General features: G+C 49.4%; 102 protein-coding genes and 1 other RNA gene (2 of these 103 cut by a window edge). 49 read left to right on the plus strand and 54 right to left on the minus strand.

Annotated features, from left to right (window positions below; genetic code table 11):
- From ACO0LI_RS09295 to ACO0LI_RS09315, 5 genes are all read left to right on the plus strand, one after another.
- Nucleotides 1–391, plus strand: partial view of a malate dehydrogenase gene (locus tag ACO0LI_RS09295; RefSeq protein ID WP_423032357.1) — the 3' portion only. The gene continues 599 nt to the left of window position 1, outside the view; the window shows 391 of its 990 coding nt (coding positions 600–990); the start codon falls outside the window, past its left edge; it ends in the stop codon at nucleotides 389–391.
- A gap of 66 nt (nucleotides 392–457) precedes the next feature.
- On the plus strand, nucleotides 458–1,429 hold the full coding sequence (locus ACO0LI_RS09300) for an HpcH/HpaI aldolase/citrate lyase family protein (protein ID WP_423032358.1): 972 nt from the start codon (nucleotides 458–460) through the stop codon (nucleotides 1,427–1,429).
- Nucleotides 1,430–1,437: 8 nt separating this feature from the next.
- Entirely contained in the window at nucleotides 1,438–1,917 is a 480-nt protein-coding gene (locus tag ACO0LI_RS09305; protein ID WP_422952699.1) for a hypothetical protein, read from the plus strand.
- Nucleotides 1,918–2,048: 131 nt separating this feature from the next.
- Nucleotides 2,049–4,784 (plus strand): aconitate hydratase AcnA, encoded by a 2,736-nt coding sequence (gene acnA, locus ACO0LI_RS09310; protein WP_422952700.1) that lies wholly within the window; start codon nucleotides 2,049–2,051, stop codon nucleotides 4,782–4,784.
- Nucleotides 4,785–4,954: 170 nt separating this feature from the next.
- Nucleotides 4,955–5,200, plus strand: coding sequence for a hypothetical protein (locus ACO0LI_RS09315; RefSeq protein ID WP_422952701.1), 246 nt, complete (start codon nucleotides 4,955–4,957; stop codon nucleotides 5,198–5,200).
- A 57-nt stretch (nucleotides 5,201–5,257) separates the two neighbouring features.
- Here the strand turns inward: ACO0LI_RS09315 and ACO0LI_RS09320 are convergent, their stop codons facing one another.
- The 7 genes from ACO0LI_RS09320 to phaC all read right to left on the minus strand — a co-directional run bounded on the left by ACO0LI_RS09320 (nucleotide 5,258) and on the right by phaC (nucleotide 13,209).
- Nucleotides 5,258–6,439 (minus strand): cystathionine beta-lyase, encoded by a 1,182-nt coding sequence (locus tag ACO0LI_RS09320; protein WP_422952702.1) that lies wholly within the window; start codon nucleotides 6,437–6,439, stop codon nucleotides 5,258–5,260.
- Between the two features lie 116 nt (nucleotides 6,440–6,555).
- Nucleotides 6,556–7,500 carry an alpha/beta hydrolase family protein gene (locus tag ACO0LI_RS09325; protein WP_422951101.1) on the minus strand — a complete coding sequence of 315 codons (945 nt, stop codon included), beginning with the start codon at nucleotides 7,498–7,500 and terminating at the stop codon, nucleotides 6,556–6,558.
- Nucleotides 7,501–7,658: 158 nt separating this feature from the next.
- The gene (locus ACO0LI_RS09330) at nucleotides 7,659–8,147 is read right to left on the minus strand and encodes a hypothetical protein (protein WP_422951100.1); all 489 of its coding nucleotides are present in this window, start codon (nucleotides 8,145–8,147) and stop codon (nucleotides 7,659–7,661) included.
- Nucleotides 8,147–9,529 (minus strand): 30S ribosomal protein S12 methylthiotransferase RimO, encoded by a 1,383-nt coding sequence (gene rimO / locus ACO0LI_RS09335; protein WP_422951099.1) that lies wholly within the window; start codon nucleotides 9,527–9,529, stop codon nucleotides 8,147–8,149. The genes ACO0LI_RS09330 and rimO overlap by 1 nt, the downstream gene beginning before the upstream one ends.
- Nucleotides 9,530–9,683: 154 nt before the next feature.
- On the minus strand, nucleotides 9,684–10,241 hold the full coding sequence (phaR, locus tag ACO0LI_RS09340) for a polyhydroxyalkanoate synthesis repressor PhaR (RefSeq protein WP_422951098.1): 558 nt from the start codon (nucleotides 10,239–10,241) through the stop codon (nucleotides 9,684–9,686).
- A 465-nt stretch (nucleotides 10,242–10,706) separates the two neighbouring features.
- Nucleotides 10,707–11,447 carry a 3-ketoacyl-ACP reductase gene (locus tag ACO0LI_RS09345; protein WP_110253708.1) on the minus strand — a complete coding sequence of 247 codons (741 nt, stop codon included), beginning with the start codon at nucleotides 11,445–11,447 and terminating at the stop codon, nucleotides 10,707–10,709.
- A gap of 43 nt (nucleotides 11,448–11,490) precedes the next feature.
- Nucleotides 11,491–13,209: a class I poly(R)-hydroxyalkanoic acid synthase gene (phaC, locus tag ACO0LI_RS09350; protein ID WP_423032359.1), complete on the minus strand. Its 1,719-nt coding sequence runs from the start codon at nucleotides 13,207–13,209 to the stop codon at nucleotides 11,491–11,493.
- Nucleotides 13,210–13,381: 172 nt separating this feature from the next.
- Between phaC and ACO0LI_RS09355 the strand changes: the two genes are divergently transcribed.
- Entirely contained in the window at nucleotides 13,382–13,654 is a 273-nt protein-coding gene (locus tag ACO0LI_RS09355) for a hypothetical protein (RefSeq protein WP_423032360.1), read from the plus strand.
- 10 nt (nucleotides 13,655–13,664) lie between these two features.
- Here ACO0LI_RS09355 and pgeF read toward each other — a convergent pair whose 3' ends face one another.
- Nucleotides 13,665–14,393, minus strand: a complete 729-nt coding sequence (gene pgeF, locus ACO0LI_RS09360; protein ID WP_423032361.1) for a peptidoglycan editing factor PgeF — start codon at nucleotides 14,391–14,393, stop codon at nucleotides 13,665–13,667.
- Nucleotides 14,394–14,469: 76 nt separating this feature from the next.
- Entirely contained in the window at nucleotides 14,470–15,510 is a 1,041-nt protein-coding gene (locus ACO0LI_RS09365) for an RluA family pseudouridine synthase (RefSeq protein ID WP_423032362.1), read from the minus strand.
- Between the two features lie 43 nt (nucleotides 15,511–15,553).
- Here ACO0LI_RS09365 and ACO0LI_RS09370 point away from each other — a divergent pair, with 43 nt between their 5' ends.
- Nucleotides 15,554–16,357, plus strand: a complete 804-nt coding sequence (locus tag ACO0LI_RS09370; RefSeq protein ID WP_422951093.1) for an outer membrane protein assembly factor BamD — start codon at nucleotides 15,554–15,556, stop codon at nucleotides 16,355–16,357.
- A gap of 58 nt (nucleotides 16,358–16,415) precedes the next feature.
- Here ACO0LI_RS09370 and yaaA read toward each other — a convergent pair whose 3' ends face one another.
- Nucleotides 16,416–17,192: a peroxide stress protein YaaA gene (gene yaaA, locus ACO0LI_RS09375; RefSeq protein ID WP_423032363.1), complete on the minus strand. Its 777-nt coding sequence runs from the start codon at nucleotides 17,190–17,192 to the stop codon at nucleotides 16,416–16,418.
- A 22-nt stretch (nucleotides 17,193–17,214) separates the two neighbouring features.
- Here yaaA and ACO0LI_RS09380 point away from each other — a divergent pair, with 22 nt between their 5' ends.
- From ACO0LI_RS09380 to ACO0LI_RS09415, 8 genes are all read left to right on the plus strand, one after another.
- Entirely contained in the window at nucleotides 17,215–17,694 is a 480-nt protein-coding gene (locus tag ACO0LI_RS09380) for a putative toxin-antitoxin system toxin component, PIN family (protein WP_422951091.1), read from the plus strand.
- Nucleotides 17,695–17,949: 255 nt separating this feature from the next.
- Nucleotides 17,950–18,699, plus strand: a complete 750-nt coding sequence (locus tag ACO0LI_RS09385; protein ID WP_423032364.1) for a protein phosphatase CheZ — start codon at nucleotides 17,950–17,952, stop codon at nucleotides 18,697–18,699.
- Complete coding sequence (locus tag ACO0LI_RS09390) at nucleotides 18,699–20,555, plus strand: chemotaxis protein CheA (protein WP_422951089.1); 1,857 nt, start codon at nucleotides 18,699–18,701, stop codon at nucleotides 20,553–20,555. The genes ACO0LI_RS09385 and ACO0LI_RS09390 overlap by 1 nt, the downstream gene beginning before the upstream one ends.
- Nucleotides 20,556–20,643: 88 nt before the next feature.
- Nucleotides 20,644–22,122: a protein adenylyltransferase SelO gene (locus ACO0LI_RS09395; RefSeq protein WP_423032365.1), complete on the plus strand. Its 1,479-nt coding sequence runs from the start codon at nucleotides 20,644–20,646 to the stop codon at nucleotides 22,120–22,122.
- A 37-nt stretch (nucleotides 22,123–22,159) separates the two neighbouring features.
- Complete coding sequence (msrB, locus tag ACO0LI_RS09400) at nucleotides 22,160–22,555, plus strand: peptide-methionine (R)-S-oxide reductase MsrB (protein ID WP_370529119.1); 396 nt, start codon at nucleotides 22,160–22,162, stop codon at nucleotides 22,553–22,555.
- A 38-nt stretch (nucleotides 22,556–22,593) separates the two neighbouring features.
- A complete protein-coding gene (locus tag ACO0LI_RS09405) occupies nucleotides 22,594–23,217 on the plus strand; it encodes a septation protein A (protein ID WP_422951086.1) in 624 nt (207 codons plus the stop codon).
- Entirely contained in the window at nucleotides 23,214–23,486 is a 273-nt protein-coding gene (locus tag ACO0LI_RS09410) for a BolA family protein (RefSeq protein ID WP_422951085.1), read from the plus strand. The genes ACO0LI_RS09405 and ACO0LI_RS09410 overlap by 4 nt, the downstream gene beginning before the upstream one ends.
- A 50-nt stretch (nucleotides 23,487–23,536) precedes the next feature.
- Complete coding sequence (locus ACO0LI_RS09415) at nucleotides 23,537–24,334, plus strand: peptidyl-prolyl cis-trans isomerase (RefSeq protein ID WP_423032366.1); 798 nt, start codon at nucleotides 23,537–23,539, stop codon at nucleotides 24,332–24,334.
- A 69-nt stretch (nucleotides 24,335–24,403) separates the two neighbouring features.
- Here ACO0LI_RS09415 and ACO0LI_RS09420 read toward each other — a convergent pair whose 3' ends face one another.
- The 21 genes from ACO0LI_RS09420 to ACO0LI_RS09520 all read right to left on the minus strand — a co-directional run bounded on the left by ACO0LI_RS09420 (nucleotide 24,404) and on the right by ACO0LI_RS09520 (nucleotide 49,014).
- On the minus strand, nucleotides 24,404–25,144 hold the full coding sequence (locus ACO0LI_RS09420) for a substrate-binding periplasmic protein (RefSeq protein WP_423032367.1): 741 nt from the start codon (nucleotides 25,142–25,144) through the stop codon (nucleotides 24,404–24,406).
- 164 nt (nucleotides 25,145–25,308) lie between these two features.
- A complete protein-coding gene (gene purL / locus ACO0LI_RS09425) occupies nucleotides 25,309–29,304 on the minus strand; it encodes a phosphoribosylformylglycinamidine synthase (RefSeq protein ID WP_423032368.1) in 3,996 nt (1,331 codons plus the stop codon).
- A gap of 137 nt (nucleotides 29,305–29,441) precedes the next feature.
- Nucleotides 29,442–31,160: a glycosyltransferase family 39 protein gene (locus tag ACO0LI_RS09430; RefSeq protein WP_423032369.1), complete on the minus strand. Its 1,719-nt coding sequence runs from the start codon at nucleotides 31,158–31,160 to the stop codon at nucleotides 29,442–29,444.
- A gap of 139 nt (nucleotides 31,161–31,299) precedes the next feature.
- Nucleotides 31,300–32,517, minus strand: a complete 1,218-nt coding sequence (locus ACO0LI_RS09435) for an EAL and HDOD domain-containing protein (RefSeq protein ID WP_422951080.1) — start codon at nucleotides 32,515–32,517, stop codon at nucleotides 31,300–31,302.
- Between the two features lie 325 nt (nucleotides 32,518–32,842).
- A complete protein-coding gene (gene cheY / locus ACO0LI_RS09440) occupies nucleotides 32,843–33,232 on the minus strand; it encodes a chemotaxis response regulator CheY (RefSeq protein ID WP_110253727.1) in 390 nt (129 codons plus the stop codon).
- 103 nt (nucleotides 33,233–33,335) lie between these two features.
- Nucleotides 33,336–34,412, minus strand: coding sequence for a protein-glutamate methylesterase/protein-glutamine glutaminase (locus ACO0LI_RS09445; RefSeq protein WP_422951079.1), 1,077 nt, complete (start codon nucleotides 34,410–34,412; stop codon nucleotides 33,336–33,338).
- Between the two features lie 53 nt (nucleotides 34,413–34,465).
- Nucleotides 34,466–35,074 (minus strand): chemoreceptor glutamine deamidase CheD, encoded by a 609-nt coding sequence (cheD, locus tag ACO0LI_RS09450; RefSeq protein ID WP_422941473.1) that lies wholly within the window; start codon nucleotides 35,072–35,074, stop codon nucleotides 34,466–34,468.
- Nucleotides 35,071–35,970: a CheR family methyltransferase gene (locus ACO0LI_RS09455; RefSeq protein WP_423032370.1), complete on the minus strand. Its 900-nt coding sequence runs from the start codon at nucleotides 35,968–35,970 to the stop codon at nucleotides 35,071–35,073. The genes cheD and ACO0LI_RS09455 overlap by 4 nt, the downstream gene beginning before the upstream one ends.
- Nucleotides 35,971–36,203: 233 nt before the next feature.
- Nucleotides 36,204–37,952: a methyl-accepting chemotaxis protein gene (locus tag ACO0LI_RS09460; RefSeq protein ID WP_423032371.1), complete on the minus strand. Its 1,749-nt coding sequence runs from the start codon at nucleotides 37,950–37,952 to the stop codon at nucleotides 36,204–36,206.
- 78 nt (nucleotides 37,953–38,030) lie between these two features.
- Complete coding sequence (locus ACO0LI_RS09465) at nucleotides 38,031–38,537, minus strand: chemotaxis protein CheW (RefSeq protein WP_422951075.1); 507 nt, start codon at nucleotides 38,535–38,537, stop codon at nucleotides 38,031–38,033.
- Between the two features lie 35 nt (nucleotides 38,538–38,572).
- Entirely contained in the window at nucleotides 38,573–40,606 is a 2,034-nt protein-coding gene (cheA, locus tag ACO0LI_RS09470; RefSeq protein ID WP_422951074.1) for a chemotaxis protein CheA, read from the minus strand.
- A 50-nt stretch (nucleotides 40,607–40,656) separates the two neighbouring features.
- Nucleotides 40,657–41,022 (minus strand): response regulator, encoded by a 366-nt coding sequence (locus ACO0LI_RS09475; RefSeq protein WP_110253733.1) that lies wholly within the window; start codon nucleotides 41,020–41,022, stop codon nucleotides 40,657–40,659.
- A 51-nt stretch (nucleotides 41,023–41,073) separates the two neighbouring features.
- A complete protein-coding gene (locus ACO0LI_RS09480) occupies nucleotides 41,074–41,622 on the minus strand; it encodes a chemotaxis protein (RefSeq protein WP_422951073.1) in 549 nt (182 codons plus the stop codon).
- Nucleotides 41,623–41,687: 65 nt separating this feature from the next.
- Nucleotides 41,688–42,611, minus strand: coding sequence for a flagellar motor protein MotB (motB, locus tag ACO0LI_RS09485; protein WP_162059160.1), 924 nt, complete (start codon nucleotides 42,609–42,611; stop codon nucleotides 41,688–41,690).
- Nucleotides 42,612–42,628: 17 nt separating this feature from the next.
- Nucleotides 42,629–43,489 (minus strand): flagellar motor stator protein MotA, encoded by an 861-nt coding sequence (motA, locus tag ACO0LI_RS09490; RefSeq protein ID WP_423032372.1) that lies wholly within the window; start codon nucleotides 43,487–43,489, stop codon nucleotides 42,629–42,631.
- Between the two features lie 118 nt (nucleotides 43,490–43,607).
- Nucleotides 43,608–44,414, minus strand: a complete 807-nt coding sequence (locus ACO0LI_RS09495) for a class I SAM-dependent methyltransferase (RefSeq protein ID WP_423032373.1) — start codon at nucleotides 44,412–44,414, stop codon at nucleotides 43,608–43,610.
- Between the two features lie 25 nt (nucleotides 44,415–44,439).
- Nucleotides 44,440–44,994: a flagellar transcriptional regulator FlhC gene (gene flhC / locus ACO0LI_RS09500; protein WP_423032374.1), complete on the minus strand. Its 555-nt coding sequence runs from the start codon at nucleotides 44,992–44,994 to the stop codon at nucleotides 44,440–44,442.
- Nucleotides 44,995–45,032: 38 nt separating this feature from the next.
- Nucleotides 45,033–45,350, minus strand: a complete 318-nt coding sequence (gene flhD, locus ACO0LI_RS09505; RefSeq protein ID WP_110254236.1) for a flagellar transcriptional regulator FlhD — start codon at nucleotides 45,348–45,350, stop codon at nucleotides 45,033–45,035.
- Between the two features lie 536 nt (nucleotides 45,351–45,886).
- Entirely contained in the window at nucleotides 45,887–46,594 is a 708-nt protein-coding gene (gene dnaQ / locus ACO0LI_RS09510) for a DNA polymerase III subunit epsilon (protein ID WP_423032375.1), read from the minus strand.
- Between the two features lie 33 nt (nucleotides 46,595–46,627).
- Nucleotides 46,628–48,043, minus strand: a complete 1,416-nt coding sequence (gene tilS, locus ACO0LI_RS09515) for a tRNA lysidine(34) synthetase TilS (RefSeq protein WP_423032376.1) — start codon at nucleotides 48,041–48,043, stop codon at nucleotides 46,628–46,630.
- The gene (locus ACO0LI_RS09520) at nucleotides 48,040–49,014 is read right to left on the minus strand and encodes an acetyl-CoA carboxylase carboxyltransferase subunit alpha (protein WP_423032377.1); all 975 of its coding nucleotides are present in this window, start codon (nucleotides 49,012–49,014) and stop codon (nucleotides 48,040–48,042) included. The genes tilS and ACO0LI_RS09520 overlap by 4 nt, the downstream gene beginning before the upstream one ends.
- Nucleotides 49,015–49,570: 556 nt before the next feature.
- Between ACO0LI_RS09520 and ACO0LI_RS09525 the strand changes: the two genes are divergently transcribed.
- The 5 genes from ACO0LI_RS09525 to ACO0LI_RS09545 are packed head-to-tail and all read left to right on the plus strand — an operon-like array spanning nucleotide 49,571 to nucleotide 53,851.
- Nucleotides 49,571–50,539, plus strand: coding sequence for a L,D-transpeptidase Cds6 family protein (locus ACO0LI_RS09525; RefSeq protein WP_423032378.1), 969 nt, complete (start codon nucleotides 49,571–49,573; stop codon nucleotides 50,537–50,539).
- Nucleotides 50,539–51,807, plus strand: coding sequence for a L,D-transpeptidase family protein (locus ACO0LI_RS09530; protein ID WP_423032379.1), 1,269 nt, complete (start codon nucleotides 50,539–50,541; stop codon nucleotides 51,805–51,807). Before ACO0LI_RS09525 ends, ACO0LI_RS09530 begins: the two co-directional genes overlap by 1 nt.
- 36 nt (nucleotides 51,808–51,843) lie before the next feature.
- Entirely contained in the window at nucleotides 51,844–52,515 is a 672-nt protein-coding gene (locus tag ACO0LI_RS09535) for a peptidylprolyl isomerase (protein WP_423032380.1), read from the plus strand.
- A gap of 34 nt (nucleotides 52,516–52,549) precedes the next feature.
- Nucleotides 52,550–53,038: a peptidylprolyl isomerase gene (locus ACO0LI_RS09540; RefSeq protein ID WP_422951063.1), complete on the plus strand. Its 489-nt coding sequence runs from the start codon at nucleotides 52,550–52,552 to the stop codon at nucleotides 53,036–53,038.
- A 27-nt stretch (nucleotides 53,039–53,065) separates the two neighbouring features.
- Complete coding sequence (locus ACO0LI_RS09545; protein ID WP_423032381.1) at nucleotides 53,066–53,851, plus strand: UDP-2,3-diacylglucosamine diphosphatase; 786 nt, start codon at nucleotides 53,066–53,068, stop codon at nucleotides 53,849–53,851.
- A 35-nt stretch (nucleotides 53,852–53,886) separates the two neighbouring features.
- On the opposite strand, the gene ACO0LI_RS09550 is transcribed toward ACO0LI_RS09545, so the two are convergent.
- Nucleotides 53,887–54,579 (minus strand): ABC transporter ATP-binding protein, encoded by a 693-nt coding sequence (locus ACO0LI_RS09550; protein WP_423032382.1) that lies wholly within the window; start codon nucleotides 54,577–54,579, stop codon nucleotides 53,887–53,889.
- A 67-nt stretch (nucleotides 54,580–54,646) separates the two neighbouring features.
- Between ACO0LI_RS09550 and ACO0LI_RS09555 the strand changes: the two genes are divergently transcribed.
- Together ACO0LI_RS09555 and mnmH are read left to right on the plus strand one after the other, a co-directional pair.
- A complete protein-coding gene (locus tag ACO0LI_RS09555) occupies nucleotides 54,647–55,261 on the plus strand; it encodes an arylesterase (RefSeq protein ID WP_423032383.1) in 615 nt (204 codons plus the stop codon).
- A gap of 4 nt (nucleotides 55,262–55,265) precedes the next feature.
- Nucleotides 55,266–56,348 (plus strand): tRNA 2-selenouridine(34) synthase MnmH, encoded by a 1,083-nt coding sequence (gene mnmH / locus ACO0LI_RS09560; protein WP_423032384.1) that lies wholly within the window; start codon nucleotides 55,266–55,268, stop codon nucleotides 56,346–56,348.
- 14 nt (nucleotides 56,349–56,362) lie between these two features.
- Here the strand turns inward: mnmH and ccoS are convergent, their stop codons facing one another.
- The 7 genes from ccoS to ACO0LI_RS09595 form a co-directional block, all read right to left on the minus strand.
- Nucleotides 56,363–56,506, minus strand: coding sequence for a cbb3-type cytochrome oxidase assembly protein CcoS (gene ccoS / locus ACO0LI_RS09565; protein WP_162041624.1), 144 nt, complete (start codon nucleotides 56,504–56,506; stop codon nucleotides 56,363–56,365).
- A gap of 36 nt (nucleotides 56,507–56,542) precedes the next feature.
- Nucleotides 56,543–58,789 carry a heavy metal translocating P-type ATPase gene (locus ACO0LI_RS09570; RefSeq protein WP_423032385.1) on the minus strand — a complete coding sequence of 749 codons (2,247 nt, stop codon included), beginning with the start codon at nucleotides 58,787–58,789 and terminating at the stop codon, nucleotides 56,543–56,545.
- 4 nt (nucleotides 58,790–58,793) lie between these two features.
- On the minus strand, nucleotides 58,794–59,036 hold the full coding sequence (locus ACO0LI_RS09575; RefSeq protein ID WP_422951058.1) for a heavy metal translocating P-type ATPase metal-binding domain-containing protein: 243 nt from the start codon (nucleotides 59,034–59,036) through the stop codon (nucleotides 58,794–58,796).
- Between the two features lie 481 nt (nucleotides 59,037–59,517).
- Complete coding sequence (locus ACO0LI_RS09580; RefSeq protein WP_423032386.1) at nucleotides 59,518–60,501, minus strand: S49 family peptidase; 984 nt, start codon at nucleotides 60,499–60,501, stop codon at nucleotides 59,518–59,520.
- 14 nt (nucleotides 60,502–60,515) lie between these two features.
- Nucleotides 60,516–60,881 carry a Rieske (2Fe-2S) protein gene (locus ACO0LI_RS09585; RefSeq protein ID WP_422951056.1) on the minus strand — a complete coding sequence of 122 codons (366 nt, stop codon included), beginning with the start codon at nucleotides 60,879–60,881 and terminating at the stop codon, nucleotides 60,516–60,518.
- A gap of 36 nt (nucleotides 60,882–60,917) precedes the next feature.
- Complete coding sequence (locus ACO0LI_RS09590) at nucleotides 60,918–61,577, minus strand: HAD-IIIA family hydrolase (RefSeq protein ID WP_422951055.1); 660 nt, start codon at nucleotides 61,575–61,577, stop codon at nucleotides 60,918–60,920.
- 101 nt (nucleotides 61,578–61,678) lie between these two features.
- Nucleotides 61,679–62,686: an RluA family pseudouridine synthase gene (locus ACO0LI_RS09595; protein WP_423032387.1), complete on the minus strand. Its 1,008-nt coding sequence runs from the start codon at nucleotides 62,684–62,686 to the stop codon at nucleotides 61,679–61,681.
- A gap of 639 nt (nucleotides 62,687–63,325) precedes the next feature.
- On the opposite strand from ACO0LI_RS09595, the gene ACO0LI_RS09600 reads away from it, so the two are divergent.
- From ACO0LI_RS09600 to ACO0LI_RS09645, 10 genes are all read left to right on the plus strand, one after another.
- Nucleotides 63,326–66,355 carry an Rne/Rng family ribonuclease gene (locus ACO0LI_RS09600; protein WP_423032388.1) on the plus strand — a complete coding sequence of 1,010 codons (3,030 nt, stop codon included), beginning with the start codon at nucleotides 63,326–63,328 and terminating at the stop codon, nucleotides 66,353–66,355.
- A 149-nt stretch (nucleotides 66,356–66,504) separates the two neighbouring features.
- Nucleotides 66,505–67,812, plus strand: coding sequence for a chromate efflux transporter (gene chrA, locus ACO0LI_RS09605; protein WP_423032389.1), 1,308 nt, complete (start codon nucleotides 66,505–66,507; stop codon nucleotides 67,810–67,812).
- A gap of 84 nt (nucleotides 67,813–67,896) precedes the next feature.
- Nucleotides 67,897–69,024 carry a GTP 3',8-cyclase MoaA gene (gene moaA / locus ACO0LI_RS09610; RefSeq protein WP_423032390.1) on the plus strand — a complete coding sequence of 376 codons (1,128 nt, stop codon included), beginning with the start codon at nucleotides 67,897–67,899 and terminating at the stop codon, nucleotides 69,022–69,024.
- A gap of 118 nt (nucleotides 69,025–69,142) precedes the next feature.
- Nucleotides 69,143–69,691, plus strand: coding sequence for a molybdenum cofactor guanylyltransferase MobA (gene mobA, locus ACO0LI_RS09615; RefSeq protein ID WP_422951105.1), 549 nt, complete (start codon nucleotides 69,143–69,145; stop codon nucleotides 69,689–69,691).
- A 1-nt stretch (nucleotide 69,692) separates the two neighbouring features.
- Complete coding sequence (glp, locus tag ACO0LI_RS09620) at nucleotides 69,693–70,994, plus strand: gephyrin-like molybdotransferase Glp (protein ID WP_423032391.1); 1,302 nt, start codon at nucleotides 69,693–69,695, stop codon at nucleotides 70,992–70,994.
- A gap of 107 nt (nucleotides 70,995–71,101) precedes the next feature.
- Nucleotides 71,102–71,944 (plus strand): peptidylprolyl isomerase, encoded by an 843-nt coding sequence (locus ACO0LI_RS09625; protein WP_422951049.1) that lies wholly within the window; start codon nucleotides 71,102–71,104, stop codon nucleotides 71,942–71,944.
- A gap of 88 nt (nucleotides 71,945–72,032) precedes the next feature.
- Nucleotides 72,033–72,398 carry a ComEA family DNA-binding protein gene (locus tag ACO0LI_RS09630; protein ID WP_423032392.1) on the plus strand — a complete coding sequence of 122 codons (366 nt, stop codon included), beginning with the start codon at nucleotides 72,033–72,035 and terminating at the stop codon, nucleotides 72,396–72,398.
- Between the two features lie 139 nt (nucleotides 72,399–72,537).
- Complete coding sequence (locus ACO0LI_RS09635) at nucleotides 72,538–73,743, plus strand: hypothetical protein (RefSeq protein ID WP_423032393.1); 1,206 nt, start codon at nucleotides 72,538–72,540, stop codon at nucleotides 73,741–73,743.
- 8 nt (nucleotides 73,744–73,751) lie between these two features.
- Nucleotides 73,752–74,180, plus strand: coding sequence for a hypothetical protein (locus ACO0LI_RS09640; protein ID WP_423032394.1), 429 nt, complete (start codon nucleotides 73,752–73,754; stop codon nucleotides 74,178–74,180).
- Between the two features lie 11 nt (nucleotides 74,181–74,191).
- Entirely contained in the window at nucleotides 74,192–75,844 is a 1,653-nt protein-coding gene (locus ACO0LI_RS09645) for a diguanylate cyclase domain-containing protein (RefSeq protein ID WP_423032395.1), read from the plus strand.
- Here ACO0LI_RS09645 and ACO0LI_RS09650 read toward each other — a convergent pair.
- Nucleotides 75,820–76,881 (minus strand): questin oxidase family protein, encoded by a 1,062-nt coding sequence (locus ACO0LI_RS09650; protein ID WP_423032396.1) that lies wholly within the window; start codon nucleotides 76,879–76,881, stop codon nucleotides 75,820–75,822. The two genes, ACO0LI_RS09645 and ACO0LI_RS09650, sit on opposite strands and share 25 nt — an antisense overlap.
- Nucleotides 76,882–76,971: 90 nt before the next feature.
- On the opposite strand from ACO0LI_RS09650, the gene soxR reads away from it, so the two are divergent.
- Entirely contained in the window at nucleotides 76,972–77,442 is a 471-nt protein-coding gene (gene soxR / locus ACO0LI_RS09655; RefSeq protein WP_422951043.1) for a redox-sensitive transcriptional activator SoxR, read from the plus strand.
- A 16-nt stretch (nucleotides 77,443–77,458) separates the two neighbouring features.
- On the opposite strand, the gene ACO0LI_RS09660 is transcribed toward soxR, so the two are convergent.
- The 6 genes from ACO0LI_RS09660 to ACO0LI_RS09685 all read right to left on the minus strand — a co-directional run bounded on the left by ACO0LI_RS09660 (nucleotide 77,459) and on the right by ACO0LI_RS09685 (nucleotide 84,966).
- Nucleotides 77,459–78,937 carry a DNA recombination protein RmuC gene (locus ACO0LI_RS09660; protein ID WP_422951042.1) on the minus strand — a complete coding sequence of 493 codons (1,479 nt, stop codon included), beginning with the start codon at nucleotides 78,935–78,937 and terminating at the stop codon, nucleotides 77,459–77,461.
- Between the two features lie 50 nt (nucleotides 78,938–78,987).
- The gene (locus tag ACO0LI_RS09665) at nucleotides 78,988–79,401 is read right to left on the minus strand and encodes a group II truncated hemoglobin (protein WP_422951041.1); all 414 of its coding nucleotides are present in this window, start codon (nucleotides 79,399–79,401) and stop codon (nucleotides 78,988–78,990) included.
- Between the two features lie 34 nt (nucleotides 79,402–79,435).
- Nucleotides 79,436–80,068 (minus strand): glutathione transferase, encoded by a 633-nt coding sequence (gene yfcF / locus ACO0LI_RS09670; protein ID WP_422951040.1) that lies wholly within the window; start codon nucleotides 80,066–80,068, stop codon nucleotides 79,436–79,438.
- Between the two features lie 37 nt (nucleotides 80,069–80,105).
- Complete coding sequence (locus tag ACO0LI_RS09675; RefSeq protein ID WP_423032397.1) at nucleotides 80,106–82,604, minus strand: ABC transporter permease; 2,499 nt, start codon at nucleotides 82,602–82,604, stop codon at nucleotides 80,106–80,108.
- 115 nt (nucleotides 82,605–82,719) lie between these two features.
- Nucleotides 82,720–83,973 carry a cystathionine gamma-synthase family protein gene (locus ACO0LI_RS09680; RefSeq protein WP_423032398.1) on the minus strand — a complete coding sequence of 418 codons (1,254 nt, stop codon included), beginning with the start codon at nucleotides 83,971–83,973 and terminating at the stop codon, nucleotides 82,720–82,722.
- A gap of 99 nt (nucleotides 83,974–84,072) precedes the next feature.
- Nucleotides 84,073–84,966, minus strand: coding sequence for an alpha/beta fold hydrolase (locus ACO0LI_RS09685; protein WP_423032399.1), 894 nt, complete (start codon nucleotides 84,964–84,966; stop codon nucleotides 84,073–84,075).
- Nucleotides 84,967–85,111: 145 nt separating this feature from the next.
- On the opposite strand from ACO0LI_RS09685, the gene ACO0LI_RS09690 reads away from it, so the two are divergent.
- Nucleotides 85,112–86,836, plus strand: coding sequence for an acyl-CoA synthetase (locus ACO0LI_RS09690; protein WP_423032400.1), 1,725 nt, complete (start codon nucleotides 85,112–85,114; stop codon nucleotides 86,834–86,836).
- 13 nt (nucleotides 86,837–86,849) lie between these two features.
- On the opposite strand, the gene ACO0LI_RS09695 is transcribed toward ACO0LI_RS09690, so the two are convergent.
- Entirely contained in the window at nucleotides 86,850–87,452 is a 603-nt protein-coding gene (locus ACO0LI_RS09695) for a flagella assembly protein FlgT middle domain-containing protein (RefSeq protein ID WP_423032401.1), read from the minus strand.
- Nucleotides 87,453–87,621: 169 nt separating this feature from the next.
- On the opposite strand from ACO0LI_RS09695, the gene ACO0LI_RS09700 reads away from it, so the two are divergent.
- Together ACO0LI_RS09700 and ACO0LI_RS09705 are read left to right on the plus strand one after the other, a co-directional pair.
- Entirely contained in the window at nucleotides 87,622–88,155 is a 534-nt protein-coding gene (locus ACO0LI_RS09700; RefSeq protein WP_422951034.1) for a GNAT family N-acetyltransferase, read from the plus strand.
- 107 nt (nucleotides 88,156–88,262) lie between these two features.
- Nucleotides 88,263–88,883, plus strand: a complete 621-nt coding sequence (locus tag ACO0LI_RS09705; RefSeq protein WP_422951033.1) for a GIN domain-containing protein — start codon at nucleotides 88,263–88,265, stop codon at nucleotides 88,881–88,883.
- Here ACO0LI_RS09705 and ACO0LI_RS09710 read toward each other — a convergent pair.
- Entirely contained in the window at nucleotides 88,880–89,686 is an 807-nt protein-coding gene (locus ACO0LI_RS09710) for a ferritin-like domain-containing protein (RefSeq protein WP_423032402.1), read from the minus strand. The genes ACO0LI_RS09705 and ACO0LI_RS09710 overlap by 4 nt on opposite strands.
- An 82-nt stretch (nucleotides 89,687–89,768) precedes the next feature.
- On the opposite strand from ACO0LI_RS09710, the gene ACO0LI_RS09715 reads away from it, so the two are divergent.
- The 5 genes from ACO0LI_RS09715 (at nucleotide 89,769) to ACO0LI_RS09735 (ending at nucleotide 94,300) form a co-directional block, all read left to right on the plus strand.
- The gene (locus ACO0LI_RS09715; protein ID WP_422951031.1) at nucleotides 89,769–90,293 is read left to right on the plus strand and encodes a gamma carbonic anhydrase family protein; all 525 of its coding nucleotides are present in this window, start codon (nucleotides 89,769–89,771) and stop codon (nucleotides 90,291–90,293) included.
- A 13-nt stretch (nucleotides 90,294–90,306) separates the two neighbouring features.
- A complete protein-coding gene (gene hslO / locus ACO0LI_RS09720; protein ID WP_423032403.1) occupies nucleotides 90,307–91,233 on the plus strand; it encodes an Hsp33 family molecular chaperone HslO in 927 nt (308 codons plus the stop codon).
- Nucleotides 91,234–91,393: 160 nt separating this feature from the next.
- Entirely contained in the window at nucleotides 91,394–91,825 is a 432-nt protein-coding gene (locus ACO0LI_RS09725) for a DoxX family protein (RefSeq protein WP_423032404.1), read from the plus strand.
- A gap of 98 nt (nucleotides 91,826–91,923) precedes the next feature.
- A complete protein-coding gene (locus ACO0LI_RS09730) occupies nucleotides 91,924–92,976 on the plus strand; it encodes a MerR family transcriptional regulator (RefSeq protein ID WP_423032405.1) in 1,053 nt (350 codons plus the stop codon).
- A gap of 10 nt (nucleotides 92,977–92,986) precedes the next feature.
- Complete coding sequence (locus ACO0LI_RS09735; protein ID WP_423032406.1) at nucleotides 92,987–94,300, plus strand: MFS transporter; 1,314 nt, start codon at nucleotides 92,987–92,989, stop codon at nucleotides 94,298–94,300.
- A gap of 355 nt (nucleotides 94,301–94,655) precedes the next feature.
- Here ACO0LI_RS09735 and ffs read toward each other — a convergent pair.
- An RNA gene (gene ffs, locus ACO0LI_RS09740) (signal recognition particle sRNA small type) lies at nucleotides 94,656–94,754 on the minus strand.
- A gap of 257 nt (nucleotides 94,755–95,011) precedes the next feature.
- Here ffs and ACO0LI_RS09745 point away from each other — a divergent pair.
- The 5 genes from ACO0LI_RS09745 (at nucleotide 95,012) to ACO0LI_RS09765 (ending at nucleotide 104,589) form a co-directional block, all read left to right on the plus strand.
- Nucleotides 95,012–95,920 (plus strand): ABC transporter ATP-binding protein, encoded by a 909-nt coding sequence (locus ACO0LI_RS09745; protein ID WP_423032407.1) that lies wholly within the window; start codon nucleotides 95,012–95,014, stop codon nucleotides 95,918–95,920.
- A 9-nt stretch (nucleotides 95,921–95,929) separates the two neighbouring features.
- Nucleotides 95,930–99,499, plus strand: coding sequence for an ABC transporter permease/M1 family aminopeptidase (locus ACO0LI_RS09750; RefSeq protein ID WP_423032408.1), 3,570 nt, complete (start codon nucleotides 95,930–95,932; stop codon nucleotides 99,497–99,499).
- A 301-nt stretch (nucleotides 99,500–99,800) separates the two neighbouring features.
- A complete protein-coding gene (pepF, locus tag ACO0LI_RS09755; RefSeq protein WP_423032409.1) occupies nucleotides 99,801–101,663 on the plus strand; it encodes an oligoendopeptidase F in 1,863 nt (620 codons plus the stop codon).
- Nucleotides 101,664–101,783: 120 nt separating this feature from the next.
- Nucleotides 101,784–103,838, plus strand: a complete 2,055-nt coding sequence (locus tag ACO0LI_RS09760) for a S46 family peptidase (protein WP_423032410.1) — start codon at nucleotides 101,784–101,786, stop codon at nucleotides 103,836–103,838.
- A 151-nt stretch (nucleotides 103,839–103,989) separates the two neighbouring features.
- Nucleotides 103,990–104,589: a hemerythrin domain-containing protein gene (locus ACO0LI_RS09765; protein WP_423032411.1), complete on the plus strand. Its 600-nt coding sequence runs from the start codon at nucleotides 103,990–103,992 to the stop codon at nucleotides 104,587–104,589.
- Between the two features lie 8 nt (nucleotides 104,590–104,597).
- Here ACO0LI_RS09765 and ACO0LI_RS09770 read toward each other — a convergent pair whose 3' ends face one another.
- Both ACO0LI_RS09770 and hrpA read right to left on the minus strand, forming a co-directional pair.
- A complete protein-coding gene (locus tag ACO0LI_RS09770) occupies nucleotides 104,598–105,494 on the minus strand; it encodes a DMT family transporter (protein ID WP_423032412.1) in 897 nt (298 codons plus the stop codon).
- Between the two features lie 130 nt (nucleotides 105,495–105,624).
- On the minus strand, nucleotides 105,625–109,791 hold the full coding sequence (gene hrpA / locus ACO0LI_RS09775; RefSeq protein ID WP_423032413.1) for an ATP-dependent RNA helicase HrpA: 4,167 nt from the start codon (nucleotides 109,789–109,791) through the stop codon (nucleotides 105,625–105,627).
- Nucleotides 109,792–110,003: 212 nt separating this feature from the next.
- Here hrpA and ACO0LI_RS09780 point away from each other — a divergent pair, with 212 nt between their 5' ends.
- From ACO0LI_RS09780 to ACO0LI_RS09790, 3 genes are all read left to right on the plus strand, one after another.
- On the plus strand, nucleotides 110,004–111,158 hold the full coding sequence (locus ACO0LI_RS09780; protein WP_422951019.1) for a tetratricopeptide repeat protein: 1,155 nt from the start codon (nucleotides 110,004–110,006) through the stop codon (nucleotides 111,156–111,158).
- 197 nt (nucleotides 111,159–111,355) lie between these two features.
- Nucleotides 111,356–112,666, plus strand: coding sequence for an amino-acid N-acetyltransferase (gene argA, locus ACO0LI_RS09785; protein WP_422951018.1), 1,311 nt, complete (start codon nucleotides 111,356–111,358; stop codon nucleotides 112,664–112,666).
- Between the two features lie 65 nt (nucleotides 112,667–112,731).
- Nucleotides 112,732–113,004 (plus strand): oxidative damage protection protein, encoded by a 273-nt coding sequence (locus ACO0LI_RS09790; RefSeq protein WP_162041666.1) that lies wholly within the window; start codon nucleotides 112,732–112,734, stop codon nucleotides 113,002–113,004.
- 99 nt (nucleotides 113,005–113,103) lie between these two features.
- On the opposite strand, the gene ACO0LI_RS09795 is transcribed toward ACO0LI_RS09790, so the two are convergent.
- The 3 genes from ACO0LI_RS09795 to ACO0LI_RS09805 all read right to left on the minus strand — a co-directional run.
- Nucleotides 113,104–113,856, minus strand: coding sequence for a carbonic anhydrase family protein (locus ACO0LI_RS09795; RefSeq protein WP_423032414.1), 753 nt, complete (start codon nucleotides 113,854–113,856; stop codon nucleotides 113,104–113,106).
- Nucleotides 113,857–113,955: 99 nt separating this feature from the next.
- The gene (gene rpiA / locus ACO0LI_RS09800; protein WP_423032415.1) at nucleotides 113,956–114,627 is read right to left on the minus strand and encodes a ribose-5-phosphate isomerase RpiA; all 672 of its coding nucleotides are present in this window, start codon (nucleotides 114,625–114,627) and stop codon (nucleotides 113,956–113,958) included.
- A 91-nt stretch (nucleotides 114,628–114,718) separates the two neighbouring features.
- On the minus strand, nucleotides 114,719–115,343 hold the 3' portion of the coding sequence (locus ACO0LI_RS09805; RefSeq protein ID WP_422951015.1) for a serine/threonine protein kinase. 419 nt of this gene lie beyond the right edge of the window; 625 of the gene's 1,044 nt are visible here — the last part of the coding sequence; the start codon falls outside the window, past its right edge; the stop codon is at nucleotides 114,719–114,721.

The raw sequence follows: 115,343 nt of genomic DNA on the forward strand, positions 1-115,343 counted from the left end.
CGCGACAGTAGATGGCGCATCTGTCAAAGACCTGATCAATGATCAAGTCTGGAACAAAGATGTATTCCTGCCTACAGTTGGCAAACGCGGCGCGGCGATTATCGAAGCGCGCGGCCTGTCTTCTGCAGCTTCTGCAGCAAACGCAGCAATCGACCACGTACGTGACTGGTTGCTGGGCACAGATGGCAAATGGACAACAATGGGTATTCCTTCCGATGGCTCTTATGGCATCCCTGAAGGCACCATGTTCGGCTTCCCTGTGACAACAGAGAACGGCGAATACACTATCGTTCAAGGTCTGGAAATCGACGAGTTTTCTCGTGAACGCATCAACGTCACACTCAAAGAATTGCAAGAAGAGCGTGATGGCGTCAAACACCTGGTAGGTTAATCAGGTAAGGGGGCAGGTTCCGGCAACCGCTGGAATCTGCCTTGATTCACGACGACATATTAAGTAATGCATCCATCTACAGTACTTTTTCAGGATCAAATTTTACCGGTTATATTACCGGTCTGCGACCATTACGCAGGATCTGAAAAATTGATGCGCAAATCGATTGCGCTACAACAGGAACTAGGCGGAGTTTTTGACATCACTCTCGATTGCGAAGACGGCGCGGCCGCTGGCAACGAGATCAATCACGCAAATCTGGTCACTGGTTTAGTGAACAGTACAGACAATCATTTTCAGCGTCTTGGCGTAAGGGTGCACGATGTACATCACCCCGCATTTGAGCAAGACCTGCAAATCATACTGCCCGCATGCGCAGACAAACTTGCTTATCTGGTTTTACCCAAAATAAACAATGTTGCCGAATTGCAGACAGCTCTTGAGCGCATTAATCATTTTGGCAAAAGAACTGACGGCCAGTTGATCCCGGTTCACGTTTTGATAGAAACCCATGGCGCACTGGCAGAAGTGCAGCAGATTGCCGCCCTGCCCCAGGTAGAATGCTTGTCATTTGGTTTGATGGATTTCGTATCCTCCCATTTTGGCGCCATACCTGCATGGGCGATGCGTTCACCTGGGCAGTTCAGCCATCCCCTGGTCTTGCGGGCCAAACTGGAAATTGCTGCGGCCTGCCATCGCTATGGCAAAGTGGCTTCACACAATGTCACCACCGAGATCAAAGACACCAGCGTCGTGGCAGATGACGCACATCGCGCAGCCAGTGAATGCGGCTACATGCGCATGTGGAGCATACATCCAGACCAGATACGGCCTGTCATTGCGGCCTTTTCCCCCAACGAAAACCACATCCAGGATGCCATCGGCATCCTGAGCCAGGCAAAAAAACAGGACTGGGGACCCATACAATGGCAAGGACAGTTACATGACAGAGCCAGTTACCGCTATTATTGGACAATTTTAAGACGAGCCCAGTCGGGGCAAATCGCATTACCGGCAGCAGCACAAGAGTTACTCTAGGAGACACCATGAAATTACTTTCTTTTATCAGCCTGGCATTTGCCGCATGCACCATGCTTGCCACCAACGCCAATGCAGTGGAAGCACCACGCAGCAAAACCAAATCCACAGCAAAGGCAGCAAAACCTGCCGCTGCCCAGGCAACAAAAGAAGATGACGAGCCGGAACCAGACGTGGCCCTACACAAGAACTTCGAGTACAAATGCGAGCTCGGCAACTCCCTGACTATGTACACCAACCCTGAAGACGCAGAGCATGTGGCCATGCGCTGGAAAAAACGCCTGTACCGCCTGACCAAGGTCGATACCACAACAGGTGCTGTGCGCTTTGAAAACCGCAAGTCCGGTTTTGTCTGGATAGGTATTCCCGCCAAAGGCTTGTTACTGGATTCGCACAAGGGCCAGCAATTAGCCAATGAATGCAAGACAGAAGCAGCGTCACTGGCAGAAGTGAATAGCAAAGATACCGGTGCAGCGCCAGTCAAGTAAGTCCTGGTGCCATAACATGCAATATTTGCTCAGTATGACCGGATGGAGTTGAGTGGGTATTGAGTGGATATTGCAGTAATTTGATGTAATTATTTTTTGATCGTTGATTTTTGTAAATAAGAGGAAGAGCCATGAGCCAAAATGCGTACAAAGATGCATTCAAAACCCTGAAAGATTTTAAAATTTCAGACACCAAGAAAGGCAAGTTCTTTTCCCTGCCTGCATTGGAAAAAAATCTCGGCGTAAATATTTCGCGCCTGCCAGTGTCCATCCGTATCGTTCTGGAATCGGTGCTGCGTAATTGCGACGGAAAAAAAGTCACTGAAGAGCACGTCAAACAACTGGCGAACTGGGGTGCAACTGCAGCCCGCACAGACGAAATCCCTTTCGTGGTATCCCGCGTTGTCCTGCAAGATTTTACCGGCGTACCTTTGCTGGCTGATCTGGCTGCGATGCGTAACGTTGCTGCCAAACAAGGCAAAAATGCAAAAAATATCGAACCGCTGGTTCCAGTTGATCTGGTGGTTGATCACTCCGTGCAGATCGATCATTTCCGCGAAAAGAAAGCGCTGGACCTGAACATGAAACTGGAGTTCCAACGCAATAACGAGCGTTACCAGTTCATGAAATGGGGCATGCAGGCATTTGATACTTTTGGCGTGGTTCCTCCAGGCTTTGGTATCGTTCACCAGGTTAATCTGGAATACCTGGCACGCGGCGTCCACAAAGTCAAAGATGCCAAGAAAAATGAAGTCTACTACCCAGACACACTGGTAGGTACAGATTCCCACACCACCATGATCAATGGTATCGGTGTAGTTGGCTGGGGTGTAGGCGGTATCGAGGCAGAAGCCGGCATGCTGGGTCAACCGGTTTACTTCCTGACACCTGACGTTGTTGGCGTGAACCTGACTGGCGCACTGCGTGAAGGCTGCACAGCAACAGATCTGGTATTGACTATCACCGAATTGCTGCGTAAAGCCAAGGTTGTTGGCAAGTTTGTTGAATTCTTTGGCGAAGGCACACGCTCTCTGTCCCTGACAGACCGCGCGACTATCGCTAACATGGCTCCGGAATACGGCGCAACGATGGGCTTCTTCCCTGTTGATGAAGCGACTATCGATTACTTCAAAGGTACAGGCCGTACCAAAGCAGAAATCGACGCATTCGAAGGCTATTTCAAAGCTCAGAAAATGTTCGGCATCCCTGCTGCTGGCGAAATCGACTACACGACAGAAATCAGCCTCGATCTGGCCACGGTTGCACCGTCCTTGGCCGGCCCTAAGCGCCCGCAAGACCGTATCGAAATCGGCAACGTCAAATCCACTTTTGCAGATCTGTTCTCCAAGCCAACAGCAGAGAATGGCTTCAACAAAAAAGCAGAAGACCTGAACACGGTATACACTAATACTGATGGTGTGAATGTCAAAAACGGCGACGTATTGATTGCTGCGATTACTTCCTGCACCAACACATCCAATCCTAGCGTCTTGCTGGCTGCTGGCTTGCTGGCCAAGAAGGCAGTTGAAGCTGGTTTGAAAGTAGCCCCTCATATCAAAACTTCGCTGGCTCCTGGCTCGCGCGTTGTGACTAAATACCTGGAAGCAGCAGGCTTGTTGCCTTACCTGGAAAAACTGGGTTTCGGCGTGACAGCTTATGGCTGCACTACCTGTATCGGCAATGCTGGCGATCTGACACCTGCGATGAACGAAGCAATTGCTGCCAACGACATCGTGGCATCTGCCATCCTGTCTGGTAACCGCAACTTTGAAGCACGTATACACCCGAACATCCGCTCCAACTTCCTGGCCTCCCCTCCTTTGGTAGTTGCTTACGCCATCGCTGGCAATATGACCCGCGACCTGATGACAGAGCCGGTTGGCCGCGTTAAAGGCAAGGACATTTTCCTCGGCGACATCTGGCCTACCAGCGCAGAAATCAGCAAACTGATGAAGTTCGCGATGAACTCCAAAACCTTCAAGGAAAACTACGCAGACGTTAAAGGTGCTCCCGGCAAACTGTGGGAAAACATCCAGGGCGTCGCAGAAGGCGATGTTTACAACTGGCCTGCTTCCACTTACATTGCTGAGCCACCATTCTTTGCTGACTTCACAATGGAACCAAAAGCAGCCGCGACTGGCATCACTGCTGCACGTGCACTGGGCGTGTTCGGTGACTCCATCACGACTGACCACATCTCCCCAGCTGGCGCCATCAAGGAATCCAGCCCTGCAGGTAAATGGCTGAAAGAAAACGGCGTACTAAAAGCCGATTTCAACTCCTACGGCTCACGCCGTGGTAACCATGAAATCATGATGCGCGGCACATTTGCCAACGTGCGTATCAAAAACCTTATGATCCCGGCCAAGGAAGATGGCTCTCGTGTTGAAGGCGGCGAAACCCTGTTCCAGCCAACTGGCGAACAAATGGCGATCTATGACGCAGCGATGAAATATGTTGCTGATGGCACGCCAACCATGATTTTTGGTGGTGAAGAATACGGCACAGGCTCTTCCCGTGACTGGGCAGCAAAAGGTACTCAATTGCTGGGCGTAAAAGCTGTCATCGCCCGTTCTTTTGAGCGTATCCACCGCTCCAACCTGGTTGGCATGGGTGTATTGCCACTGCAATTCCTCGGTACTGACAGCGTTGATACTTTGCACATTACTGGCAACGAATCTTTCGACCTCAAAGGTATAGAAGATGAGATCAAGCCACAGCAAGAAGCAACTCTGGTGATCCACCGTGCCAACGGTGAAAAGAAAGAAGTTAAAGTCTTGTTGCGCATCGATACTCCTATCGAAGTTGACTACTACAAACATGGCGGTATCTTGCCATTTGTATTACGTCAATTGCTGGCAGCTTAAGCTACAGGCAAACCCATCCCCGCTTGCGGGGATGCATTGAGGAAGAGTGAATTTTTTAGGAAATTCACTCTTTTTTTTGGCTTTTTTATCTTCAGGCGTCAATGCAAGAATGATGTAAGCAAGCCCATCTAAGCTTGCTTCATCTTAAAAATTGAACCTTGGAGACAACTATGTGGAAAATTCTCGTCGGCTTTATTATTTTTGCAGCCGCTGCCCTGTTCCTGATTTTTAAAGCGGGTGATAAAGTCAGTATGCAAGGTGAAGCTGCTGGTCATAATCCAACTGAGGTTCACTCGGCTTCTGCCAGCACCCCAGAACCAGCACCAGCGCCAGCAAGCTTGCCCGCTGCTGCATCTGAGGCAAATACCACGTCTGCTCCTGCGTCTGATGCTGCTGCAAGTAGCGCTAGCAAGTAAATAAGTAAAAATAAATAAGCCTGAAAGCCAAGGCTGCATCAATAGCAGCCATGGTTTTCAAGTCAGCATCGTCAAGGCCTGCTCTATGTCAGCAATCAGGTCTTGCGTATCTTCCAAACCTATATTGAAACGCACCAGTATGCCGGACTCTGTCCAGTTGCTACGCATATACTGCATGCGATATGGCACACATAAGCTATGCGCCCCGCCCCAGCTATAGCCTAGCTTGAACAATTTCAAACTATCGACAAAGCGGTCAGTTTGCTCTTCGCTATAGCTTGCATCAAACAACACCGAAAACAAACCACCCGCCCCGGTAAAGTCACGCTGCCAGATTGCATGCCCAGGACAATCCGGCAATGCCGGATGCAAAACCTTACTGATTTCTGGCTGTTCAGCCAGCCATGCTGCAATCTTGCGGGCACTTTGATCGTGCGCATTAAAACGCAGTTGCAGCGTAGGCAAATTGCGCAGTACCAGATAAACATCATCCATACCGACACCAAAACCCAGGCGCATGTGCGCCAGCTGCAATCGGGTATTAAGTGTCTTGTCACGGGTAATCACTGCCCCCATCAAAACATCCGAACCACCGCTCTGGTATTTGGTCAGCGCCTGCATGATGATATCCACACCATGCTCAAAAGCAGCAAACGCAAGCCCTGCCGACCAGGTATTATCCATCGCCACCAACACACCGCGCGCATGGGCAACAGCACATATCGCTGGCACATCCGGCACTTCCATCGTAACGGAGCCTGGTGCCTCTACCCAGATCAGCCGGGTATTTTCCACAATCAGCTCTGCAATACCAGCACCGATCAGGGGATCGTAATACTGCACACTGATGCCAAAACTGCGTGATAACCAGTCCGCCAGATCGCGATTGGGGCCGTAGGCATTATCCGGGATCAGGACATGATCACCACTCTGTAAAAACGCCATATCGACCAGCGTAATTGCCGCGAGGCCACTGGGTGCGAGCAGGCAGAATTTACCTTTCTCTATCTCTGCCAGTCTAGCCTCCAGAGTGAAACTGGTAGGCGTACCATGCAAGCCATAGGTATATGCCGATTTATCTTGCCAGCTACGCTCGCGCATCGCGGCGACATTTTCAAACAAGACCGTGGATGCATGATGTATGCCAACCGGGAAGGCAGCAAAACCTTCTGGTGCAACATATTCATTGTGGATGATGCCGGTATTGAATCCTGGTTCAGGACGGATATTTTCTGACATGCTAGTCCCTGTTTCGCTAATAGTTCAAATGTTTGCACATATTAGCGTACAAGCAGTACACACTCCATGATGAAAAAAAGGCGCATCACGCGCCTTTTGAAAATATGTCTTGTTAACTATTTCTTTGAAAGTTCGTTGATCATTTCACTTTCTGTCAGGCTGATGTTGCTGACAGACCCATCATCCAACAGAATTTTTCTGGCGATCAGATCGTTTGCGGGAGCCAAAATCGTAAAATGCGAAGCTCCTTTGACCGACAAGAATTTGATATAGGGATTGCGGGATTTACCTCGCAAGAACTCGAGTGAATCGATATTGCCGTCCACTCCTTCAATAATGAATACAGGGCTTTGAACAGACGGCAACCAGTAGTAGGGTGCACGCACCAGTTGTTCCGCATAACTCAACTTTTCAAAATTGACAGGTATCATATTCCCATAATCTCGCAAATTAGCTACCGGGCCAAATGAAAACACTGCCCTGAAGCGCTTGCTGGCCTCTGCCACCATCAATACCAGAGTACCCCCAGTGCTATGGCCACCAAGATAAATGCGCGCAGGATCTATCCACGGCTGCTGGGCCAGGTAATCTGCCGCTGCCAGCACATCGTCAATCTCGCCAAAGTTTGCTTCATGCTTGCCCGGATTATCGTTGCCACCGCGCAGTGAGGGAAACATCATCACGACACCTGCTTTTCGATAAGCAGCCGCAGATTGATCATTTGCTCTCGGCTTGACTCTGGACAAAGATGCTCCGTCAATGGAATTGCTATCACCACCAGTAATCCAAATAATAGCGGGGTGTTTTTTCCCGTCTTTGGGATCTGGCGTCAACAATGCGCTAAGCGCGCCCACTGAGGACTGATAACGCACAGATTGAAATACGTTGTCCGGTGCGCTGCCTACGGGACTACGATGGTCGCCTTCATAGCCGACCTGGGTCTTGAACTCTTTGCGGAATGCACCAAAAGATGCGGGGTTTGGTGAATTATCAGCAAATGCTGATTGAGAAATTGATGCTACCAGCAATGCAAGTGCGCAAACTTTTTTTATTGAAAACATGATCGTCCAGGCCCGGGGGAAAGAGCCTGGATTGTACCATTTGAGATTTGCCTCAAATACACGCTATTTCTGATTACGGGGCAACGGCAAGAACTGCCCTACGCGTAAAAACATGCGCCTGCGCGAGCATCCTTGGATGAAAAGCTGTATTGACTATTTTATTTAGTTAAGACAGCTTTGGTTTTTTTACTTTTTGGAAGTGGCAGCAATTCAAGTACGAATTCTTTACTGACCTTGCCATCATCTGATTGCCAGATACCGCGGATGACATTGTCCTTGAGTTCGCCATCCCACTGGCCAGACACATCTACGCCGTCTTCAGATTCTTCCATGCTGAGTTTATTACCACTGACTTCGCCAGCCAGTAAAATCTTCTTGCCTTGATTGCGCTTGCCACCTGCCACGACATAAGAACCTTCGACGCTGTCTCTGTCTTCAGTTTTTGGTTGCAAGTGCATGCGTATCTTGTCATCGCCCATCTTGCCCTGGAATTCAATTTCTTTGGCAAAAAAAGGATTAGTCATGGGAGCAAAACGCGATGCTGCCGGAGAAGCCAGCTCAGTTTTATCCTGAGCCTCGACCGTAAGCCCTGAGGCAAACTCTGAGTACAGGGTCAGCGGCAATAAAACCAAACGCAAAAATCTCATCAGACCGCTTCGCCCCACAAGTCATGGGCATCAGCCGCAGTAATTTTTACTTCGACGAATTCACCGACCTTCAGTTTGCGATGTGGCTCAAAAGGAGGCTTGACATAGACGACACCATCAATCTCAGGCGCATCAGCAGAACTACGGCCTACACCACCGCTACGGTCGAGAGAATCGATCAGCACGCGCATGGTTTTACCTATCTTGGCCTGCAGACGCTTCTTGGATATACCTTCCTGCAATTCCATGACGCGACGACGGCGGTCTTCACGCACATCATCTGGCAACTGATTGGCGATTTCATTGGCGGTGGCGCCTTCAACTGGCGAATAGGCAAAGCAGCCAAGACGATCAATTTCCGCTTCTTTGAGGAAGTCGAGCAGGTATTCAAACTCTTCTTCTGTCTCACCAGGGAAACCGGCGATGAAAGTAGAACGTATCGTGATTTCCGGGCACATTTCACGCCAGGCCTTGATGCGCTCTATATTTTTCTCACCACTTGCCGGACGCTTCATGCGTTTCAACACGTCAGGGTGAGCATGTTGCAAAGGCACGTCCAGATAAGGAAGCACATGGCCGTTGTTCATGAAAGGAATGATCTGATCGACATGCGGATAAGGGTAAACATAATGCAGGCGTACCCAGGCATCATGCTGCTTGGCCAGCTCGCCCAAGGCTTCTACCAGTTGTGTCATATGGGTTTTGACCGGCTTGCCGTTCCAGAAGCCCATGCGGAATTTGACATCCACGCCATAGGCGCTGGTGTCCTGAGAAATTACCAGCAATTCCTTGACGCCAGCCTTGAACAGGTTTTCTGCTTCCATCATGACATCAGCAATCGGGCGTGAAACCAGGTCGCCACGCATGGATGGGATGATGCAGAAACTGCAGCGGTGGTTACAGCCTTCAGAGATTTTGAGGTAAGCGAAATGCTTGGGCGTCAGTTTCACACCTTGTGGTGGTACCAGATCCATGAAGGGCTCATGTGGCTTGGGCAAATGCTTGTGCACCGCCGCCATGACTTCACCGACTGCGTGTGGGCCAGTTACTTCCAGTACCTTGGGATGTATGGACTGTATCATGTCCTTACCGTCAGCATCTTTTTTAGCACCGAGGCAACCAGTCACGATGACCCTGCCATTTTCAGCCAGCGCCTCACCAATCGCATCCAGCGATTCCTGCACAGCAGCATCAATGAAGCCACAGGTGTTGACGATGACCAGATCAGCGCCGTCATAGGATTTGGCGGTGTCGTAACCTTCGGCACGCAACTGGGTCAGGATTTGTTCGGAATCGACGAGCGCCTTCGGACAACCCAGGGACACAAATCCCACCTTGTGGGTAGCAGGCATTTCTTGACGACGAATTTCAGAGATAGACATAGAGGACAATTAATAGCAAATAAGAGCAAAAAGGGTACAAAAGCGAATCCGCTATTGTACCCTTTTTGCCAGCCCAACTTGCCGCATCTGCGATAATTTCCTGAAGAATCAGGGGCTTAAGTCAGAATACGAGCCAACTCAACTTGAAGATCATTTACTTTTTACTCACATCTTCCGGATTGAACGGGAAGACATTGAACATGTTTTTTGCCTGGCTTTGCATCTGTTCTTGCATTTGCACAAACAAATTCTTGCTCTGTTCTATGTAGTTGCCCATCATTCCTTGCATCATTGGGCCCTGCACATTCATGAACTGTGTCCACATTTCAGGGCTGAAGGGCTTGCCTTCATAGATGCCCTTGGAATTTTCGGCCAATTTGTTCTGGATATCGATAAAGGCCTGGACGTTTTTTTCCAGATAATTGCCCATCATGCCTTGCATGGCATGGCCATAGTAACGAATGATTTGTGACAAAACGACACTGGAGAACATCGGCGAACCGCCCGCTTCTTCTTCCAGAATGATTTGCAACAATATGCTGCGTGTCAAATCTTCGCCTGTTTTTGCATCAACTACGGCGAAATCATCGTTTTCCAATACAAACTGTTTGACGTCTACCAGCGTGATATAGCTGCTGGTTTGGGTGTCGTACAGACGACGGTTGGGATATTTCTTGATCAGATGCTGTGATGATTTTTTTGCGCTATTCATTGAGATCTCAGTTAAACACTTCGATATCCTGCCACTTGATGAGGATCTCTCGTCAAAGTAACACAGACTATTCACGCAAACATGATTTAATGTTCTGGCACGGCCAAAACAGCTTTCATGTTTGTCCCCTTTTTTATTTGCATCCTAGTGGACTACAAAAGTGAAAAACGGAGTGCCTGCCATGTGCGCGACAATCATGGCCGCGTTGCAAATGCTCGCGATAGCCTCGCTATCGCAGTGCTTTGCGTCTTGCCCTGATACACCGGGCACATGTCCTTCACTCTCGATTTCACTATTGCAGTCCACTGCATTTTGCAGTCAGCAAAAGATATGCCCATCGAAATCTTGCGACTCTGATGGGCATATTTTACCGCACTGCAGAAGAAAGACAGCAATCAGGGAGGCTAAAAAGCCAATTTAAAAAATTTATTCTAATTCCTGGCAGTTTCTGATGGCTGGCGGTGCTTAGCCCATATGCAAACCACCATTGATGGAGAAGTCTGAACCAGTAGCATAACCACCTTCATCAGATGCAATCCAGGCAACAATAGAGGCAATCTCTTCAGGCTCAGCCAGACGTTTGACAGGGATACCGGCCACAATCTTTTCCAGCACGTCAGGGCGGATGGCCTTGACCATGTCGGTTCCAACATAGCCTGGGGAAACCGTATTCACCGTCACACCTTTAGTCGCTACTTCCTGTGCCAAGGCCATGGAGAAACCATGAATGCCAGCTTTAGCCGTCGAGTAATTAGTCTGACCAAACTGGCCTTTTTGACCATTCACAGAAGAAATATTGATGATACGGCCCCAACCGCGATCTACCATGCCATCAATGACTTGCTTGGTGACGTTGAACAGGGAATTCAAATTGGTATCCATGACAGCATCCCAATCCGCCTTGCTCATCTTGCGGAACTGGCCGTCGCGGGTAATGCCGGCATTATTGACCAGCACATCGACCTCACCAATTTCTGCCCTGACTTTTTCAAAGGCAGCCTTGGTTGATTCCCAATCAGAGACATTACCTTCAGAAGCATGGATATCCAGGCCTTCTGCACGCATATCGGCCAGCCATTTATCCTTGCGGGCTGAATTTGGACCGCAACCTGCCACTACCGTATAACCATCTTTGCACAAACGCCTGCAAATTGGAGTTCCAATACCACCCATACCACCAGTAACATAAGCAACACGTTTTGACATACTTGTTCTCCTCATTGAATTTTAATTACTTAACAACAAACCTTCAATCTGCCCTTACCTTCACATACCGTCCGGGTGCGGCTTCAATTGCAGGAAATTCTGTATTTCCAGGCGTGGCTGGCACTTTCACCATCTTGCCGCCATGCTCACTCAAAAAGGCTGACCATTCTGGCCACCAGCTACCCGGGTGTTCTGTGGCACCGGCAAACCAGCTTTCTGCATCCAGGCCAGCTTGCTCATTGGTCCAATAACTTCTTTTCTTCTTGGCTGGAGGATTAACAACGCCAGCAATATGGCCCGATGCACCCAGCACAAAACGGTTAAGGTCTTTATGGCGGGGATTGAGCAAAGCCGTAGAAGCAAATGCTGCCTGCCATGGAACAATGTGATCTTCCCTGGAGCCATAGACAAAGCAAGGTGCATCGATTTTGCCCAGATCAACCTTGCTGCCCGCGACTGTCAATGCACCGGGCTGTTTGAGTTTGTTTTCCAGATAGGTATTACGCAAATACCAGCAAAACATCGGACCTGGCAAATTAGTGCTATCGGCATTCCAGTACAAGAGATCAAACGGTGGCGGTGCTTCGCCCTTGAGGTAATTTGACTGTACATAATTCCAGACCAGGTCATTTGCCCTCAGACTGGAGAAGGTGCTGGCCAGATCTTTGCCCGGCAAGATGCCACGACGCCCTATGCTTTGCTCGCGCATCTTGACTTGCATTTCATCGACAAACACATCAAGTACGCCAGTCTGGGTAAAGTCGAGCAAGGTAGTCAGCAAAGTCAGGCTGCTGGCAGGATGTTCGCCACGTGCTGCAAGCACTGACAAGGCCGTAGAGATAATGGTCCCGCCTACGCAAAAGCCAAATGCATTGATCTTGTCTTGCTTGCTGATCTTTTGTGCGACCTTGATGGCTTGTATGGCACCGTCTTCGATATAGTCATTCCAGCTGACTTCGGCCATGCTTTCATCCGGATTTGCCCATGACACCAGGAACACTGTATGCCCCTGATCAACCGCATAACGCACGACCGAATTCTCAGGCTGCAAATCAAGGATGTAAAATTTATTGATGCAAGGCGGCACCATCAACAAGGGGCGCTGATGAACTGTCTTGGTGGTAGGCTGGTACTGAATAAGCTGGAACAGATGGTTTTCATACACCACGGTACCGGCTGAAGTGGCGACATTTTTGCCAACTTCGAAGGCGGATTCATCTGTCTGGGAAATGCGGCCTTTTTGCATATCGGCCAGCATTTGAGTAATGCCCTTGGCCAGGCTCTCGCCTTTGCTCTCGATCAGCTTGCTTTGCGCTTCGGGATTGGTGACCAGAAAATTGGCCGGCGACATTGCATCTATCATTTGCTGCACTGCAAAACCGATTTTCTGTTTTGTCTTGATTGGGGCCTGCACAGACTCTGCCATAGCCATCAAAAAACGTGCATTCAACAAATAGGATGCTGCACTATAAGAGTGCATGGCATGGTTATGCCAGTCTGGGGCTGAAAAACGCCGGTCTTTCAAATCAGGGATTTTGGATACAGCAAAGTCTTGCCATAGCTTGCCAAACTCTTGCATATACTCCGTTTGCAAGCGCGTCATGGTGGCAGGATCTATCTGCGCCCCCAAGTCCTTCAGCATATCTGCTGCTGGCATGGGGTTCATTGTTGCGGCAGGTTTCATCCACTCCTGCCATTTATCTTGATTCACTAGCTGTGACATCCACTCGGAGTACATAGCTTGAGGATCGAAAGTCTTCATGCGTGCCTCCTGATTTTCGCGTATCGTTTCGAAATAATTTTAAGCTTTCTTTCCCTGATTAAATAAGCTGCAATGCCAAGCTACAATACCAAGCTGCAATACAGTTCTCACTATTCAATTCTCACCATGAATGCGAGCATCAAGCATTCACAATAATAAGTAATAGGTTCTTATGCATATCGTTGCAATCGCCTGGATTTATGTCGTACTGATGATGTCGATCACAGAACACTCCGTCATCGCAGGCATCATGACGTTCCTCTTGTATTGCGTTTTTCCTTTAACAATAGTTTTATACCTGATGCGTACACCACAGCGCAAGCGTGAAAGACTGGAAAAACAAGCTGCACTGCAAAAACAATCTGCAACTCCGACAGTTTCAGACGACCTGCAAGCACATGAAGCACATCCAAAACATCAAGCTGCCGAAACGAAAGCAGATTAAATCAAGCAAATCAATCAGGTGCTATCCAGATCAGGCTGGCCATTCTTCCGCTGACACCGTCACGTCGGTATGAATAGAACTCCTCCACTTCGGTCACGGTACAATGGTCTCCGCCAAAAACCTGGTCAAGACCCATGTCATTTAGCAATTTTCTTGCCAACCCGTAAAGATCAGCCAGATATTTTTCTGCCCCATCCTGCCTGGCTTGTACTTTGAAATAAGCCTGCGCATCAGGAATCTGTGCAGCAAAAGCATCCAGCACATCACGCCCTACTTCAAACTCTTGCGGCCCGATAGCCGGACCAAGCCACGCAATAATTTCTTGCGCACCCTTACTCCTCATCGCTAACACGGTATTTTGCAACACCCCACCAGCCAGACCACGCCAGCCTGCATGGGCCGCCGCAACGACCTTGCCAGCGACATCAGTAAATAAAACCGGCAAACAATCCGCAGTCAGCACAGCGCAGACCTGCCCTGTTTGCGTACTGAGGACAGCATCACCGATATTGGCATTGCCAACAATGAGGTCAGCCGCATTCAGTATTATATTGCCATGCACTTGTGATAAGAATATGACATCCGAAGGCAATTGGCGATTTAATTTATCCCGATTCTGTTTTACTGCGATGGGATTGTCGTTGACATGGTCGCCAAGATTGAGGCCAGCGCTGCCGCTCGCATCTCCATAAGGGCCAAGACTGAACCCGCCATGACGGGTAGTGGTGAACGCCCGCACGTTAGCGGGCGCGTGCTGCCAGTTGGGCAGCACTACCGGGAAGGAGCAAGATCAGCCAAGTTCTTGCTGTCTGGTTTCATACTGTCTGTATGCCAGCCTGCTGCAGTAATGCTGCAAAATCATCAGCCAAGGGGATTTCCCATTCCACATGCTCACCCGTGGTCGGGTGTGTCAGGCCAAGTTTACGTGCCTGCAATGCTTGACGGTGAAAGAAACGCGCCAGATGTTGTTTGCCATATAAAGGATCGCCCACCAGAGGAAAGCCCAGCGACAGCATGTGTACACGTATCTGATGAGTGCGGCCAGTTTCCAGTTGGCAGGCAACCAGGCTGACGGGGAATTTTTCCAGCATGCCAGCGCCTACGCGCTGGAAATGCGTAACAGCAGGTTTGGCAAGCATGCTTTGCGAAACCGCCATCTTGATGCGGTCACGCGGATGTCTGGCCATAGGCGCATCGACTGTGCCTGACAAATTAGGTGTACCCCATACCAGCGCATTATATTCACGCTTGACTGTCCTGTCCTGCAACTGGCGCACCAGTTCAGTATGGGCAATCAGGGTTTTGGCGACCACCATCAGGCCAGAAGTATCTTTATCCAGCCTGTGTACAATGCCAGCGCGCGGCACACCGAGCAAAGCAGGCCAGCGATACAGCAAGCCATTGAGCAAAGTGCCTGACCAGTTGCCCGCTGCCGGGTGCACCACCATATCAGCAGGTTTGTTGATGACCAGGATGTCGTCGTCTTCATACACCACGTTCAAAGGGATGTCTTCCGGCGCATAAGCACCTTCATCAGGCGCAGCCTGTGGCTCAATAATAATTTTTTCATCACCGAGCATGGTCATCTTGCCACGACCAGGCTTGCCATCAACGCTGACGAAACCGTCTTCTATCCATTGCTGGATGCGGCTTCTTGAATATTGTGGAACCAGTTTGGACAAAGTCTTGTCCAAACGCTCACCACAAGCATACGAAGTGAGCTTTAATTCTATATTTTCTACTACAAGGGCAAAATCTTCGTCCACTTCGGTGGTATCGTTCAGCCCTTCCAATTCAGTGTCCAGGTCGGAATCTGACAAAATCACTGTAGTAGTTTGTTTCACATTTTTTGCCATCGGCTATAATCCGTAAATTGTTTTCATGCTCACGCACAAATTTATGCACATTAAATCTTTGAAATTGCTGGTTCTGGCTGTTGCCGCGTCCTTAAGTTTAAGCGGCTGCGGGGTGTTTGGTGAAAAAGGCGATGAGACCAAAACCTGGTCAGCATCAAAATTATACGCTGAAGCTAAAGACGAAATGTCCAGCGGGGGTTATGAAAAGGCAATTCAGTACTTTGAAAAACTGGAATCACGCTTCCCTTTCGGTACTTACGCACAACAAGCGCAGATGGAAACTGCCTACGCTTATTACAAACAAGGTGATCAGGCACAAGCACTGGCCGCGGTTGAACGCTTTATCAAGCTGCACCCAAATCATAGCCATGTAGATTACATGTATTATTTGCGCGGCGTGATCAACTTCAACGATCAGGTCGGCTTGCTCAATTTTCTGGCAAATCAGGATATCACCGAACGCGACCCTAAAGCCTCCCGCGATTCCTTTGATGCTTTCAAGCAACTGGCAATCCAGTTCCCCGACAGCAAGTATACGCCAGACGCGATCCTGCGCATGAAATATCTGGTAAATGCCCTGGCGCAATATGACGTACACGTTGCACGTTATTACCTGCGCCGTGGTGCCTACCTTGCCTCAGCCAACCGTGCCCAGTCTGCCATCAAGGAATACCCGGATGCGCCATCCATTGAAGAAGCAATGTTTATTTTAATACGCTCCTACGATGCGATGGGCATGACAGAACTGCGGGACGATGCAAACCGCGTCTTCCTGCAGAACTACCCAAAAAGTGATTACCTGACAGGCAAAGCCGGTAAGCGCGATGCATGGTGGAAATTCTGGTAAGAATGCAATCAACCCGGATGTGATCTCAGGGCACAAGCATGTGCCCTGATTAATTACATCAATCTTCTATTTTTCGCCGGAATACCCATTCAGTGCTGGTAGATTCCTCTTCGCAATAGGCATAAGCCTCTTCAGCAAAAGCTTTCAAGTCATTTACTTTACGTATGCCGTGCTGAGCACAGTATCTGGCCATCAAGCCTCTGGCGCGTTTGGCATAAAAAGAAATGATTTTGTATTGACCATTTTTCCAGTCCTGAAAAACGGGAGAAATGATTTTTGCACCCAAAACTGCTGGCCTTACCGCCTTGAAGTACTCATCAGATGCCAAATTCACCAGTATTTGTGATTTGTGTTGCTGAATAGCATCACTCAACAGTAAACTGATTTTATCCCCCCAGAAACTGTACAAATTTTTACCATACTGATTGGCAAGCGCAGTTCCCATTTCCAGTCTGTATGCCTGCAAGGCATCAAGCGGACGCAGTAACCCATATAAACCAGACAGAATACGCAGATGGTTTTGCAGATATTTCAGTTGTGAAGACGTCAGGCTGGCGACATCCAGCCCTTCATAGACATCGCCATTGAATGCAAATACCGCTTGTTTACTATGACGCGCCGCCGGCTGCGGCATCCAGTCAGAAAAACGTTGTACATTCAATTGCGCGAGTGCCTGGGAAATATCCATCAAACTGCCCAACTGATCGGCACTATATGTTCTGACTACCTCTATCAATTCCTCTGCCTCGGCAAGAAAATGAGGTGTAGTCGTCGTCCTGGTCTTTACGGGTGTTTCAAAATCCAGACTTTTGGCTGGAGATAATACAATGAGCATAAATTGAATTTAATAGGCAAAAATGACCGACATCATACCTAAGCGCGTAATTCTTGACACGAATGTGTGCCTGGACTTATTTGTATTCAAAGATCCCCGATGGTCAGTCTTGCTTGATGACCTCGGCAATGGTCAGCTGCAAGCATTGACTCGCACAGATTGCCGCGATGAATGGCTGGCAGTACTCAGCTACCCTCATCTTGCAGCCAGACACGAAAGTGCAGAAACAGTGACCGCGCTGTTTGATGCCCACATCCAATGCCTGGCTCCGGCTGATACTGGCTACAAACTCCCCGTGTGCAGCGACAAGGATGATCAGAAATTCCTGGAGATTGCACGTGACGCAAAAGCTGAAGTGTTGATCACCAAAGACAAGGCTTTGCTTAAGCTCGCCAGAAAAATGAAGCAGGCTGGCATGTTCAGAATAGAGACACCAGAACATTTTTTGCGAACTTACGTAAAAGAATGTGACAAAACTGCATCGGGCGTAACAAAAGAATGACAAATTTTATTACTCTGGGTTATTCTTCGGTAATGTCCTGCTACTATGAACATGAGCAAAAAGCAGTCTTGTTCATGGATAAAAATTACCCCCTGATTCAAGCTAAATAAATCAGGAAAAAACCGGAGTCCATGCGGAAACGTGGTATCTGAATGGCAGTAATACTCAGAGCATTTCTGCATACTCTCGCTGACACACCGTGACATTTGTGAAGCTTTACACAATGATCAATGCGATTATGGAGAACCAAGGACTATGACCGATTCAGCAGATGATCTGGACGCATTGTTTGAAGAAATGGCCAACCAGCGCCTGGAAACCAATGTAGAGTCCCCCTCTTCCCCGCCTTCTGGCAGCGAGCCTGAACAGCTTGAGCCGACTCCTGCCAAGTTCAATTTTCACAGCGACGATGAAAATGCCGCCAAACCCATTTTTGATCGGCTGGGTGGCCTCGTCAGAATGCTGCATGACTCCATGCGGGAGCTGGGTTATGACCGTTCATTGTCAGATGTGGCGGAGCAGATTGCCGATGCCCAGGGCAGACTGGAATATGTCGCCACCCTGACTGAACAGGCTGCCAACAAAGTCTTGAACGCGACAGACCTGGGCATGCCTGAGCAGGACGAGCTGGCCAAAAAAGCCAAATCAATGGATGCACGCTGGACAGACTTGTTTGACGGCAAACTCAGCGTCAATGAATTCAAATCCCTGGCGACAGACTCCAAAGCTTTTGCCAATAATGTGCTGACTGCCACCGATGCTGAAAAAGCGCGTCTGCTGGACATCATGATGGCGCAGGACTTCCAGGATCTGACAGGTCAGTTGATCAAGAAAGTCGTGGCCATCAACAAACGGGTGGAACACGAACTGGCGCAGATCCTGCTGGATAATGCTCCATCTGAGCTGAAAGAAAAAGCAGTGGAATTGATGGAAGGCCCTTCCGTCCCGAACGCAGCGTTGGAACAGGATGATGTAGATAACCTACTTGATAGTCTGGGTTTCTAATGGATGACATGCTCAAAGAATTTGTCGTCGAAGCGCTCGATCTGGCGACCAATGTAGAAGAACATCTGCTTTCGCTCGAGCGCAATCCCGGCGACATGAATACGCTGAATGCCGTATTCCGGTCCTTCCATACCATTAAGGGTGGCGCTGGCTTCATGAACTTGAGCGCCATGGTATCGGCCTGCCATTTAACCGAAAACCTCTTCGACGCCCTGCGCACGGGACAAGTTCCTGTCACGCCGGAAGCGATAGAAGCAGCGCTTGAGGCGAGCGGCTTTGTCGCAGATCAGTTAACTGCGCTCAATAATGGCACAGAGCCGGACAAGCTCTCTACCATGCCCAAGTCGCTGGAAAAAATGCTGACTGACGCCATAGAAATGAAAGGCGTCAGTAAAAAACCGGCAGCGGCGAAAGCCAAACCTGCAGAAGCGCCCAAGCCCGTAGAAAAGGCTGCGCCACCTGCGGCGAAAAAAGAGAATGACGGTGAACTTGACTGGGAAGCCTATTTCCGCGCTGTGACGCCGCCGGGCACCTTACCAGAGGCTGAGGCTGAAGCCGAAACAGTAGCCGAAGCAGAAGAGGAAGTGCATGCAACGGCACCGGCGCAGAGAGAGGAAACTGAAGCTGTCAAATCCTCGTTGTCAGGTGCAGAGGTCAAGCAAAACGCTCCTGCAAAAGAAGAAAGCATACGTATAGACGCGGTCAAGTTGAACGTCTTGCTTGAAGTTGCAGGTGAATCTGTACAGGCAGCCAATCAAGCCGCCGTGTTACTTGAAAAATTGTCGCAATTCAAGTTTGACGGGCAAGCTGCACCATTGATGTCTGCCCTGACTGAAACCCTGACACGCGCCTCCCGCTATTCGACTGAATTGCAACGCGCCACTTTGGCGACGCGCATGCAGCCTGTTGGACGTTTATTTCAGAAATTCCCGAGGTTGATCAGGGAACTGGCACGTGACCTCGGTAAAGAAGTTGATTTGAACATTGCCGGTGCTGAGACAGAAGTCGATCGCGTGGTCGTGGATAGCCTGTATGACCCGTTGGTCCACATGTTGCGCAACGCGCTTGATCACGGTATAGAAACCGCTGAAGAGCGCATCAATGCCAATAAATCACCGCGCGCCACGATTTCATTGAAAGCATGGCAGGAAGCCAGCAGCGTCATGATAGAAGTGACGGATGACGGCAAAGGCATGGATGCACAAAGACTGCGCGATAAAGCTGTCTCCAAAGGCTTGATCAATGCGCATGATGCCCGTACAGACGACGAGGCTTTCCAACTGGTATTTTTACCAGGTTTCTCTACCAAAGAAGTTGCCTCCAGCGTATCTGGTCGTGGCGTTGGTATGGACGTAGTAAAAACTGCGGTGGAACGCCATCGCGGCGCTATACGAATCGCCTCTCAGCTGGGTACAGGTACAACCTTCCTGATCCGTTTGCCAATTGAGTTGTCCATCGTACCAACCATGCTGGTTCGCACCGATGGTGCCTCACTGGCTTTGCCTATGGCAACCGTACAGCGTGTGGTTGAATTACCAGAAACCTTTGAAAGCGTCGGTGGCCAACCTGTTTTGCGTGATCTTGGCCGGCCTTTACCAGTCAAGTCTCTGGGCAAGATATTGGGCTACACACCAGCGTCAGAAAGAGTTGGTATCGTCATAGCAGCCCCCAGCCCTTACATCTTGTCTGTCGATGCGGTTGATGGCACTGCCGATCTGGTCATTAAACCGCTGACCTGTATCAGCACACCAGGCATTACGGGTACTGCCCGCTCTGCTGAAGGTGAACTGGTACTGGTGATCAGCTTGTCCTTCCTGATTGATGGCTGCAAGACCAGGGAACGCATTACCGCCTGATCCCGTATCAAGAGCAAGCAAGTGATAAACGCATTTTGACCAAATCTGTCAAAATGCGTTTATTCTTTTTATAGCCGCGTGGCACCTCATGAACACTCCCCCACTCTCTCCACAAGATTTGATGCTGGAGAATAAGTTTGCAGAACTTCCCCCGTATTTTTATACCCAGCTTTCAGCCAGCCCTATAGATAAACCCTATCTGGTCGCGGCCAGCGATGAAGTTGCCGCGCAATTGAACCTGGATCAGGCAAGTCTTAACTCTCCAGAATTTTTGAATTACTTTTCAGGCAACCAGGTTCTTCCTGGCAGCAAACCGCTGGCAGCGGTATATTCAGGCCATCAGTTTGGTGTTTGGGCCGGTCAATTGGGTGATGGCCGCGCCTTATTGCTTGGTGGTATATCGCATGCTGGCCAACATCTGGAAATCCAGCTCAAAGGTGCAGGCATGACGCCATATTCACGCATGGGTGATGGGCGTGCGGTATTACGCTCTTCCATTCGTGAATTTTTATGCTCTGAAGCGATGGCAGCATTGAACATACCCACTTCGCGTGCGCTGTGTGTCATAGGCTCAGACCAGATGGTTTTTCGCGAAACACCAGAAACCAGCGCTGTTGTCGCCCGCGTAGCACCGAGCTTTGTACGCTTTGGCTCGTTTGAGCATTGGTATTACAACGACAGGATGGATGATTTGCGACAACTGGCTGATTATGTCATCCAGCATTCTTACCCAGAACTGCAGACAGAAAACAATCCTTACCAGTCGCTACTGGCCACCGTCACCACGCGTACGGCAGAACTCATGGCGCAATGGCAGGCTGTGGGCTTCATGCATGGCGTCATGAATACCGACAATATGTCCATCATCGGCCAGACGCTGGACTATGGCCCGTTCGGCTTCATGGAAGCTTATGATGAAAAGCATATCTGCAATCATACTGACCAGCAAGGTCGTTATTCTTACCGCATGCAGCCAGCCATAGGCAACTGGAATTGCCAGGCTTTGGCACAAGCTTTATCGCCGCTGATAGGCAGTGTCGATGACACCAATGCAGCACTCAGTCATTATCCTGCCGTTTATCGACAAAAATGGTCAGAACTCATGCATCAAAAGTTTGGCCTGAAGACAGATCACGAGGCTGATCTGGACTTGTTCGCAGGCTTTTTCACTTTGTTACAAAGTAATCATGCTGACTTCACCCTGAGTTTCCGCCATTTGAGTAAGCTTTCGAACCAGAAATCGACCAATGATGAGCTGCTGCGTGATTTGTTTCTGGACAGGGATAGTCTGGACACATGGCTGCTGGATTACCGGGCGCGTCTGGCAATGGAACAAAGTGATGAACAGACACGTCAAACCGGTATGCTGTCAGTCAATCCAAAATATATTTTAAGAAATTATCTTGCCCAGCAGGCTATAGAAAAAGCACAACAAAAGGATTTTTCAGAAGTCAGGAAATTATTGAGCATTCTGGAAAGTCCCTATGACGAACAAGAGGAACACGACGACGATGCAAGCTTGCCGCCAGACTGGGCAAAGCATCTGGAAGTCAGTTGTTCATCCTGATATAGAGCAAAAACAAAGCAGAAGTGAAGAGGAAATCATGAGTAAAATCGTCAAGTCAGATGCCGAATGGAAGGCACAACTGAGCTCCATGGAGTATGAAGTCACCAGGCACGCAGCCACTGAACGCGCTTTTACAGGCAAATTCTGGGATCACCATGAAGCCGGCATCTATACCTGCGTTTGCTGCAACACGCCCTTGTTTGCCTCCGATGCCAAATTTGATTCCGGTTGCGGCTGGCCAAGCTACTTCAGGGCATTAAATCCAGCCAATGTACGTGAAAAAGTTGATACATCTCATGGCATGACGCGCACTGAGATTTTGTGTAATATCTGCGACGCTCATCTGGGCCATGTATTTCCTGACGGGCCACCACCTACAAGGTTGCGCTATTGCATCAATTCAGCCTCCTTGAAGTTTGATCCTGTAGTTTGATCCTGTAATTTGATCCCGTAAAAACTGATTGTTTGTAAATGAAATTTCTTTTTGATATGTTTCCGGTAGTTTTGTTTTTTCTCACCCTTAAATGGGGTGAGAAAAATGCAAGTGCTGCACAATCCATCGTCTCCGACTATTTTTCCGGCATAGTGTCTGGCGGTGCAACCACTGCTGAACTCGCCCCTATTTTGTTGGCTACAGCTATTACCTTGGTCGCGTCAGTATTTCAGATAGGTTATCTGCTGATACGTCGCAAGAAAGTGGATGCCATGCTATGGATTTCATTCATCATTATCATGGTGTTTGGTGGTGCCACCTTGTATTTCCAAAACGAAGCTTTTATCAAGTGGAAGCCAACTGTACTTTATTGGTGCTACTGCGGTGCATTTGCTTTGGCACAGTTTGTATTCAAGAGTAACTTGATTCAATTGGCGATGGGTGAGCAAATCAAGTTGCCAGAGCATATCTGGACACGACTTAGCTATGCATGGATGGCGTATTTCTTGCTCATGGGTTTCGTTAACCTGTATGTGGCATTTAATTTTTCCACGGATACCTGGGCTAATTTCAAACTCCTGGCCGTTGTTGCCATCATGCCAGCATTTATCATTATCCAAAGTCTGTTTCTGGCTAAATACATGGAAGAACCTGCACAATGACGCGCACGGAGAAAATATTAGCCCGTCTGAATGAAACCTTGCAGCCAGTTGACTGTCAGTTAACAGATGACTCCGAGGCGCATAGAGGTCATGCTGGCGCGGCTGGTGGTGCTGGTCATTACAGTGTAAGAATAGTTTGTCAGCAATTTGAAGGATTAAACCGCATTTCTCGCCATCGACTAGTGTATGATGCCGTTGGCGTTATGATGCAAACGGAAATTCATGCCCTCAATATCGTGGCATTAAGTCCGTCAGAGATACCGACCTAAGCAGTTTATTTATAATCCGTTTTATTTATTTTGTTATTTAGGAACAGACAATGACTTTTAAACCTGCTCATTTGCTGGTAGTACTTCTTGCAACTGCCCTGCCTGCAATGGCTCAGAACGTAGCTACAGTTAATGGCAAGGCTATTCCAGCCAGCCAACTTGAAGCATTAGTAAAACAAGCGGTAACGCAAGGCCAGCAGCAGGATACTCCTCAGCTGCGCGCACAGATCAAGCAAGACCTGGTCGTCAATGAAGTCTTGATACAAGAAGCCGAAAAGTCAGGACTGGCAAAAAATGCCGATGTAAAGCAAGCTATCGAACAAGCACGTCAAACCATCCTGGTTCGTGCAATGATGTTTGATTACCTGAAAAAGAATCCTGTCACTGATGCTGAAGTCCAAGCAGAATACGACAAGCAAAAAGCTCAGGCTGGTGACAAAGAATATCACCTGTTCAACATCGTTCTTGATACAGAAGATGAAGCAAAAGCCACAATCTCCAAATTAAAAGGCGGCGCCAAATTTGAAGAACTGGCTAAACAAGTCTCCAAAGATCCTGGCAATGCATCCAAAGGCGGTGATCTGGATTGGTCCGTACCAAGCAACTGGCCACCAGCATTCGCTCAGGCATTGACCAAGCTGCAAAAAGGTCAATTTACAGAAACACCTGTAAAAATGACTGATGCTCAAGGTAAAGACAAGTTCCACATCGTCAAGCTGGATGATACGCGTACTGCAAAATTCCCTACACTTGAAGAAGTGAAACGTGATTTTGTAAATGGTATTTCTCAGCAACGTCTGCAAGCTTATCAACAGACCCTGATCAAAAAGGCCAAAATCGCCCCATAAGGTGATGAGGTTTTAAAACAAAAGAGGCGCATTGCGCCTCTTTTGTTTTCCAGCACTAATTATTTATATTTACTGGTATTTATTGATAATGCTGTTCAATTTGCCATTCCGCTGCAACTCCGCCAAGCCTTTGTCAAGCTGATCTATGATTTGTGCAGCCTGGGGATGTTCCTTGCTGACACCAAAATGCAGAGGGTATTTTTCAGTCTGCGGCAAGCTCTGTATCTTGTATGTACTCATGTCCAGAGGCAAAAGACTCAGACGGGCAAAGCCCCATAACACTTCTTGCATATCCACCACAATATCGCAATGCCCCCGCTCAATCTTGCGCATGAGACTGGTATAACTGGTTGCACCACTCTCTATGGCAGAGGCTGGCAAACGGGTATAAAAAGTTGATGAACCATGCAAAGAGCAAACCTTATATTTCTCCAAATCACTAAGGACTTGCAATGGTGGTTGTGGAAAGCGCTTTGCTGAATACAAATAGGAAGGTGTCAGGCTGTGATAACTACGGGAAAACAGATAAATTTTTTCACGTTCGGGGTTCCTGAATACCGACATGACAACATCAAAACCTGCACGTGCCTGCACCTCAGCCAGACAACGTGCCCATGGCCTTAGTTCTATTCTGGGATCAATAAAGATGTTTCGTAAAACCTCGGCTGACAAACCTTCTACTGGCGATCCGGCTGCCTTCACATAAGACATGGGCGGCCAATTACTATCACCGCCACACGCACGCACGGTATCAGCTGCACGGCCATCATGCAAGTTAAGCAACAAAGCAAAGAATAATAAGTATCGCATTTATCTAGAGAAAGTTTCCCTGGCGATTCATTATAAGGAAAGCTGTGCCTTCCAGACGCTTTATTCCATACTCAAAATGTAAATCATCTTCATAAAGCATAGACCAAATAAAACGGGCGAAACCATTTTCATGATTTCGCCCCTTATATTGTCTGCAGCAGAGATCAGCCTACAAAAACGCGCGCATTGCGGAACATACGCATCCATGGGGAATCTTCACCCCAGCCATCTGGATGCCAGGAATGCAATACTGAGCGGAATACACGCTCGGCATGTGGCATCAAGACAGTAAAGCGTCCATCTTCATTGGTAACCGAGGTAATACCTTGTGGCGAACCATTCGGGTTATAGGGGTAAGCTTCTGTCGCCAGGCCTGCATTATTGATAAAGCGCATGGCCACCTGCGCCTTCGCGATATCACCAGTTGTTGAAAAGTCAGCAAAACCTTCACCATGAGCGATGGCGATGGGCGTTTGCGTACCTGCCATACCCTGGAAGAAGATAGAAGCAGACTCAGCCACTTCCACCATGGCAAAACGGCCTTCGAACTGTTCAGACTTGTTCTTCGTGAATTTAGGCCATGCCTGCGCTCCAGGGATAATGGATTTCAAATTACTCATCATCTGGCAGCCATTACAGATACCCAGACCAAAGGTGTCGTCGCGATGGAAGAATTGCGAGAATTGATCAGACATCATGGCATTGAACAAGATCGTTTTAGCCCAGCCCTCACCTGCCCCCAGTACGTCACCATAAGAGAAACCACCAACGGCGATCAAGCCCTTGAAGTCAGCCAGTTTTGCACGACCAGCTATCAGGTCACTCATGTGCACATCTACCGCTTCGAAACCGGATTTGTGCATGACATAAGCGGTTTCTATATGCGAGTTCACGCCCTGCTCACGCAAGATGGCGACCTTGGGACGTGCGCCAGTAGCAATGAATGGCGCAGCCACATCTTGTTGCGGATCGAAACTCAGTTTAGGCTGCATGCCTGGATCATTGGCATCGACGATACGCGCGTATTCAGCATCGGCACCGGCAGGGTTATCGCGCAGGCGGGCGATTTGCCAGCTGGTTTTGCTCCACAACTGATGCAATGCAGTTCTTGGCTGATTATAAATTTGCTTGGCATCGCGGGTAAATTCGATGATACCACTATTGTTTGGCTTACCTATGATATGACTGCAGGCACCCAGATTAAAGCTGCGCAAGACATCCATGACTTCTGAACGCTGCTCAGTACGCACTTGTATCACGGCACCCAGCTCTTCATTGAACAAGGCACGCAAGGTCATGTCATTACGACGCTCAGACACCTGGCTAGCCCAGTTCTTGGCATCCCCCTGGTCTGCAGCATGCTCGCTATCCATGGTCAGGATATCGAGATTAACGGACAAGCCAGCACGGCCAGCGAAGGCCATTTCACACAGGCTGGCATACAGACCACCGTCAGAACGGTCATGGTAAGCCAGCAGTTTGTCTTCATTATTCAACTGCTGGATAGCAGCGAAGAAAGCCTTCAGATCTTCTGCACTATCGACGTCGGGCGCATCGTTACCCAACTGCTGCATGACTTGTGCGAAACAGGATGCGCCCAAACGATTTTTGCCACGACCCAGATCGATCAGGATCAGACTGGTATCGCCCTGGTCCAGGCGGATTTGCGGCGTCAGTGACTTGCGCACGTCATAGACTGGCGAGAAGGCAGAAATAATCAAAGATACTGGTGAAGTTACCGCTTTGCTTTGGCCTTCATCTTTCCAGGTAGTACGCATGGACAAGGAATCCTTGCCTACCGGGATACTGATACCCAGTGCCGGGCACAATTCCATGCCGACTGCTTTTACGGTGTCAAACAGAGCCGCATCCTGACCAGGCTGGCCACAGGCTGCCATCCAGTTGGCTGACAGTTTGATATCCGAAATATCTTTGATCGGTGCAGCAGCGATGTTGGTGATGGCTTCACCGACGGCCATACGGCCCGACGCAGCAGCATCAATCACGGCCAGCGGAGTACGCTCGCCCATGGACATGGCTTCACCCAGATAGCCTTCCAGACTCATGGTGGTCACGGCGCAATCAGCTACCGGCACCTGCCATGGCCCTACCATCTGGTCACGCACTGATGTTGCGCCAACCGTGCGGTCACCAATGGTGATCAGGAAGGATTTGTCAGCAACCGTAGGCAGGCTCAATACGCGCTCAGCGGCGACTTGCAGATCGATGCCAGTCAAATCGATTTTCGGGAAATCATTGCTTACATGGCTAACATCCCTGTGCATTTTTGGTGGCTTGCCCAGCAAGACATTCATGGGCATATCGACTGGTGAAGTGTCGTTCAGCGGATCGATAACGCGCAATTGACGCTCTTCAGTTGCGGTACCAACTACAGCAAACGGGCAACGCTCACGTTCGCAGAAATGGCGGAACAGCTCCAGGCTTTCTGGTGCTATGCCCAGGACATAACGCTCCTGCGATTCATTACTCCAGATTTCTTTCGGCGCCATGCCGCTTTCTTCCAGCGGTACTTTACGCAAATCAAACAGCGCGCCGCGCTTGGCATCATTGGTAATTTCAGGGAAAGCATTCGACAAACCACCGGCACCGACGTCATGGATGGACAGGACAGGATTATCGTCACCCAACTGCCAGCAGGAATTAATGACCTCTTGCGCACGTCGTTCCATCTCAGGGTTGCCACGCTGTACGGAATCAAAATCCAGATCGGCAGTGTTGGTACCTGTCGCCATCGAAGAAGCAGCACTACCACCCATGCCTATGCGCATGCCTGGGCCACCCAGTTGTATCAACAGCGTGCCCACAGGCAGATCATTCTTTTTGGTGTGCCTGTCAGAGATATTACCTATGCCACCGGCGATCATGATGGGCTTGTGATAGCCATAGACAGTGCCGCCAACATTTTGTTCGAAGGTACGGAAGTAACCACCCAGAACCGGACGACCGAATTCATTATTGAAAGCAGCACCACCCAAAGGGCCTTCTATCATGATTTGCAGCGGTGAGGCGATGCGGTCTGGCTTGCCGTAGGCATTCGCATCGGCTTTTGCAGTCAGGCTGTCGCCAGCGTTTTCCCAGGCCTGGCGTGCCCCTGGCAGCATCAGATTGGAGACAGTAAAACCTGTCAGACCAGCTTTTGGACGGGCACCACGGCCTGTCGCACCTTCATCGCGAATTTCGCCACCAGCGCCGGTAGAAGCGCCTGGAAATGGAGAAATGGCGGTCGGGTGATTATGCGTTTCCACCTTCATCAAGGTGTGCGTCAGTTCTTCTGTGACCTTGTACACCTGGTCTTTACCTGAAGGGAAGAAACGATTGACGACTGCACCTTCCATGATGGAAGAATTGTCGCTGTAGGCAACAATAGTGCCTTTGGGTTGCAACTCATGGGTATTCTTGATCATCTGGAACAGGGATTTATCCTGTTTCTGACCATCGATAGTCCAGTCTGCATTGAAAATCTTGTGACGGCAATGTTCGCTGTTTGCCTGGGCAAACATCATGAGCTCAACATCAGTCGGATTACGCTTGGCAGTGGTAAAGGCATCGACCAGGTAATCGATCTCGTCATCTGACAAGGCCAGACCGAGTTCGGTGTTCGCCTGCAGCAGTGCAGCCTTGCCACCTTGGAGTACATCAACATGTTCCAGTTCTTTAGCGACCAATTCAGAGAATAGTGCCTGGGCTTGCTGTGCATCGGCCAGCACCATTTCTGTCATGCGGTCATGCAAGAGCGCTGCCACCTGTTCACGGCTGCCATCAGCAAGTTTTTTAGCGCCGCCCAGCAAACCTGTCTTGACTTGCACATAATAAATAATGCCGCGTTCCAGACGATGGATATGTGTCATGCCGCAATTATGGACGATGTCTGTAGCCTTGCTGGCCCATGGCGAGATCGTGCCAAAACGCGGGATCACGACAAACACATCACCGTCGCTGCTGGCAGCAAAGGCATCGCCATACACCAACAGAGCATTCAGGCGATCAGCATCTTCCTTGAGCAGTTCAGATGTCGTATCGACGAAATGAACATAGCGGCCGCTGACGCCAACAATATTGGCATCAACAGCTTGCAAACGAGAGAGAAGACCGGAGGTACGAAAAGCAGACAGGGCGTTGGAGCCTGGCAATATCAACATGGTGAGCGAGGTAGTTGAGGCAATGTACACAAAACCTTCCGTGCACAAATGCTGGTTGGATCAGAAAGCGTGATTATACCTTGATGCCCAACCTGACTCCAGACGCCAGCAGGAAGAAATTGCCTTGACTACCAAACTCAGTTCATAAACAAGGTAGTTCGGCCGATTTTTTTAATTTTTTTGAATTTATACGCATATTTTTTACACATAAAGCACTCTGTCTGGCTATCTGGTAGTTTTGGGTTTTTATCCAAATCCTCATCAAGAACAAGCAAAACGACGGATTGCTTATCCAACAAAGTATCAAAACTGCTATCTGAAAGAACAATATTATTCTTATGAAGTTTATTTCCCCAAAACAAATCACTACTACGGCTATCAACCACTCTTACCGGCTGCTTCAAATAAAATGGCAGTGAAGATTGATGTTCGAACACCTTAAATAAAAATACTTCATGCTTAGCTTCAATTGTCGATAATTCAGCCACCAGGGGTTGAGTAGAAGTCCATTGCGCAGCAGCTTGCAAGAGCCCAATAAACGCCAGCAGCATCAATGCTGGCAAAGCGATAAAGGGAAATATTCCAAAGCGCGCTTTGCGCCAGACAAAAATCGCAACACCTGCGCTCAACACGCAAGCGGATAACATGAAGGCACGCAAAAATTGCTTGCCATCCATGCCATAGACCAGCAGAGAAGATAGCTGATGATTCACCTGCTTGCCAACCCACCAGGCAGCAAGGCCAAACAATGCTGCCAAAAACACGCCCACCAGCGCCCTGCCCCATGCGGCACCAAAGCCCCTGTCTTCGAGGGCAACCGCCAATTGCAATGCCGCCAATGGCATCACAACGACTAGATAATAATTCGCCTTGGCACTGGATAAAGAGAAAAACAGGACTGGCATGATCCAGGCGCAAGCCAGGAAAAAATGCAATGTTCTGGGTGTTTGCTGTCTTGCCTTGACGAATAAGAGCACAGGCAAAAAGAAGGACCACGGGAAAAGATAGAGCACCATCCTTGGCAAGTAATACCACCAGGCACCGGCGTAGTAATCATGCGGCTCACGCTTACCCAAAAAACGCAGCACATGCTCATTGATGAAATAAAACCAGGCAAATATGGGCTCAGCCCATATGGCGGCGATATGCCAGGGCAAGGCTATCAATAAGAAAATCCCTATCGCCTTTGGATCAAACCAGGCGATGATTCTTTTTTGAAAGTCTCTTAGCGAACTGGAAAACAGTATGGTGTAAATAAAGCTCACTGCACCAAACAAAATAATGGCAACAAAGCCCTTGGCCAGCAAGGCAAATGCCAATAAACCCAAACACCAGTTGAGCTTCTTTTTTTCACCTGAGACACTGTACAGATAGCCAAACATCAGCGCACCTGTCAAGAATACAGTCAGCAGCATGTCAAACATCAGGGTGCGAGACATCGCCATGACACCCAGACCACTGATGAACATCAAGGCAGCCAGACGCGAGGCAGCAACCCGTGCTATCTGCCGGCCAAACCACAAAATCAAAGCCACGCAAGACAGTGCCGACATCGCTGGCACCAGCCGGGCCGCCCATTCATTTTCGCCAAACACAGCAAAAGAAATCGCCGTCAGCCAGTACAGCAAAGGCGGCTTTTCCATATAGGCCAGACCATTCAGGTGTGGAATGATCCAATGATGCAAGTCACCAGAGGCCAGCATTTCCCTGGGAATTTCTGCGTACAGGCCCTCGTTGTTGTCTAATATGGGGTAGCAACCAAGGCCATAAGCCAAAAAGAAAATGGTAAGTAACCAGACCAGCCAGGCGGGTATGGTGGTTGGAAACACTTCATTTTTGGCTTGCACAACACTCATAGATGGAACGATTTATTTCCCACGAGAATGGGACTTGTCTCAATTTAATTTTCAAGTAGCGAACTTTATCTACTCTTGCCAAATAAAGCAAAAAAAAGACAAGCAAAGCTGCTTGTCTTTTCATTGAAGTGCAAACGGATCAGGCTACAGAAGCGACATTTTTTGCCCAAACCAGAGCTGCCATGTGCGCAGCATTCAAATCTGGCGGCGTGATTTTCAAGGATTCTGCCAGAGAACCAACCAGCATGCTATTCAATTCACATGCCTCAGCCAAGGCCAGGAAAGGACCATAAGTACCGCCACGGGAGATCAAGGCCTCAGTGACAACTTCAGGCAATTGTATCGATGACAGCACTTCTTCCATGGGGATGCCAAGAAGCCTGTCAAGCAACGAGAACATACCTGCCACAAAGAGGTTTTCCGCCTCACTCTTGGACATTTTGCTCTGTCCCAGAATCTCTGCCAGACGACCACGGACGATCGCCGTTTCCAGCAATACCGGAGAATAACCACTGGTGCTCGCCGTTGCCAACAACAGGGTGAGCCATCGATATAAAGGGCTATAACCCAACATCTGCACTGCGTGCTTCAAAGATTGCACTTCAGTACGCAAACCAAAGCCAGCCGAGTTTATGTAACGCAAGAGCTTATAGGCCAGTGTTGCATCGCGTTTGACAACCGCTTCAAGCTGCTGGATGTCGGCATTTTTTCTGACCATTTCCATCAACTGCAAAATAGTCGTTTGTGAGGTATTTAAAGTCTTGGGAGCAGTACTTGGTCTTGGTGTCAGGTGTAATTTACCGACAAAACTGTCAAGCCCCAGGGCTGAGCAGGCATCAAAATCTTGCCAGGCATTGACATTGCGGGCGACCATGCGCACCGTTGATTGCTTCAGTGTCGCATATACCTTGGCTTGCGATGCAAAATTAGCCGCATTCAATTTGACTTCAAGGTGGGTAATTTGCGCAAAGTAAGAGCGTTCCAGCGTCGTTACCTCAGCACCACGCAGGCAAATACCATAACCCAGTTGACGCAACTCCGTCACCGCAGCGAGCGTATCAGGGTCAGCGAAGTATTTTTTATGGAGTATGAGTACAGTGTTCTTAGCCGGAAGTTGCTTCAGGCCTTCTGCATGCAATAACTCAGGCACTGCTTCGAGAAACAACAGGCTGTCACCGAGCAAAAATCCCTTGTCGTCATCATGCAATTGCACTGCGACGAATTCAAGCAAGGCACTCAGGCTTTCCGTGCTTGCTTCTGCATTCTGATCTGGCTGCTGCCAGGAAATCTGAAAACCGATGACTCTTTGTTTAGGATCGAGTAAGGGCTCTCTTACGATGAAACTTTCTTCTATCATCTTAGTATTATTTATGTTGGATTAATATGATTGAAAAATTCAGAACCCAAGTTACCGGCAATTCAACGAAACTGACTCCGCTTTATAACTACCAGGCAACCCTTTGCGTATTGATTGAAGTGCTGACAGGCAACACTATAATATCTCGCAGCACAAAACTGAAGATATATGCTCGGCATTATTTGCTACTTGATGTAACACCTAATCAGGCATAGCTGCAAAGCCTTGCGATTTTGTGCAATCTGCGCGGGAGACTTGATGCTTAGCACCTGGATTAAAGTGCTGACTCTTGCCATCTCCCGGCAAAATTGATTGCCCTGCTATTTTATTTTCCCAGTTTCTCGAAAATCTTAGTCAGTTTTTCATCCAGTGTGGCTGCAGTAAATGGTTTTACTACATAGCCATTTGCACCAGCCTGCGCAGCAGCGATGATGTTTTCTTTTTTGGCTTCAGCCGTGACCATGAGTACCGGCATTTTTGACAAAGCTGGATCAGCACGGATGTGCTGCAACATAGTCAGCCCATCCATGTTAGGCATATTCCAGTCTGAGATGACGAAATCGAAATCACCATTCTTCAACTTTGCCAGCCCCATTGCACCGTCTTCGGCTTCATCGACATTGGAATATCCCAATTCTTTCAGCAAATTCCGTACTATGCGACGCATAGTAGAAAAATCGTCGACTACTAAAAATTTGAGATTTTGATCAGCCATGAATTACTCCACTATTTCTTTAAGGACAGTTATTAGCATTATCGGACAAATTGAGATAAAACGGTGGTGAAATTGCTGTAACACATTAAATTCTATCAAAACGTCACACCCTGAGGGCTCTGCTGCCATGCGTAGCAAGGTAATGCAGTACCTTGGTGGGCAATTCATTCAAAGGACCAACCTCATGTGTCGCGCCAATTGCAATTGCTTCACGCGGCATACCAAATACTACACAACTTGCTTCATCTTGGGCAAAATTGTATGCACCAGCATTTTTCATTTCCAGCATGCCAGCCGCACCATCCTTGCCCATACCAGTCAATATCACGCCAACAGCATTTTTGCCGGCATAAGTGGCAGCAGACCTGAACAGGACATCCACTGAAGGCCGGTGCCGGTTAACCGGCTCCCCCTGATCCAGCTGTGTCACGTAGTTGGCACCGCTACGCCCCAGCAAGAGATGCGAATGCCCAGGAGCGATGTAGGCATGGCCAGGCAAAACACGTTCTCCACCTGCAGCCTCAGACACCGAAATCTTGCACAAGCCATCAAGACGCTTGGCAAAAGACCGCGTAAATCCTTCTGGCATATGCTGTGTAATTAAAATGCCAGGGCAATCAGAAGGCATTTGTACCAGGAAATTCTTGATTGCCTCGGTACCACCAGTGGATGCGCCAATAATAATCAGTTTTTCACTACTGGTCAGAGGATTGCGAACTTGTGGCAATACACCAACATGCGCCTGACCAGGAGTCACTACGGGCGCAGTTCTTGGCCTGATTCTGGCTTTGGAGGCGATCCGGATCTTGTCCGTAATCAGTTCAGTGTATTCAAGCATGCCACTTTGTATCGACAGCTTGGGTTTGGTGACGAAATCAACCGCCCCCAACTCCAGTGCACGCATGGTAATTTCAGAGCCCCGCTCAGTCAGTGACGACACCATGATGACAGGCATAGGACGCAAGCGCATCAGGCGCTCAAGAAAATCCAGGCCATCCATCTTTGGCATTTCCACATCCAGCGTCAGCACATCCGGATTGGTCTGCTTGATCAGCTCACGTGCGACCAGAGGATCAGGGGCAACACCAACCACCTCCATATCGGGCTGGCTGCTGATGATCTCACTCATGACGCTACGGATCAGCGCAGAATCATCGACAATTAATACTTTAATCTTCATTCGCAAACACTCCGCGTTCAGTCTCAGCCACCGACATCACACATACAAAATAACTAGAACAAATCGACTTCACCACCAACTGAAGTCGTCTTGAGCCTGCTGGCATAATCCTGCTCGCGCCTTCTCAGGGTATCGTTATGTTCCACTTTGAGTTTCTTGACCAGCACCTTACCGGTTCTGGGGAAAAAATAAACTTTACGCGGGTAAATATCATTGAGGTCTTCAGCGGTGACGCGCATTCTTTCAGCCCGCAGATAATCGAGTACAAATCTGGCGTTGCGCTCCCCGACATTGATGGCAGTAAAACCACGCAAGACATTGCCGCCGCCAAACACCTTGGCTTCCATGTTTTCGCGCTTGGCCCCTGCCTTTAACAGTTCATTGATCAGCACTTCCATCGCATAGGTGCCATAGCGCATGGAGGCCGACACTGGATTATCTGCATCCCCGCCGCTATCTGGCAACATGAAATGATTCATGCCACCGACACCGGAAACCCGGTCACGAATGCACGCAGAAACACAGGAACCCAGCACCGTGACAATCAGCATGTCCTTGTTGGTAAAATAAAATTCACCTGGCAGTATTTTGGCGGCATCACAATCGAAAGTTCTGTCGTAATAGACATTCGTTGCAAAATGCTCTTCACTTAGCTGGCTCATGGATTACCCTTTTGCAAATTGCGCAATGTCGCTTTGTTGCCTGCCGCCTGGGATTTACCCAGCTCATAGACTGTTTTCCCTCTCAGCTTGAAATCATCTGAGACATACAGGAAATTTTCTGAATGACCGGCAAACAACAGACCGTCTGACTTCATCAAGGGAACAAATTTCTTCAAGATTTTACCTTGTGTAGGTTTGTCAAAATAAATCATGACATTCCGGCAAAAAATTGCATCGAATTCGCCACTGAGAGGCCAGCCATCTTCCAATAAATTCAACTGCTTGAATGTAACCAGGTCCCGTAATTCTGGCCTCACTCTGACCAGGCCTTCCTGTGCACCCTTGCCTTTCAAGAAGAATTTTCGTGTTCTCTCCGCAGATAATTTTTCTATACGATCAAGGTTATATACACCACGGGATGCTGTCTCCAGCACATTGGTGTCTATATCCGTGGCAATAATGTGCGCGGGCGGGCGCAGAGTTCCGAATGCTTCGCAAAGCGTAATGGCTATAGAATAAGGTTCTTCGCCGGTAGAGCTGGCAGAACACCAGATATTGACCGGCTCATGTTTCCTGGCAATGTGTTCAGCGAGTATGGGGAAGTGATGCTCTTCCCTGAAGAAGGAAGTCAGATTAGTCGTCAGGGCATTGGTAAATGCCTCCCATTCAGACTCAATCTGATTGCTTTCAAGGCCATCAAGATATTCAGAAAACGAGCTGATACCAGTCGCCCGCAAACGACGTGCAAGCCGGCTATATACCATTTCCTGTTTGCTATCTGCCAAGGAAATGCCAGCTCGTTTGTAAATCAGATCTCTGACACGGTCAAAATCCCTGGAGTTAAATGCAAACTCCTTTGAAGTGTCTGATCTGGCTTTATCGATGGATTTCGTCATTCAATGCTTTCCCAAACTTTCCCCGTCTTGTTTCAGAGACGAAAGCTGATTTCAAATAAAAATCCAGATAATCAAGATTACAAAGACATTTTGCCAGACTGAAAGATATTTACTGTTAATTAAGTTAAATTACAAACGTCTTTACTACGGTACTGTGACATTTTGATATGACTAGTGTTTTAAGCTGGACACTCGCAAGTATCCAGGCATAAACACCTTCTACATCCGTAGCTTCAAAATTCTTCCCAGTCGTCTTCAGCAGGTTTGCCTGGCGCAGCAACTGGCTTGCTGGCACGCGCACCCGCATTGTCTGACGCAGGGCTCGCCGCCCTTGGCAAAGCCTTCACTTGAGGCCGCGCATTTGCGACAGGCTTATTAACATTGCTTGCCACCTTGCTGACTACCGGTTTGGCTTGCTGACTTATTTGGGCAGCATTTCCATTGAGTTTGAATACGCTGACCGCTTGCGCCAATGCTACGGCCTGCTCCTCCATACTCTCTGCCGCTGCTGCTGCCTGCTCAACCAGAGCTGCATTCTGCTGCGTCATTTCATCCATTTGCGTGATCGCCAGGTTCACCTGTTCTATACCTGAACTTTGTTCCTGGCTGGCCGCTGTGATCTCGCTCATGATGTCTGCCACATGCTGTACGCTGGTGACAATCTCATCCATGGTCTTGCCTGCCTCATCGACAAGCTTGCTACCCTGATCAACTTTATCGACTGAGTCGCTGATGAGGGATTTGATTTCTTTCGCTGCACTGGCACTGCGCTGTGCAAGATTGCGCACTTCTGCCGCAACCACGGCAAAACCACGACCCTGCTCGCCTGCCCTGGCAGCTTCTACCGCTGCATTCAAGGCCAGGATATTGGTCTGGAAGGCGATTCCATCAATAACACCAATGATATCGACAATCTTGCGCGAACTCTCTTTGATTGAGCCCATGGTATTGACCACTTGCCCTACGACCTCACCACCCTTGACCGCAACGCTCGATGCAGAGACCACAAGCTGATTGGCCTGACGCGCATTGTCGGCATTTTGCCTGACCGTGCTGGTCAGCTCCTCCATCGAGCTAGCGGTTTCTTCCAGCGAGCTGGCCTGTGATTCTGTGCGGCTCGACAAATCAGCATTGCCTGAGGCTATTTCTTGCGAAGCCACGGTAATTGTTTCTGTACCCATCCTGACCTGTCCGACTGTTGAGGCCAGATTGTCATTCATGTTTTTCAGAGCCTGAAACAGCGACGTCACTTCATCATGGCCGGATACGCTTACCTGGCTGCGTAAATCACCTTCTGCCACTGTTTCAGCGAGACTCAGAGCTTCTTGCAAAGGCTGGGTGATGCTGCGGGTGATGGTCCAGGCAAACAGGGCACCAACTATCACGGCTGATGTAAGTATGAGGTACAGCCAGAATGTCAGTTTTGCACCTGCCACTGCAAAATTTTCAAACACCTGTTTTGAGGCGACATCTTGCAAATCAACCAATTTGTTCATTTCCACGATGGATTTTGAACTCAATGGATCTATCACTGTAGCAATGATTTTTGCAGCACCTTCTGCATTAAAAGCCAGCGCCTGACCTACCGCATCCTTTAACGGTTTTTCGATTTCCTTATCTACTTTGGCGATGTCACCAAGGATTTTCTTTTCTTCCTCATTCAAACCAAGGGACGCAATTTTTTCTTTTGCCTCTTCATACTTTTTCCTTTGGGTCTTGACCTTGGTTTCTTCCTTTTGCATTTCACCAACATCGGACTGTATGCCGATATTGCGCATCGCAATGCCACCTTCAAACAAGGCGCTCTTCATGTTATTGGCCAAAACTTGCTTTTGTGCCGCCATGTTCAAGCCTTCTATCATGGCCTTGCGGTTGTTGCCGCTCAAAGCATTGACGAACAAGATCACGGCGATCAGACCCACCAAAATAAGTCCAAAGCCAACACCCAAACGAGTACCAATTTTAAAATTTCTCAGATTCATAGCGTCTCCTATTTATTTTTTAGTCAGTTCTATGTCTACATTTTTTTATCAGTAGCCACTCAGAGAGAAACTAGATCATCATGCTGCAGCATCAACAAGCCCCATTTCTGGACTCGACATCAATTTGTCTATATCAACAAGTATCAACATACGGTCATCCAGCGTACCCAGACCAATCAGGAAATCAGTGCTGAAAGTCGTTCCCATTTCAGGAGCCGGTCTGACTTGTTCGGGCAATAAAGTCGTTACATCGGAAACGCTATCGACCACCATGCCGACTATACGCCCTTCTATATTGAGAATGATGACTACCGTGAACTGGTCATAAGTAGGCGTCCCCAAATTGAATTTGATACGCATATCGACCACAGGCACAATAATGCCGCGCAAGTTGATAACGCCCTTCAAAAAATCAGGGGCATTAGCAATTCTTGTCACGGCCTCATAACCACGTATTTCCTGCACCTTGAGAATGTCGATACCATATTCTTCATTACCCAAAGTAAAAGCAAGGAATTCATGCCCGGCAATATCAGATTTGGCTCCGTCATTGGAAGCATCACCACCATGTGAAATTTGCGTCATTTCTTTTTCCTCGTCTTAAATTTCTGATTCAATCTTCATCGCGCAGTACGCAAAACAGCTGCGACATCCAAAATAAGTGCAACGCCACCATCACCAAGGATAGTTGCGCCAGAGATCCCCGGGACCTTCTTGTAATTTGATTCTATATTTTTTACTACAACCTGCTGCTGTCCTACCAGATCATCAACAAACAAGGCGGCTTTTTTGCCATCTACTTCAACGATGACAACGATGCCATCAGAAGGGTCGGTGTACTTTGGTTCAATATCAAAGTACTCGTATAAAGGTACCAACGGCAGATATTCATCACGCACTTTTACTACCCTGCCCTTGCCACTGATTTCTTTGATATCTGCCTTGGCTGGTTGCAGCGACTCCATGACAAAGCCCAGCGGCAAAATATAAATTTCATTGCCGAATTTAATCGACATGCCGTCAAGTATCGCCAGCGTCAATGGCAAGGAGATCGTAATCGTCGTACCATAACCCATGGCGGAGCGTATATCGACCACACCACCCATGGCCGCAATATTACGCTTGACTACATCCATACCCACACCACGGCCAGAAACATCTGTCACCGTCTCAGCAGTGGAAAAGCCCGGTGCAAAAATCAGCAACCAGACTTCACTATCGCTCATGGAATCAGAAACCGCCAGACCATTTTGCCTGGCCTTGGCAAGAATTTTTTCCCTGTGCAGGCCACCACCGTCATCACTGACTTCGATGACGATATTGCCGCCCTGATGTACTGCGGACAGAGACAATTTACCGGTCTCGCTTTTACCAGTCAGGGCCCTTGCAGCAGGCATCTCTATACCATGATCAATACTATTTCTGACCAGGTGCGTTAAGGGATCGACAATGCGTTCGATCAAACCCTTATCAAGCTCGGTGGAAGCACCATAAGTAACGAATTCAACCTTCTTGCCGAGTTTACTGGCCAAGTCCCTGACCATGCGCGGGAAACGCGAAAAAACATAATCCATAGGCATCATGCGTATGGACATCACTGCCTCTTGCAGGTCGCGGGTATTTCTTGTCAGATGGGCGACACTACTCAGCAAACGCTCATTCGCAATCGGGTCAAGGTCCTGAGTGCGTTGCTCCAGCATCGCCTGAGTAATGACCAGCTCGCCGATCAGGTTGATCAATTGATCAACTTTTTCTATGCCTACCCTGATGGTGGAAGACTCTTGAGAAGCAGCAGGTTTTTCCACTTTTTTCTCAGCTTGTGGTGCCTGCTTCTCGGGTTGCACTATCTCTGGCGTTTTTTCGACAACGGCATCAGACTTGCCTTCTTCTGGCGGGAACATTGATTCCAACGGTTCAAAAAAGCCATAGCCCAAGTCATCGTCAGTTGGGGCAGCTTTACTGGCAGGCAGATTCGCTATCTGTTCTTCGGTGATTTTCAGTGTATCGGGATTGAGAATGAAAGAGCAGATAGATATGATGTCATCCTTGCTCTCATTGGTGCGCAATGCAAGAACCACATTCTTGCCATTATTATCGAGCCGTGAAATCGCCCCTAAAAGGCCGAGTTCAGACATGATGGCTGCAGCATCTGCCTCTGACACGTCAGGCATTTCAATTTTGTATGCCGTATTGAACACGACATCTGCATGGTCGATTTCTGAATGATGGCTGATAAAACTCGCGGTGGGCGCGGCCACCGGCACCGCATCCTGCGATAAGGACTGCAATAACATCCTGACATCTGCGACCGCATCCTGATCGACAGGCGTGCCCAGCCTGTGCCCATCAAGCTGCATCTTTAAAATATCTTTGGCAATCAGAAAAGCATCGACATGCTCCCCTGTCAACGCCATTTCTCCCTTGCGTATTTTATCGAGCAGTGACTCCAGTATATGCGTCACTTCCGTCATATCTGTCAGGCCAAAGGTCGAAGCACCGCCCTTGATGGAATGAGCTGCCCTGAATATGGCATTCAAATCCTCAGGATCAGGCGAAGAGATATCGACGCCAAGTAACAATTTTTCCTTCTCGGCAAGAAGCTCTTCCGCCTCGTCGAAAAACACTTGGAAAAACTGACTCATGTCAATCGTCATTATTAAACTCCGTGATTTTCATTTGTTTGCCCAGACACCGGGCCAATAATTCAGCCAATCACTTTTTTAACTACTTCAGTCAACTTTTGTGGATCAAAGGGCTTCACCAGCCAGCCATTCGCACCGGCCGCACGCCCCTTCGCCTTCATGTCATCACTTGATTCTGTTGTCAGCATCAGGATAGGTACGCGCGCATAAGATGGCAAACCGCGCAGGGATTTGATCAGGGTCAGGCCATCCATGCGTGGCATATTCTGATCTGTGAGCACCAGATCAACCACCTGGTTACGCGCTTTTTCCAGACCATCCTGGCCATCTACTGCCTCTATTACCTGATATCCGGCTGCTTTTAAACTGAAAGCGACCATCTGCCTCAGAGAGCCAGAATCATCCACAGCTAAAATTGTCTTGGCCATATTTACTCCGTTATACGAATTGTAGGCAGCTTAAGCTTGCTGCCACTTGATTTAAAATAACTCTATGTCACCGCTATCCATATGCTTTTGATGCACTGCTTTACGTAACAAATTCTTCAGGTCGGCGCTTTGTTTTTCCAGGCGCACGGTGGTCTCGCGCAACAAGGCTGTCAACTCGTCCGTTTCACCGTCATGCTCTATATCATTACCCACTACGCCCAAGGTGCCCAATACTTCACGCAAACCTTCGCAACGCTGTAATGTGCGCGAGATCAACTGGCTGGTCAAATCCTGGAATTGCAAACTGGTGACGGCCGAACTGATATGTGTTGCGATATCTCCCTGAATTGCCTTGAGCCGTAACACACTGTCATCTGCAACACTGCCAGAACTGATGATCAGATTGATTTCTTCCTGTTCGCTTGATATTGCTGCATGCAGCGCCATGAAGCTGACACCCAGCTTTTCTATCGCTTCACCCAAGAGTATCGTTGTTTGCGCAAGGTCAGTCTCAACCTCCAGCAAATGTGCATTTCCATGATCAGACACACCTGATAAAAGTTGCTTAACCTGAGAACCCAACAGTTTCTTTTTGGACATCTTAAGCATCCTATCTATGCATATTGACTTAATGATGCTGCAGTCTTATTTGTAGCTTGCTTATATCAAGGTTTGACTGAAATTTCAGCGCTTGAGTCAGACTGATTTGCAACCTCAATAGAGCCGCCGTCCTGCGAAGCAGATTCTTCTGCTTTTTTATTCATGACGATGATGCTAATTCTGCGGTTAATCGGATTCAGAGGGTCTGCCTTGTCGAACAAAACAGAGGACGACAATCCGACGACTCTCAACACCTTGGTCTCATCCATGCCACCATAAATCAACTCCCGCCTGGAGGCGTTGGCACGGTCGGCAGACAATTCCCAATTGCTATAACCGCGTTCACCACTACCATAAGGCGCAGAATCAGTATGACCAGAAAGGCTGATGCGATTAGGTACATCATTAAGTGCCTTGCCTATTTCATGCAGGATTTCCCTCGTATAGGGTTGCAGATCCGCCTTGGCTGAGGCAAACATGGGGCGATTTTGTTCATCCACCATCTGTATGCGCAAACCGTCTGTGGTGATATCAAGTAAAAGCTGCTTCTTGTATTGCTTCAGTGTAGGGTTGGATTCTATGGCCGCTTCAATCTTGGACTTCAGGCCCTTTAAGCGCTCAGCCTCAACCTTTGCCAGAGCAGCCTCGGCAGCCTGCAGGTTATAAGTTTTCTTTTGCGTGTCAATCTCACCTTTACGGCTTTGCCCTTCACGCGCACTCAAATCCTTGCCGCCACCTTTGATCACGCTGGAACTGTCACCACTACCATCGCCGCCAGCCATTGCCACTTTTAAAGGAGTTTGAAAATACTCAGCGATACCATTCAAATTACCTTTGGCAGTAGAGCCCAGCAACCACATTAACAGGAAAAACGCCATCATCGCCGTCACAAAGTCAGCATAGGCAATTTTCCAGGCGCCACCATGATGGCCGCCGGCCACCTTCTTGATGCGCTTTACAATAATTGGTCGTAGTTCTTCGCTTGCCATCATCAATCCAGTTTTTATTATTTAGATTTCGATTGCTTAATATGTTCTTCCAGCTCGCTGAAGGTCGGTCTTTCAGTGGAATACAACACCTTGCGGCCAAACTCTACAGCCAATGCCGGCGCATAACCATTCAGGCTGGCCAGCAAAGTCACCTTGATGCACTGGAAGGTCTTGGATGATTCATCCAGTTGCTGCTCCATCAAACCAGCCAGCGGACCAACAAAACCATAAGCCAGCAAAATACCCAGGAAAGTACCCACCAGGGCATGTGCAATCAGGATACCGAGTTCTGATGGCGGGATACCCACAGACTCCATCGTATGCACCACCCCCATCACCGCAGCCACGATACCGAACGCTGGCAGACCATCACCGAGCTTGGCAATGAAGTGGGCAGGAACAGCACCTTCGTGATGATGTGTTTCCAATTCATTGTCCATCAGGTTTTCAATCTGGAATGCGTCCATATTCCCTGAAACCATCAGGCGCAGGTAATCTCCTATGAATTCCATCATATGATGGTCATGAACGATAGAAGGATATTTACTGAACAAGGGGCTGTCTTCAGGCTTTTCAATATCACCCTCGATAGACATCAGACCTTCTTTGCGTACCTTGGTCAGGACGTCAAACATCATGGTCATCAATTCCATATACAAGGCTTTTGTATATTTGGAACCTTTCAAGACGCTGGGCAAGGCCTTGACAGTGGCTTTCAGGGTTTTCGCATTATTACCAACCAGTGAAGCGCCAAGTGCGGCGCCACCTATCATCAATAATTCCAGGGGTTGGAACAACACTGCCAGATGTCCACCGGACATGACAAAGCCACCAAACACTGAGCCCAACACGACGAGATAGCCGACGATAACTAACACGAGCTTTTACTCCTTAGAGGGAATTTTTTATAATATCGACTACACTACCTCAGTCCGGAAGCATTCACCAGAAATGGAAGGTTAAATATTGCTTCAGGAATACATTTCACTATATGCATTATATGCGCCAGACATACAGAACGGGGTCATTAGCATTGCTTTTTATAGTTAAATCCGCCTCAACACCTGGCACTTTGAATTCATAACTCATGAATTGCGTACCCGGCCGCATCTCAGCACTGACCTTTTCCCACAAGTCTGGCATGGCAGCAGGCGACAGGTAAGCAAAGACCACATCGAATTCAGCGAAATCCAGTTGCAAATAATCTTTTAAATAGAATCGAACCTTAGGCCCCGCCCATTTAGCCCTTAACCAGCTGACCAGCCAAGGAAAAGGCGCGACTTCTACCCCGAAAAAAGACTGCTGGGGTCGCAACTTGGCAAGACTGACCGAGACACCACCAAAACCGCTGCCAATATCAATAAAAGACAAATCATGATGCACAGGTAGTTGCTCAAGAATACACGGCAACAAACTGGATTTGGAAGGAAAATATGGAACTTGGGTGCGGTAAGTTGACCAAAACAACAATACCATCACCACAAAAATACCCAGACTGACGCCAGGGTGCAGCTGAAAGACCAGCGAAGCGACAACTGCAAAGGGAAAGATGAATTGTATCAACCACCACCACCAATTCATACGCAGCAAGTAACTGCACGCAGAAGCAAGGCTGGCGTGAATGAAAAGCAGTAAGAAGGGAGAAAGTTTGCTACCGAATTGCCACCGGTCGGTGGCGTATAGCAGATAAGACAGGAGCAGAGCAAATAACTGGATAAGCACGGCAAGGATGACAGGCGAAGAAAACACTCCGTCATCCGGTAGGAGTTTGCCTTTGCGGGTTTTCGATGATGCTACCTCCAAGGCTCCTCCTGAATTTTATGCCACCTTATGCCACCATTTCCAGCGCGGCCTCCGCATCTTTTGCTTTTTTTGTTTTACCTGCCCGTGACGGGACGTGGCATAAACCACAAGCATAATCATCATGCAAATCCAGGCTATGCGCAACAAAATGCCCGCTGCATTTGCAACATTTTGCAAAACTGAGCATTTTACCTTCAAAGAAGCGCACCAGCGTCCAGGCGCGTGTCAGAGACAAAACAGGCTCCTCACTTGCAGGAACAGGTACTTGCTCCAGATACAGGCGATACGCCTTGATGACTGCGTCGATACCATCCACACCGGCATGCTCACGCAGATATTTATGAATATTCATGAACAGGGAAGAATGGATATTTGGCTGCCAGGTAATAAACCAGTCGGCAGAAAAAGGCAGCATGCCTTTTGGAGGAGATACACCCTTCAACTCCTTGTATATCTTCAGCAGACGCTCACGCGACAAGGAAGTCTCGGATTCCAGCAACTGCAATCTGGCACCCAAATTGACCAATTCAATTGCCAATTGAATTTCGTGAGCCTCGTTTACTACGCTTTTGCTTGCCATGATATTTCTCCGTCCGCTTTGATTCAATGCCCGACAAATTAATGGATTTCTTCAACTGGCTGACCGGCCATCAAAATCGCAGCATGGGAATGTGCAAGCGCACGCTCCTTGTTGTAATTTGTCAACATGCACAAAATCGAGCTGTCTTCGAAACGGAAGCGCGCCAACATCATATTGGAACCAGCCAGCTTCAAGATCTGGGCATTATTCAAACCTTCTATCAGGTCCGCAATTTCTTTGCCTATACCCAAACGGAAAATAGCGGTCGCTTTATCAGCGCGAATCATTTGTTGTGCCAACATCAAATAACTCAAATTGGCATCCCGAATCTCGGCCATCATATCGTTCTGCGTCATTTTCCCACCCTCCAGTTTTGTTATCAGCGGCATGTTTGCGTTGCCAGTGAGATACATTGTGCAGGCTGGTCAAAAGCGGCTGTATAAGCGCGATTCCGTATTTAAACCAAGAATAAAACGAAGGCATGCCATAGGAAAATATCCTACAGGCACATTTAGACATCTACAAAATGAAATTTCGTAGAAAACAGATTTTTATTTTTTCGGATTAGCAAAATCAGCCAATTCAAAAAACATCAATGAAAACAAAGACTTGCGCAAAATTCGATCTTTTACCACATCGTCTTATAATCATTAACGGCAGCACTTTAGAAAACTTTAGGGAAAATTTAAAAATATTTTCGAATTATTTTCATATCCATCTAACGGCAACAAATTGTGAAATCTTTAGGGTTGGACTCAAAAAAAATCAAAAAAAAATCACCTGTTTGCAACAGGTGATCCTTTTTGATGCCTCCATGTGGCTTTTTAAGCTACTATTTTTCACATTTATTACATTTAAAACAATATGAAACAAAACTGCCTCAGTATATTTCCTACGCAGTCGTATGCCAGATGCACTTATCTTTGATTTGCTTATCCAAACCAATCAGTAACGTCTCATGCTCAGCCATCTCCTCTTCCGTTGCCATTAAGACCGCGATCTCTCCAACGGGCGCATCAAAGGCCACGACTTCTTGCACTTTTGGGGTGTCGTCTTCTTCGATATCAATTTCAAAGCTGTTCTGCCCCCGTGACATTGCCAGGAAAACATCTGCCAGCAATTCAGCATCCAGCAAAGCGCCATGCAGTTTGCGGTGGGAGTTGGAAATTTCATAACGGGTACAAAGGGCATCCAGCGAATTACGCTTCCCTGGATGCAATTCTTTTGCCTGCACCAGGGTATCAATGACGCTAGGGCAATATTCGGTCAATACCGGCAAGTTCAGACGTGCTAGTTCGGCATTCAAAAAACCCACGTCAAAAGGTGCGTTATGAATAATGATTTCTGCACCTTTGATATATTCGCAAAACTCTTCCGCGACCTGGGCAAACTTGGGCTTGTCACTTAAAAACTCGGTGGTCAGTCCGTGGACTGCCAACGCACCCTCTTCAGAGTCACGCTCTGGGTTGATGTAACGATGAAAATTATTACCCGTCAGCTTGCGGTTAATTAATTCTACGCAACCAATTTCAATGATGCGGTCGCCATTGCGCGCATTCAAACCCGTGGTTTCGGTATCAAGGACCAATTGCCTACGCATGTTCACTATTCCTATAAAGCTACAACACTTAATTTAATCAAAAACCCAGCGCAGGGAGATGCCGGCAGCCAGCTCACTCTGGCAAAACCGGCTCTGCATCCCGACTCCGGCGGCAAATAATAAATCTTTGCCAATAGAGACATAAGGTAAGCGCTCCCGTTGCCAGAAAGGTATCTGCAAAGACTGGTAATGACTCTTCATATCACGGGTAGGCCGGTTTTCTGCCAGCTTGAGGCGTTCCCCTCCCCTGCGCAAATGCATGGTCAGCGGCTGCCGCTTTAACCAGGAGGCATCCAGCCCATGCTCAGCCGTATCAAAATACAGGCTGCCAGCAAACTCTGGGAAGTGAATATGATCCTGACTTTCCCAGACAAACTCCCGCAGCTGATCTTGCTCAGCCATTCCGGCATTTTGCGCAGACAGATAGACGATGTTTTTATAGCGATGTATGGCGACAGTATCGTGGTGGACCGTAATACGTGCATCCTCACGCCCCTCAAATAGCTGATTTTGCATTTCCTTCAGGCGTGAAGTCGTAGGCATGCGTACGCCCGCCCTTGAAAACCAGTGACGAAACAAATTATCCTTGCGGGCAGGACTTAACTCACGCATGGCGGCAATATCCAGCCCTGTATCAACTGAGCAACTGGCAAAATCTTGCTGAGCAACTTCAAGCATCAAATCTTGTGCAGCCTGGAAATGCGTAGCCGAACGGGCTATACGCTCCGAGTAACCCGGTGACAGGGTGTCAAGTACCGGCATGACACTATGACGTATGGCATTACGCAGATAGCGCTGGTCAGTATTTGATTCATCTTCTATATAACTCAAGCCACGCTGACTTGCATAGGCTTCCAGCGTTGCCCGCTTTTCAGACAACAATGGCCGCCCCAGCATGACCTGGTCATGGCCAAACAGATTAGGTGCACGATGACAAACATCCATGCCTGACATCCCGGCCACTCCGCTACCACGAAGCAATTGCAATAACAGGGTTTCTGCTTGGTCATCCTGATGATGGGCTGCCAGAATCAAGGGAGTGCCAGTATCTTTCGCCATTCGCCCCAAAGCTTCATAGCGCCCCTTACGGGCAGACGCCTCGACACCATCACCGCTGTCGCGGGACACCTGGATACGTTCGGCATGAAAACTGACTTCGCCTGTAACGCATACGGTCCTGCAGTGATCAAGCCAGGCATCCGCATTTGGACTCAGGCCGTGATGTACGTGAAAAGCATGCAGTGAGATTTTGGCGCGGCGGCAGTAATTGATTGCCAGGTCAAGTAAGACCGTTGAATCCAGACCGCCGCTATAGCCTACTGCGAGGCCATTTTGCAATTTTCCTGCGCCGGAATCAGCAAAAGAGCCAGCAAAGGAATCAGCAATAATGGCATCGAGTTTTTTTGAGAATGTTTGCTCAAGACTGGAGCAATGTTGATCTGGCCTCATTCAGCAAGTTTCGTTTCCTTAAACTTGCCATAGCTCATTAATTTTTCATGGCGGGCAGTCAGCAAGTCCTTGGTTTTAACACCCTGGAATTGACGCAAGGTATCTGCCAAAGCACGTTTAACCAGAGCACACATCTGTTTTGGGTCCCTGTGGGCACCACCCAGGGGCTCATTGATGATCTTGTCGATCAAACCCATGGCTTTGAGCCTGTGTGCTGTCAAACCAAGCGCTTCTGCGGCATCGGATGCACGATCAGAGGTCTTCCACAAGATGGAGGCACAACCTTCAGGGGAAATGACTGAATAAGTCGCATATTGCAACATCAATACGGCATCGCCAACCGCCAGCGCCAAAGCGCCACCAGAACCGCCCTCACCAATAATGGTAGTGATCAGTGGCACTTTCAGCTCAGCCATCACATACAGGTTATGCCCAATGGCTTCTGACTGGCCGCGCTCTTCAGCATCTATACCAGGCCAGGCACCGGTAGTGTCCACAAAGGTGAACACTGGAATATCAAATTTCTCGGCCAGCTTCATCAGGCGCATGGCCTTGCGGTAGCCTTCTGGCTTGGGCATACCAAAATTACGCAGAGCACGTTCTTTGGTATCGCGACCTTTTTGATGGCCCATGACCATGCAGGCCTGACCATTAAATCGTGCCAGACCGCCTACAATGGACTGATCATCAGAGAAACTTCGGTCACCATGCAACTCATGGAAATCCGTAAACATCTGGTTCACGTAGTCCATGGTGTATGGACGCTGGGGATGACGGGAAATCTGCGACACCTGCCATGGAGTCAACTTGGCGTAAATATCCTTGGTTAACATCTGGCTTTTTTTCGACAGCCGGTCTATTTCCTCAGAAATATCGACTGCGGAATCATCCTGAACAAAACGCAGTTCTTCTATTTTTGTTTCCAGCTCTGCAATTGATTGTTCAAAATTTAAAAATGTCGTTTTAGTCATCGTGCCTCCTTAACATCACACGAGTTGATAAAAAAATCCAATTTCATTCTGGCGCGGGCGCAATGTTTAATTGAATAAAGTGTCGCTTTACCAAGCGTACAAAAGAACCATTTAGATGATTTTTTTGCAAAATTCATAAGCCTGCATATTGGACATATTGTCCTGACGGAGCAGATTAGATATCAAAACTGGTCTCGCTGTCCAGTGTTCAGCACTTTTTGTCCGGGTCAGGGCGGCCAAAATCATCCCCGATAATCTGCTGCAGCGAGCAAATACACTGGCAATATTCAACCGCCTCGCAGCAGAACATCATGGAATTTGTTGCAACTGAAAAATAAACAGGAGCCAAAGTGCAGCTTACTTGTCAAAGTAATTGTCAAACACCCATAGTCAGCAACTTATTTGATAAGATGGCGCTTTGCTTAATAGTCAGTATACCATTGCAGCTTACATGTTCTGCCAAACTCCTATAAATCCAAGACCGAACACCATGCGCCACATTTTAAAGAATGTTGTTACCTCAGTTCTTACGTTATCTAGCCTGTCATTGCTGTTGATGTCCGCTCACGTCAGGGCAGATGATGCTGCCGACGTTGGCAAATTGCTCAGATCTGGTCAGGTAAGCGAAGCCTTGCAAAAAGTCGAGGCCGCCCTGGCGCAACGCCCCAAGGATGCGCAGATGCGTTTTCTGAAGGGATTGATACTGACAGAACAGAATAAATCCGCTGAAGCCATCACCGTTTTCTCGAAGCTGACTGACGATTACCCAGAATTGCCCGAGCCCTACAATAACCTGGCCGTTCTGTATGCCTCGTCCGGCCAATACGATAAGGCCCGTGCAGCCCTGGAAATGGCCATCAGGACCAATCCGACTTATGGCACGGCCCACGAAAACCTCGGTGATGTATATGCAAAACTGGCGAGCCAGGCCTATGACAAGGCCTTGCAACTTGATGCAAGCAATAATACTGCCAAGTTAAAACTGACCCTGGTCAAAAATCTGGTGGGCAATACTACTGGTGGCACTAATCCTAAAACTGCCATGGCATCCCAGGCTGCTGCGGGCACAGCTACCCCGACCAAGGCCAGCGCTGCCACAGTTGCGGCTGCAAAACCCGAGGCAGAAACAGCCAAGCCAGAACCAAAATCCAAACCGGCACCTGCGGTCACTGCTTCTGGCGACAAGTCAGAAGACGATGTGCTCAAAGCGGTAGAAAACTGGGCCAAGGCCTGGAGCAGCAAAGACACCAATGCCTATCTGGGGCATTACGCAAAAGACTTTCAGACACCAAAAGGTGAATCCTACAAAGCCTGGGCTGACGAACGCCGTAACAGGATAGAAGGCAAAGGCCGCATCAATGTTAAAATTGAATCTGCCAAAATTGATGTCGATGGCAATACAGCGACGGTTAAATTCCGCCAGATATATACGTCTGACCAGTTGACTGCCAATAGCCGTAAAACCTTGCACATGGTGAAGCAAGACGGCAAATGGCAGATCAAACAGGAGCGTGCGGGTAGCTAATGTTTTTCGCTGTCAATTCTGATGCTCCGGCCACAAACACAGCCGGAAAATCACGCATTTTTGCTGTTCTTGCACTGACATGCCTGGCGTACCTGGTTACGCCACTGCAAGTCATGGCCAAGTCACGCCCCAATAAAGTTGCTCCGGCCGAGATCAATCCAAATGCCCCTGATCCAGATGCCCTGCTAATCGAGGTTTACAAAAACCTGGCGGCAAATAATCTGCAGCAGGCGCAAACCAAGATTGATGCGCTGGTAGAAGCCTACCCGCACTTCCAGTTGGCGCACCTGATACAGGGCGACCTGCTGCTGATGCACACCCGCCCGGTACGCAGTTTTGGTGTCGGTGCACTGACACAGCCAGATAAACTGAAAGACTTGAGGGATGAGGCAGCGGCGCGCATACGCTCCTACCGTGAGCGCCCGGCCCCTGACCTGATACCTAAGGCCATACTGCAATTACGGGATGACCAGAAACAGGCCATCGTCGTCGATGCGAAAAAATCGCGCTTATATGTGTATGAGAATGCGGCAGGGCAGCCCCGTCTGATCAATGACTTCTACATCAGCCAGGGCAAGTTTGGCATCAACAAGCTCAAAGAAGGTGATCAAAAAACACCTATAGGCGTGTATTACATTACCAGCCGCCTGGCGGGCACCAAACTGCCAAGCTTTTATGGCCCCGGCGCCCTGCCCTTGAATTATCCAAATGAATGGGACAAGTTCAATGGCCGCAATGGCTCAGGCATCTGGTTGCATGGCATGCCACCAGAGAGCTTCAGCCGCCCCCCGCTGGCATCAGATGGCTGCGTGGTTTTGACGAATCCGGACTTTTTAAAAATATCGTCCATGGTCGATATAGGAAAAACGCCCGTCATCATCAGTGAGCAAGTGGAGTTCGTCAGTCGCAATAAATGGATACTGGACAGAAACTTTGCCGAAAAATTGCTGGATGACTGGCGCCTGGACATGCAAAGCCAGAATGCCAACCGCATTCTGACAAACTATTCACGCAACTTTAAAACTACCCAGGGCGACAATTTGAATACCTGGTTTCCCAAACAGCAGCAAAGCTGGGATAACTGGCATAATCCTGCTATTAAGTTAAAAGATGTGACCCATTTCCGCTACCCGGGCAAGGATGAGCTGATAGTCAGCACCTTTACCCAGGAAACCAGCAATGGAAAAAGCAAAGCGGCCATTCGTAAGCGCCAGTACTGGCTGAAAGAAGCTGCCAGATGGCGCATAATTTACGAAACCACTGTCTGAACCTTTGTGTACCCTTAACTCATCAACCAATAACGTATGCTGAATATGAAAATTTCAAAATCCGGATTACATAGCGTATTGCTGGGCACCTGCCTGATGATGGCAAGTGCTTTCAGTTTTGCCGAAGGGCAACCTAAAGTTTCCCTGAAGACCAATATGGGTGAAATCGTCATTGAGCTCTACCCGGAAGCCGCTCCAAAAACAGTGGATAATTTTCTCAAGTATGTCAAAAACGGACATTACAAAGGAACGATTTTTCACCGTGTCATTGATAATTTCATGATACAGGGTGGCGGTTACGACAAGGACATGAGGGAAAAACCGACGAATAAACCTGTACCGCTGGAGGCACGAGAAGCACTGGAACATGGCTTGAAAAATGATCTCGGTGTCGTTGCCATGGCCCGTACGCAAGACCCTAATTCTGCCAGCGCGCAGTTTTTTATCAATGTCAAAGACAATGACTTCCTGAATCATCAGGTTTTGCCTGAAGGTGATCCGGTCGAATTCCAGTACCGTGGCAATACGGTCAGTGAAAGGCGCGCCCGCGCATTGGCAATGACTGCTGGCTATACACCCTTTGGCAAAGTCATCAAGGGCATGGAAGTCGTAGAAAAAATTAAAGTGGTAGAAACTGGTGAAGCTAAAATGATGCAAAATGTACCAAACAAACCAGTTATCATCCAATCCGCTACCTTGTTAAAATAAACAAATCACTAAACTTTTTAAATGAAGGACTATCATGGCCGTTATTCTGACCACCAACTTCGGTGACATCAAGATTGAACTGAACGAAGAAAAAGCTCCAAAAACTGTTGCCAATTTCCTGGCCTATGTTGAATCTGGTCACTACAACGGCACGATCTTCCATCGCGTAATTGATGGTTTCATGATACAAGGCGGCGGTTTTGAGCCAGGCATGAACCAAAAATCCACCAATGCACCTATCGAAAATGAAGCCAAGAATGGCTTGAAAAACGAACGTTATGCATTGGCCATGGCACGTACTGGCGACCCGCACTCTGCTTCTGCCCAGTTTTTCATCAACACGGCAAATAACAGCTTCCTTGACTATCCAGGTCAGGACGGCTGGGGTTACTGCGTATTTGGCAAAGTCGTCGAAGGCACGGATATTGTTGATAAAATCAAAGGCGTTAAAACTACCCGCACTGGCATGTTCCAGGACGTACCGGTAGAAAACGTCGTGATCGAAAAAACACAGATCGTTTAATCGCATACGCTCTCACTACCCTACTTCATGATCGCAGACCACAACGCGAATCAGACAAAAGCGCAACCTGAACTGGTTGCGCTTTTTGTTTCTGACACACACTTAAATCCTGCCCTGCCTCTCACCACGGTGGCGTTCCTGAGTTTTCTTGAAAAACAGGCAGTGCAGGCGAAGGCCCTGTATTTGCTCGGCGACCTGTTTGAGTATTGGGTGGGCGACGACAATATCGACAATTCCTATAATGCATCCATAGTCCACGCCCTGCGCAAAGTCCATGATCAGGGCGTGCAACTGTACTGGATAGCAGGTAACCGTGACTTTTTGATAGGCCGCGATTTTTCTGCAGCGACTGGCGCAGTGTTATTGGAAGATCCCACTGTTATTGATTTGGCTGGAAAAAAAGTGGTGATTGCCCATGGCGATGCACAGTGCACAGATGACCACGCTTACATGAAATTTCGTGCGCAAGTCAGGCAAGTGGAGTGGCAAAAGACTTTTCTGGCCATGCCGCTTGATCAGCGCAAAAAAATCATTGAAGGCTTGCGCACTGAAAGCAAGATGGAACAAAAACAGAAATCTGTCGCCATCATGGATGTGAATGCAGATGCCATCGCAGCACTGTTCCAGCAAACGGGCGCCAGCACCATGATACATGGCCACACCCACAGGCCAGCCATACATAGTAGCGGTGAAAAAACCCGATATGTATTGCCGGACTGGGATTGTGAAGATCAGGATAAGCGAGGCGGCTGGCTCGCGGCTTACAGCGATGGCAGCATCAAGACTTATAACTGGGATGGAACCCTGAAATAAATCTTTACATAAATGCTTAGATAAATCCTAAGCCTTCAGGTATTTAAAGTGTCCAAGCGCAAATGACCTGCACTGATAGTCAGCACGCGGCCACATCGTGCGGCAATCGACAGATCATGCGTGACCAGCACCAGGGTAGAACCACGCTCACGGTTCAACGTAAACATCAAGTTGATAATCGCTTCACCAGTGGCAGCGTCCAGACTGCCAGTCGGTTCATCAGCAAACAGCAAAGGTGGCTCGGTCACAAAAGCACGCGCTAGTGCCACCCGTTGTTGTTCACCTCCAGATAAAAACTTGGGATAATGCCTGAGCCGGGAACCGAGCCCGACATGCTCCAGCATTTTTTCCGCCTTGGCACGTGACTGCTTGTCACCACGCAATTCCAGTGGCAGCATGACATTTTCAAGGGCATTCAAGTGCATCAATAACTGAAAGGACTGGAATACAAAACCCAGGTTTTCCTTGCGAAATTGTGCTCTGCCATCCTCGGTCAAATCAAAAATATCCACGCCATCAAGCAAGACCTTGCCTTCCGTTGGCGTATCCAGGCCAGCCAGGATGCCCAGCAAGGTCGATTTACCTGAACCAGAAGCGCCAACAATTGCAAGCGTCTGCCCGGCTTGCGCGGTAAAATCTATACCATTCAGGATACTGAGCTCGCCGGTGGCGTCTGCTACACGCTTGCTCAGGTGCTTTACTTCTATTGCCGCTTTGTTTGATTCCATAAGGTCTTTGCGTATGCTATTTTCTCAATTGTCAGGTCACGTCAGCAGGCTATCAAACCAAGCCCTGATGTTTGTGATGTTTGCCGTCTTTGCTGTATTCACATTCACTACATTACCTGCTTATTCTGCATCAAAAACCATACTCGTGCTCGGCGACAGTTTATCAGCCGAATATGGCCTGGCACGCGGCAAAGGCTGGGTAACACTGCTGGAACAAGGATTGCAGCAAAAAAAAATACCTGCCACAGTCATCAACGCCAGCATCAGTGGTGACACCACCAGTGGCGGCAAAGCCAGATTAGGCACGCTGCTGGAAAAGCATCATCCAGATGTCGTCATCATAGAGCTTGGTGGCAATGATGCCCTGCGTGGTCTATCACTTAAGGCCTCTGAAGATAATTTCAAGGCCATGATAGACATGGTGAAGGCGCAGCATAGTAAAGTTTTGTTGGCAGGAATGCGGATACCGCCCAATTATGGGCCAGATTATTCTGAGCGATTCTTTTCCATGTATGGAAAACTCGCGAAAGCCAACAAGATTGCACTAGTCCCGTTTCTGCTGGAAGGCATAGCAGAAAAAGAAAACCTGTTCCAGTCTGACCGCATCCACCCGATTGCAGAAGCACACCCGGCCATACTCAATAATGTCTGGCCGCATTTGCTGCCATTGCTCGGCAAATAACACCATGAAATATCCTGAGCTACTGGATTTTCCAGAGGTATTCCAGCAAAGGTCAGAGTTTGACACTATTATCGACGTCCGTAGCCCGGCTGAGTTTGCCGAGGACCATATTGCTGGCGCCATCAATTGCCCGGTACTCAACAATGAAGAGCGCATCGTTGTTGGCACCATGTACAAGCAAATAGGTTCATTTGAAGCCAAGCGCCTGGGAGCGGCCCTGGTAGCAAAAAACATAGGCCTGCATATAGAAAACCTGTTCCAGGACAAACCCCGTGACTGGAGACCATTGATTTATTGCTGGCGCGGCGGCAACCGCAGCGGCGCCATGGCTCATATCTTTGCAAAAATCGGCTGGCCAGTCACACAACTGAATGGAGGCTACAAAGCCTACAGGCAATTTGTGAATCAAAGCATCAGCACTACGCCTGCTCAATTCAAGTGGCAAGTTTTATGCGGCCCAACCGGTAGCGGTAAAAGCCGTTGCTTGCATACCCTCGCCGGGCTCGGCGCACAAGTACTGGATCTGGAACAACTGGCGAATCATCGCGGCTCAGTATTGGGTGATATTCCCGGACGTACGCAAGCTTCACAGAAACAATTCGAGAGCCTGATTTTTGAGCAGCTACAGCGATTTGATCAGCAAAAAATGATTTTCGTTGAAGCAGAAAGCAAGAAAATCGGCAAACTTAGGGTGCCGGACAGCCTCATGCATGCCATGCGCGCCTCGTCCTGCGTGCAACTTTGCCTTCCCATGGAAAAACGTGTAGGGCTATTGGTAGAAGAATATGCGCACTTCATACGCAATGCAGAAAGCCTGGGGCAACAACTGGACTTTCTGACTCCTTTGCACGGCAAGGAAAAAATTTCCCGCTGGAGACAAATGGCGGAATGCAGCAAACTCACCGAGCTGGTTAAAGAATTGCTGGAACAACATTATGACCCAGCCTATAGCAAGTCAATTGCAAGAAACTTTGCGGAATTTGCGAACGCAAGGCGAATAGTTCAAAACGATATAAACGAATCAGATTTTCTTGAATCTGCACACCATATATTGCCTCTGGCGAATCCAGGCATGAATGACGTTTAAGCGTAGCCGCAGATTCAGCCATCAACATCATCGACGATTCTTTGTCCTTCATCTTCCAGGCCATCGAATTGGCGGTGATTGACCGCCCACCAGAATACCGCGCCAATGGCGAATACTAGCACCAGACTCAAGGGTATCAGCAAATAAAGTATATCCATAATTTCCTGCGTCAGCCTTTTTCAATCAGCCCTACATCAGTCCTGTATAAGATAGACGGGTTGCGGCAATAAATACAGACGCAGCGCATTTAACACAACGATCAGCGAGCTCAACGACATGCCCAGTGCCGCATGCCAGGGCTCCAGCCAGCCGCACATGGCTGCGGGTATCGCAAACAAGTTATAAAGTACGGCCCAGGCGAGATTTTCACGTATCAGTCTATACGCCTTGTTAGCCACAGTCATACCAAAATCCAGGTCCAGCAAGCGGTTCGACATCAGCAATACGTCGCTGCGTGATTGGGAAATAGGCGCGCCCTGCCCCATCGCCACCGACACGTCTGCCAGCGCCAGCACAGGCCCATCATTCATGCCATCACCAACCATGATTACTGTCGCGCCATTGGCCTGCAGTTTTTGAACTACCTCATATTTGTCTGAAGGGCTCAGCCCTGAGTATGCTTCCTGAATATCGCATTGCTCAGCAATTTTATTGACGACATCTTTCCTGTCGCCAGACAGGAGCATGATTTTCTTGCCCTTGCCTTTCAGGTTCCTGATCGCTTCCGCCACGTCTTCGCGTAATATGTCATCGAGTGCAAACCAGATGAGATTACCGCGCCTGCTCGCCAGCACGCTCAGCGTGCGCCCGGTAAAGCACTCAGGAACACAGCTATCATGATCATGTACGCCACTGGCAAACTCCACACTACCGAGGCGATACACTTCATTTTCAAATTCAGCTTCTATGCCACCACCGGGGACTTCCCTGACTTTGACCAGGTCAACAATATCCTGAGGCAGGGCATTTTGCGCAAGGTAGTCAGCTATCGCCCGGGCTACCGGATGCGCAGACTGGCAGGACAATGTCATCGCAATTGCGACGTTCCTGCCCTCCTCATCTGTACTGAGCATTTCCATGACCTGCAATTTACCCATGGTCAATGTACCAGTTTTATCAAAGACGATATGCGTAGCATTTGCCATGGCCTGTATGGCTTTTGATTTCGCCATCAATACACCATTTTTTGCCAAAATACCGATGGCAGCCGACATGACACCGGGCGTTGCGAGGGACAAGGCGCAGGGGCAGGTCACGACGATGATGCTGATGGCTATCCACAAGGCACGGCCAGCATCTATCTGCCACCAAACTATGCCACTGACAAACGCCAGCAAAAGGATAATGATCAAAAAGCGGCTGGCATGTTTGTCAGCCAGCAAAACCAGTAGCGGTTTTTCCAGCGATGCAGATTCCATCATACCTATCAGTGCTGACAATTGCGTCGCTCCACCCACCTCTTTTGCCTGCATCACCAGAGCACCGTGAATATTCACTGAGCCCGCCAGCACGTGGCTGCCCGAGGTTTTAGTGACTGGCAAAGACTCACCCGTCATCAAGGCTTCATCACAACTGCTGTCACCGCTGATCACCACGCCATCTGCAGGAATATGTTCGCCAGCAGCGACCATCAAATAATCACCTGCCCGCAAGGCAGACACATCGACAGTCTCAAGAGCCTGCTGTGGATAGGTCAGAAATCGTTGTGCCATTGTAGGTGACAATTGCGTCAAAATTCGCAATGCCGCGGTAGTGCGTTTCTGTACTTTTGACTCGATCAGGCGTGCACCCAACAGAAGAAAGACAAACATGATGGCCGAATCAAAATAGACGGCACCACCATGAAAAGTTGCCCAGATACTGGCGAAGAAAGTCAGCAGTATCCCCAGGGAAACTGGCACGTCCATACCTATATGGCGATTTTTCAGATCGCGCCAGGCCGAAGCAAAGAAAGGCAAGGCAGAGAATGCTATGACGGGTACTGCAATGATCATGCTGGCCAGCTTCAGCAGTTTATCGATATCTGGCGTCAAGTCACCGTCAATCTGAGGCACAGGCACCATGTAGGCTGGAAAGGCATACATCATCACCTGCATCATGGCAAAACCGGCAATAAACAGGCGCCACAGGGCGCGTTTGTTTTCTTTTTGCTCCAGTTCATCTGGAGACTGACTGGCAGGTAAGGCACCGTATCCAAGATCGCTGATGGCAGCGAGGATGCGTTTTAGCGTCAGCAAATTGCTGTCCCAAGAAATATCGGCACGGTGGCTTGCAGGATTGATTTTAAAAGATGCGACCCCTGCCAGTTGCCTGATGCGAAATTCTATCAATTGCACGCAGGCAGCACAGCGCATGCCAGAGAGGTTTAATTTCTCACTGACAAATTGTTGCTGCGGAGCAGTACCATGAAAGTCTGATATCACGTCATTTCTATTTACCATGGCATCAACCGACCAGCGCCTGACTGGTTTTACTCTTCATATACTCATCCACCAGATTATTGTGCTCCACTGTACGCAACACCGCGAGACAGCCATGGCAACACACTGACTGCGTGCGACCATCAAAATGGGCTGTCAATGCATTGCTTTTGCGCATTTTTTGACCGCAATGAAAACAGTCTGTCTTTTCACCATCTTTGAAAGTGAATAGCAAGGTCTCAAATAGCGATGAAAATACAAATGCCATGGTGAATGTTCAAACCAGGAAAAGGACAAAACGAAGAATGAAAACGCTTTAATGAAAACACTTTGATACTACAGGAGAGAAAATTAAGACACTTGATTCAAATCAAGTATGAGAAAGTAAAACAGACATAAAAAAACGGTAGCGTTGCACTACCGTTTCTTTTACTTCATGGATGCTGTTTGACTACTACTATAGCTAATGCCGCTAACTTGGCGAGGGTTCTTAGAAACCTCAGGTCCGTAAAAAACGGATGGGTGCTTCACAAATTGTAGGTCTATCCACTTCATTAATAACCGGCACACAAGACACCGGAGCTCAAATTCATTCCGCCTTGGATACAAAAAATATTTTGTATATCGACCTCCTTCTTTTGAACCAGTTACGCCCCTAATATATGCCAACTCAATAACGAGTGAAAGAAAAAAATAACTATGTATGCAGCCAACCAGATTAACAAAATCAACCAAACTAAATAGCAAATTTAGCGCATGCTAGGATTATTTCCCTTTAATAAGGTAGTTGCCGCACTGGCACCTATAGAAGCACCAAATTTCTTTAAAACACGCTCAGGCAAACCTTCTTTTTGGGTGTAATCAACGATATTTTCTACCTTGACGACATCGCGTGCGACAGAATCCACAGAGCCAAAATCGTCTGCCAGGCCCATTTGCACGGCTTTGCTGCCTATCCAGAACAGGCCAGAAAACATTTCCGGCGTTTCTTTCAGGCGCTGACCACGGCCCGCACGCACGGTATCAATGAATTGCTGGTGGATTTCATTGAGCATGGCTTGGGAAAATGCTTTTTGTTTTTCTGTCTGCGGTGAAAATGGGTCCATGAAACCCTTGTTTTCACCTGCGGTCATGAGACGGCGCTCTACACCCAGTTTATCCATCAGGCCGGTGAAACCAAAACCATCCATGAGTACACCAATAGAACCAACCACACTGGCCTTATTGACGAAAATTTTATCGGCTGCAACGGCAATGTAATAGCCACCAGATGCGCAAATTTCATCCACTACGACATACAGTTTTTTCTCTGGATATTCTTTGCGCAATCTGCCCATTTCATCATTGATCATGCCAGCCTGCACTGGGCTGCCGCCGGGGCTATTGATGCGAATAACCACTGCCACAGAGCCAGGATCAGCAAAGGCCCGGTTCAACGCAGGTATCACGGTATGCGCGCTGCCCGAGCCTTCAGACTCTATGGTGCCGTCTATTTCTATCAGCGCGGTGTGATGTCCGAGGTTTTCCATTTCACCTGTTGCATAATCGCTGAAATAGTAAAACGCGAATATGACTACCGACAGAAATGCGAACCTGAAAAAAATACTCCAGCGTCGGCGCAGGCGCTGTTCACGTAATGAATCTGTCGCCAGCTTCTCCAGCAACTGACGCTCCCAGCCCGCTTCTTTTTTTTCGCTTTCCGCTACTGGCGAATTTGATAATTGCTCGTCCATGTTTTTTCCAGAAATCAGGCAATGACAGCTTGTATATAATCATCGGGATGCCAGTAAATCTGCCCGTCTTCTTCACTGACATTAATTTTTCGCAGACGACCACCGCGACAAGGGCCGCCGGTGCAATAGCCGGTATCTGGCTGGTAAATCGCACCATGGGTGGCGCACATGATGTAAAGACCGCTGGATTCCAGAAATTCGCCCGGGTTCCAGTCCAGTTCCACCGGCACATGGGCGCAGCGGTTCAGATAGCCATGGACTGCGCCATCATAGCGAATCACAAAGCCAACAGCGTCATCACTGCCGGCAGTGACCGGAAAGCGCACGCCCTTGCCACCTTCTATCAACTCATCTGACTTACATACAGAAATTGACTTCATCTTTATCTCTTCTTTACTGCTTATCTACCAATGTGATCAGGCATTTTCACGCAGCCATTCATGCAACTGCGCCACATCTTTTGCAGAAAACAGAGGCTGCATGTTTTGCAGGGCCAATACATCGTGTGCACCATACTCAACCGCAATCGCTGCAGCGCCAGCATTATTGGCCATCTGCAAGTCGTGGGTGGTGTCACCTATCATGACAGTGCGGCGCATATCCTGGCCCAGTTCACGCGTCAATTCTTGCAACATGGCAGGGTGCGGCTTGGAAAATGTCTCGTCGGAACAACGGGTCGCATCAAACACTGAGGTCAGCTTGGCAGTATGCAAGGCGCGGCTCAGGCCAACCCGGCTCGCGCCTGTAGCCACCGCCAAAAAGTAACCCTCTTGTGCCAGTTCAGCCAACATTTCCCTGACACCTTTAAACAGAGGCAACTCATGGTCCCTGGTCAGGAAGTGATGACGGAAACGGTCAACCACCTTGGGATAGAGTTTTGGGTCTATGCCAGGCATGGCCACCTGTATTGCTTCGGGCAAGGCCAAGCCGATAACATAAGAAGCGATATCTTCTTTAGGAACTGGCAAGCCAAGGTCTTTCGCTGCGGACTGTATACACTTGACGATGGCAGCAGTGCTGTCCATCAAAGTCCCGTCCCAGTCAAATACAATTAAATCGAATTGCTTTTTTGCCATATATTCAATAAACGCGCATGCATGAGCATGCGCGACATGTTTCTCATCAATAACGGCATCATACCATTACTAAAGCATTAAGACTTTTCCTGACCAGACCACTAAGTAAGGCTTTTCAGGAAATCTTCACATTCTTTTGGCAAGCCTGCATTCACCGTCACGGTCTTACCGGTTTCTGGATGAACAAAGCTGATCTGGTGTGCATGCAGGAACATGCGTTTCAATGCACCGCGATCTTCAGTAGCCTTAAGCAAAGCACGGTTCAGGGAAAAATCGCCATATTTGTCATCGCCAGCAATAGCAAAACCACTGGCCGACAGATGAACGCGGATTTGGTGGGTACGCCCGGTTTTGAGTTCGGCTTCAAGCAAGGCGAAATCACGATATTTTTTCTGCAAAGTAAATACCGTATGCGATGCCATACCATCGGCCTGCACCCGCACACGGCGCTCACCTTCCGCCGTTGTGTATTTATGCAAAGCCAGTTTGACATGCTGGCGGGCATTCTTCCAGTCGCCATGCACCAGGGTCAGATAACGCTTGTCCGTAACACCATCACGCATTTGTTCGTGTAAATTTGTTAATGCGCTGCGTTTTTTTGCCAGCAAGAGTATTCCTGAGGTTTCCCTGTCCAGCCTGTGCACCAGTTCCAGGAACTTGGCATCTGGCCTGGAAGCACGCAATTGTTCAATGACGCCATAACTGATGCCTGAGCCACCATGCACTGCCACGCCAGCCGGTTTGTTAATTATCAACAAATGATTATCTTCAAACAGGATGGGAAATTCATGTTTTGGTGCAGTCTGCTCTGTGGGTTCTGCCATGCGGATTGGCGGGATACGGACAACATCGCCCTCCACCAGACGGTACAACTGGTCTATGCGGCCTTTATTGACACGCACCTCGCCAGAGCGCAACACCCGGTAAACATGGCTTTTTGGCACGCCTTTACAAATACGCAGCAAGAAATTATCGATGCGCTGCCCCGCCTCTTCTTCCGAGATCGTGAGCATTTGAACTTTGGGTTGGGAGGCCGAAGGCTGCTGAGGGGGAGTCTTTTCCATCTGAATTTGATGTGCTCCCCTATTAATTGTCGCTAAGTCCTTCATTTTGAATATATAATCATTTTCGCTTCAGCATTTTGTGCTTTAGCAGTGTAAGAGGAATAAACGCCTATTTTACACAGGGGCATGTCCATAAGCCTCGCCTGTTTGCAAATTTGATGGAAAAGATGTGTATGCAGCGTCATTTGCAGGTCAAGGTAGCAGCCAATTGTTGTTATCGGGCATAGACAAATGAAGTTGGATCAGAGAGTTTGAATTGTAAGGATATTAGTCTGGCAAGAGGCGCGGGTTTAAATATGAACCTGTGAGCTTGCCGGTTGATGGTTGAGGTAATAGGGTCGATTCCGCCAGACACAACACAATAAGATGGTCTGGCACCAAAGTTGCGCATCGCCTGGCGTTGTACTTGCTTGTTCAATCAATAAGCAAGTCAGTCAACGCGGGGGACATGTGCACTCGAACTCAATTTACCCTGACTGTCCGCGCCCAACGCAAAACAGATGGCCGTATTGCCATATCATCAGTTCTATTTGGATTTTCATGGCCATATAGACTCCGCCCTGTTTTGCTTCAGGCATTTCCCTCCCCCTCAAACACTCCGTTCCCGCGTACATCCCGTATCAGTACAGTTGCCCCTTCAATGGATGGCAACACAAGATGACCACCAGGTCACGGAGTAAAAACATGAAACGTATGCTGTTCAACGCGACGCAGCAAGAAGAGTTGCGCGTTGCCATTGTCAATGGGCAAAAGCTGATTGACATTGATATCGAGACTGCCGGTCGCGAACTGCGCAAATCGAATATCTACAAAGGTGTGATCACTCGTATCGAACCTTCCCTTGAAGCCTGTTTCGTCAACTACGGCGAAGAACGTCACGGTTTCCTCCCCTTCAAAGAAGTTGCCCGCACCTATTTCAAAGAAGGTGTGGACGTACGCAATGCTTCCATTAAAGAAGCGCTGCGCGAAGGCCAGGAAATCATGGTCCAGGTTGAAAAAGAAGAACGCGGCAACAAGGGCGCAGCCCTGACCTCGTTCATTTCCCTGGCTGGCCGCTATCTGGTGTTGATGCCTAACAACCCGCGTGGTGGTGGTGTTTCCCGCCGCGTTGAAGGTGAAGATCGTCAAGAATTGCGCGAAACCATGGACAAACTGGACTTGCCAGGTGGCATGTCTGTGATTGCCCGCACAGCTGGCATAGGCCGCAATGTTGACGAATTGCAATGGGATTTGAATTACCTGATGCAACTCTGGCGTGCAATCGAAGGCGCTGGCAAGTCTTCTCCTGGTGCCTTCCTGATTTATCAAGAATCTTCCCTGGTCATCCGCGCCATCCGCGATTATTTCCAGCCTGACATTGGTGAAATCCTCATCGATACCGATGAAATCTACGAACAGGCCCAGCAGTTCATGAGCCACGTGATGCCAGACATGGTGCATCGCGTTAAACGTTACAGTGATGATGTACCGCTGTTCTCACGTTTCCAGATCGAACACCAGATCGAAACAGCCTATTCCCGTACCGTACCACTGCCATCCGGCGGTGCGATCGTTATCGATCACACTGAAGCCCTGGTATCTGTGGACGTCAACTCGGCCCGCTCCACCCGTGGTGGCGATATCGAGACAACCGCTTTCAATACCAATCTGGAAGCAGCTGAAGAAGTAGCCCGTCAATTGCGTTTGCGTGACTTGGGTGGTTTGATCGTGATCGATTTTATCGACATGGAAAACGCCAAGAACCAGCGCGAAGTTGAAACCCGACTCAAAGATGCCCTGCGCTATGACCGCGCACGTGTACAAATGGGCAAGATTTCCCGCTTTGGCCTGATGGAATTGTCACGTCAGCGCCTGCGCCCTTCGCTGTCCGAAGGCAGCCATGTGACTTGCCCACGTTGCAACGGCACTGGCCATATCCGCGACACCGAATCTTCTGCCCTGCAAGTCCTGCGCATTATCCAGGAAGAGGCAATGAAGGAAAACTCAGCAGCGATCCACGTCCAGGTACCTGTCGATGTTGCCGCTTTCCTGCTGAATGAAAAACGTGGTGAGATTCTGAAGATAGAAACGCGTCACCGCGTGACTGTCATCCTGATCCCGAACAAGCATCTGGAAACCCCACATTACAAACTGGATCGCCTGAAAACAGATGATCCGCGCCTCGAAGACCACCACGCCAGCTATGCCATGGCTGAGCAGGCTGACACCGACATCGGCTATAGCAAACGTCAGAAAGAAGACGTCAAGCCACGTCAGGAAGCCGTAGTCAAGAGCATCACTCCTGAAACCGCACCTATCGTTGAACGTAAAGAAGTAGCACCAGTGGTTGTTGCACCAGTTGCAGCCCCGGCAGAACCTGGCTTCTTTGGCAAACTGTTTGGCTTCCTGTTTGGTAAATCCGAGCCAGCAGCTCAGGTAGAAGCACCAAAACCAGCAGAAGAAAAAACTGGCGAACGCGATCGCATCGCCCGTGGTTCCCGCAATGGAAATGGCAATAGCAACAGCCAGCGCAACCGCAATCGCCGCAACCGTGACCGTGACGAACGTGAAGACCGTCCAGCGAAAACAGATAAGGCAGAAAAAGCTGAAAAGCCAGAGCAGGAAACAGCCAAGCCGGTAGCCACGGAAAATCCACGCCCACCAAAAGCACCTAAGCCACCACGTGAAGAACGTGAATCCCAGGAAACCCGCCGCGAACGTCAACAGCGTCAACGCGACGAGCGCAAGGAAAACCAGGCTCAGGACAGCAAAGAAGAACCTATCCACAAGCATGTAGATCCTGTGCCTGTTGATGTCATGCCTGCTGCACCACAGCTGGAAGCACTGGAATCCGGTGCCGAAAACGACAATAGCGAGCAAGGCGAAGAACGCCGTCGCCGTCGCCGTCGTGGTGGCCGCAACCGTAACCGCCGCGACCGTGATGGTAACGAGCAAGTCAATGAGCAAGGCGAATTGCTAATTGATGGCAGCGAAGCAATCGACGCCAATACTGGCAATGATGTAGCCGCAGTAAACACTGTGGTCACTCCTGTAGTTGCAACGCCAGTAGCGCCTGACAACACGGTAAACCATGTTGCTGAAGCCATTCAGCCTGCGAGCTTTACTGAAACGGTGAGTGCATCAGCATCTGCGCCAACTCCAGTGACAAGCGCGCCGGTTTATGTGGCTGATGCCGTAGTTGATACAGCTGTTGCACCTGCGGCACCTGCAGCACCTGCTATTACGACACTGGTAGCAGTTGTTGCACCACAAGAAGTCATCAGCGCACCAGCAGTTGCTGCCGCTGCTGAAGTTTCTGAAGCCCCTGTAGTGACTGCTCCAGCAGAAGCAAGCACAGCTGCTGCTCCTGTAGTTGCAGCTGCACCTACAGCCATTGCAACTGAGCCAGCACCAGCTCCTGAGGCAATCTCTCCTCCGGCGGAAGTTATCCCTCAAGCTGCAGCCGTTGAAGTAGCGCCAGCTCAGGTAGTTGCTGCACCGGTAGTCAATACGCCAACAGCAAAACCACTGGATGCGACCATGCCTTTGGAATCCTTGCACAACATGCTGAAAGATGCCGGACTGGAATTGGCCAGTACCGACCCAGTGAAACTGCAAGCAGCCAAAGCAGAAGCAGAAAAACTGGTTGCACCGGCACGTGTTCCTCGCGAACGCAAACCACTGCCAGTTGTTGCTGATGAACCATTGGTGATGGTGGAAACACGCCACTCATGATATGAGCAAATGACCCGTAACAAGTCTTTTGTACGGGCTTAAGAAAAAACCGGCTTTCTTTTTGATTGCCGGTTTTTTTTATGAGCTTCACCCGACAAATGGTAATTACCAGCAGAATATTCGTCCGCAAGATATAGAAAGTATTACCCTTGCCTGATCACGAAATCTCACTGAAAGCTGCATTCCTGTACTGGCTCAAGCTGGGATTCATCAGCTTTGGTGGACCAGCAGGGCAAATTGCATTGATGCATGCAGAACTTGTGGAAAAACGTCGCTGGATCTCTGAAGCACGTTTTTTACATGCCCTGAATTACTGCATGCTCTTACCCGGGCCTGAGGCGACGCAGTTGGCCATTTACATAGGCTGGCTCATGCACAAGACCAGGGGCGGCATCATGGCTGGCCTGCTCTTTGTCTTACCCGGGCTTTTGATATTGATCCTGCTGTCCTGGATATATATGGCTGCTGGTGACAATACTGCAGTCCAGGCAATCATGAGTGGCATCAAGCCTGCCGTAGTCGCGATAGTTCTGGCTGCCGCCTGGCGCATCGCGCAGCGTACCTTGAAGAGCAGCGTATTGATTGCAGTCGCCATGGCCGCCTTTGTTGCCATCGCCTGGTTACATCTACCCTTTCCTCTCGTGATCATAGCGGCTGCATGTACCGGCCTGCTATTTCGCAAACACTGCAATCCCGTAAAATCAGCCCATGGTCGCGCCGCAAATCCGCATCTGCCGGCCATCATTGATGACGACACACCCACACCCGTGCACGCCCGCTTTTCCTGGTTAAAACTGTTCGTCACCTTAAGCCTGGGGATGCTGCTAGCTATCGCAGTGTGGCTGTTGCTAGCATTTAGTTTTGGCCTGCCCCATCCCTTGACTGATATGGCCAGTTTTTTTACCAAGGCAGCCATGTTCAGTTTTGGCGGTGCCTATGCAGTGTTGCCTTATATGATGCAGGCAGCAGTTGAGCAATATCATTGGTTAAGCACTGCACAAATGATGGATGGCCTGGCACTGGGTGAAACCACTCCCGGACCATTAATCATGATCGTGGCTTTTGTTGGTTTTATTGGTGGCTGGAGCCAGGCATTTTTAGGAGGAGATCATCTACTACTGGCGGCAAGTCTGGCAGCCGGTGTTGCCTGTTTTTTTACTTTTCTGCCTTCTTTTATTTTCATCCTGGCAGGTGGCCCCCTGGTTGAATCCAGCCGAAATAATTTGCATTTGAATGCACCTCTGAATGCCATTTCAGCAGCAGTAGTTGGCGTCATAGCCAGCCTGGCCTGGTTGTTTGCCAGCCATGTTTTTTTCAAAGATGCGGCAAACCTGGATATTCAAGCCATCATACTCACTGCCCTTGCCAGTATTGCAGTTTTCAAATTCAAGCTATCCACCGTCAAGCTGCTGGCAGCTTGCGCCTGTGCGGGATACATCCTATCTCTGTTGGTTTAAATTCAATAAAGGCCTGCGCAATCACATGAGATTCCAAGTCGTGCTATTGTTCATCATTAAGCATAAAAATTACCAGCTCCAGCCATGACGGAAAAATTTATTCCGCTATCAGCATTAACACGCTTCCGCCCTGCATTGTCTGTTCCAGAAGTATTAACAACACCCGATGGTCAATTGCAGGATGCCTTGTCACGTCCCTTGCATGATCTGCGTATTTCCGTCACAGACCGCTGCAACTTCCGCTGTGTGTACTGCATGCCTAAAGAAGTCTTTGATAAAGACTACCAGTACCTGCCGCATAAATCCCTGCTGAGTTTTGAAGAAATTACCCGTGTCGCCAGCATATTTGTGGCACACGGTGTCAGGAAAATACGCCTGACCGGCGGTGAACCCTTATTACGCAAACATCTGGAACGCCTGATAGAAATGCTGGTCAGGTTACGCACTGTCGATGGCAAACCGCTTGATCTGACGCTGACAACCAATGGTTCATTACTGGCCCGCAAGGCGCAAAGCTTGAAAGATGCAGGTCTGACGCGGGTCACCGTGTCGCTGGACGCACTGGACAATGCCATTTTCCAGCGCATGAATGATGTCGATTTTTCAGTGAATGAAGTGCTGGAAGGCATAGCAGCAGCAGAAGCCGCCGGCCTGGGACCTGTGAAGGTTAATATGGTCGTCAAGGCAGGCTTGAATGACCATGAAATCGTGCCCATGGCCCGCTATTTCAGAGACACGCCACATATCCTCAGGTTCATAGAATACATGGACGTAGGAGCCTCCAACGGCTGGAAACTCGATGAAGTCATCCCTTCCTCGCAAGTCGTGCAACGCATACAGGATGCCGGAATGCCCCTGCTTGCCCTGAATGCCAACTATACGGGTGAAACAGCCACACGCTGGCGTCATGCGAAAAGTCAGGATGGCCAGGGTGAACTGGGATTCATTTCCAGCGTAACCGGAGCTTTTTGCCGCGACTGCAGCAGGGCCAGGCTATCAACTGAAGGCAAGCTTTACACCTGCCTGTTTGCCAGCCACGGACATGATTTGCGCACCCTGTTGCGCGATCCTCAGCAACTACCGGATCTGGCAATTGCGAATGTCATCGCCCATATCTGGCAACAACGCACTGACCGCTACTCTGAATTGCGCAGCCAGAATACTGCTGGCCAACAACGAAAGAAGATAGAAATGTCTTACATAGGCGGCTGATAACAGTATCATAAGTACTTTAGATTTCAGCAAGTCGATTTCAGTGTCAAATTCAAGCACGCCCCTGAAGAAAGAGCTTATCACTGGCCTGGTACTGGCAGGTGGCCGCGGCACGCGCATGGGTGAAATAGATAAAGGCTTGCAATGCCTGCACGACAAGCCCATGGCCGTGCATGTACTGCAAAGACTGGCGGCACAAACGGCAACTGTCATGATCAGCGCAAACCAGAACCCTGACACCTATAAGAAGTTTGGCTGCCCAGTCCATGCTGATAATATGCAAGACTTTGCTGGCCCGCTGGCGGGAATACAGGCTGGCTTACTATATTGCACTACACCCTATTTGCTTTGCGCGCCCTGCGATTCGCCATTTTTTCCAGCCGATCTGGCTGAGCGCCTGTCGTCTGTCTTGCTACAGCAAAATACAGACCTCGCCATAGCCACGACTTTGGAAAACCGCGAAGGAATTTTGCAAAAACAAATTCATCCTGTGTTTGCACTCATGAAAACTAGCGTACTACCCAGATTGACAGCATATCTTGAAAATGGCGGACGCAAAATGCAGGCCTGGCATGCCTGCCTGCAAATAAGCGAAGTCTTGTTTGAGGATAATGCAGCATTCAGGAATATCAACACGCTGAAAGAATTACAGGAACTTGAAAACTGATATGAATACTGTCCCAGGAGTAGCCAACAAGCTGCAAGACATCACCGCAAGCATGTCTGACTACAACCCCAATGCCCTTACAGTTCAACAGGCGCAAGATATCATGCGCGCCTATATCCAGCCTGTTTGTGGAATAGAAAAACTCACCATACGCCAGGCTCTGGGGCGCGTACTGGCGACGGACATCACTTCTCCGATCAACGTACCTGCCCACAACAACTCTGCCATGGATGGCTATGCTTTGCGGGGTGAAGACTTAGCTGATGGACAGGAACTGAAACTGAAGGTCACAGCTACTGTACTGGCAGGCGCAGAGTTTACCGGTACAGTCGGGCGAGGAGAATGTGTGCGCATCATGACAGGCGCGCTCATGCCAGCGGCCTGCGATACGGTAGTCCCGCAGGAATTCACGACAAAAATCAGTGATGACAAAATCAGAATAAGCGCAGGTAGTTTGCGCGCAGGCGACAATCGCCGCCTCAAAGGTGAAGACCTGGCCATGGGCACAATCGCCCTGCATAAAGGCAAGATACTGACACCAGCCGACCTTGGACTGCTTGCCTCGCTGGGCATCCCAGAAGTCAGCGTACAGAGACGGCTGCGGGTCGCCATATTTTCTACCGGTGATGAATTGCGCTCTTTGGGCGAAACACTGGAAAGCGGCTGTGTGTATGACAGTAATCGCTACACCCTGTATGGCATGCTGATGCGCATGGGTTGTGAGGTACTAGATATGGGCGTGGTGCAGGACAATCCCGACGCACTTGAAGCAGCGATGCGTAGCGCCTGTGAAAATGCCGATGCCATCATCACTTCAGGAGGTGTCTCTGTTGGCGATGCTGACCATACCCGCCAGTTGATGGACAAGCTGGGCGAAGTTGCCTTCTGGAGCATAGCCATGCGACCTGGCCGCCCCATGGCCTTTGGCAAAATCGCCTCAGCAGGCAAATCTGCCTATCTGTTTGGCCTGCCGGGTAACCCGGTTGCCGTCATGGTTTCTTTTTATTTTTTTGCGCGCCAGGCTTTGCAGCAAATGAGCGGAGCAGAAATAACACCTTTTCCCATATTCAGCGTCAAATCGAATGCAGACATACGCAAACGGCCAGGGCGCACAGAATACCAGCGCGGCATATTGTCCGTACGCGCAGATGGCGAGCTTGGCGTCAGTATTACAGGTTCACAGGGCTCCGGTATTTTACGCTCCATGTCAGAAGCCAATTGCATGATCATCCTGCATGATGACCAAGGCAATATTGCTGCTGGCGAAAAGCTCAGCGTGCTGCCATTTGCAGGTCTTATCTAAAAAATACAGTCACAATTGTATAGAAATCGTAACAGCTTCCAGCTTGACGATAAAAATAGGGATAAGCAAAGTAAAATACTGCCATTTACTTACTTTTGGAGAACAGTTTGAAAGCGACATCATGGCTCTTGGGTGCCTGTGCATCTATTGTATTACTTAGCGGCTGCGGCGGTTCCAAGTCAGATACGGCTGCCGTTGTACCATCCGTGACAAAAGTCACAACGGATCAGGTCGTTTACCGCAAGGTAACCAACTTTACGATTACCGGCCAAAATCTGGACAAGGGCTATAACGCCAGCATCCCTGCCTGCCTGACCATTACAGAATTGCCAGGTGGTACGGCTACCCAGCGCGTATTGTCCTGCAAACTGGTTGGCGTTGGCTCAACGACTTACTCCATTACAGCGGCAAATGGCACGACACTGTTCTCCGGTCTGGTCAATCTGACACTGGCTGCACAGCCACAAGTCACGATGACAACCAGCATGGGCACGATAGTCATCGAACTCAATCCTGGCAGAGCACCTATTACTGTCGATAATTTCCTGAACTATGTCGAAAATGGCTTTTATGTAAATAAAATTTTCCATCGCGTCATCAAGAGCGCTATCGTCCAGGGCGGCGGCTTCACATCTGATTTGCAGCAGCCGACAACACTGCCAGCCATCAAACTGGAAACACCAAATGGTTTGAGCAACCTGCGCGGCACTATCGCCATGGCGCGTACCAGCGATGCAAACTCTGCAACAGCACAGTTTTACCTGAATGCAGCCGACAATACCGGTTTTGACGGGCTGACAGCAGGCACTGGTTATGCAGTATTTGGCAAAATTGTGACTGGTTTGGATATCATGGACAAGATCAATGTCGTGCCAACCACAACAGCCGGCGGCATGTCTGATGTACCTGTAACACCAGTACTCATTAATTCGATGGTACAAACACAATAACATGCTATGCTGCACTCAGCAGCGCTCATGAACTTTGTAAAAAACAGGAGCCTCGTGCTCCTGTTTCACTTTTTGGGATGGAGTAAAGATGAAAAAACAATGGCAGGCAATCTTGTTGGCGACCACGCTGACAACCATGGCTATCGGCAGCGTTTCTGCCGCCGACGCATCCAAGAAAGCATCGACTAGCGCGGCTGTTGCGGCAACGTCTGCATCTGCGGCGGCATCGGCTTCAGCATCGGCAAAAACCGAGCTTCTGGATTTGAACAGCGCGACAAAAAAAGAATTGGCAACCCTCCCTAAAATTGGTGATGTACGCTCAGATGCAATTATCAAGGGGCGTCCTTACAAAGGTAAGGATGAATTGCTTAGCAAAAAAATATTAACCGAAGATGTTTATAACGGTATAAAAGATTTGGTGATCGCCAAACAAAAACCTGCTGAGAAAAAATAATCATGTAGTCCCATGCAGTGTCTGTAAAATCCGTTAACAGACACTGCACAAAACAGCTTGCCTTTGATCGTGTAGCACTTTGCCGTGACAGTGAGGTTCTATGTCAAGCAGGTTTTTACATCTTATTCCATGCATCAGCATGCTCACCCTGGTAACACAGGTGCATGCTGCAGATGACAGCAAGCCATTTACCATCAGTGGTTTTGGCACACTTGGTGTCGTTCATAGCAACACCCGCAATGTTGATATCGTCCGCGACCTGACGCAGAATGACGGTGTTGGTTACACCAGACAAACTGATTTTGGCATGGACTCCAATTTTGGCCTTCAGCTCAACAAGAGCATCAATGACAATATCGACACAGCCCTGCAAGTTGTCAGCCGCAGATCTACAAACAAATTCCAGCCTGAAGTCACCTGGGCATATGCCCGCTACGTCCCGAACGATAATCTGCAGTTGCGTGCAGGCCGCCTTGGATTTGATGTTTATCTGCTGGCTGATTCACGCAATGTCGGCTATACCTATCAATGGGTAAGACCTCCCATTGATTTCTTTGGCAGCCTGATCATTTCCTATTTCGATGGCGGTGACATGGTGCTCTCTACACCATTGGGTGGCGGCATATTGCGTGCCAAAGTCTTTGCAGGTGTGGCCAAGGAAAAAACTTCAACAGGCAGCCCGGACGAATTCTTGTCCCTGAACCGTTCGCGCCTGCTCGGCGGACATCTTGAATACCAGACTTCAAACTGGATATATCGCCTGGGCTACAGCCAGCTTACATTCAAAAATGAATTCCCGCCTTTGCAGCCATTGCTGGACAACCTGCGTTCACCTTACCTGAACGCCTTTATTCCCAGTGCCGGTCTGGCGAATGACCTGTCACTGACAGATAAAAAATTCACTTATCTGTCGGCAGGTATTGCCTATGACGAGGGGCCCTTGCAGGCTCAGCTCATGCTCAATCAACTGAGCTCGGCATCCCTGCTCTTCCCCACCAACAGGGCCGCCTACCTGACTGTCGGTTATCGCATCGATCAATGGACACCTTATTTTACTTACTCGGCATCAAGACCCGTTAACAAAAGCACTGCCAGCCGCCTACCGCTGAGCGTCAGCCCCGATATCGATATGCTTGCAGCAGCCTTCAATGACGCAATCAATAATCAATACAATCGCCAGACCACTTTCTCTCTCGGGGTGCGCTATGACCTGACAGAAAAAAGCAATGTGAAATTACAAGTAGATGACATCAAGACAGATGACTATTTTTTGGTCAGGAATAATCAGCCCGGATGGAATGGCAAAGCCAGGCTGATCAGCATTGCCTACAATTTCATTTTTTAGAGAAAATGATGAGAGTCCTTTGCCATCTTCTCTTGTGTCTTGGTTTCTGGGGCTGCTGTCATGCAGCACAGGCAGACCTGGTGGTGATTGCCAATCCACAAAGTGGCATAGAAAAATTGAGCAAGGATGAAGTCATCAACCTGTATATGGGCAGAAACCGCAAGCTGGCATCTGGCATGAATGCCATGCCGCTGGACATGACGGCAGCCAATACTGAAAAGGCGAAGTTTTATGCATTGCTGGTCAATAAAAATCTGCCCGAAATCAATTCTTATTGGGCAAGGTTGATGTTTTCTGGCCAGGGCTCGCCGCCCATGCAGGTAGAATCGGCAGATGAGGTAATGGATATCGTCAGCAGCAACAAGGCGGCCATAGGCTATATAGAACGGAAGAAGCTGGATAAACGGGTCAGAATGATTTATGACCCCACACAATAAGTGATTCCTGCATGTTAAGACTACTACGTACCAGCATCGTTTATCGCAGCGCATTCATTGTGCTTGGTATTGCCCTGCTTGTAGGTATATTTTTCGCACTGCTCAGCTATCATTTCTCTGCCCAATCTGAACAGGAACAGGCCCGCCAGCGCATGCAGGCATCGTTGAGCACGGTTGAAAATACCGCCAGCATAGCCTGCTTTGTACTAGACCAGAATCTGGCAGGAGAGCTCGCACGCGGCTTATTAAAGAATGGCGATATCAGCCGGGTGCAAATCATTTCAGAAGGTAAAGTCCTTGCCCAGGCTGACAAGAAACCGGTCAAAGGCAGCGATCAATCCGCGCTTGCCATACTGCCCGGTATCAGCCCATCCAATCAACTGGTGCACGAAGTTTATTCTCCGTTCAATCCTAAAGAAAAAGTCTGCGAAATTCACCTGGACCCCAACATTGATTTCATCAGGGACCAGAGTACAGCCAAGGCGCGCTTCATCGTCTATCTCTTGTTATTGCAGGCGTTGGCCATGGCTTGTGCAGTGGTGTATGTCGTACTGACGATGATTACCAGGCCGATTAAAAATATATCAGACCGCCTGCATACCCTGGCACCAGAATCCGGTGACAAGCTGGGCCTGCCAGATGGCAATGAAAAAGACGAAATCGGTCAATTGGTACGCGACGTCAACACCCTGGTCGCCAGCCTGCTCAAGACACTCAATGAAGAGCGGACCCTGCGCATGCAGCATGCGATAGGTGAGAAAAAATTCCAGACCATTTTTGAAAATGCAGAAACCGGTATCTTCCAGCTCAATTTTTCTGGTGAACTGCTCTCTTACAACCCTGCCTTCCTGCGCATGTTCAGTCTTGACGATCATGGTGGCAAAGACATTATTGCGAATGCCCTGACTTCATTGCTGGAAGGCCAGGAATTACGCTTGCACCTGATGATCGATGCGGCTATCAATGAAGCCAGGATCATGTCTGACGACTTTTACATACAGCTGGCAAGCTCAAGCAGCAAGAAGTGGATTAACCTCGTCATCAGCCCGGCCGAAGACGGCATATTGCAAGGCCTGGTGAATGACATTACTGAACGCAAATCGCAGGAAGAAAGTGCCAATCAACTGGCGGTAACCGATCATTTAACTGGCATCAACAATCGCCTGGGCTTTGAAAAAGAAATCAGCCGCCTGTCCAGGGAATATACCAATGGCAATGCACAGGGTTTTTTCCTGCTCATGATAGATCTGGACAAATTCAAGCAAGTCAATGACAGCCACGGCCATACCGTTGGTGACCAGGTACTCGTGCATTTTTCCCGCCTGGTCAGCAATACGGTCAGAAGATCAGATTTCATTGCCCGCCTCGGCGGCGATGAATTCATCATCCTGTTAAAAGACCTGACACATCTGGAAAAAGCAGAAGAAATTGCTCAAAAAATCATTACCCTGGCCAGCCAGCCTATCGTCATCAATGAAACCCTGTGTGTGCAAATTGGTGCTAGCATAGGCATCAGTTATACTGGCCCAAATGAATTTGATGCCAGTGATTTACTCAGTCAAGCCGATGCCGCCATGTATGAAGTCAAGCGCAGTGGTAAAAATGCCTACCGCGTTGTCCACCTTGACAGTGGCAAGCATCAACAGGCAAACGATACTATTTGATCTTCCAGCATTTCCATGACCACCATCTGGTAAAGCAGATTGGGCTGCAAACTGATTTCCAGGGCGCAGGTATAAGTCAGCTTGATCACGTGGTCATCATTGCTCTCTATCGCCCTCGCAAACAAATCCGACCAGGAGCAGAGTTGCCTGTGTTTTACGCGCATGCGGCTTTCATACACGGATTCAGACACGAGCATTGGTGCGCCAACAGAGACGTATGCTGCGCATAGCGCTACCCATAGATCTTGCAGCCTGCTGAACAGTGTTTTTTGATCGAGATAAGGCAAGACCTGCCTTGCCGCGTTGACACCCGTGACTATATGCAAGATCGTAAAGTCCCTGGTTTGCCCATAAGCTGAAATCGCCCAGAGCGCCAGTTCATCCAGCAAATTTTCAGTGACAGGCATGCCCGGCAAATTTTGCAAAAATTGTTCATCATTGACGACTGCCCGCATTTTCTCTGCAATCATCCTGCCTGGATAGGTTTTGCCTCTCATGCCTTGCGATAATTGATAAAAACCAGATGCAACCGAACCGGCAACTGGTCGCGTTTCGATATCGATGCTGATATCAAAGTTCGCGGCAACCAGTGCAGCGAGACTGGCCGCTATTTCCCCGTCATGCTCAGCTTGCAAACCATAAGCCAACCGTATCAGTGCATGAAAGGCGGTCGTTGCAGGAGCGAATGGGACACGAACCAATAAATCCCTGATGACTTCGCTTTTTCCTCGCTGCGCAATACGAATGGCAAAGCAGGATTGCAGATCAGCAAAGTTTTCTCTCTTGCCAAGATAAGCCTGAAAGTCTTCATACCTGATGGTTACAGCGGGAGGCAAGGCTGGCAAGGCATAAGTATCGCGCCAATGCGCAAAGAAGTCCTGCAAACGTCTGTCACTCGCCCCCATGCCGGCAAGTGCGCACAAGGCCATGGGACAGTGGTTGGTGGTTCCCTTGCCATTCAGGGCGAACGCCCTGTTCTTGTCCAGCAAGTCCTTAAGAATCAAATTACTGCACATCGCTGTTGTTGAAGCCGTCATTTGCACTCTCCATCGATAGTTGATGTGTTGTAGTATGCAAGTTCAAGTTAACTTGAAGTCAAACACTTTTTTATGCATTGAGGTGAAATGATGGCTGATGCAAACAATACAAATCTGATCAGCATAGGTGAACTTGCCGAACGATCAGGCATCGCCGCCAGTGCTTTGCGCTTTTATGAAAGCCGTGGTTTGATTACCAGCGTACGCAGTCCTGCGCAACGTCGCCAATTCCCGCGTGAGGTATTGCGTCGCGTTGCCTTTATCAAGGCGGCGCAAACAGCAGGGCTGACACTGGAAGAAATAGAAAATAGTCTGGCTACCCTGCCCGGCCAGCGGACGCCGACAAAGCAGGATTGGGAGAAGCTATCGAGATCATGGCATGCCCTGATAGAAGAGCGCATCAGGTCATTGACAGCCTTGCGTGACCAGCTAAGTTCCTGTATAGGCTGCGGCTGCCTGTCGCTCAAATCCTGCGCGTTATATAACCCACAAGACATTGCCCATACCAGAGGTACTGGGCCGCGTTATTTAATGGGTGATAAATCTTCAGACCTGGTTTAATCAGGTCAAAGCATCTTTATTCAGTATCTGCATCACCAGCATCAATGCTGGTACCCAGAAGGCTTTGCGCAGTATCAGCAGGTAAGGCTTCAACGCTTTTGAGTTTGCGTGTCATTTGCCGCGTTCTGACTTCTGCCTGATCAATATTTTTTGCCGCTTTTTCCAGCGCGACTTTGGTGGCGGTCAGTACATCGGCAAACTTGCCAAACTCTGTCTTGACCGCTCCGAGTACTTGCCAGACTTCTGATGAGCGCTGTTCCAGCACCAGGCTACGGAAACCCATTTGCAGGCTGTTCAGCAAGGCTGACAAGGTAGATGGGCCAGAGATGGAGACGCGGCAAGTACGCTGCAATTCATCAGCCAGACCCGGCCTGCGCATGACTTCTGCATACAGTCCCTCAGTCGGCAGGAACAGGATGGCGAAATCTGTCGTCAGTGGTGGTGACAGGTATTTCTCAGAAATGGTTTTGGCTTCCAGGCGTATCGCTCTCTCCAGCTCTTTGCCTGCCTGCGCTACGCCCTCTGCATCGGCACGCTCTGCGGCATCGATCAGGCGCTCATATTGTTCCTTGGGGAATTTTGCATCGATGGGCATCCATACCGGTGCCCTGTTTTCTTCCTTGCCCGGCAACTTGATGGCAAATTCCACCCGCTCACCTGAGCCTGGTATGGTTTCTACATTTTTGGCATACTGGTCTGGTGTCAGCATTTGTTCAAGCACCATTTCCAGTTGCACTTCGCCCCAGGTGCCACGGGTTTTCACATTCGTCAGCACGCGCTTGAGATCACCAACACCTATCGCAAGCTGCTGCATCTCACCCAGACCTTGATGGACTTTTTCGAGACGGTCAGAGACTAGCTTGAATGATTCGCCCAGGCGCTGCTCCAACGTCGCATGCAATTTTTCATCCACAGTCTTGCGCATTTCTTCTAGCTTACCTGCATTGTCAGCCTGCAATTGCTGAATTTTTTGTTCCAGCGTTGCGCGTATTTCGTTCATGCGCTGGGCATTTGATTCTGTCAGTGCCAACAGAGTTTGATTCAGGCTATCACCAAAGCGTTTCAGGCTTTGGCCCTGCTCGTCACGGGCGACCTGTCCCTGCAAAATGAAAGCCTGCCTGAATTGTTCCAGTTGCTGGGCATTGGTTTCATTGAGCTTCACCAGTTGCTGGGAAAATGCATCGATCTGGTTATTTTGCAGCGTGGCCACGCTGGTCAACTGGGCCGCCAGGTTTTGCTGTAACTGGCCGAAGCTACCAGACAGTTCCTGGCGGCCAGTCTGGGCAGTCAATTGCACCTGTTCTCTTAATGCGCGTTCACTGCGTTCCTGCGTCATTTGCGACTGCAATGATTGTTGTTGAGTCTGGCGCAGTTGCTCCTGTATGGCAAGTATGCCACTTGCATCCTGCGTGCCAGACTTACGCAGTAACAGCAAAATATTCAGGACGACGGCCAGCGCAGCCAGCAAAAGTATCAGTACTTCAAACAGGCTCATAGAAAAATATTCAGGTGAAAAAGGGATTTCAAATTGCAAAGCCTGGAAACTCAGCCAGGACGGTTGCGCATCCAGTCAGCCGTCTGATAAAACGATTGCATTAAATGCTGCTGCAAATCTTCACTGACGCCAACATCTTGCATGGCCCAAGCCATGCAGCGCAGCCATTGATCACGTTCGCTGCTGGCGATGGCATATGGCAGATGGCGTGCGCGCAGGCGCGGATGACCAAACTGCTCTATATACAAATTAGGGCCGCCCATCCAGCCAGACAAAAACCAGAACAGTTTGTCGCGTGATCCATCCATGGGAGTGGGATGTAGTGCACGTATGCCAGCAAATTCTGGCTCCAGTTCCATCAAGTCATAAAACCGATCAACCATCTCACGCAGTTTTTCTGCACCACCCAGCAATTCATATAAATTGACCTGGGCTTCTTCATTATTTTCAACTTCAGTATTCATGTCATCGCTAATTTAAAACCGCTCTTAAAACCATTCAGAGTGCTGGTCTTGCCTGATTCACCCACAATTGCACTGCAGGTCTTTGCCACTGCTGGGCTGCGAACCGGACTAATTTTTCAGGCACCTGATCGCCATGCAGTGCCAGACGATTAATCATCAAAGCGAGATCAAGATCAGCGACAGACCAGTCACCAAAGAGGTTTTCAGCATTCTCTGGTATCAATGATTCACCCACCAGGAACAATTGCGCCGCTGCTGCTTTGGCAGCGTCAGACAAGGGTTCCAGCTTCTTGCCATAGAAGATGACCTGGGTATTACGCTCTACCCGTATAGGCATCAGGGCGCTACGTATCCAGGCTTGCACCTGCCTTGCCCTGGCGCGGGCGTGAGTGTCTTTGGGATAAACTGCATGCTGTGGAAATACTTCTTCCAGATACTCGGTAATCGCTGAAGATTCGGATAAGGCAAAACCATTGTGCACCAGAGTAGGCACACGCTGCGTCAGGGACGTGGCTGCATAGTCGGGCGCATGCTGGGCGTCTGCCTCCAGATCTACTGTCAACAACTCAAAGTCCAGGCATTTTTCATGCAAGGTAACGAACACCGACATCGCATAAGGGCTAGTAAATTGTGAATCCACATACAGTTTGATGTCTTGTTTTTGCAAGATATATCCTTTTAAATTAATTCAGTGCGCGTTGCTATCAAGCCTCACGCAGGCTTTGCAGGGGTGGCTGATTCAGGACATTGCGCAAACCCAGCCAGCCACCTACCACGGCACAAGTAGCGCCAACAACCAGGCCTGCCAGCCATACCAAAGGCGAGAAAGTCCATTCAAAATTAAAACTGAAGCGTGCCAGTGCCCAGCCTATGGCAGATGCACCTGAAGCTGCCAATACGCCAGACAAACCGCCTATCAGCAAGAATTCTATCCACTGTGCCTGCGAGAGTTGTTTGCGGGTTGCGCCTAATGCACGCAAGAGCGCAGCCTCTCGCATGCGTACATCTTGAGAGCCAGCCAGCGCTGCATATAACACCAGCACACCAGAGGCCAGCGTGAACAGGAACAGGAATTCTACTGCCGTGATCACCTGGTCCAGCACATCCTGCATTTGCTTGATCATCGCCCCAACGTCTACAACGGTCAGGTTAGGGAAGTCACGCATGAAGCGATTGACGAAAGTTTTATCTGTTTCGGGCAAACGGAAAGCCGTAATCCAGGTTTGTGGCATATCGACCATGGCTTTAGGGTTGATGATGACAAAGAAGTTTACCCGCATCGAACCCCAGTCAAGCTTGCGCAGGCTGGTGATAGTCGAAGTCACCTGCTGACCTGCGACATCAAAAGTCATTTTGTCACCCAGCTTGAGCTTCAGGGTTTTGGCTATACCCTCTTCCACTGAAGCCTCGGCCTCTGTGGCCTTGCTATCGTCATACCAGCGACCGGCAGTGATCTTGTTCAGAGCAGGCATGTCTGCCATGGTCGACAAATTGAATTCACGATCGACCATGCGCTTGGCCTGGTCTTCTGCATAGGTGTCGCCAGTGATAGGTTTGTCATTCAAGGCAATCAGGCGACCACGTATCATGGGGTAAAGCTCAGGTTTGCCAAAAGCCTGTACTTGCCTGGCAATATCTGCTTTTTGATCTGGCTGTATATTGATGACAAACTGATTTGGTGCATCTGCCGGGGTAGCTTTTTTCCATGCAGTGATCAGGTCACCGCGCACCACAGTCAATAACAACAAGGCCATCAAACCCAGGGCAAGGGAGACGACTTGCACGATAGTCGCGCCAGGTCGCCTTTGTAGAGCAGTAATGGCAAAACGCCAGGCAGAATGCGCGAATAATGTACGCATGCGTTTGAGTGAGAACATACCCAGCCATGCCACCAGCGCGAATACCAGCAAACCAAGCAAAAAGCCAGCCGCAGTCATCAGGCCCAGTTTGATATCCGCCGTTTGCCACAGCAACAAGGCCACGAACATGCCCAGGCCGCATGCGTAAGTCACCAGCGTCATGGCCTTGGGCGCATCCTGTTCACGTCGTATAACGCGATTATGCGGTACATTACGCAATTGCAAAATCGGTGGCAAGGCAAAACCTACCAGCAGCAATAAACCTGTGGCAATGCCCTGCACTGCAGGCAAGAAATTCGCATCCGGCAAATCCTTGGCGACCAGCTTGCCCAGCCATTCCAGCAAGACATAATGGCCGGCATAACCCAGCAGCACACCAGCGATACTGCCCAACAAACCCAAAATCAGGAATTCGATCAGATACATGGACATGACCTGATTTTGGGTCAGCCCCAGGCAGCGCAACATGGCGCAGGCATCCAGATGGCGCAGCATGAAGCGGCGCGCAGCCATAGCGATGGCAACTGCTGCCAGCATGGCTGACAACAGACTCACCAGCGACAGGAACTGATCTGCCCTGTCCAGCGTGGCACGCATTTCTGGCCTGCCAGATTCAAGCGATTCCAGGCGTATGCCTTTGAGTTTTTCACTTTCTATTTTGCCCTGCAGCTCTTTTTGATAGGCAGCGATCAATTTGGCATCGCCCGCCATGAGCAAACGATAAGTCACGCGCGACCCGTTTTGTATCAGCTTGCTGGCCGGTATATCCACCAGCGATATCATGGCCCGTGGCGCAAAATTCATGAAACCAGCACCACGGTCGGGTTCTGTACCTATGGTCTGGGTCACCGTCAATTGCAGCTCACCCAGCTTGATTTTTTGACCTACATTCAAATTAAGGGCCGATAGCAAAGCCGGGTCTACCCACACTGTTCCGGATTGAGGGACGACATCAGTAGCGACTTCTGTCTCGCCCTTGTTCAGCTTCAACTTACCACGCAAGGGGTAATCTGCACTTACGGCTTTTAAAGAGACCAGGCGGGATATCGCTTCATCACCCTCGCCCGCCAGCGCCATACTTGGAAAAACTACCGTCTCTGCCGTCTTGAAGCCGCGCTTTTCCGCTTCTTGTCGCCACTCTGGCTTGATAGGCTGATCAGCCGCGACCAGCAAGTCAGCGCCTAGCAACTGCTGGGCATCTCGGTTGAGGCCACTGCGCATCCTGTCGGTAAAAAAACCGACCGAGGCCAGGGAGGCCACGGCGATCATCAAGGCAATCAGTAAAAAGCGCAGCTCACCAGCACGCCAGTCACGCATCGTCATACTGAGAGAGAGTTTGAACATAATTACCTTGCCAATACAGAAATTAAAATCGAATACGCACCAAATGCAGCACTATCCGACACCTCTGACAGTAGTGCTACAAAACAGCCTTTAGTTCAAAGTTTGCCTTGCTTTTTTACTCAGCTACCAACGCATTCGCAAAATCAGCCAGCAAATCCTGGGTATCTTCTATGCCGACAGAAACGCGTATCAGGGAATCTGCTATCCCCATCTCGGCACGGCGTTCTGCCCCCATCTCAAAGAAAATGGTGTGTGCAACCGGAATAACAAGGGTGCGGGTATCACCAAGATGCGTTGCATTGATCGCCAGCTTCAAGCGGTTCAGGTAATCAAAGCAATCTATCTCTGGCTTTAACTCAAAGCTGAACAAGGCACCATAGGCTGCAAACAACTCAGTCGCCAGGGCATGCTGTGGATGGTCTGGCAGGCCAGGATAATGCACTGCTGCTACACGCGGGTCGGCAGCGAGCATTTTTGCCAGCGCCAGGGCGTTTGCACATTCCCTGTCCATGCGCAGGGCAATGGTTTCTGCACCTACGGCAACCTGATGTGCTGCTTCTGGTGAAAGCGAGGCGCCAAAATCACGCAAAGCCTTGGCCCTGATTTGTGCAAGCCCTTGCATGTGCGCAGGCTGTTTGCGGAAGTTGGCAGCAATATTTGGAAATGTACTCCAGTCAAACAAACCGGTATCCGTCAAGGCACCACCCAGCACATTGCCATGACCGGCTATGGATTTAGTGAGCGAATTGATCACCAGGCCTGCATGAACAACTTTGGGCTGGAACAGATAAGGCGAAGTCATGGTGTTATCAACCACAAACAGGATGCCTTTTTCACGGCACAGCTCACCTATCTTTTTCAAATCAGCGATCTGCGTGCGTGGATTGGCGATGGTTTCTACAAACACCATACGGGTCGCTGGCGTCAGTGCGGCTGCAACATGGCTTACATCAGTAGCATCTACCAGCGACACATCAACGCCCTGCCCAGCCACGGTTTGCCACAGGCTATTGGTATTGCCAAACAAGAATGAAGAAGACACCAGATGATCACCCTGGCGCAATAATGCCTGGAACACCGCACCTATGGCCGCCATGCCGGTCGCAAACGCAATAGTAGCCAGCCCACCTTCCATCTTGCTGATTTTTTCTTCCAGTGCGGAGACCGTAGGATTGCCCTGGCGACCATAGCGGTAGCCAGATTGTTTATTCTGGAACACAGCTGCCAGATCACGCGCATCGCTGTAGCCATACATGACCGAGGTATGGATGGGCTTATGAACAGAGCCGTGCTCTATGTCTTTTTGTCTGTCGCTGTGCAGAATGGTGGTGGTGAAACCGTATTTGGGTGATTGAGGTGTCGTGCTCATAGTGCCGGAAATAAGAATAGAAAATAAAAAGCGAGTTCTGGGAGTTTAACCCAGAACTCGCTTTTTCATTCTTGTACCGAGGTAATGAGACTGGTTAAATCAGTCCTTCAGCAAGAAAGCTTCTATCAATTCTGCCAATCTCTCTGGCTGGTCATGGTGCAGCATGTGCCCGGCATCGAAAATCATCTCTTTTTGTAGCTGCGGTATATGCTCCAGGCGCCTGTCTATTTCCAGGCGAGCTTCTTCTTTAGGCCCCATCCAGTGCCAGACATTGGTGTCATCTGCCTCCATCCACAATACCGGTGCAGTGATTTTTTGCCAGCAGGCCATGACCTCTTCAACCCGGTATAGGAGCGGACTGGTTTGCTTGTGGGCAGGGTCACCCAAAATCTCCCAGCAACCGGGACTGGTCTCTTTAGCCCAATGAGCAGAAAGAAATGCCGCTCTTTCGTCCGACAGACGGGGATTGGTTTTTTGCAAACGGGCGGCTACTTCCGCCTGCGACGCATAAGTGCGCAGGCCAGCCTGGTTTTCCAGCTCATCCAGCCATTTTCTGTAACGCCCTGGTGCCTGTTTGGGATGGGTCACCGGCATGCCAAAGCCCTCAAGATTAATAAATTTGCGCACGCGCTCTGGCCGCACGCCTGCATACAAACCAGCGACATTCGCCCCCATGCTGTGTCCGAGCAGGTTCACAGGTTCATCCGGCGAGATATGCCTTAGCAGCGCATCAAGGTCACCCAGATAATCGGGAAACCAGTAAGTATCGACCTTGGGCGATTCAGTCAATCCAAAGCCACGCCAGTCGGGCGCAATTACTTGCCAGTCCTGCTTCAGGCAATCGACGACAAACTGGAAAGACGCAGACACATCCATCCAGCCATGCAGCATGATGATCTTGGGCGCATCTTCCCGCCCCCAACTGCGCACATGGTATTGCAGACCACGGATATCAAGAAAGGATGTGCGTGAAGGCTTGAATAGAGTATTCATAAGAATTTAATATTTTTCATCTGGAAATACAGGCAAACGTCAGCCTGCAAAGCGCATTATCAAGTAGCATGATACTAATGCCTCAGGGCACTTGCAGCACGAACACACAATAGCACGACCGTTCGATTATTATAACGGAGACAGGATGAAGCAGTTGAACAAACTCAAAGACAAGACTAAAAACGATACAAAAACTGATCAAGTTACCCATGTTGATCATTATGATCAGCTTTATCACGAATTCAGATGGGATGTACCCAGTAATTTCAATATCGCAGAAGCCTGCTGTCACCGGTGGGCAGTAAAGCACAAGCATGCAAAGAAGACAGCCATTCTGTATGAAGACAGCGAGGGCAATATCCGCCGCCTGACTTATAAGCAACTACATGAACAAGCCAACCAGCTTGCCAATCTGCTTTTGCAAGAAGGCATACAGCGTGGTGATGTGATTGCCTGCATCTTGCCGCAAAGGCCAGAAACCGCCATCACCATCATGGCTTGCCTGCAAATTGGTGCCATCGTCATGCCCCTGTCCTTTTTGTTCGGGCCAGAGGCGTTGGAATACCGGTTGCAACACAGCCAGTCCATCGCCATCGTGCTGGATGGAAGCGGCATCAAGGCATTTGAAGAAATACGCAGCCGCTGTCCCGACCTGAAAACCGTCATTACCGTAGATTGCGAAACCAGTGACGACATGCCGCCCTGCATAGATTGGGAAACGCATGTGCCCAACATGCCTGTCACTGCCCGCATTGCCGACACCCGCTCCAGCGATCCGGCCATTTTGATTTACACCAGCGGCACTACCGGTGCGCCCAAAGGTGCGCTGCTGCCTCATTCTGCCATTATCGGTAACCTGACTGGCTTTGTGGCATCGCAAAACTGGTTCCCGCAAGACGAAGATGTCTTCTGGTCACCGGCTGACTGGGCCTGGACTGGCGGCTTGATGGATGCCCTGTTGCCTACCCTGTATTTTGGCAAACCCATCGTTGGCTATCAGGGCCGCTTTACTGCAGAGACTGCTTACTATCTGCTGGAAAAATACCAGGTCACGAATACCTTCCTGTTCCCCACCGCCTTGAAAATGATGATGAAGGCAGAGCCCAAGCCCAGGAAGAAATACAAACTCGCCCTGCGTGCCATCATGACTGCGGGTGAAGCTGTCGGTGATGCCGTTTTCAACTGGTGTGAAAAAGCGCTGCACATCACACCGAATGAAATGTTTGGCCAGACTGAAATGAACTATATCGTCGGCAACAGCCATCAATTGTGGCCTGCCAAACCCGGCAGTATGGGGCGACCTTATCCTGGTCACAGGGTGGCCGTCATTGACGATGATGGCAAAGAAGTGGCAGATGGTGAAACAGGTGAAGTTGCCATGAGCCGCTATGACGCCTATGGTCATCTTGACCCGGTGTTCTTTCTGGGTTACTGGAAAAACGACACGGCAACCCGCAATAAATTCACTGGCGACTGGTGCAGGACTGGTGACCTGGCCACCCGCGATGCCGATGGCTACCTATGGTATCAAGGCCGCGCAGATGATATGTTCAAGGCGGCAGGTTACCGAATAGGCCCTGCAGAAATCGAGAATTGCCTGGTCAAGCATGCGGCAGTAGCAAACGTCGCTGTCGTGCCTAAGCCTGACAAAGAACGCGGCAACCTGGTCAAGGCGTATGTGGTGTTAAGCCAGGGGTTTCAGGGTGACGATACCCTGATCAAAGAATTGCAAGAGCACGTGCGCGGCAAACTCGCCCCCTATGAATATCCGAAGGAGATAGAATTTATCGATGCCTTACCTATGACCACCACAGGCAAAATACAACGGCGCATATTACGGCTGCGTGAAGAAGAACACGCTAAAAAATAAGCCATCTAAAAAATCAGTGTTGCGCTAACACCGTAGCACTGACCAGGCCCGCAACCTGGTCCAGCATGTCGCTGATAGTCTTGCCATACAAGGTGCTATTGAAGGCTACGCCATCGAAGACATGCTCACGTCCTATACTCACATTACCCGCAACGGCATTTGAGAATTCCTGCTGAGCCAGCAGTTGACCAGTACTTGCGTCATAGACGCGCACCTCCAGTTCTATGGCACGGGTTCTTTTTTGCGTCAGACCAAACAGATTGGTATCTATCTTGGTACCGGCATTGCGAATCTCACCTGATACGATGTAACGGCTGGCATAAGTGCGCCCCAGTTGCTGTAAAAGATTCACTGGTGGCACATCCTGCTGCCAGTCAAACGATAGCAAATCAGGCGAGGTGCGTACCTGAACTTGTCGTTCACGCATGAGCCTGCGGGCAATCGCTTTGGGGAAACCCTGTGAAGCATCATCAATATCGAGCACCTGCACAGGCTTGTTAACCGCAAAGCCTGTCAATACCAAGGCCTTATTGGATGGCAAATTAGGCGGCAAACCGGGATCGGTCATTTGTGCGATGGAGTGCGCAGAAAAGAATACGCCGAGTAAAATTAACACGATCCGGTTTACCATTGATCTGATTAAGCTGATTGAGCCGATTGATCTTATGAGTGCTGTCATGACATTCTTCAATGCAAGTGGTTTATCTTGATTACGACAGTAACAGCAACAACTTTAAGCATCCATTACAATCCCTCATTCACCAACCAGCTTTGACACCATCGCCATGAGTTCATCTCTGATCATTACGCTAGTCAAATCCGACGATGCCGCTGCCGTACTCGCATTTGAACAAGAAAACCGCGACCATTTTGAAGAATGGATAGCCAGTCGTGGCAATGACTTTTATTGCCTGCCAGAAGTGCGCTCCAGCCTGGAACAAGCCCAATATCTGGCCAGCGCCAATCGTGAATATCACTATCTGGCCTGGATAGAAAATGAAGTCGTTGGCCGCATCACCCTGCGCGGCGTTGAACAAGATCAGTACCATAAGGCTTTTCTGGGTTACCGCTTCAGCCAGCGCCATGGCGGCCATGGTTATGCGACGGCAGCAGTCAATGCAGTGGTAAGCCAGGCATTTGAAGAACTCAAACTGAACCGGATTGAAGCGACCGTCATCATCGACAACCTGCCATCCCAGGCCATCATGCGCAAATGCGGCTTCAGAGAGTATGGCCACTCGCATGCTTCGGTCTTTCGTAATGGTGTATGGCTGGATATGCTGCACTATGAAAAGCTGAACACGGTGCGCCCGGCCTGAATGACGGCTCATCCCAAGAATTTTGCAGTTCATCGCAAAGCGTGGGCAGGCAAGAACAAAATTGGCAATACTGGCACCAATGCAAACACCTTTCATTGGAGAAAACCATGCGCCACATCTTGTTGATAGCCGCCCTGCTGCTGAGTTCTACTGCTTTTGCCGATGAGCAAACCCGTAACCTGCCCGCCTTCAAATCCATCAAGACCCGCAGCGCCTTCAGCCTGGTGGTGGAAGTTGGCAAACCCCAGTCGGTACAAGTCAAGGGCAATGAAAGGTTTGTCAATAACGTCATTACTGAGGTCATTGGTGACGAACTGATCATTTCTTACAAAGAAAAAAATTCCATCAAGGTCAGTGACAACTCCCAGGTCATCATCAGCATCCCTGAGATGAGCCGTTTCAAGATGGAAGGCGCAGGTAAGACCATCTTGAACAATCTTTCTGGCCCCCACTTTGCCTTGTATTACGAAGGTGCAGGCATGCTGGTGGCAAATGGCAAAGTCAAATCATTTATCCTGCGTGCCGAAGGTGTAGGCCTGGTAGAAACCAAGAACCTGATCGCTGAACAGGTAGATGCCCACATAGAAGGCATAGGCTCGGTATCGGTCAATGCACGCGAGAGCCTGAATGCATCCGTACAAGGCATAGGCAGCCTGACTTATTATGGCCACCCACGCAATGTCAGCAAATCTGTGGAAGGTATAGGCTCAGTACGTGCCGGAGATTAAATATTTGCCGCTGCCTGCAGGGCACGCAGCTCATCCTCATCAAACCCTGCTGCTCTCCTTCCTTCCAGGTTAAAAGGTCCCCGCACTGGCGGGGCCTTGTATTTGCGGGTCATTTCGGCATATGTCGAAATAATATCCAGGCCCTGCTCTGCACACAGTTTTTTGTACCAAAAATTGCCAATGGCAACATGGCCAATTTCATCATGCAGGATAATCGCCAGAATATCGGCAGCAGCATGGTCACCAGCCTGTGCCAGTTTGGCCATGACGGCAGGCGTCGCATCGAGACCACGTGCCTCCAGCGTGCGTGGCACCAGGGCTAATCGCGCTAATAGATCACCCCTGGTTTTCTCTGCCATTTCCCACATGCTGTTATGCGCGGGGAAGTCGCCATAAGCAAAACCCTGGGTATGCAGATGCCCAATCAGCAACTGGAAGTGATAAGCCTCTTCCTTGGCCACTTTCAACCAGTCCAGGTAAAACTGCGCTGGCATGCCGGCAAAGCGCCAGATAATGTCTGCCGCCAGATTGACTGCGTTCAATTCTATATGCGCCAGTGCATGAATCAGCACCGCCCTGCCTTCTACCGTATTCATGGCGCGCCGTCCCACCTTACCTGGCGGCACCAGCTCAGGCTTGCTCAAACGCCCGGGTATACCTTCAGGCTCAGCAAAAACTGTGGCAACATCCAGCAAGGGCTCCTTGAGAATTGCATGGATAGCCTCACATTTACGTTGAGGATATGGTTCCAGTACCGCAGCCAATGCGCATGCTCTTAACTCATTAATAACTTTATCTTTCATATACATGTGAAGCCAGGCAAGTAAGCCCTCAGGGGTTTACAATACTGTTTTCGCTAAAAAAGCGTCATTTTACGGAATAACCATGCCCATTTACCAATTCGGTGACCTAGTCCCAGAAATTGATGCGTCCGCCTATATTGCCGACAGCGCCAACATCATAGGCAAAGTCAAAATAGAAGCCAATGCCAGCATCTGGTTTGATGTCACCATACGTGGTGACAATGAATTGATTACCATCAGTGAAAACAGTAATGTGCAGGAAGGCAGCATTTTACATACTGATCCTGGCTACCCCATGGTGATAGGCAAAAATGTGACTGTCGGCCATCAGGCCATGCTGCATGGCTGCACAGTTGGTGATGGCTCATTGATAGGCATACAGGCTGTAGTACTGAATGGTGCAAAGATAGGCAAGAACTGTCTGGTTGGTGCTGGCGCACTGGTCACCGAAGGCAAGGAATTCCCGGACAACTCCCTCATCATAGGCTCACCTGCCAAGGTAGTCAGAACATTGGGCGAAGCCGATATTGCCGGCCTGCAGCGCAATGCCGACACTTACGTAAAACGTGGGCAAGCCTTTAAAACACAACTGAAACGCATAGACTGATTTAGCGATAACAATGACTGATACCTTACAAAAATTCATGTTCGAACATGCCGGTGTACGTGGCGAAATGGTCGAACTGACCCACACCTGGCAACAAACCCTGGCACGCAAGACTTATCCGGCTGCCGTACAAACCATACTTGGTGAATTGATGGCTGCATCTGCCCTGCTGTCAGCCAACCTGAAGTTTGACGGCACCATGATCATGCAAATCCATGGCGATGGCCCGGTCAAATTGCTGGTCGTTGAATGTGATGCTGAACTGAAAATGCGCGCCACAGCAAAACTCAGTGAGCATGCCACTATCGCAGACGACGCCAGCCTGACTGACCTGATCCATTCTCATGGTAAAGGTCGTTTTGTGATTACGCTCGACCCGAACAATAAATTGCCGGGCCAACAGGCTTACCAGGGCATCGTGCCACTGGATGGCGATAGCATTGCGACTGTCATAGAAAACTATATGCAGCGTTCAGAGCAGCTCGACACCAAGCTGTGGCTGGCGGCGGACGATCAGGTCGCACGTGGCATGCTATTGCAAAAACTGCCTAAAACAGGTGGCGCTGAAGCCCAAGTGGAGGATGAAACCGAAGCCTGGAACCATGCTGTCATGCTGGGCGATACTTTAAAACGCCCTGAATTGCTCAGCACAGGCATAGACATACTCTTGCACCGTCTGTTCTGGGAAGAAACCATACGCGTATTTGACCCTTTGCATCCGCAATTCCAATGCAACTGCACGCGCGAAAAAGTTGGCGACATGCTGAGAATGCTGGGTGAGGAAGAAATACAGTCTGCCATTGCTGATCTTGGCACGCTGGATATCAATTGTGATTTCTGCGGCAAGCACTATGGCTTTGACAAGGTAGATTGCGCGCAGTTGTTCGTTGCCAGCACGCTGACTGAAGGTACGCTGACCGCGCCTGAAATCAAGCACTAATGTTTGTTGGTCTATTGGTCTGGTGACTGTACGTCGCCAGACCATTCCCATCTCAAACCCAGCTTGAATTCATCACTCTGCATGAGTGTTTGATCACATAAGCTATTTCCCAATTTAATTTTCTGCCATTGTCGAAAGCTCATTATTCCGGAGACTTTCCATGATTCAACAATGGTATAAATTAAATCAAGCAAATCCAGCCAACCAGCACCGCGGCATGGATATCGTACGCGTAGGTGTCGCACTGATTATTTTGATGCACCCTTTGCATGGCTACACACACCTGGCAAATATCCCCAAATTTGGCGAGTTCCTGACTGAACTTGGCTACCCTTTTGGCACTGCCCTGGCATGGCTGGTCTTGCTGGTACAAACAGCCAGCAGCCTGGCATTACTGGCAAATCGCTTTGTCGTCCCTGCCTGCCTGGGCCATATCATTGTTGTTTGCTTTGGATTGCTCCATGTTCACTCGCACTATGGCTGGTATGTTGTAGGCCCAGGTCAGGGTGGCATGGAATGGGGCTTTATTCTGTTGACCAGTTTGCTGGGTGTCATGTGGGCCTATTGGCCAGAAAATAGCAAAAAAAGATAAAAAGACAAATAAATCAGGCAATAAAAATATTTTCAAAAAACCTTTGACCCTGACATTAGGTGAGGCTTTATAGTCTCCCTCATTGAAGGAGATCAGGCATGTTATTGAAAATCGGTGAACTGGCCAGCCGCACTGGCCTGACCATACGCACACTGCATCACTACGACAAAATCGGCTTGCTCAAGCCATCTGCGCGCTCAGAGGCAGGATATCGCCTCTACGACAGGTCAGACATCAAACGCCTGCATCACATACAAGCCCTACGCCGCCTGGATTTATCGCTGGCAGAAGTGGGCGATGTCATCAACGGCGCTGGCAATGATTTGCACTTCGTCATAGACGAACAGATTTCTGGCCTGGATCAGCAAATAGCACAAAGCATGGAATTGCGTGACAGGCTGCAAGAATTGTCAGGCTTATTGAAAGCCAATGACGAACCCAATCTTGAATACTGGCTTTCGACGCTGGAAATGATGAGCCTGATTGGCAAATATTTCAGTCGTGATGAGATTCTGGATATGCGCGAACTGGAATCACAAGCACAAAGCAAGATAGAAACGCATATGGCCCCTTACGTCAAGGCTGCCAGGCTTTTGCTGGACCAGAAAATATCGCCACTTGACCCACCGGCCAAACAACTCGCCAAAGAATGGGTACTGGCCATGAGTCAAATCATGCCTGATCCCAGATTGCTCAGCAAATTCACGCTGATGCACCGGAAAGAGCCATCACTACAGTCTTTAAGCGGTGTCGATGATGAGATGATGGATTTCATCACCCGGGCATCAGTAGAAGTCAGGTATGACATTTACAGAAAATACCTGAGCGAAGAAGAACTGAAGTATTTTCGCGCCTCATTTTTCAGAAATGCAGAATCCTGGACGCGCATCTTTTCTGAAGTGAAGCAAAAAATGGCCTTAAACCTGCCACCTGACCATCCCGATGTGCAAGCCACTTTAATCAAATGGCGCGAGTTGTTCATGGATGCATGGGGCAATCATTTGCCCACCATGCTCAAAGTCAGGAGCATCCATGAAAAAGAACCTGAGCTAAGCATAGGCGGAGGATTGACGCTCACCATCATTGCCTATGCCCGTCAGGGAATGGCAATACTGGAGAAAAACTCTCTTGAAAAAGCAGCAAAAAAGTAAGGAAAACAACATGAACAATACAGATACGCATAAAACGGTCAATGCGCCTAAAGGCTTATTCAAGGACAGTAATTTTCTCTGGATGATAGGTGGTGGCGCGATCTCCATGCTGGGTGACCAATTCACTTTGATTGCCCTGCCCTGGCTGGTGCTGAAGATGACTGGTGACACCCTGATACTCGGCATCGTGCTGGCACTGATCAGCGTGCCGCGCGCATTATTGATATTACTAGGTGGAGCAGTGGTGGATCGCTACTCACCCAAGACTGTGATGATGCAAACCAAATACATCAATACGCTGCTGCTGGGGATATTAAGTGCACTGATTTTTTACGGCAAGCTGGAATTATGGATGGTCTATGCGCTGGCCCTGGGCCTAGGTATCTCGACCGCCTTCAGCATACCTTCAGGCACATCGATGTTGCCGCGTGTCGTACAGCCATCGCAATTGCAGCCAGCAAATGGCATCATGCTGGGCATGCGTCAGTTGACCATATTCATCGGCCCGGTGCTGGCAGGTCTGTTGATTGCCCTGTTTGGTACGCAAGAAAGCGGCATGGTCCATGATGCGCAAGGTCTGGCAGCAGCATTTTTCTTTGACTGTTTTACCTATGCTTTTTCAGCCTGGACACTGAGCAAAGTAAGAATGAATGACGGCATGCCAGCACCACTTGGCGCCGCACCTGCAACGCGAAAACCGGCACTGCTGAAGTCTCTGGCAGAAGGTTTGCGTTATTGCTGGAATGAAAAACAGTTGCGTAGTTGCTTCATGTATTGGGCAGCGATCGCCTTCTTTATCATGGGGCCGATACAGATTGCCTTGCCGGTGATGGCAAATCAGCTTAGCAATAGCGCCAGCGCACTTGGTTTGCTGGCAGGCTCACACGGTGCAGGCACCTTATTGGGCATGGTACTGGCAGCCATGAAGCCCAATCTGCGCTTTGGCAACCTAGGCCGCACGATCCTGCTGGTCGATTTCCTGGTCGGCATACTGTTCGCACCCATGGGCCTGATCAGCGCAAGCTGGCAAGGGGCACTGATTTTGCTAAGCGTGGGCATACTCGGTGGTTTCTTGCATGTGGCCGTATTTACCTGGGTACAAAAACAGGTACCGCCACATATGATAGGTCGCGCCATGAGCATGTTCATGTTTATCTTCATGGGCATAGGGCCGGTCTCGGCTGCTTTCACAGGCTGGCTGCTGCGTGGCATCACGATTCCACAATTGTTCATGGGTAGTGGCGGCTTGTTGATCCTGATCGTCATCACTGCAACACAGCTCAGTACCATATCCATGGTGACGGACAAGAAGGCCCCCGCATAAAACTCCTGGAAAAAAGACTCAGCCTGATCACACGTGATGTTTCAGGTCTGGGTCATTTTTGTCATCACATCGCTAGTGTGCAACCTGGCTTTGGCCTTCAGACTTACAGCGCATAACAATACCATGCAATGAGTAAAAATCATCTCATCGGGCGAAATGCGGGTATCACGCTGGAACATCTGGCGTGCATATTTGCCCCTGGAAAGGTGACACAGAGCAGGGAATAAGCTAAAACTGTTATTGCCACTGATAGCACTTATCAAAACAGACGGACATGCTTGCAGCATAGCCAGAGAAGCTATTCATGCATCTTGAAGTTATGGCGGAGTAAACTTAGGGGGATGTAAAACTGGAAGTTGGCGAGCCTGATCTGCGGCACTTGCGGTAAGTGACTGTGGCTGCTTCGTTCCCGACCTGACCAGATTGGCCACGCCGCAATGCGCAGGGGCCCGCCAAACCTCATTATATCGCATCAAGCGCAAACTTGCAGCACTTAGGTTCATTTAGAGATATCTTGACTTAAGCCACACAAACTAAGAGCAAACTAGCCGGGCTTTCCCCGCTCGGGTCATTCAAGCCGCAATTCTTCATTTCCATCCCCGCCTGGCCCCGTTTCATCGCATCCTTCCATTTGACCATTTCATTTACATAAGATATGTCTGCCCGCGCCCGTTGCGCATGGATTAGCTCAATTACAAACAGGAAAAAAGCATGGAACTTCGCATACAGCAGCTATCAAAACAATACAGCAATGGTGTCCAAGCACTTAATGATATCAACCTGACCATACCTGCTGGCATGTTTGGTTTACTGGGACCAAATGGCGCAGGCAAATCAACCCTGATGCGCACATTGGCCACCTTGCAGGATGCCGATACGGGCACTGCTCTGCTGGACAATATCAATATCCACGAACAAAAAGACCATATCCGCCGCTTGCTGGGTTACCTGCCACAGGACTTTGGGCTCTACCCCAAGGTCAGCGCCTATGACTTGCTGGATCACTTTGCCGTCCTCAAGGGACTCGATCAGCGCAAGCAGCGTAAAGAGGTAGTCGAGGCCTTATTGCACCAAACCAATCTCTACAATGTCAGGAGCAAGCACCTCGGCGGATTTTCTGGCGGCATGCGCCAGCGTTTTGGTATTGCGCAGGCCCTGCTTGGCGATCCTAAACTGATCATCGTCGATGAGCCCACTGCAGGCCTGGACCCGGAAGAACGAGTACGCTTCCACAATTTACTGGCAGACATAGGCACAGAAAAAATCGTCATCCTTTCTACCCACATCGTCGAAGACGTTGCAGACCTGTGCAATAACATGGCAGTCATCAACAAGGGACGAGTCATACTGACCGGGCAGCCACTTACCCTGATAGCACAGATACAGGGAAAAATCTGGAAACGCTTTATAGAAAAAAGCGAACTCGCCGACTGCCAGCAAAAATACCAACTCATTTCCAGTCGCCTGACCTCAGGCCGCACACTCATCCATGTCTATGCAGATGAAAAACCTGGCCATGAATTTGAAGCGGCTACTGGCAACCTGGAAGATGTTTATTTCTCTGCGATGGCCGGTTTGCTGACGAGCCCAGCGACATCGCCAGTTCAACGCGCAGCCTGAGGAGTCGTCATGTTAGCGATACTCATGTTCGAGCTGCGTCAGAAGTCGCGCAGTCTTTCTACTTATGTTTATTTTCTGTTTTTTTTCAGTCTGGCCCTGCTATGGATGGCGGCTGCCGGTGGTGTCTTTCCCGGTGTTTCCATAGGCTTTGGTGGCAAGGTCAATGTCAATGCGCCGGTGGCAGTTTTTCAGAGCATTACCTTTCTTGGTTACCTGGGCATCAGCACAGTCGCGGCCTTGATGGGGCAAGCGACGCATCAGGACATAGAGCATCATACCTGGCATTTTTTCTATAGCGCCCCCATCAGCAAATTCCAATATCTTGCAGGCCGCTTTTCAGGTGCGCTGCTGACTTCCATTATCATCTTTTCTGGGCTTGGCCTGGGCGCATGGCTGGGTTGCTATCTGCCGGGTCTGGAGGCTGTCAGGCTGGGGCCAGTACAAGCCCTGTCTTATCTGATGCCCTATCTGTATGCAATCTTGCCAAACTTTATTATTTTTGGTGGCATTTTCTTTACCCTTGGGGCACTGAGCCGCCGCATGATGCCGGTGTATGTATCCAGCGTGCTGCTGATTATCGGCTACCTGGTCGCCCGTTCATTGCGGGCTGATCTGGATAACAAGACCATGGCCGCCCTGCTTGATCCTTTCGGTTCTTCTGCTGTGAGCATGGTGACTGAATACTGGAGCATCGCTGACAAGAATACCCGCCAGATTGCGCTGGACGGCGTGTTCCTGATTAACCGCCTGATCTGGCTGGTTCTTGGCTTTGCCAGCCTGACGCTATGCTACTGGCGCTTTCAATTCGCTACCGTCAATACGGCTGGCAAGCAAAAGAAAGAGCAAGCCGCAGCTCCCCCTGTCGTTATCCGATTGCAAAAAGTCACACCGAATTTCGCCAATAGCCGCAACTGGAAATTGCTGTATGCCGAGAGCATGCTGAATCTGCGCGAGTCAGTCAAAAACGTGTATTTCATCGTCATGCTATTGGCAGGCGTCTTGTTCATGTTCGCGGTTTCCAGTTCCATCACCAAGATGTTTGGCACACCCACTTATCCCGTGACTTATGCAGTACTCGAAATTCTCAGTGGCAGCTTCGGGATATTCATGCTTGCCATTACCACTTTTTATGCTGGTGAACTGGTATGGCGCGAACGGGATGCACGTATTGCGCAATTGCTTGATGTACTGCCGATACCCAATTACCTGCCTTTCACTGCGAAACTGATTGCACTGATCATTTTGCAAGGCATCATGCTGTTTGTGCTGATGTTGTGCGGCATTCTCATACAGACGATAAAGGGCTACACCAATTACGAGCTGACCCAGTATCTGCAACAATTGTTCCTGATGCAGTGGCCGGACTATGCCTTGCTGGCAGTACTTGCGATTTCCTTGCAAGTTATTGTCAATCACAAATACCTGGCTTACTTTTTGATCGTACTGTATTACGCAGCCACAATAGCCCTGCCTGCACTGGGTTTCGAACATCCGATGTTCCGCTATGGCGTGACACCAGCCTTCACCTATTCCGACATGAATGGCTATGGTCACATACTGGCTCTTTCACGCTGGTATCTGGCTTATTGGACAGGCGCCGCCCTGATACTGGTCAGCCTGTCCCTGATGATGTGGGTACGCGGCACGACTACTGATTTCCGCCTGCGCTTGCGCTCAGCGAAACAGGTTTTCAAAGGCGGCAATGTCATTTTGCTCGCGTCTGGCAGTTGCATCTTTGTGTTGACTGGCGCTGCGATCTTTTATTTCACTAACATCCTCAATACTTACCAAAACCAGTTTGCGCAACAGAGTGACAATGCCCAGTATGAAAAACGCTATAAACAATATGCCAGCCAGGCACAGCCACGTATCAGTGACGTCAAACTGAACGTCGATCTTTATCCTGAAACCCGTAGCGCCCACATCAAAGGGAATTACCAACTAGTGAATCGCAGCAAGCAGGCGATACAGGAAATATTTATCACGCAAAAAGAAGATATCAATATCATCAAGATGGAGTTTGATATCGCCAGTGAAAAAAATATTGCCGATGGCAAGCTGGGATTCCATAGCTACAAGCTGAAAAAGCCGCTGGCAGAGGGCGAGAAACTGACGCTCAATTTTGAGCTCGACATCAAACCCAAAAACTTCCTGGGCATGAGCCAAGGTAGCTACCTTTATTACAATGGCAGTTTCTTCAACAGTACACTCTTACCCCACATAGGCTATCAGGCTGCACTGGAACTGCGGGAAGACAAAGCCAGGCGCGAGCAGGGCTTGCCTGAAAAAGAAAGAATGGCTGAAACCGATGATCCCAAGGCATTGGAAAACAGCTATATCGCTAATGACGCTGACTGGATCAATTTTGATGCGGTAGTTTCAACTTCGGCAGATCAGATGGCCGTTGCACCTGGCACATTAAAGCGCCAGTGGCAAGAACACGGCCGCAATTATTATCAATACGTGCCTGAACAGCCTATATTGAATTTTTATGCTTTCCTGTCAGGTCGTTATGAAGTGAAACAGGCGCAATGGCATGACATTCCTATAGAAATCGATTACCACAAAGGGCATGAATACAATCTGGACCGCATGGTAAAAGGCGTACAAAAATCGCTGGACTACTACACCCAGAATTTCGGCCCTTACCAGCACAAACTGGTCCGTATCATTGAGTTTCCGCGTTATGCGAGATTTGCCCAGGCTTTTCCTAACACCATACCGTTTTCAGAAAGCATAGGTTTCATTGCCCGCGTTGATGACAATAATCCCAAAGAAGTGGATTATCCCTTCTATGTGACCGCACATGAAGTCGCCCATCAATGGTGGGCACATCAAGTCATCTCGGGCAATAGCAAAGGCGGTACGGTGCTGGTAGAAACCCTCGCACAATATTCTGCATTGATGGTCATGAAACACACCTATGGTGATGCAACCATGCGCCGCTTCCTGCAGTTTGAGCTGGACAGGTATCTGCAAGGCCGCGGTCAGGAGAGGAAAAAAGAATTGCCACTGGCACGCAATGAAAATCAAGACTATATCCATTATGCCAAAGGCAGCCTGGCCATGTATTTGCTGCAAGACCAGATCGGTGAGGACAAAGTCAATCAGGCTCTGCGCCTGGTCATTGCACGCCATGCCAACAAAGGTGCGCGTTACCCTAGCAGCACGGCACTGACCAGGGCATTGCGAGAAGTCACACCGGCTGATCAGCAATATGTGATTGATGATTTGTTTGACTCTATCACCCTGTATGAAAACCGCGCCATTTCAGCTGTTGCCCATACCTTGACTGACGGGCAGTATGAAGTGACGCTCAAAGTCACCAGCAATAAACTCAAGGCAGATGAACTGGGTGTGGAAAAAGAAGTTCCCTTGAAAGACTGGATGGATATAGGCATAGATGACAAAGACGGCAAACCCTTGCTGCGTCAGCGTCAGCTCATCAATCAAAAAGAAAAGGTGTTCAAGCTCGTCGTCAAAGACTTGCCCGCCAAGGCAGGCATAGATCCGGATATTAAATATGTAGATCGCAAACCAGATGACAATCTGATCAAAGTAGAGTTGGTTAGCAAATAATTTCCACGCATCTGCACGGGAAGGCGAGCCAGAGTTCGCCTTCCCGTACGCGCGTGCGTGCATCACGTGATTTCTTGCCGTCCGGAATAAAAGTATTAATTTAATAATTAAATATTGGGCTTATGGTAAATATATTTCCAATTTTGCTTTTCAATTGCGAACTTTCAGACCAGAATATGGCCTCAAGTGCAGGGCTAATATGACCATACTGAAAAGTACTCATATCAAATAAATAATAAGCCACTACCCTGCCTTTGTTGCACATCCATTAATCCCAAAAATCCACACTGGACCATTAACCATGCATAAACATCTTGTTCGCAACTTGTTCGCTGTTGCATTGACCTTACCCAGCTTCGCCTTTGCTGCCCACCCCAGCGAGACCGAAGCAGACCGCTGGAATTTAAATGATATGTATCAGAGTAAGGCAGACTGGGACAAGGATGCCGTCATGCTGGAAGTGCAGTTAAAACAGTTTCAAACCTGTAGTGGTCATCTGGCTGACAATATCGCCCGCTTCAAGACTTGCCTGGATCTGAACGCTGATTTATCCAAACGCTATGCCAAACTGGCCAGCTATGCCTTCCAGTTCCGCGATCAGGATACTGGTGATAATGCCGGCATGGACCTGGGTCAACGCTCAGATATTCTTGGTAGCAAGGTCGAAGAAGCCACCTCTTTCCTGCGCCCGGAAATTTTGAGCATAGGGGCAAAAAAAATCCAGGCATTCCAGGCCAAAGAGAAAGGCCTGAAGATTTATACCCACCAGCTCGATGACATCTTGCGCTCAGGTGCCCACACCCTGGACAAAAAGGGCGAAGAACTTATCGCCACTTTTGGCATGGCCACCAACACTGCCAGCGCTGTCTATTCGACTTTATCCAATGCAGAAATGCCCTGGCCTAAAGTCAAACTATCGACAGGTGAAGAAGTACGCATAGACCAGGCTGCCTATACCAAATACCGCGCCGCCCCCAACCGTGCTGACCGACAACTGGTATTTGATGCATTCTGGGGCAAATGGAAAGAGTTTGAGCGCAGCTATGGCGTGACCTTCTACGAACAGTTAAAACGTGACTCGGCCTACGCCAAGATACGCAATTACCCGGATTCGCTGACACAGGCACTGGATAACAATAAGTTGCCACGCGAAGTGTATGACACACTGGTAACGCAGACCCGCGCCAACCTCCCTACCCTGCACCGCTATTTCAAACTGCGCGCCAAACTGCTCGGCGTAAAAGACCTGCGTTATTTCGACATTTATCCGCCGCTGGTGTCTGGCGATTTCAAATATCCTATCAAGGATGGTGTCAGGCTGATGCTGGAGTCAGTCAAACCGCTGGGTGATGACTATGCCAAGGCCATGGCAAAAGCCACGACTGAACGCTGGATGGATGTTTACCCTCGTCCACGCAAACGCTCGGGTGCCTATATGAATGGCGCTGCCTATGATGTTCATCCTTACCTGCTGTTGAACTACAACGATGATTATGAGTCTGTCTCGACCCTGGGCCATGAATGGGGTCATGCCATGCATTCTTATCTGGCCAATAAACATCAGCCATTCATCAGTGCGGACTACCCTACCTTCACCGCAGAAATTGCTTCGACCACGAATGAAGTCTTCCTGCTTGACCATATGTTGAAAATCGCCAAGAGCGATGACGAACGCCTGCTCTACCTGGGCTCAGCGCTGGAAAACCTGCGCGGCACGTTCTTCCGTCAAGCCATGTTTGCCGACTTTGAGCGCGAAGTACATGCCAAGGTCGATAAAGGCGAATCCCTGACTGGTGAAGCACTGTCGAAAATCTATGGCGACATCCTGAAAAGCTATCATGGCGACAAAGAAGGCGTCATGAAGATAGACGATACCTATGCTGTGGAATGGGCATACATCCCACATTTCTATAACCGCTTCTATGTATTCCAGTACGCTACATCCATCGCTGCAGGCTCAATGTTTGCTGACGAAATACTCAAGGGCCAAACTGGCGCCAGGGATAAGTACCTGAACATATTGAAAGCGGGTGGTTCTGCCTATCCTTATGAACTGGTCAAGAGCGCAGGAGTTGATCTGGCCTCACCCGCCCCGTATCAGGCAGTGTTTGTGCGCATGAATAAAATCATGGATCAGATTGAAGCAATACAGGCAAAACGCTAATACAATACGCAAATCTATCAGAAGCTGATTCAACAAAGATGAGCATCTGAACATGAAAAAACCCTGCCTCCCGCCCCCCCCTGGCGAGAGGCAATTTATTTTCAAGGTAATGGAAAAAAGATGCAAAAGAAATTCTTGTTGCTGAGCCTGGCATTGCCGGCGCTGTCGATGGCAGCAGAAGGCATGTGGACACTGGACAATTTACCCGGCACCAGGCTGCAAGCGGAATATGGCTTCAAGCCTACGGCAGAATGGGTCAGGAATACCATGCTGAGCTCAGTCAAACTGCCCGGCTGCTCTGGTTCTTTCGTCTCCAAAGATGGTCTGGTCATGACCAATCATCATTGTGCTTCAGGCTGCATAGAGCAATTATCGACCGCCAAACAAAATTATGTAGAAAACGGCTTCCTGGCAAAAAAACGGGAAGAAGAACAAATATGCCCAGCGCTGGAATTAAATCGTCTGGAAGATATCAGTGATGTGACAGACGAGGTCAAAAAAGCCACCGCAGGTCTGGAAGGCACAGAATTCAAACAGGCACAAAATGCTATTCACGCCAAATTGACCTCAGCCTGCGTGGGTGAAGACAAAGAAAAAACCCGCTGCGACATCATCGATCTTTATCATGGTGGCCGCTACCATCTGTATAAATACCACCGCTATGCCGATACGCGCCTGGTATGGGCACCAGAAAAATCTATCGCCTTTTTTGGTGGCGACCCGGACAATTTCAATTTCCCGCGCTATGACCTCGACATCACCATGTTGCGGGTGTATGAGAATGGCAAACCGGTTGAAATCAAGAATTTTTTTCCCTTCAGTAAAACCGGGCCACAAGAAGGTGAAATGACCTTCATTACGGGTCATCCTGGCTCTACCCAGCGCCAGTTGACGATGGCGCAACTGAACAGCCTGCGCGACATCGGCTTGATCGACAGACTACAGCATCTGGCAGAATTGCGCGGCGTGCTCACGCAATACCGTAAAACCAGCCCGGAAGCAGCGCGCACTGCCGATCATCTGTTATTCGGTACAGAAAACAGTTACAAGGCTGGCGTGGGCAGATTAAAAACCCTGCTGGACCCGGAATTCATCGCCCGCAAACAAGCTGAAGAAGCCGCATTGCGTCAGTTTGTCGATGCCAGGCCAGAGCTCAAGGCAAAAGTCGGTGGCGCCTGGGATGCCATCGCCAGGGCACAGGAGAACTACCGTCAGTTACACAGAATTTCCAGTATGACAGAAGGTGCAGAAGCATTTTCCAGCGATTATTTCCGCATAGCCCGTAATCTTGTCCGTGCGGCAGATGAGAAGATCAAAAACAATGCTGAGCGCCTGCCAGAATTTACCGACACCCGCTTGCCAGGTATCCAGCAGATGGTGTTTTCCAAAGCGCCAATTTACCCTGAATTTGAAAAAGTCAAACTGACACATTCCCTGACCAAGATGCGCGAAGACCTAGGTAGCAATCATGCCTTCGTCAAACAGGTACTTGGCAAACTCTCCCCTGAACAACTGACGGAAAAACTGGTCAGCAAAACCCGTCTGGCTGATATTGAATACCGCAAGACCTTATGGAATGGCGGCAAAGAAGCCATCATCCAGTCAGATGACCCGTTCATCAAACTGGCACTGGCAGTCGATGCGGATTCGCGCAGCGTACGCAAGCGTATGGAACAGGAAGTGCAATCCGTCGTGCAAAAAAATGCTGAGCTGATTGCACAAGCACGCTTTTTGCAGACCGGCACCAGCGTTTACCCCGATGCCACAGGCACCCTGCGCCTGTCTTATGGCGAGGTCAAAGGCTGGCAAGCCGGTGAGCAAACCATTAAGCCTTTCACCAATTTTGCCGGTGCTTTTGAACACGAAACGGGAGCCTACCCTTTTGCCCTGCCCGCATCCTGGCATGCTGCGAAAAACAAGCTGAACCTGCAACAGTCTTATAATTTCGTGACCAATAATGACATCATAGGTGGCAATTCAGGTAGCCCTGTCATTAACAAAAATGGCGAAATTGTCGGTCTGGTCTTTGATGGCAATATTCATTCCCTAGGCGGAGCATTCTGGTTTGATGAACGCAGCAACCGCAGTGTCGCCGTGCATAGCGGTGGCATACTGGAAGCCATGGATAAAATTTACCACGCTCAGGACTTGCTGAAGGAATTGAGCGGTAAATAAGACCATCCTGGAAATCTCTGGAACCACGCCAGCATCAGCTCGCGTGGCTTTTTTTAATCTGGCTATCACTGACCCACACTTTTGATCCTGATCAACAGCCCCTTGCCTTCGCCAAAGTAAAGTAGCAAAAAGAATAGCAAGGAGGCCTGCAATGTCCATCAGAAATATTTACCCTGCTTCATTGCGCATCATCCAGGATGAACATGAACACTTGTCTTCAGTCATACAGGGCATGCGTTATTTCGTCCGGCAAATAGAAAGCGGCGGCAATGCACCCGACCTAAAGGTGTTCCGCGCCATGGTTTACTACATCATGGAATATCCTGAGAAAGTCCATCATCCCAAGGAAGATCTATATCTGTTTGCCAAAATCAAGGAAAGGACGCACCAGCTAGATAATGAACTGGATGCCTTGAGCGAACAACATGGTAAGGGCGAGCTGATGGTGCATCGGCTATTTCATGCCTTGCTCGATTATGAGTTTGGAGGAAAAGCTGCCTTCCCGCAGTTTCGTGATCTGGTGGAGCAGTATGCACACTTTTATTTTGCTCATATGCGCGCCGAAGAAGAACGCATCATGCCCATCGCCAGGCAAGTATTGAATGACAGGGACTGGAAGGAAGTCGATGCGGCATTTATGGAGAACCGCAAAATGCTTGATGATGCTGGTGAGCGCCATAAATACGAGCAATTATTCTCGCTCATTGTCAATATAGCGCCAGCCCCGATAGGCGTTGCAGACCCCGTCTGAACCAGAATCTAGCGCCGTGAAGACAAGATAATGCCACCGACGATACACATGAAAGCCAGCGCATGAAACACATGTGGCAATTCGCCCAGGAATGCAGATGACATCATGGCAGCAAACAAGGGCGTGAGATTACTGAAAAAAGCAGCGACATTCGGCCCTACTCTTTGCACACCCAAACCCCAGCAGCGAAAAGCAATCACCGCAGGGCCAACCGCAACAAAAGCCAGGGCAGCAAATAATGCAGGGCTCCAATGTATCGTCGGCGTGGTGATGACCCATTCGGCCGCAGAAAACAAGCCTGACCACACTACACCAAAGCTGACTTGCGCCAGTAGAAAATCAGCCCAGTGATTGCGCAATTCACCATCATTCCCACGTGTCAGCAGCCAGCTATAAATGGACCAGGTAATGGTAGCGATGATCATGAAGATATCGCCCGGGACCAGTCGCAAAGCCAGTAATTGCGCAAATTCACCACGACTCAGGACTATCAGCACGCCGGCAATAGACAATAGCGCGCCTGCCATCTGCCAACGCGTAACTTTGGCTTGAAAAAACAAGCGACCCACGATCAGCATCCACACCGGCATGCTGGCTGCAACCAGGGTGACATTGATGGGAGTAGAACTTTGCAAGGCCAGGTATTGCAAGGCATTGTATAAGCCAACACCCAGCAACCCCAATAAGGCATAGCGCCGCCAGTTGCGCCATAACATGCTGTCGCGGCGGTAAATGTGGGCAGCCATGGGCAAGAGTATTAAAAAGGCTAGCACCCAGCGTATGAAATTCAGGGTAATCGGTGGCACCAGCTCATGTATCATGCGCCCGACGACAGCATTGCCAGCCCATAGCAAAGGCGGGATAACAAGCAAAAATATGGTTGCAGGGTTCAGTTTGTAATTCATGGATTTCTGGCTGTCGATAAAGAAGCAGGCTTCAGCTTGATTAGCCTGAAGCCTGCCCTCAGCATACAACAAGCAAACAAGCTTTGCCTGCAGCCATGCTATTACTCATTTAATGCTGATCTATTGACGGCTATCGCTGCAAACTCTCCCACACTTTTTGCAAGCGCTTGACGGACACAGGCATGGGCGTACGCAGTTCCTGAGCAAACAAAGATACCCTGAGTTCTTCCAGCAACCAGCGGAATTCCAGCAGTTTTGGATCAGCATCCGGCCCGGTCTTGCGCGGGTGGCGTTGCCATGCCTGAGCCACGCTATTCCACTCTGCCAGCAACTTTTGGTCACGTGCAGGATCAGCACGCAGCTTGTCCATGCGTACCGTGATCGCTTTCAGGTAACGTGGGAAGTGCGACAACTGGGTAAAACCATTTTCCGAAATAAAGTGCTTGGTCACCAGCATCTGCAATTGCGCCTGCATATCTGCAGCCGCTTGCGCATGCGCCTTGATGCCTTGCAGTTTCTTGGGTAAGCCATGGTACTCAGCCAGTATCTGCGCCGCAGTACGGGCAATTTCATTCGCCAGCAAATTCAACCTAGCCTTACCCTCGTCACGGCGTTTATTGAACTCACCCGAATTCGCAGGCAAAGGGCTTTGCAGGAAAGCGCTTTCTATAGCAACCTGGATAATCTGGTCACGCAATTCTTCCTGCGAACCCAGCGCCATGAATTGCATACCCATTTGCTGCAAGCCTGGGATATTTTTTTCCAGGAACTTGATCTGCTCTTTTAATTGCAAGGCAAACAGGCGGCGCAAGCCTATGCGATGCACCCGTGCGGCCTCGTCAGGGTCATCAAACACTTCGATATGGCAATGTGTGAGTTTATCCACCAACGCCGGATAGCCAATCAGAGTTTGCTTGCCTTGCTGGACTTCCAGCAATTCTGGCAGGCTGTCGAATGTCCAGGCAGTCAGGTTTTCCTGCTTGAATGCTGGTACAGCAGAAGTAGTCTGGACATTCGCAGTTGCAGGTTTTCCAGTACTACGGACAGACTTGTCTTCTGCGACAACAGCCGGTTTGGTGGCAACTGGATTGCTATCCAGCAGCGCCAGTTTCTCTGCGCTGGCAATACGCTGAAAACTCTCGCGTGCCTGACCACCAAACTCAGCGCGCAGGCTGGCCAAGTTACGGCCCATTTCCAGTTGACGACCATGTTCATCGACGACTTTGAAGTTCATCGTCAAATGCACGGGTACAGTCTCGAATTTGAAATCCGTGGTCTTGCACAGCAGGCCTTTTTGCTCGCGTATGTCTGCAATCACGGCATCAAGGAAATTACCTTTACCGAAATCATTACGCTCGCAAAAGCCTGCTGCATATTCAGGAATAGGCACGCAATGACGGCGTATCTTTTGCGGCAAGGACTTGATCAGCAAATGCACTTTTTCTTTGAGCATGCCAGGCACCAGCCATTCGCAGCGGTCAGCCGACACCTGATTCAGAGAAAATAAAGGTACAGTCAGGGTCACACCGTCACGTGGGCTGCCAGGCTCAAAATGATAACTGAGCTGCAAAGCCACTCCCGAGACCTGCATGGTCTTGGGGAACAAATCCGTGGTCACGCCTGCTGCTTCATGGCGCATCAGCTCGTCTTTGTTCAGGTAGAGGAGTTTGGGATTGGCCTTGGTCGCTTCTTTGTGCCACTGCTCAAACAGGACTGCATTCCACACGTCGGCTGGCAAATGCTGATCATAAAAAGCCACGATCAGTTCTTCATCTACCAGCACATCAAGGCGGCGTGATTTGTGTTCAAGGTTTTCTATCTCGCGTACCAGTTTCTGGTTATAGGCGAAGAAAGGTGCGCGGGTATCAAACTCGCCTTCCACCAGAGCATCACGTATGAACATCTCGCGCGCCTCAACAGGGTGTGTCAAACCATACTGTGTACGACGCTGGCTATACACCACCAGACCATACAGGGTAGCGCGTTCAAACGCAGATACCTGGCCTGCACGTTTTTCCCAGCGTGGTTCGCCATAGGATTTTTTAAGCAGATGTTCACCTATCTTCTCCAGCCATTCTGGATTAATCTGGGCGATGCAGCGACCATACAGGCGCGTGGTATCCACAAGTTCAGCCGCCATGATCCAGCGACCAGCTTTTTTAACTAGAGTGGAACCCGGCCAGATATAAAATTTGATGCCACGTGCGCCGAGGTAATGTGCTTCTTCATCCGACTTGTAGCCGATATTACCCAGCAAACCCGTCAGCAATGACAGATGCAATTGCTCGTAGGTGGCAGGTGCCTCATTCAAGCGCCAGCCCTGCTCTTTTACTATCGTCAGCAATTGTGAATGCACTTCACGCCATTCGCGCAAACGCATCTGACTCAGGAAATTGGCGCGACAATTATCTTGCAACTGGCGATTGGTTTTCTTGTGCTCAATGGCATCTTCAAACCACGCCCAGATTTTCAGGTAAGACTGGAATTCAGATTTTTCATCGGCAAACTTCTTGTGCGCCATGTCCGCCGCAGCCTGCGCCTCCATAGGGCGGTCACGCGGGTCCTGCACCGACAAAGCAGCAGCAATAATCAACACTTCCTGCAAGGCCTGGTTGTCACGCGCAGCCAAAATCATGCGACCCACGCGCGGGTCCAGCGGCAGTTTTGCCAGTTGCCTGCCCACCGGCGTCAACTGATTGACTTCATCCATTGCTCCCAGTTCTTGCAGGAGCTGATAACCGTCAGCAATCGCCCGGCCAGGCGGCGGCTCAATGAATGGGAAAGTTTCTACATCGGTCAGGCGCAAGGATTTCATGCGCAAGATAACAGCAGCCAGTGACGAGCGCAAAATCTCAGGCTCGGTAAATTTTGGCCTTTGCAGGTAATCCTGCTCATCGTACAAACGTATGCAGACGCCCGCCGCAACGCGGCCGCAACGACCGGCACGCTGGTTTGCCGCCGACTGGGCAACCGCCTCTATCTGCAATTGTTCGACTTTATTTCGGTAGCTATAGCGCTTGACGCGTGCCAGACCGGCATCAACGACATAACGTATGCCGGGCACGGTCAGCGAGGTTTCGGCCACATTCGTCGCCAGAACAATGCGACGCGCATTCGAGGTCTTGAATACCCTCTCCTGCTCTTGTGCTGACAGGCGGGCAAACAGCGGCAAAATTTCTACATGCGGTGGATGATGTTTGCGCAAGGCTTCGGCAGCATCACGGATTTCACGCTCGCCTGGCAAGAACACGAGTACATCGCCAGAACCTACCCGGCACAATTCATCAACGGCATCGGTAATCGCCGTCATCAAATCACGCTCTTTATCTTTTTCTGTATCTTGTATAGGGCGATACCGCACTTCTACAGGGTACAAGCGGCCTGATACTTCAATCACAGGAGCAGGCTTGGGCTCTCCAGAACGAGTATCAGCGAAATGATTGGCAAAGCGCTGCGCATCTATCGTCGCTGAAGTGATGATGATCTTCAGGTCACGGCGCTTTGGTAACAGCTGCTTCAGGTAGCCGAGCAAGAAATCAATATTCAGGCTTCGTTCATGCGCCTCATCGATGATGATGGTGTCATATTGTTTTAACAGCGGGTCTGTCTGGGTTTCTGCCAGCAAGATACCGTCAGTCATCAGCTTTACCGATGCTCCCTTGCTCAGGGTATCGGTAAAGCGCACTTTAAAACCCACGTTTTCGCCGAGTGGCGAATTCAATTCCTGTGCAATACGCTTGGCAGTGGAAGAAGCAGCAATACGGCGTGGCTGGGTATGACCTATCAGGCCTTTTTGCCCGCGTCCCAGCTCCAGGCAGATTTTGGGTAATTGCGTGGTCTTGCCTGAGCCAGTTTCACCACAGACAATAATGACCTGATGCTTTTGCAAAGCCTCGGCAATTTCTGCCCGCTTGCCAGATACCGGCAACTCTTCGGGGAAGCTAATCGGTGGCAAGGTATTGCGAAAAGGCAGAGCTGGCTCTTCCCTCGCTGGCACTGCTGTTTTTTGTTTGTGATTGTCTTTGCTGCTATTCCGGCCAGTTTCTGTGCTGGCTACGCGTCCGGGCTGAGGTCTTGACTGCTGACGAGATCCTGGCGCCCTTGCTTGCTGCACTCGTGCAGGACGCGCTTGTTCTGCGCCACCTTCATTGAGATTGCGTGGTTTGTTTTCAGGCACTTCAGACTTCGCGGTGGTTTCACGCAATTGTTGTCGAAGCTCTCGCAATCCCGATAAACCATCTATCGCACCGGGCGTTGCTTTCTTGGGGGAGTTTTTAGGTGTTTGATTTGAAGACATAGCGCTGCGCATTATCCCAGATTTTCGCGCCGAGCAGGAAATGTTGCATTGCTTGCCATGTTATCCATGTTATACCTGCTGAACAACAAGTGGAGATTCATATAAATCAAACCCGTCTTTATTTATTCTATAATGAACCAGAGGCCAAGCAAGCAGTCAAACTATACCTAGGCGTGCGAGGTTCAAAACCTGGTTACACGGGGAGACAAAAAATGAAAATCTGGATCACACTGCTGATCAGTATTTTGCTTACGGCCTGCGCCAGCCAACCTGGCCAGAGGATCAGCCATCTGCAATTTCATGATGCAGGTTTTACCCCTCCCGCTAAAGTCATCAGCACTGACGATGTCATGGCGCTCAGCGATGAAATGCGTTCTTACATCAAGAATGATATCAACTCACAATTAAGACTCAAATCCCCGCAGAAAGCCTTGTTTGACGCACTCTCAAGCAAAGGTCAGATCAGGCTGGAATATGATGCCGAAATTACACGCAATGCAGCACAGGCATTCAAGGCACGCTCGGGCAATTGCTTGTCATTGGTCCTGATGACCGCAGCACTGGCAAAAGAACTGGGGATGGATGTGCAATATCAAAATGTCCTGGTCGATGAATCATGGAGCCGCAATAACGACATCTATTTTGCTGCCGGACATGTCAATATCGTATTGGGCCACAAATCGGCATTCAAGGGCTTTACTCAGGAGTATTCACAATCCATGGTGATCGATTTCCTGCCTCCAAAAGATCTTCGTGGTCAACGTACGGAAATGATCAAGGAAGAAACCGTCATCGCCATGTATTTCAATAACCGCGCAGCCGAATCTCTGGCTCTGCAACAGCTGGACGATGCCTACTGGTTCGCCCGCTCTGCTCTGATGAGTGATCCGGATTTTACTGCTGCCTATAATACGCTAGGCGTGGTTTACAGACAGCATGGTGATCTCGCGCTAGCTGAAAATGTGTTCAGACAAATACTCGGCAAAGAGGCTGAAAACGTCATGGCACTCAGCAACCTTGTAGAAGTGTTACGCAAGAGCGAGCGCCGGGCTGAAGCGCAAATATACATGAGCCGTCTGGAAAGCTTGCAACCTTACCCACCTTTCCATTTCTTTAACCGAGGGATGGCTGCCATGGAACGCGGTGACTATGCCGAAGCCAAAAACCTGTTCAAACGCGAACTCAGGCGCGACCCGAATTATGATGAATTCCATTTATGGCTGGCACTGGCACATTTAAGGCTAGGCGAAACCCGGGATGCTGTCGATGAACTGACACTGGCCAAGGCCAATAGCACAACGCGCAAGGCGCAAAACCTGTATGCCAGCAAACTGGAAAAAATCAAGGCAACGTACTCGCACAATTAAGGGCATTGCGTGTTATTTGAAAATTAATTTGAATTGATTTGAAATTGATTTGGGATGGTTTGAGACGGTTCAGGACCTATGATGAGGGGTAATATGAGGGATATTTACCCCTATCTCCTGACCATGATGTCAACAATGTGGAAATCCGACCACGTTGTTGCCTCATGCATTTTCGCGTCTCAGATTATAATTGGCGAATGGAAAATCCCTTTCAATTCGTTCAATGGCTGCGCTCAGTCGCGCCCTATATTCATGCCTTCCGTGGAAAGACCTTTGTGGTCGCGTTTCCCGGTGAACTGGTTATGGCAGGTGCCCTGCCAGTTCTGGCGCAAGATTTATCACTTTTACATGCACTTGGCATTAAAGTTGTCATTGTCCATGGCTCGCGACCACAGGTAGCCGAACAACTGGCCTTGCGTAATGTTGAAGGCAAATTTCATAATGGCATACGCATTACCGATACAGCTGCGCTGGAATGCTCGAAAGAAGCTGCCGGTGAATTGCGTCTTGATATAGAAGCCGCATTCAGCCAGGGCTTGCCAAATACACCGATGGCACATGCCGCCATCCGCATCATTTCTGGCAATTTTGTTACTGCCAAACCTATCGGTATCGTTGGAGGGGTTGATTTCCAGCTCACGGGTATCGCCCGCAAGGTGGCATATGACACCATCCACCGCATTCTTGATGCAGGCAACCTGGTACTACTGGGCCCGCTGGGTTTCTCCCCGACTGGTGAAGCTTTCAACCTGACCATGGAAGACGTGGCCGTCTCTGCCGCCACTGCCTTGCGTGCTGACAAACTGATTTTTATTTCTGAAACACCGATGATGGTGGATCAGGACAACGATGAAATCCGTGAATTATCTTTCATGCAAGCAGAGCTGGAATTAAAAGCCGCTTACTTGCCATTGGACTCAGCGTTTTACCTGGAACATGCCATCAAGGCCTCGCGCGGTGGTGTTCCACGTATCCATATAGTTCCTTACAAGATGGATGGTTCTGCCCTGCTGGAATTATTTACCCATGATGGTGTGGGCACCATGGTGTCTTCAGAAAACCTGGAAAGCCTGCGTGAAGCCACGATTGAAGATGTAGGCGGCATCATCAAGCTAATAGAACCGCTGGAAGCCGATGGCACGCTGGTCAAGCGTGGCCGGGAACTGATAGAGCGGGAAATCAATTACTTCTCTGTCATTGAACATGATGGTGTGATTTTCGGCTGCGCAGCCTTATACCCTTTCCCATTCGAAAAAATGGCAGAGATGGCTTGCCTGACTGTGAACCCCGACGTGCAAAGCCAGGGCGATGGCGAACGCATACTCAAGCACATGGAAAAACGCGCACGCCGCGCCGGCTTCCATAGCCTGTTTGTGTTAACGACACGCACCGCACACTGGTTCCTGAAGCGAGGCTTTGTCAGTGCATCAGTCGATGATTTGCCAAAAGACAGGCAAAAAATGTATAACTGGCAACGCAAGTCCCTGGTTTTGATCAAGCAACTCTAGAGTATTGACCGTATAATTCACGCTGTTTTCAAGATTGACCAAGATTCATATTAAGGAGTACCAACATGGCCCGTACGGTCCACTGCATTAAATTAGACAAAGAAGCCGAAGGCCTGGACTTTCCACCGTACCCAGGTGAATTGGGCAAACGCATTTACGAAAGCGTGTCCAAAGAAGCCTGGGCGGCCTGGCTGAAACACCAGACCATGCTGGTGAATGAGAACCGCCTGAACCTGGCCGATACCCGCGCCCGCAAGTATCTGGCGACCCAGATGGAAAAACATTTCTTTGGTGACGGTGCAGATGCTGCTAGCGGCTATGTTCCGCCAACAGAATAAGAGCTGCACAATATTTTGCACGTATTTTGCACATAGATTAGCTGTACACAAACAAGAAAGCCCGCTAAAGCGGGCTTTCTTGTTTCGGCCTGAACTGTATCAATAAAACTCTATCTTGCCGGTTTCTACATCGAGCATCGCACCAATGATCTTGATCTGCCCCTTGTCCGCCATTTCTTTTAATATCACACTCTTTTCTGTGACTGCCTTGACCGTCATCTTGACATTCATCTCTGCCACAGCATCGACAAAATGGTGATTTGCAGAGCTACGGTCACTACCATGAGTGTCTGGCGTAGATTTCACCGCTGGCATGATCTTGGCTACCAACTGTGTCAGATTACCCAGATTGGCATTATCACACGCACCTTTAACGGCACCGCAATGTGAATGCCCAAGAATAACGATGGTTTTGGAACCGACCACCTTGGCAGCATATTCAAGACTGCCAAGTATGTCTTCATTGACGATATTGCCAGCAACCCTGGCGGTAAATAAATCACCTATACCCTGGTCAAATACCAATGCCGGATCAGAACGTGAGTCTATGCAACTGACAATACTGGCAAACGGGAACTGCCCATCCCTGCCACTGGTTTTCACCTGCCCTGGCAAGTCTCGCTTGAGCATATTGCCTGAGACAAAACGCTGGTTCCCCTCTTTCAACATCGATATGGCTATATCGGGGCTGATCTTGCTCTGCATGGCCTGCGTCATTGCAACACTGACGGGAGGCTGGCTTGCAGTCGGAGACTGCGAAGCGCAGGCTGAGATTAATAAGGCGGCCGTCAGTGTGACAAAAAAACTCCATGACGTGGCTGTTCTTTTATTTGTACTCCCGTTCGTATTCATTTGCATAATCTCCACATAAAATTGAACAACGGATGATTTCTAATTCACCTGCGATTGCACACATTTACAGCAGAACAACTGAATATTCCCTTACTGAATTTAGAATTGCAGTGTCTTAACACCTTCTGCAGTTCCCAGCAGGCAAACATTTGCACCTTGACGCGCGAACAAACCGACCGTCACCACTCCAACGATATTGTTAATCTGAGCTTCCATCACCAGCGGATCCTGGATTTGCATACCATGCACATCCAAAATCATGTTGCCGTTATCGGTCAATAATGCTTGCCCATCTTTCATGCGCAAACGTGCCTCACCGCCCAATGCATTGAGCTTGCGTGCAACGACTGCATGTGACATGGGAATCACCTCTACCGGCAAAGGAAACTTGCCCAGGACATCCACCAGCTTGGAACCATCAGCGATACAGATAAATTTTTCAGCAACAGATGCAACAATCTTTTCGCGCGTCAAAGCCGCACCGCCACCCTTGATCATGGCCCCTTGCGGCGTGATTTCATCTGCGCCATCGATATACACTGGCATGGACGTCACTTCATTCAAATCCAGCACGGTAATACCATGAGAACGTAACCGTGCCGCCGTCACCTCGGAAGAGGCAACAGCTGCTTTGATTTTGTGTTTGATCTTGGCCAGCTCATCGATAAAAAAGTTCGCCGTAGAACCTGTGCCTACGCCAACAATTTCACCTTCTACTACATAAGCAATTGCCGCCTGGGCGACGGCAAGTTTCAATTCGTCTTGAGTCATGGTGCATTTCCATCATAGTTTAAAAATTGGCGGGATTTTACAGTAAGGCCCAACTTATTAGCAATTTGATCAAAACATGGCAAAAAGAGTATTAAATTTGCCACAACGGGGCCTCATCCATCAGGGCAACTTGCTCGCGCAGTTCAAGTATGCGGTCTTGCCAGTAACGCTGGCTGTTGAACCATGGGAAAGCTGCAGGAAAAGCAGGATCGCTCCAGCGCTGCGCCAGCCAGGCTGAATAGTGGATCAACCTCAAAGTTCGCAGGGCTTCTATCAAATACAGCTGACGCGGCTCGAACTCAAAGAAATCTTCGTAACCCACCAGGATATCGGTCAACTGACTTTGCATTTCACTACGGTCGCCGGATAGCAGCATCCATAAGTCCTGTATGCCTGGGCCCATACGGCTATCATCAAAATCAACAAAGTGAGGTCCGGCCTCTGGACCTGACTCCAGCCATAAGACATTTCCCATGTGGCAATCGCCATGCAGGCGCAGTTGCTGCACCTCACCTGCCCGGTCGTAGCAAGCCCGGATACCATCCAGAGCCTGCTGGCTGACGCTGGTATATGCTGCGAGCAAATCAGGCGGGATGAAATCATGTTCAAGCAACCAGGTACGCGGCAAGACGCCAAAGCTTTGCAGGTCAAGCGCTGGCCTGCTTGCATAGCTGGCGGTAGCACCAACGGCATGTATGCGCCCTATGAAACGCCCC

Origin of the sequence: Undibacterium sp. Tian12W (genome assembly GCF_049339405.1) — a bacterium.
In the GTDB taxonomy this organism is placed as follows: Bacteria; Pseudomonadota; Gammaproteobacteria; order Burkholderiales; family Burkholderiaceae_D; genus Undibacterium.

Bases quoted from the DNA above. Each gene is read 5' to 3' on its own strand.
- ACO0LI_RS09300 (WP_423032358.1), top strand. From the start codon at position 458: ATGCATCCATCTACAGTACTTTTTCAGGATCAAATTTTACCGGTTATA.
- ACO0LI_RS09305 (WP_422952699.1), top strand. From the start codon at position 1,438: ATGAAATTACTTTCTTTTATCAGCCTGGCATTTGCCGCATGCACCATG.
- acnA (WP_422952700.1), top strand. From the start codon at position 2,049: ATGAGCCAAAATGCGTACAAAGATGCATTCAAAACCCTGAAAGATTTT.
- ACO0LI_RS09315 (WP_422952701.1), top strand. From the start codon at position 4,955: ATGTGGAAAATTCTCGTCGGCTTTATTATTTTTGCAGCCGCTGCCCTG.
- ACO0LI_RS09320 (WP_422952702.1), bottom strand. From the start codon at position 6,439: ATGTCAGAAAATATCCGTCCTGAACCAGGATTCAATACCGGCATCATC.
- ACO0LI_RS09325 (WP_422951101.1), bottom strand. From the start codon at position 7,500: ATGTTTTCAATAAAAAAAGTTTGCGCACTTGCATTGCTGGTAGCATCA.
- ACO0LI_RS09330 (WP_422951100.1), bottom strand. From the start codon at position 8,147: ATGAGATTTTTGCGTTTGGTTTTATTGCCGCTGACCCTGTACTCAGAG.
- rimO (WP_422951099.1), bottom strand. From the start codon at position 9,529: ATGTCTATCTCTGAAATTCGTCGTCAAGAAATGCCTGCTACCCACAAG.
- phaR (WP_422951098.1), bottom strand. From the start codon at position 10,241: ATGAATAGCGCAAAAAAATCATCACAGCATCTGATCAAGAAATATCCC.
- ACO0LI_RS09345 (WP_110253708.1), bottom strand. From the start codon at position 11,447: ATGTCAAAACGTGTTGCTTATGTTACTGGTGGTATGGGTGGTATTGGA.
- phaC (WP_423032359.1), bottom strand. From the start codon at position 13,209: ATGAAGACTTTCGATCCTCAAGCTATGTACTCCGAGTGGATGTCACAG.
- ACO0LI_RS09355 (WP_423032360.1), top strand. From the start codon at position 13,382: ATGCATATCGTTGCAATCGCCTGGATTTATGTCGTACTGATGATGTCG.
- ACO0LI_RS09365 (WP_423032362.1), bottom strand. From the start codon at position 15,510: ATGGCAAAAAATGTGAAACAAACTACTACAGTGATTTTGTCAGATTCC.
- ACO0LI_RS09370 (WP_422951093.1), top strand. From the start codon at position 15,554: ATGCACATTAAATCTTTGAAATTGCTGGTTCTGGCTGTTGCCGCGTCC.
- yaaA (WP_423032363.1), bottom strand. From the start codon at position 17,192: ATGCTCATTGTATTATCTCCAGCCAAAAGTCTGGATTTTGAAACACCC.
- ACO0LI_RS09380 (WP_422951091.1), top strand. From the start codon at position 17,215: ATGACCGACATCATACCTAAGCGCGTAATTCTTGACACGAATGTGTGC.
- ACO0LI_RS09385 (WP_423032364.1), top strand. From the start codon at position 17,950: ATGACCGATTCAGCAGATGATCTGGACGCATTGTTTGAAGAAATGGCC.
- ACO0LI_RS09390 (WP_422951089.1), top strand. From the start codon at position 18,699: ATGGATGACATGCTCAAAGAATTTGTCGTCGAAGCGCTCGATCTGGCG.
- ACO0LI_RS09395 (WP_423032365.1), top strand. From the start codon at position 20,644: ATGAACACTCCCCCACTCTCTCCACAAGATTTGATGCTGGAGAATAAG.
- msrB (WP_370529119.1), top strand. From the start codon at position 22,160: ATGAGTAAAATCGTCAAGTCAGATGCCGAATGGAAGGCACAACTGAGC.
- ACO0LI_RS09405 (WP_422951086.1), top strand. From the start codon at position 22,594: ATGAAATTTCTTTTTGATATGTTTCCGGTAGTTTTGTTTTTTCTCACC.
- ACO0LI_RS09410 (WP_422951085.1), top strand. From the start codon at position 23,214: ATGACGCGCACGGAGAAAATATTAGCCCGTCTGAATGAAACCTTGCAG.
- ACO0LI_RS09415 (WP_423032366.1), top strand. From the start codon at position 23,537: ATGACTTTTAAACCTGCTCATTTGCTGGTAGTACTTCTTGCAACTGCC.
- ACO0LI_RS09420 (WP_423032367.1), bottom strand. From the start codon at position 25,144: ATGCGATACTTATTATTCTTTGCTTTGTTGCTTAACTTGCATGATGGC.
- purL (WP_423032368.1), bottom strand. From the start codon at position 29,304: ATGTTGATATTGCCAGGCTCCAACGCCCTGTCTGCTTTTCGTACCTCC.
- ACO0LI_RS09430 (WP_423032369.1), bottom strand. From the start codon at position 31,160: ATGAGTGTTGTGCAAGCCAAAAATGAAGTGTTTCCAACCACCATACCC.
- ACO0LI_RS09435 (WP_422951080.1), bottom strand. From the start codon at position 32,517: ATGATAGAAGAAAGTTTCATCGTAAGAGAGCCCTTACTCGATCCTAAA.
- cheY (WP_110253727.1), bottom strand. From the start codon at position 33,232: ATGGCTGATCAAAATCTCAAATTTTTAGTAGTCGACGATTTTTCTACT.
- ACO0LI_RS09445 (WP_422951079.1), bottom strand. From the start codon at position 34,412: ATGAAGATTAAAGTATTAATTGTCGATGATTCTGCGCTGATCCGTAGC.
- cheD (WP_422941473.1), bottom strand. From the start codon at position 35,074: ATGAGCCAGCTAAGTGAAGAGCATTTTGCAACGAATGTCTATTACGAC.
- ACO0LI_RS09455 (WP_423032370.1), bottom strand. From the start codon at position 35,970: ATGACGAAATCCATCGATAAAGCCAGATCAGACACTTCAAAGGAGTTT.
- ACO0LI_RS09460 (WP_423032371.1), bottom strand. From the start codon at position 37,952: ATGAATCTGAGAAATTTTAAAATTGGTACTCGTTTGGGTGTTGGCTTT.
- ACO0LI_RS09465 (WP_422951075.1), bottom strand. From the start codon at position 38,537: ATGACGCAAATTTCACATGGTGGTGATGCTTCCAATGACGGAGCCAAA.
- cheA (WP_422951074.1), bottom strand. From the start codon at position 40,606: ATGACGATTGACATGAGTCAGTTTTTCCAAGTGTTTTTCGACGAGGCG.
- ACO0LI_RS09475 (WP_110253733.1), bottom strand. From the start codon at position 41,022: ATGGCCAAGACAATTTTAGCTGTGGATGATTCTGGCTCTCTGAGGCAG.
- ACO0LI_RS09480 (WP_422951073.1), bottom strand. From the start codon at position 41,622: ATGTCCAAAAAGAAACTGTTGGGTTCTCAGGTTAAGCAACTTTTATCA.
- motB (WP_162059160.1), bottom strand. From the start codon at position 42,611: ATGGCAAGCGAAGAACTACGACCAATTATTGTAAAGCGCATCAAGAAG.
- flhC (WP_423032374.1), bottom strand. From the start codon at position 44,994: ATGGCAAGCAAAAGCGTAGTAAACGAGGCTCACGAAATTCAATTGGCA.
- flhD (WP_110254236.1), bottom strand. From the start codon at position 45,350: ATGACGCAGAACGATATGATGGCCGAGATTCGGGATGCCAATTTGAGT.
- dnaQ (WP_423032375.1), bottom strand. From the start codon at position 46,594: ATGCGTAGGCAATTGGTCCTTGATACCGAAACCACGGGTTTGAATGCG.
- tilS (WP_423032376.1), bottom strand. From the start codon at position 48,043: ATGAGGCCAGATCAACATTGCTCCAGTCTTGAGCAAACATTCTCAAAA.
- ACO0LI_RS09520 (WP_423032377.1), bottom strand. From the start codon at position 49,014: ATGACTAAAACGACATTTTTAAATTTTGAACAATCAATTGCAGAGCTG.
- ACO0LI_RS09525 (WP_423032378.1), top strand. From the start codon at position 49,571: ATGTCCGCTCACGTCAGGGCAGATGATGCTGCCGACGTTGGCAAATTG.
- ACO0LI_RS09530 (WP_423032379.1), top strand. From the start codon at position 50,539: ATGTTTTTCGCTGTCAATTCTGATGCTCCGGCCACAAACACAGCCGGA.
- ACO0LI_RS09535 (WP_423032380.1), top strand. From the start codon at position 51,844: ATGCTGAATATGAAAATTTCAAAATCCGGATTACATAGCGTATTGCTG.
- ACO0LI_RS09540 (WP_422951063.1), top strand. From the start codon at position 52,550: ATGGCCGTTATTCTGACCACCAACTTCGGTGACATCAAGATTGAACTG.
- ACO0LI_RS09545 (WP_423032381.1), top strand. From the start codon at position 53,066: ATGATCGCAGACCACAACGCGAATCAGACAAAAGCGCAACCTGAACTG.
- ACO0LI_RS09550 (WP_423032382.1), bottom strand. From the start codon at position 54,579: ATGGAATCAAACAAAGCGGCAATAGAAGTAAAGCACCTGAGCAAGCGT.
- ACO0LI_RS09555 (WP_423032383.1), top strand. From the start codon at position 54,647: ATGTTTGTGATGTTTGCCGTCTTTGCTGTATTCACATTCACTACATTA.
- mnmH (WP_423032384.1), top strand. From the start codon at position 55,266: ATGAAATATCCTGAGCTACTGGATTTTCCAGAGGTATTCCAGCAAAGG.
- ccoS (WP_162041624.1), bottom strand. From the start codon at position 56,506: ATGGATATACTTTATTTGCTGATACCCTTGAGTCTGGTGCTAGTATTC.
- ACO0LI_RS09570 (WP_423032385.1), bottom strand. From the start codon at position 58,789: ATGGTAAATAGAAATGACGTGATATCAGACTTTCATGGTACTGCTCCG.
- ACO0LI_RS09575 (WP_422951058.1), bottom strand. From the start codon at position 59,036: ATGGCATTTGTATTTTCATCGCTATTTGAGACCTTGCTATTCACTTTC.
- ACO0LI_RS09580 (WP_423032386.1), bottom strand. From the start codon at position 60,501: ATGGACGAGCAATTATCAAATTCGCCAGTAGCGGAAAGCGAAAAAAAA.
- ACO0LI_RS09585 (WP_422951056.1), bottom strand. From the start codon at position 60,881: ATGAAGTCAATTTCTGTATGTAAGTCAGATGAGTTGATAGAAGGTGGC.
- ACO0LI_RS09590 (WP_422951055.1), bottom strand. From the start codon at position 61,577: ATGGCAAAAAAGCAATTCGATTTAATTGTATTTGACTGGGACGGGACT.
- ACO0LI_RS09595 (WP_423032387.1), bottom strand. From the start codon at position 62,686: ATGAAGGACTTAGCGACAATTAATAGGGGAGCACATCAAATTCAGATG.
- ACO0LI_RS09600 (WP_423032388.1), top strand. From the start codon at position 63,326: ATGAAACGTATGCTGTTCAACGCGACGCAGCAAGAAGAGTTGCGCGTT.
- moaA (WP_423032390.1), top strand. From the start codon at position 67,897: ATGACGGAAAAATTTATTCCGCTATCAGCATTAACACGCTTCCGCCCT.
- mobA (WP_422951105.1), top strand. From the start codon at position 69,143: ATGGGTGAAATAGATAAAGGCTTGCAATGCCTGCACGACAAGCCCATG.
- glp (WP_423032391.1), top strand. From the start codon at position 69,693: ATGAATACTGTCCCAGGAGTAGCCAACAAGCTGCAAGACATCACCGCA.
- ACO0LI_RS09630 (WP_423032392.1), top strand. From the start codon at position 72,033: ATGAAAAAACAATGGCAGGCAATCTTGTTGGCGACCACGCTGACAACC.
- ACO0LI_RS09635 (WP_423032393.1), top strand. From the start codon at position 72,538: ATGCTCACCCTGGTAACACAGGTGCATGCTGCAGATGACAGCAAGCCA.
- ACO0LI_RS09640 (WP_423032394.1), top strand. From the start codon at position 73,752: ATGAGAGTCCTTTGCCATCTTCTCTTGTGTCTTGGTTTCTGGGGCTGC.
- ACO0LI_RS09645 (WP_423032395.1), top strand. From the start codon at position 74,192: ATGTTAAGACTACTACGTACCAGCATCGTTTATCGCAGCGCATTCATT.
- ACO0LI_RS09650 (WP_423032396.1), bottom strand. From the start codon at position 76,881: ATGACGGCTTCAACAACAGCGATGTGCAGTAATTTGATTCTTAAGGAC.
- soxR (WP_422951043.1), top strand. From the start codon at position 76,972: ATGGCTGATGCAAACAATACAAATCTGATCAGCATAGGTGAACTTGCC.
- ACO0LI_RS09660 (WP_422951042.1), bottom strand. From the start codon at position 78,937: ATGAGCCTGTTTGAAGTACTGATACTTTTGCTGGCTGCGCTGGCCGTC.
- ACO0LI_RS09665 (WP_422951041.1), bottom strand. From the start codon at position 79,401: ATGAATACTGAAGTTGAAAATAATGAAGAAGCCCAGGTCAATTTATAT.
- ACO0LI_RS09675 (WP_423032397.1), bottom strand. From the start codon at position 82,604: ATGTTCAAACTCTCTCTCAGTATGACGATGCGTGACTGGCGTGCTGGT.
- ACO0LI_RS09680 (WP_423032398.1), bottom strand. From the start codon at position 83,973: ATGAGCACGACACCTCAATCACCCAAATACGGTTTCACCACCACCATT.
- ACO0LI_RS09685 (WP_423032399.1), bottom strand. From the start codon at position 84,966: ATGAATACTCTATTCAAGCCTTCACGCACATCCTTTCTTGATATCCGT.
- ACO0LI_RS09690 (WP_423032400.1), top strand. From the start codon at position 85,112: ATGAAGCAGTTGAACAAACTCAAAGACAAGACTAAAAACGATACAAAA.
- ACO0LI_RS09700 (WP_422951034.1), top strand. From the start codon at position 87,622: ATGAGTTCATCTCTGATCATTACGCTAGTCAAATCCGACGATGCCGCT.
- ACO0LI_RS09705 (WP_422951033.1), top strand. From the start codon at position 88,263: ATGCGCCACATCTTGTTGATAGCCGCCCTGCTGCTGAGTTCTACTGCT.
- ACO0LI_RS09710 (WP_423032402.1), bottom strand. From the start codon at position 89,686: ATGAAAGATAAAGTTATTAATGAGTTAAGAGCATGCGCATTGGCTGCG.
- ACO0LI_RS09715 (WP_422951031.1), top strand. From the start codon at position 89,769: ATGCCCATTTACCAATTCGGTGACCTAGTCCCAGAAATTGATGCGTCC.
- hslO (WP_423032403.1), top strand. From the start codon at position 90,307: ATGACTGATACCTTACAAAAATTCATGTTCGAACATGCCGGTGTACGT.
- ACO0LI_RS09725 (WP_423032404.1), top strand. From the start codon at position 91,394: ATGATTCAACAATGGTATAAATTAAATCAAGCAAATCCAGCCAACCAG.
- ACO0LI_RS09730 (WP_423032405.1), top strand. From the start codon at position 91,924: ATGTTATTGAAAATCGGTGAACTGGCCAGCCGCACTGGCCTGACCATA.
- ACO0LI_RS09735 (WP_423032406.1), top strand. From the start codon at position 92,987: ATGAACAATACAGATACGCATAAAACGGTCAATGCGCCTAAAGGCTTA.
- ACO0LI_RS09745 (WP_423032407.1), top strand. From the start codon at position 95,012: ATGGAACTTCGCATACAGCAGCTATCAAAACAATACAGCAATGGTGTC.
- ACO0LI_RS09750 (WP_423032408.1), top strand. From the start codon at position 95,930: ATGTTAGCGATACTCATGTTCGAGCTGCGTCAGAAGTCGCGCAGTCTT.
- pepF (WP_423032409.1), top strand. From the start codon at position 99,801: ATGCATAAACATCTTGTTCGCAACTTGTTCGCTGTTGCATTGACCTTA.
- ACO0LI_RS09760 (WP_423032410.1), top strand. From the start codon at position 101,784: ATGCAAAAGAAATTCTTGTTGCTGAGCCTGGCATTGCCGGCGCTGTCG.
- ACO0LI_RS09765 (WP_423032411.1), top strand. From the start codon at position 103,990: ATGTCCATCAGAAATATTTACCCTGCTTCATTGCGCATCATCCAGGAT.
- ACO0LI_RS09770 (WP_423032412.1), bottom strand. From the start codon at position 105,494: ATGAATTACAAACTGAACCCTGCAACCATATTTTTGCTTGTTATCCCG.
- hrpA (WP_423032413.1), bottom strand. From the start codon at position 109,791: ATGTCTTCAAATCAAACACCTAAAAACTCCCCCAAGAAAGCAACGCCC.
- ACO0LI_RS09780 (WP_422951019.1), top strand. From the start codon at position 110,004: ATGAAAATCTGGATCACACTGCTGATCAGTATTTTGCTTACGGCCTGC.
- argA (WP_422951018.1), top strand. From the start codon at position 111,356: ATGGAAAATCCCTTTCAATTCGTTCAATGGCTGCGCTCAGTCGCGCCC.
- ACO0LI_RS09790 (WP_162041666.1), top strand. From the start codon at position 112,732: ATGGCCCGTACGGTCCACTGCATTAAATTAGACAAAGAAGCCGAAGGC.
- ACO0LI_RS09795 (WP_423032414.1), bottom strand. From the start codon at position 113,856: ATGAATACGAACGGGAGTACAAATAAAAGAACAGCCACGTCATGGAGT.
- rpiA (WP_423032415.1), bottom strand. From the start codon at position 114,627: ATGACTCAAGACGAATTGAAACTTGCCGTCGCCCAGGCGGCAATTGCT.